This is a genomic window from Roseateles sp. NT4 (genome assembly GCF_051857475.1).
Classification (GTDB): Bacteria; Pseudomonadota; Gammaproteobacteria; order Burkholderiales; family Burkholderiaceae_C; genus Pelomonas.
Genome location: NZ_JBPZGZ010000001.1, coordinates 1,288,603 through 1,396,851 on the forward strand (window position 1 = coordinate 1,288,603; position 108,249 = coordinate 1,396,851).

Sequence of the window (108,249 nt, forward strand, 5' to 3'; positions counted from 1 at the left end):
CACCGGCCCCAACACCGAGGACACGCCGGCCATCGTCGAAGCCACGGCCTTCTCGGGCGGCCTCGTCATCGCCCAGGTCAACGAGATCGTGGACGTGCTGCCCCGCATCGACATCCCTGCCGACTGGGTGGATTTCGTCGTGCAGGCGCCGCGCCCCAACCTCGTCGAGCCGCTGTTCACCCGCGACCCGGCCCAGATCAGCGAGATCCAGGTGTTGATGGCCATGATGGCCATCAAGGGCATCTATGCCGAGTACGGCGTGCAGCGCCTCAACCACGGCATCGGCTTCGACACCGCGGCCATCGAGCTGCTGCTGCCCACCTATGCCGAGTCCCTCGGTCTGAAGGGCAAGATCTGCAAGCACTGGGCGCTGAACCCGCACCCTGCCCTCATTCCCGCCATCGAGGCCGGCTGGGTGGAGTCCATCCACTCCTTCGGCTCCGAGCTGGGCATGGAGGACTACATCCGCGCGCGGTCGGACGTCTTCTTCACCGGCGCCGACGGCAGCCTGCGCAGCAACCGCGCCTTCTGCCAGGCCGCGGGCCACTACGCCTGCGACCTCTTCATCGGCTCCACGCTGCAGATCGACCTGCAGGGCAACTCCTCCACCGCCACGCTGGGCCGCATCACCGGCTTTGGCGGCGCGCCCAATATGGGTGCCGATGCGCGCGGTCGACGCCACGCCAGCCCGGCCTGGTTGAAGGCCGGCGAAGAAGCCCGCAACGGCCGCCAGGGTGCCGCCGGCACGCCCCGCGGCCAGAAGCTGGTCGTGCAGATGGTGGAAACCTTCCGCGAGCACATGCAGCCGGCCTTCGTCGAAAAGCTGGACGCCTGGACGCTGCAGGAGCAGGCCGGCATGGCCTTGCCGCCCATCATGATCTACGGCGAGGACGTCAGCCACATCCTGACCGAGGAAGGCATCGCCAACCTGCTGCTGTGCCGCAGCGACGAGGAACGCGAACAGGCCATCCGCGGCGTGGCCGGCTACACGGCGGTCGGCCTGGCACGCGACACGCGCATGGTCGAGAACCTGCGCGACCGCGGCGTCATCAAGCGCCCTGTCGACCTCGGCATCGACGCCCGCGACGCCACGCGCAACCTGCTCGCCGCACGCAGCATGCGCGACCTCGTGCGCGCCTCGGGCGGCCTGTATGCGCCGCCCAAGCGCTTTCGCAACTGGTGAGGCCGACGATGACCCAACCCGGACTCGAAACCCTGGACTACGCCTTGCCCGGCACGCGACCGGCCGGCGCCTTCACGCCCGTGCTGGTCGGCGTGGTCGGCTCGGGCAACCTCGAAGTGCTGCTGGAACCCGCCGCCGGCAGCGACTGCCGCATCCACATTGAAACTTCAGCGCGCGGCTTCGGTTCGATCTGGAGCGCCGTCGTGAATGACTTCCACCAGCGCCACCAGCTCGCCGGCGTGCAGCTGTCCATCCACGACATGGGCGCCACGCCCGCCGTGGTGAGCCTGCGCCTGGACCAGGCCGCCCAGGAGCTGAAGCCATGACGACGTCCTATGCCGAATGCTCGGCCCGCGAGCGCCTGGCCGAGGTCGTCGACGCCGGCAGCTTCCACGAGTGGCTTCCCCCCGCTGAGCGGCTGACCAGCCCCCACCTGGCCCAGCTCGGCGTGCCCTCCTCCTTCGACGACGGCGTGGCCATCGGCCGCGCCATGCTGGCCGGCAGCGAGATCTTCGTGGCCGCCCAGGAGGGCCAGTTCATGGGCGGCGGCGTCGGTGAGGTGCATGGCGCCAAGCTCGTCGGCCTGTTCAGGCGCGCCCTGCGCGACAAGCCCAAGGCCGTGCTGCTGCTGGCCGAATCGGGCGGCGTGCGCCTGCACGAGGCCAATGCCGGCCTCATTGCTGTCTCGGAGGTCATGCGCGCCCTGCTGGACGTGCGCGCCGCCGGCATCCCGGTCGTCGTGCTCATCGGCGGGGCCAATGGCTGCTTCGGCGGCATGGGCATCGTGGCCCGCTGCGCCGACCACATCGTCATGAGCGACATCGGCCGGCTGGCCATGTCCGGCCCCGAGGTCATCGAGGCCTCGCATGGCGTCGAGGAGTTCGACTCGCGCGACCGCGCGCTGGTGTGGCGCACCACCGGTGGCAAGCACCGCTGGCTCAGTGGCGACTGCGATGTGCTGGTGGAGGACGACGTGGCCGCCTTCCGCGCCGCCGCGATTGCCGCGCTGACAGCGGCTCGTCCCGTCACGCTGGACGCGCTGGAAGCCGAGCACGCCCGCCTGGCCGCGCGGCTCGCCTTCGACGGCGCCGAAGCCGTGGCGCTGTGGTCCTCGATGGGCGTGCCCGACGCCGCCCACGTCCCCGACCTTGATGTGGCCGACGTGCTGGCCCTGGGAGCGCACTGATGGACTGGCAGACGCTGGCAACCCGACTTTTCGGTGCCGATCACGGCATCACGCGCAACGGCGACTTCCTGCGTGGCGATGTCGAGTTCGACGGCGAACCCCTCACCGTGATCGGCACCACCGACCATGCGCCCATCGGCGTGCAGTTGGCCCTTGTGCAGGCCCGCGCCGTGCTCGACACCCTGGCCCGCCACCCCGGCCGCGCCATCCTGCTGCTCATCGACACGCAAGGCCAGCAACTGCGTCGCCGCGATGAGCTGCTGGGCATCAACCGCGCCATGGCCCATCTCGGCATGTGCATCGACCTCGCACGCCGGCGCGGCCACCGCGTCATCGGCCTTGTCTACGACCAGGCCTTGTCCGGCGGCTTCATCACCTCCGGCCTGATCGCCGATGCCTGCGACGCCCTGCCCGAGGCCGAGATCCGCGTCATGCGCCTGCCGGCCATGGCCCGCGTCACCAAGCTGCCCGAGGCCTTGCTGGCGGAGCTGTCCGAATCCAACCCCGTGTTCGCGCCCGGCGTGGGCAACTATGTCGCCATGGGCGGCGTGCGTCGGCTCTGGCAGGGCGACCTCGCCCAGGCCCTGCGCGAAGCCCTGGCCGATGCTCCCACCAATGACCGACGCGCCGAGGATGGCGCCGCGCGCGGTGGCCGGCGCCTGGCCGCCAGCGTCGTGCAGCGCGTGCTGGACGCGGCTTGAGCCATGAGCGCCGCGCCGGGCCGCCCCAAGCAAGCTCGCTCCCGCTTGGCGGGACAGCGCGCAGCGCGAAAGGTGCACCAATGACCGCCCTGCACCGCCACCAGCTCGCCCGGCTCACGCCCGCGGGCTGGCAGCGCCTGCTGGGCGGCGCCTGGGATGCCCAGGCGCGCACGTCGCTGGCGCATTGGGCCGAGCAAGGTTTGCCGCTGGTGGTGACCCGCCAGCGCGACGACGACGCCATCGCCCTCGGCCTTTGCGCGCCGCGGCGCTGGGGCAGCCGCCGCATTGCGCTGAGCGTGGCACGGCACGAGGTGCTGTTCTTCGACGAATTCCCGCGCCTGGACCAGTTGCTGACGCAACTGCCACCCGACGCTCGCACGCCGGCCCGCCAGCTCGCCCTGGCGTTGCGGGCCTGCGGCGTGACGGCCCGCGTCTACGGCAGCCATGGCTGGCAGCAGCTGACCGGCCTGCCCCATGTGCGCGACGGCTCCGATATCGACCTCTGGATAGGCGTGAACGGCCCCGAGCAGGCCGACGCCGTGGCCGCCGCGCTGGACGCCTTTGCCTGCCCATCGCGCCGCCTGGATGGCGAGCTGGTCTTCGACGGCGACGCCGCCGTCGCCTGGCGGGAATGGCGGGCCTGGCGCGATGGCCGGGCCTTTGCGCTGCTGGTGAAACGACTTCACGGTGCCACCCTGGAAGAGGCCCTGGCATGAAGGCCCGCCTCGCATCGGCGCCGGTCGCGCTGACGGCCCAGGACATCGGCCGCGCCGCCACGCTGGCCCTGTACGACGAACTCGCGTTGTCGCCCAAGCCCGGTCTCGTCACGCTGACGGACCGCGGCAGCCACAGCGACATGGACGCCCGGACCTTCATGCGCAGCCTGCTGGCGCTGCGCGGCTATTTCGTCAGCATCGCCGAGCTGGGGGCCGCAGGTGCGCCCTTCCAGGCACTGGAGCGCTGCGGCATCGAGGCCGAGGCGCGCATGCTGGCGGCCACGGGCGGCATCAACACCCACCGCGGTGCCATCTTCATGCTGGGGCTGCTGTGCGCTTGTGCCGGCGCCTTGGGCCGGCGCGGCACACCGGCCGAGTTGCGAGAGACGCTGCTGGCGCGCTGGGGTCAAGCCTTGAGCGCCCGCGCACAACGCCCGTCCACCCTGCCCGGCGGCATCGCGGCGCGGCGCCTGGGCCTGCGCAGTGCTTCCGAAGAAGCGGCTCTCGGTTTTCCCACGCTGTTCGAAACGGCCGAGCCCGCCTTGCGCGATGCCCGTGCACGCGGCCTGGCCAGCACGCCGGCCCGGCTGGACACGTTGTTTGCCGTCATGACCGTGCTGGACGACAGCAACCTCGCCCATCGCGGCGGTCTTGAAGGCCTGCGGTTTGCGCAGATCGCTGCGCGGGACTTTCTGGCCGCCGGAGGAGCCGCTCAGGGATTCGACGCTGCCGATGCGATCGGCGCCGAGTTCGTGCGCCGCCGCTTGTCGCCCGGCGGTGCGGCCGACACCCTGGCCGCGGCCTGCTGGCTGGAACGTGTCTGCTGAATGGGAGGCCTGGCCCTGCTTTTCCCCGGCCAGGGCGCCCAGCACCCGCAGATGCTGCCCTGGCTGGATGGGCGGTGGGAGTTGCAACCCCTGGTGCGACATCTGGGCGCGGACTGGCGTGATCAACTCCGCGACCCCGGCTGGCTGCACACCAACCGCGTCGCGCAGCTGCTTTTGACGGGTGTCGGCATCGCAGCCTGGCAGTCGCTGGCGGCGGATCTGCCGCAGCCGGCCATGGTCGCCGGCTACAGCGTGGGCGAGCTCGCCGCCTTCGCCGCGGCCGGCGTGTTCGACGCCACCGCCGCCCTCGATCTGGCAGCCACGCGTGCCCAGGCCATGAGCGACAGCGTCGCCGGCCAGGCCACCGGCCTGCTCGCCGTGCAGGGCCCGCACGCCCTGCGCCTGGCCGAAGCCGCGCTGCCGATTGCGATCCGCATCAACGCCGAACGCGTCATCGTGGGCGGCGCGGTCGCCGATCTCGACGCCCATGCGGCCCGCTGGACGGCCGCCGGCTTGCGGTGTTCGCGCCTGCCCATCGCCCTCGCCTCTCACACGCCCGCCATGGCCGCTGCGGCCACGGCATTTGCCGGCCGCCTCGCTGCCATCGATCTGCAGACACCGCGCTCGACGGTGGTCTGCAACTTCACCGGCACCGCCAGCCGCAGCCCGGCAGCCCTCGCATTAGCCCTGTCAGGCCAGATCGCCAGCACCGTGCGCTGGGACGACTGCATGGACAGCGTCGCCGAGCGGGGCGTGGCTTGCGTGCTGGAAGTCGGCCCCGGCAGCGCACTGGCGGCCATGTGGCGGGAACGTCATCCCGACGTTCCGGTGCGATCCATCGACGAGTTCCAGGGACCTGAGGGCGTGCTGGATTGGGTGCACCGCCAACTCGACTAATCCCAGAGCCACGAAGACGGGCCTCGCAGCAAGGGACGTGCGCTCCTGATGTCAGGAACTTGCTGATACTGAGCTTGCACACGAGTCCTTCGGTAGACGCTGTGGCACGGCTTGCACCGCAGTAGAAGGAGATTCGGCGCGTGTTTCGCAACCGCGTGCTCGCATGCAAATTCGCTGGCTCGTCCAGCTACGCGGCAACGAAAGCAGGGGCGGCTATTTCAGGCCGACGTCAACGCTCGAACGCGCGAAGTGGTGCGTCGTAGGCAACCCGCACCGACGATGATTGGCGATCATGACTGCCGACAAGCTTTCCGGCTCATGCGGCTCCATCCATATTCAGGGACTGCACATGTTGAACGACGGCCCAGAGCTTGTTGGTTGGTCGGCGACGCGCGCCGTTCGCATCCTGTTTCTAGTGGAGGCGGGCAGACACTCGGACTTGGTGCTCGACGGCATATTCGCCGACTGCTACGCCCGATGGGGTGGGCGATTCAGTTTGATCGTCCCGTGCGCTGGCGGGAAAATTGTTGCGAGCTATTGGCCGTGGATGGAGTTCTTTGACCCTGATCTCGTCTACTCATACGCTGATCTGGACGCCGCCGTCGTTTTGGAGGTGCATGAGCGGCTGGTCCCGGCAGACTACGTCAAGCACCACCATGTCGATAGCGAGTCACCACGCTCGTCCGATTTCCGCCCGCGACACAACTTTGCACCGCTGTCATCGTTATCGACAGTTTTTCGGTTAGGGCGGCACAGCTCAGCGGTCGATACACCGAAGGTGAAGATCGTCGATAGCTGGTACACAGAAAGAACCAGCAGATTTCTGTGCGACAACCTCGGCACCTATCACGGCAGCGCGACTACCGGCATTTTTCCCAACGACGCTACGACTGCTGCTGGCCTGCTCACTGTCGTTTCTGACGAGTACTTCAATGACCGGAAGTACGGAGTACCGCGCGACCTTGACCGAGTAGCAACTGAAGACGTCGCTCTAGCTGAGTTCGCCGCAAAACGCGCAACTGCCCTTTGCCTGCTGTCGTCGTTGTACTCGCCACGCATTGAATTGCCTGACGCCCGCTGGGCGCACGCCTTCAATCTAGTGATCGGCGAGTCATTTGAGGACAGGTTGATGTTTTGGAATGGCAGGCTGCTGGTGCCAGCATGGCTCGACGGCGACCTAACCTGCTTTCGAGTCACGCTTGAACAGCTAAGGCAGGGCGATTTTGCCGCCCAGCTTGCTAGGCTGCTCAACGCACGCAACCACGTAGGCAATGGCGCCGGACAGCCACGACTCCAAGTTCGTTCGGCGTCACACGACGCCGAGGAGCTGAATGAGGCGATCAGCATTCTCCGCAGCGCGAAGGTCTGGAACTTTGATGGGTCAGTCGAGCCTGTGCCTGGCGGTCACGTCATTCCAAGCGAGGTGGCGCTACATCGAGCCAGCGAACGCGTTCAAGCGTATGCGGTAAGCGGGCCTATGCGGGGGGCTGATTGGCATGCTTTCCACTGGCGGCCGCCTACCGCGCGCCCGCCGCACAGGGAGCCGGAGCATTTGCGAGACGCTCCATTCAATCAGGCCTTTACCCTTGGGTCTTGGGCAGTCGATCTAGCGTTTGAACAAGAAGGCCGCGCACCACGGTTCTCCCAAGTCAACGTTCGAACCATTCCCAAGCGATGGCGCCTAGCTTCAGCGCACAAGGCGGGATTCTCCGAGCGCGGTTTCGGCCCTAGCTTGCCGGCCATTACGCGCAGAAACGCAGAAGGCAACTTAACAGTTTTCGCTAGCGTACTGCGGGTGCTTGAGTCGATCGAGGTACCAACCATCGACGAGGCGCTGCGGCATGCCCTTTGCACCGATGCCGCAATTTGGCACCCCGCCCCCGGCGATCCGCCGTGGCCGGCGGAGAAGGCGAGATGGATGCGCCCGTCCAGCGAAAGTTCTTATCTAGCAGGAATTCTGGGGATGACAGAGGGGCTGGCCAACGCCAGGAGACTACTGCTGCATCCATTCTTGCAAGACATGTTCGCTGCACTGGGCGCCACTCCGAATCTTGCTGATGCTGACGTTCGATCCACTGCCGAATCTCTGGCTAAACGCGCGCGTGGTCGCCCAGTGTTCGATCTCCAATCGGAGCGTGAGCGTGACGCCCTTGCAGCCCTGATAGTGAAAGCTGCGCAATCGATCAAGGCGCCCAAAATGCACGTGGCCCTGGAAGATTTGCGGACGCGTTGGCAGGAGCATAGGGCGCGCTACTGGGCCGAGCGACCGCATCCAAACAGAGAACAAAGCTCTGTGGACTGGGATGCTATGCAGCAGCGGGCCATCGACGATGGGTTGGCGGAAATGCGCGATCGCCGCATGCTGTTTCAAGGCTACCCGTGGACTTGCGAAACTTGCATGCACCGCAACTGGACTGATTTCCAGGCGCTCAGGTCATCGATCACGTGCGATGCCTGCCAAACGGCCTCTGCACTGCCGGTTGGAGTTCCTTGGCATTTCAGGCCTAACGAATTTCTTCTGGAAAGTCTTCGCTCCCACAGCGTCCTCTCCCTCATCTGGGCGCTGTCTGCACTTTATGGACGTGCAAGAAAATCTTTTATGTACGTCGGGCCCACTTGTTTCGGGTGGGCATCAGACGACGCCAAGCCCGACGCCGAGGCAGACCTTCTCTTGATCGTGGATGGCGAGGCGATCCTCTGCGAGGTCAAATCGGCATGGCGCAGCCTAAGGGCCGTACACGTTCAGGACCTGGTCAGACTTGCCATGCGTCTGCGGCCAGATCGTGTCATCCTGGCCATCATGGAAAGTGGCGACAAGCTAGCGGAAGAGATCAAGAAGGCTGAGGATGACTTGAGGGGCGAAAGCATTCGCTTCGAGTTGCTCACGCCGGCCACATATAGGGTTGCCGATGATCCGTATCTGTCCACGTACTAGTCTCGTTGGACAGGCGCGAATAGCCCAAAACCGATGTTTCGCCGGTAGGTAGAACCATTCGAAGGGTCAGGTTCGACAAGAATCGCGCGCTGGCGTTAAAGGTGACCCCCCGGGGCGCAGCCACGCTCACCCGCCGGTCGTCGCCATTCCACGCGCCTCCAAGCAGACCCGTTGCTACACCGCGCACTTGCGGTCATGTCCACGCTCGCATTTCGCCAGCATGAGGCCGTTAGCCACAAGCAGAAACAGCAAACCCGGCTCGAGGCCGGGTCTGTGTTTTGGTGGGCGGTGCAGGGTTCGAACCTGCGACCCCTGCCGTGTGAAGGCAGTGCTCTACCGCTGAGCTAACCGCCCGGAATGGGGCTTTCTACGTTCGGCCAAGTTGAAAAACCTGGTGGGCGGTGCAGGGTTCGAACCTGCGACCCCTGCCGTGTGAAGGCAGTGCTCTACCGCTGAGCTAACCGCCCGAACGCTTCCGGGAACCTAGGATTATGCCACGGCTTCAGGAGCAGGTTCAATTTTCCGCCACTGGCAGGCGCCGCCGGCCGCCTTGTCGAGGTCGGTCAGCAGCTTGGCGTGGGCGGCCACCTCGGCTTCGCTGGCGCGCAGCACGGGCAGCACGAAGCGGCTCAGGTCCACGGCCTCGATGGCGGCATGGCCGTCACCACCGGAGCTCTCGCCGTGGTCGTCCATCAGCAGCGCATCCTGGCCGCGCGTCAGACGGATGTAGACGTCGGCCAGCAGCTCGGCGTCCAGCAGCGCGCCGTGCAGCACGCGCTTGGTGTTGTCGACCTCCAGGCGGCGGCACAGCGCGTCCAGAGAGTTGGCCTTGCCGGGGAAGAGGTCGCGCGCCATCAGCAGCGTGTCGCGCACGCCGCCGACATGGTCGGTCAGCACGCCGCGCTTCAGGCGCTTGAGCTCAGCGTTGATGAAGCCGATGTCGAAAGGCGCGTTGTGGATGACGAGTTCGGCGCCGGCGAGAAAAGCCAGCAGCCGGTCGACGATCTCGGCGAACTTGGGCTTGTCCGACAGGAAGGCCTCGGTCAGGCCGTGCACCCGCAGCGCGTCTTCGTGGCTGGCGCGCTCGGGGTTGATGTAGAGGTGCAGGTTGTTGCCGGTCAGCTGGCGGTTGACCATCTCGACGCAGCCGACTTCGATGATGCGGTCGCCCTTGTCGGCCTCCAGGCCGGTGGTTTCGGTGTCGAAGAAGATCTGTCGCATATCAAGCTTGGGCGGGCCTCTGATTGCGCTGGGTGGCCCAGGCAAAGATGGCGATGCCGGCGAGGATCATGGGCACGCAAAGCCACTGGCCCTGGCTCAGGTTCAGCGCACGAAGGCCCAGGAAATCATCCGGCTCGCGGAAGTATTCGGCCACGAAGCGCAGCACGCCGTAGCCCATCATGAAGACACCGGAGATCTGGCCCGTCGCGCGCGGCTTGCGGGCGTAGAACCACAGGATGATGAAAAGCAGCAGGCCTTCGCCCGCGGCCTGGTAGAGCTGGGACGGGTGGCGGGCGATGCCGCCGTCATTGGCCTGCGGAAAGATCATGGCCCAGGGCAGATCGGCCGGCGCGGCACGGCCCCACAGCTCGCCATTGATGAAATTGCCCAGGCGCACCGAGACGATGCCAGTGGGCACGCAGGGCGCGATCAGGTCCGACACCTCGAAGAAGCTGCGGCCGCGGCGACGCCCGAACCACCACAGGCCGAGCAGCACGCCCAGCAGGCCGCCATGAAAGGACATGCCGCCGTCCCAGACGCGGATGATGTCGCCCAGGTGCTGGATGTAGTAGCCGGGCTTGTAGAAGAAGCAGTAGCCCAGGCGCCCGCCCAGCACGACGCCGAGCACGCCGTAGAACAGCACGTCGTCGACGTCACGCTTGGTCCAGCCCACGGCCGCGTGCTGGGGCATGCGCGAGCGCAGCGTGGCCAGCCACAGGAAAAGGCCGAAGGCGATCAGGTAGGTGATGCCATACCAATGGATGCCCCCGGAGCCGATGTGGATGGCGATGGGGTCGAACTGAGGATGAACCAGCATGGCTCGCAGGGAAGGAAGAGCGGCCGGCATCATAGCCAGCCGCCCTTCCCTGCTCTTCAGGCCAGGCCTGCCAGCAGCTTCCTGGCTTCTTCGACATTGCGCGGGTTGGCGCGCTTGTTCTGCACGAAGCGCTCCAGCGCCACCTTGGCCGCGGCCTTGTCGCCCTTGGCGATCAGGGCCTGGCCCAGGCGGTGGTCGATGGGCATGCGGTCCGCGCCTTCCAGCGTGCGGGCACGCTCCAGCGACTTGATGGCTTCGTCGGGCTGGTCCTGATCCAGCGCGGTACGGCCCAGGCCGTAGGGGCCGGCCGCATGCGCCGGGTAGTCGCGCTGCAGCGCCTCGAACACGCCACGGGCCTTGGTGAAGTTCTTCTGCTCCATGTGCTCGAAGCCGACGCGCGTCCAGGCGCCGCGCAGTTCACGCTGCAGGGGGTGGTCGTCACCGGCCTTGACGCTGCTCAGTTCACGCTCGGCGCCGGCCCAGTCCTTGTCGTTCATGGCCACCAGCGCGCGCAGCAGCTTGGCCTGCTCGGGCTGGCGCGGCTGCACCTCGACGGCCAGCTCCTTGGCCTTGGCCGTGCTGCCGCCGGCAAAACCCGGCGCCATCAGATAGAACTGGGTCAGGCCGGTGCGTGCCTCGAACAGCGTCGGATCGAGTTCCACCGCCTTGACGAACTGTTCCTTGGTCTTGCCCGCCAGGCCTGCCATCTTGAAGACGCTGGCCGTCATGGCCTGCTGGCCATACACCCGGCCCAGGGCGTAGGCGCAGACGGCCTGGGGACGCTTGTCGATGCAGGTCTGCAGCGCGGGGATGCTGGCCTCCAGCCGTGTCGCATCGTTATCGTCGGCCGCCGCCAGGGCCAGGGCGACGGCGGACTGGTCATCACCCGGCTTGCCCTGCGCGGCGCGCACGAGGTCGGCCGTCTTGCCGGTGTCCAGCCAGGCCTGCCATTGCGGGTCCTTGAGCAGATCAGCCTGGGCGGCACCGGCGAGCAGGGCGAGGGCGAGAGGAAGCAGGCGAAGGGTCATGCAGGGGGTCTCCGGAATGTGCGTTGGTTAACGTTCTATCAGCCTGCGCGGCGACACGGGTTTTTCCCATGTGACTTCAGGCATGGGCGCGCACGTGCTCGACGAAGCGGGCCACGACCGGCGGCGCATCGCTGCGCCAGATGAGGCTGGTCTCGACCTGGGGCGCTCCGGGCAGGGTGCGGTAGCTGACGCCGGCCCGTTGCAGCCCCTGCAGGCTGGCGGGCACCCAGGCCACGCCGATGGCGGCCGACACGAGGTTGATGATGGTCTGCATCTGGATGGCCTCCTGGCCGACCACAACGCCTTGGCCGGCGCCGCCGTGATGGGCCAGGATGGCGTCGTACAGCGACGGCGCCACCTCGCGCGGAAAGATCACCAGCGGCGCCGCGCGGCATTGGGCATCGCTGGGCGTCACGTCGCTGCTGGGCAAGGCCAGCACCAGGGGCTCCACGCCGATGGACAGGCGCTGGAAGCCCGCGGGCGCGGCGCCCGGCGTGTGGATGACGAAGCCGGCGTCGATGCTGCCGGCCTCGAACTCGCGCAACTGCACGTCCAGCGTCGCCTCGCGCAAGGCCAGGGCCACCTGGGGGCAGGCCTCGCGGAAGGACCGCAGCCATTGCGGCAGGCCGCCGAAACCCACCGTCGATACAAAGGCCAGGCGCAGCCGCCCGGCCAGGCCATCGGCCACCGCCCTCACCTCGGCCGGCAGCGCCGCGGCATCCGCAAGCAGCTTCTGCGCTGAGGCCTGCAGGGCCGCGCCCGCGGGCGTCAGGCGCACGCTGCGACTGCTGCGCTCGAAAAGCTGCACGCCGAGCTGCCCCTCCAGCTTGCGCACGGCCTGGGTCAGCGGTGGTTGGCTCATGTGCAGGCGCTCGGCGGCTCGGCCGAAATGCAGCAGCTCGGCCACGGCGATGAATTGCTGGAGGGGGCGCAGTTCGATCATTGATTCACCATGCATATCAATGCAGAGCAAACAATATATTTGAAAAGCAAAGCGCGTCGCGCCAAACTGCCGGCTTCTCCAGGAGACCCAGCCATGAGCTTCAACCGCCGTAGCAAGAACATCACCGAGGGCGTCGCCCGCGCGCCCAACCGCTCCATGTACTACGGCATGGGCTACCAGGAGACCGATTTCGGCAAGCCCATGATCGGCGTCGCCAACGGCCACTCCACCATCACGCCCTGCAACTCCGGCCTGCAAAAGCTCGCCGACGCCGCCGTCATCGGCCTCAAGGCCGCCGGCGCCAATGCCCAGCTGTTCGGTACGCCCACCATCTCCGACGGCATGGCCATGGGCACCGAGGGCATGAAGTACAGCCTGGTGTCGCGCGAGGTCATCTCCGACTGCGTGGAGACCTGCGTCGGCGGCCAGTGGCTGGACGGCGTCATGGTCATCGGCGGCTGCGACAAGAACATGCCCGGCGGCATGATGGGCATGCTGCGCGCCAATGTGCCGGCCATCTACATCTACGGCGGCACCATCAAGCCCGGCCACTACAAGGGCCAGGACCTCAACATCGTCAGCGTCTTCGAGGCTGTCGGCCAATTTTCAGCCGGCAAGATGAGCGAGGAAGACTTCTGCCAGATCGAGAAGCGCGCCATCCCCGGCAGCGGCTCCTGCGGCGGCATGTACACGGCCAACACCATGAGCTCGGCCTTCGAGGCCCTGGGCATGAGCCTGCCCTATTCGTCCAGCATGTCCAATGTCGAGGACGAGGTGGTTGAGAACACCAAGAAAGCGGCCACATACCTGGTCGAGGCCGTCAAGGCCGACCTGAAGCCGCGCGACATCGTCACCAAGAAGGCCATCGAAAACGCCGTCGCTGTCATCATGGCCACGGGCGGCTCCACCAATGCGGTGCTGCACTTCCTGGCCATCGCCCACGCGGCCGAGGTGGACTGGACCATCGACGACTTCGAGCGCATGCGCAAGAAGATCCCGGTGCTGTGCAACCTCAAGCCCAGTGGCAAATACCTGGCCGTGGACCTGCACAAGGCCGGCGGCGTGCCCGCCGTCATGAAGGAGCTGCTGACCGCCGGCCTGCTGCACGGCGACTGCATCACCATCACCGGCAAGACCGTGGCCGAGAACCTGGCCGACGTGCCGGCACTGAGCGCCGACCAGGACGTCATCCAGCCCGTCGCCAAGCCCATCTACGACGAAGGCCACCTGGCCATCCTGCGCGGCAATCTCTCGCCCGAAGGCTGCGTGGCCAAGATCACCGGTCTCAAGACGCCGGTGATGACCGGCCCGGCGCGCGTCTTCGACGACGAGCAGTCGGCCCTGGCCGCCATCATGGCCAACAAGATCGTGGCCGGCGACGTCATGGTGCTGCGCTATCTCGGCCCCAAGGGCGGCCCCGGCATGCCGGAGATGCTGGCCCCCACCGGCGCCCTGATCGGCCAGGGCCTGGGCGAAAGCGTCGGCCTCATCACTGACGGCCGCTTCTCGGGCGGCACCTGGGGCATGGTGGTCGGCCACGTGGCGCCGGAAGCCTACGAGGGTGGCGTCATCGCGCTGGTGCAGGAGGGCGACTCCATCACCATCGACGCCCACCAGCTGGTGCTGCAACTCAATGTCGGCGACGACGAAATCGCCAAGCGCCGTGCCGACTGGGTCAAGCCCGCGCCGCGCTACACGCGGGGCGTGCTGGCCAAGTTTGCGAAGAATGCCTCCAGCGCCAGTTCAGGCGCGGTGTTGGATCTTTTCGAGTGAGCCCGCCCGGCGGGCTCCGCCAAGCCCAGGCTTGGCGTGAAGCCGCATAGCGGCTTCATCTCGGAAAGGACGCTGACTCGGAGAGGCAGCGTCAACGTTTCGAGCACGTCAGCGCTTCTTTTTGCCGCTTGGATTGGCCTGTCCCAGCCCTTCCATCAGCTGCTGACGGCGGGCCTCCTTCTTGGCATCCAGCGTATTCATCACGCTGCGCTGGGTCAGCCCGCTGGAATCGGCCCACCACCACCAGAGCACGGCCAGCCCGAAGGGCGACAGCACGATGCACCAGGCCCAGAATTCATCCTTGTTGAATTGAACCCAGCCGCCCAACTTCAGCACCAACAGCAAAACGCCAAGCAACACGAACGCCATCCGCGCTCTCCTTCAGGTATCTTTGGCGGACACTGTAGTCCAACGCCCCGAAAGGTTCGCATGAAGAATGCACTGATCCTCAGCCTCGCCCTCGTTATCGCCCCCGCCGCCTTCGCCAACCAGGAACTGGCGCAGAAAAAGAACTGCATGGCCTGCCATGCCCTGGACAAGAAGCTGGTCGGCCCGGCCTACAAGGACGTGGCGGCCAAGTACGCCAAGGACAAGGACGCCTACAAGAAGCTCGCCGACAAGATCCAGAAGGGCGGCTCCGGCGTCTGGGGCCCCGTGCCGATGCCGGCCAACACCCAGGTCAGCCCGGCCGAAGCCGAGACCCTCGCCAAGTGGGTGCTGACGGTCAAATAAAGTCGTCGACTCCATGACAACAGGCCCTGCGGGGCCTGTTTGCTTTTCCGGATGGCGAACCCCTAGAACACCAGTCCAGTGCAGGGCCCGGCTTCACGGCGCGGTCATGGCGGCTTCCAAGAATCCGCCGCGCGCAGGCTGTTCTGCGCGTCTCGACAGCGCTGCCCATGAACACCACCCGCCTCCCCTGCCTCGCGGCCACCGCCCTTCTCGCCTGTGGAGCCGCGCAGGCGGCTTCCACGCTGGAAGGCTGGGCCCTGATGCCCGCCAACACCTTCGCCGAAGGCCCGACCACCGGCCAGTTCGCCAGCGGCGCCGGCGGCAACCCATTGCCCCTGCTCGACAAGCAGTCTGTGCAGGGCTTCTCGGCCGTGCTGGCCGGCCCCAAGGCGGGCACCTACCTCTTCATGCCCGACAACGGCTTCGGCACCAAGGAAAACTCGGCCGACGCCCTGCTGCGCATGTACGCCATCACGCCGGACTTCAAGACGGCCCTGGGCGGCACGGGCACGGTGTCGGCAGCCAACTTCAAGACCGGCGCAGCGATGGCCGGCTTCACGGCCGGCAGCTATCTGAGCCTGTCCGACCCGAACAACCTGCTGTCCATCAAGATCCAGGCCGACTACACGCGCTACTACAACAGCGCCGCCAACCCGCTGATCGACGCCAGCATCCGCAACAACCGCCTGCTGACCGGCGCCGACCTCGACATCGAATCGGTGCGCAAGGACAAGAACGGCAATCTGTGGTTCGGCGACGAATTCGGCCCCTACCTGGTCAAGACCAATGCCCAGGGCGTGGTGCAGCGCCGCGAGATCGGCATGCTCGGCGTGCTGTCACCGCAGAACGAGGCCGTCATCAACGGCAGCGCCAGCGCCACGCTGGGGCGCTCCAATGGCTTCGAAGGCATGGCCATCAACCCCAACGGCGACCGTCTCTACACGCTGCTGGAAGGCACGGTCACCGGCGACCCGGCCAAGACGCTGCGAATCAATGCGTTCGACATCAACACCGAGGCCTACACCGGCCAGCAGTGGAACTACAAGCTCGACGCCGAAGGCACCAACATCGGCGACATGACGGCCATCAACGACCACGAGTTCCTCATCATCGAACGCAATGGCGCCACGGCCACCGGCGGCGGCACGCCCTTCAAGAAGATCTTCAAGATCGACCTGAACCAGCTGGACGCCAGCGGCAACCTCAGCAAGACCGAGGTCGTCAACCTGATGAACATCGCCGACCCGCACGACCTGAACGGCGACGGCAGCAGCGCCTTCACCTTCCCGTTCACGACCATCGAGAGCGTGCTCATCCTGGACTCGCACACCCTGCTGGTCGCCAACGACAACAACTACCCCGGCACCGGCGGCCGCAACCTGGGTTCGGACAACACCGAGTTCCTGAAGATCCACCTGGATACGGCCCTCAACGTGGCGGCCGTGCCCGAGCCCGGCAGCTATGCGCTGCTGCTGGGCGGACTGGGGCTGATCGGCTTCAAGCTGCGTCGTCGCCAGTAAGACAAAAGGCCGCCCGAGGGCGGCCTTTCTCTGCGAGGCGAAGTCAGTACGCCTGACCCAGCTGCTCCAGGATCGCGGGATTTTCGAGCGTAGACGTATCTTGGGTGACGCTCTCCCCCTTGGCCACCGACCTCAGCAAACGCCGCATGATCTTGCCCGAGCGCGTCTTGGGCAGGTTGTCACCGAAGCGGATGTCCTTAGGCTTGGCGATGGGGCCGATCTCCTTGGCCACGTGGTCGCGCAGTTGCTTGGCAATCGCCTTGGCCTCGTCGCCGCTGGGGCGCGGGCGCTTCAGCACGACAAAGGCGCAGATGGCTTCGCCGGTGGTGTCGTCCGGGCGGCCCACGACGGCGGCCTCGGCGACCAGCTCGGTGCAGCTGACCAGGGCCGACTCGATCTCCATCGTGCCCATGCGGTGGCCCGACACGTTGAGCACGTCGTCGATGCGACCGGTGATGGTGAAGTAGCCCGTCTCGGCGTCACGGATGGCGCCGTCGCCGGCCAGGTAATAGCCCTTGAGCTCCGGCGGGTAGTAGCTCTTCTTGAAGCGCTCCGGGTCGCCCCAGATGGTGCGGATCATCGAAGGCCAGGGCTTCTTGACGACCAGGATGCCGCCCTGGCCGTTGGGCACGTCGTTGCCGGTCTCGTCGACGATGGCCGTCGTGATGCCCGGGAAGGGCAACGTGCAGGAGCCCGGCACCAGCGTCGTCACGCCGGGCAGCGGCGTGATCATGTGGCCGCCGGTCTCGGTCTGCCAGAAGGTGTCGACGATGGGGCAGCGCTTGCCGCCCACGTGCTCGTGGTACCACTCCCAGGCGGCCGGGTTGATGGGCTCGCCCACCGAGCCCAGCAGGCGCAGCGACGACAGGTCGTACTTCTTCGGGTGCACGGCCTCGTTGGTCTCGGCCGCCTTGATCAGCGAGCGGATGGCGGTGGGCGCCGTGTAGAAGATGGTGACCTTGTGCTTCTGGATCATCTGCCAGAAGCGGCCGGCGTCCGGGTAGGTGGGCACGCCCTCGAAGACGATCTCGGTGCCGCCCAGGGCCAGCGGGCCGTAAGTGATGTAGGTGTGGCCGGTGACCCAGCCGATATCGGCCGTGCACCAGAAGATGTCGTCGTCCTTCAGGTCGAAGGTCCACTTCGTCGTCAGAGCCGCATGCAGCAGATAGCCGCCGGTGCTGTGCTGCACGCCCTTGGGCTTGCCGGTGGAGCCCGAGGTGTAGAGCAGGAAGAGCGGGTGCTCGGCCTCGACCCATTCGGGCGCGCAGGTCGTCGACTCGGCGCTCATCAGGTCGTGCAGCCACAGGTCGCGGCCTTCCACCCAGTTGATCTTGCCGCCGGTGCGCTTGTAGACGATGACGTCCTTCAACGTCGGGCAGGAGCCGCCTTCCAGGGCCTCGTCGACGATGGCCTTCAGCGGCAGGGACTTGCCGCCGCGCTGCTGCTCGTCGGCGCACAGGATGGCCACGGCGCCGGCATCCTGCACGCGGTCGCGCAGCGACTGGGCCGAGAAGCCGCCGAACACCACCGAGTGGGTGGCGCCGATGCGGGCGCAGGCCTGCATGGCCACCACGCCCTCGACCGACATGGGCATGTAGATGACGACGCGGTCGCCCTTCTGGATGCCGCGGCCCTTCAATGCGTTGGCCAGCTGGCTGACCTTGGCCAGCAGCTCGGCATAGCTGACGTTGGTGACGCTGCCGTCGTCGGCTTCGAAGATCAGGGCCGTCTTGCCGCCCTTGCCGGCCTCGACATGGCGGTCCAGGCAGTTGTAGGAGACGTTGAGCTTGCCGTCCTCGAACCACTTGAAGAAGGGCGCGTCGCTGTCGTTCAGGGTCTTGGTGAACGGCGTCTGCCAGCTCAGCAGCTCGCGGGCCAGGCGGGCCCAGTAGCCCGCGTAGTCTTTCTCGGCCTCGGCCACCAGCGCGGCGTAACCGGCTTCACCCTTCACGTGGGCATTGGCGACCCACTCGGGGCTGGGGGCGTAGGTGTTCAGCGTGCTCATGACCTGTCGTCTCCTGATGTTGCTTGGCGCGGACTGTGCGTCGGGCATCTGACGATGCCCTGACGCCGCGTTACAAGCCGGTCACCAGAGTCTAGAGGCCCGAACGGCCCCTCAGCGCCGCCCGCGCGGGCGGCCCGCCAGCCGCAGCGCGCCAAGGCAGGCCAGCAGCAGGCTGAAGGAGGTCGGCTCCGGCACGGTCGCCGCGGTCACCGTCTGCAGGTTGTCGATGGTGAAGGCGCGGTCGATGGGCCCGTTGGCGCGCATCCTCAGTTCGTCGAAGACGATGCCTGTGAAGCCATAGAAGTTGACCGGGTCGCTCAGCGAAGTCGGCGCGGTGGCCGACTCGACGAGCTGACCGTGCAGATAGGCCTCGAAATAGGAGGTCGCGCCGTTGCTGGTACCGGTCGCCCAGGCCGCGGCCGACAGCGGCGCCGCGAAATGGATGGCGAAGGTCTCCAGGGCCGGAATGCCCCATTGGAAATTGCCGATGCGATTGCCGCTGATGTTCTCGAACGGCGAGCCCATGTCGGCATTGGCATAGGCCGACTCGAACACCAGGCCCAGCGCGGCGAACTGCTGGGTGACCGGCTGGTTGCCCGTCAACGGGACCGACTCGAAGTCGACCACCTGCTGCGGGCTGGCCAGCCCCGTCCCGTTATGCAGCAAGGCGGCCTGGACCGAGCCCGCGATGGCGGCCAGGGCCACCGCGGCGGCGATCTGGCGAAGAGATGTACGGATCATGAGGAACTCCCAAGGGTTGAAGGGCGACGCGGCCAAAGCCCCGTCATTCACCCGGACGCGGCACAGGCACCGCGCCGGACATCACCCCCTCGTTCGCAGGGCAGGCCTGGCTTCAATTCGCCGGCCGCACCAGCATGCGCGGCGCGCCGACAAAGGGCTTGAAGCCCATGGCCTCGTAGAGCTCGGCCGGCGCATAGGCCACCTGGCCCTGGATGACGAGGCTGGCGCGGCGCAACTGCTCGATGTCGGCGCTGGGGTCGCCGTCCACCATCACGAGGTCAGCCGCGTAACCGCGCTCGATGCGGCCGCGCTGCCCACTCGCGCCGGCCACGCGCGCACCGTTCCAGGTGGCGATGCGCAGCACCTCGGGCGCCGGGATGCCGGCCTTCACGTAGAGCGCCAGCTCGCGGTGCAGGCCCAGGCCCGCCGTCGTGTCCGCGCCCGCCACCAGGGGCACGCCGGCGCGGTGCATGTCCCGCGTCAGGCCCATCATCTTGGCGTAGGAGCGCCGGTAGGCCGCCAGCTTCTCGCCGTCCAGGTCCATGGGCGCGACCCGCATCTGGCGCTGCCACAGTACCGGCAGATGCCCGGCCACGGGGCCCAGCGTCGGGTCCAGCTCACCCTGGGCCTGGGTGAACATGGCCTCGAAGGCGGCCAGGGTCGGGTCGACGACGGTACGGCGCTCGCGCAGCAGCGCGATGAAATGCTTCACGGCCGGGCTGGACAGGTCCACGGCCTGGGCATCGCTGCCGACGCGCTGGAAGCGCAGCAGGGTGCGGCTGTCGTCGCCGGGCCGGCTGACGAAGTTCAGCATGACCTGGTTGATGTGGGTCAGCTCGTCATAGCCGCCGCGCACCGCCTGCTCGGCCCGCATGAAGGCCGGCACATGGCCGTTCACATGCAGGCCCAGGCTGTGCGCCTTGTCGGTCAGCGGCCGGACCCACTCGGGCTTGATGGAGTTGTAGAGCTTGATGCCGACGAAGCCATGGCAGGCATACCAGCTGACGGCGTCCAGGGCCTCGTCCAGCGTCTCGGCGACGATGCCGGTGCGCGACGAATACGGGCTCTTGCCCTCGATGAAGCCGGCCGCGTGGACATGGGGGCCGATGACTTCGCCGCGCTCGATGCGCCCGGTCAGGCGCTGCAACTCGGCGTTGTCATTGCCCGGGTCACGCACGCTGGTCACGCCGGCGGCCAGATGGGCCAGGCCGTCCTCGCTCCACAGATGGGCATGCATGTCCCACAGCCCCGGCAGCAGGGTCTGGCCGCGGCCGTCGATGGCGCGCTCGGGCAGCACGCGCAGGGCGCCGGGCTCGGTGACGGCGTCGATGCGCCCCTGCGAGATCCACACGTCGCTGGGGCCGCGCATGCGCGCCGCCGGCGCATCGAACCAGCGCACATTGCGGATCAGCGTGACGCCGCCCAGCGGCCGGGCCAGGCGCTGGCGCAGCTGGATCAACCGCTCGTCGGCCGCCTGCTGCTGGCGCGCCAGCAGCGTGGGCGCCAGCGCCTCACTGCCCTGGAGCATGACGGCCCAGGACGGCCAGGTGATGGCGAACAGCGCATGCGTCGCATCGTCGCGCACCCAGTAGTACCAGGGCTGGGCGTCGGCTCCGGTCACGGCCACCAGGGCCAGCGGCCCCGTCGCGGCATCGGGCGTCAGCCGGGCCAGGACCTCGGCGCGGATGCGCAGCCCGCCCAGCGTCGCCGCGCTGCCGTCGGCCTGAGCCAGCAGCATGCTCACCAGGGCGCCGTAATAGCCCGGCGAGGCTTCCAGCGGGATGAAGACGAAGTCCTCGCCCGCCGGCGTCTCGCCGCTGTCGGCCCGCGAACGCCAGCGCGCCCGTGCGTCGGCGACATCGAAGTCCTCGGCGATCTCGGCGCCCATGGTGCTGCGCCCGCGACCGCGGTAGTCGCGCGGCGCGCCGTTGGCGGCGAGGCGAAAGCTCTCCTTCAGGTCCGGCCCGCGGCCGTTGTCGCGGTAGCTGTAGTCGGTCTCGATGCGGCCATCGGCTGTGGTCTCGACACGCAGATGGCCCGCCACCTCGTTCTGGCCCAGCACGACGTAGTCGGCGGCCCGAGCGGGTTGGAGGGCCGAGGCGGCACACAGCAGCAGGGTCAGCAGGCAAGGCAGGCGCATGGCAGGCTCCGGTCGGTGGGCCAGTTGCCCACGCCGGAACAGACGCAGCGCGCCGCCCTATCCGGACAGCTACTGCCCCAACAGCACGCCCAGCAGCAGCCTGGCCTTGTCCCAGTCGCGCCTCACCGTGCGATCGGTGATCTGCAGGGCCTCGGCGATCTCGGTCTCGCTGTAGCCACCGAAGTAGCGCATCTCGACCACCTTGGCCAGGCGTGGCTCGGCGGCGGCCAGGGCCTCGAGCGCTTCATGCACCTGCAGCACTTCTTCCTCGGCGGCCGGCGTGCTGTCGGCGATATGGGTGTCCAGCGTCAGCCGCGCCAGGTCGCCGCCGCGGCGCTGGGCCTGGCGCTCGCGCACCGCGTCGATGATGACGGAGCGCATCACCTGGGAGGCATAGGCGAAGAAGGCGCGCCGGCCGTCGGGCCGCAGGCGGCCGCTGCCCAGGAAGCGCAGATAGCTCTCGTGCACCAGGGCCGTCGTGTCCAGCACCGTGTTGCGCCCGCCGTCACGCAGGCGCGAGCGCGCCAGCTTGCGCAGCTCCCCGTAGGCGGCCGCGAACAGGCGGTCCTGGGCGCCGGCCGCGCCGGCATTGACCTGCTCGATCAGGCCATCGATGGTGTCGGTGCTCACAGGCGGGATGCTGCCAGCACTACCGCCCGTGCAAATCATTCAGACTGGGGATGTCCGGTCTGGCGACAGCTTCACGTCTGTCCTAGCGTGTCGACTCGATGACGAGAACCCCTCCATGCTGTCTGCGGACCACCTGATCCGCCTGAGCCGCCTGCTCGACGAAGCGCTGGCCCTCGCGCCCGCGCAGCGCGAAGCCTGGCTGACCACCTTGCCGCCCGAGAACGCCCACCTGGCCGAGCCGCTGCGCGAGATGCTGGCCCGCGAGGCCGGCCTGACCCAGGATGGCCGCCTGCGCACCCTGCCCCGCTTCGGTGCGTGGGAGAGCGAGGACGCCGCCGCAGTGCAGGCCGGCGACCTCATCGGCCCCTACCGCCTCCTCGAGGAGATCGGGCGCGGTGGCATGGGCAGCGTCTGGCGGGCCGAGCGCGCCGACGGCAGCTATCAGCGTGAGGTGGCCCTCAAGCTGCCGCGCCTGACCTGGGGCGAGGGCCTGGCCCGGCTGATGGCCCAGGAGCGGGACATCGGCGCCATGCTGGAGCATCCCAACATCGCCCGCCTCTACGACGCCGGCATCGACGCCCGCGGCTGGCCCTATCTGGCGCTGGAGCTGGTGGCCGGCCGGCCTATCGACGCCTGGTGCCGCGAGCGCAACGCCAGCGTGGCGCAGCGGCTCGAACTGCTGCTGCAGATCATGCGCGCCGTCGGCTATGCCCATGGCCGCCTCATCGTGCATCGCGACATCAAGCCGTCGAATGTGCTGGTGACGCCCGATGGCCAGGCCCATCTGCTGGACTTCGGCATCGCTAGGCTGCTAGGTGATGCCGCCGCCGGCGTGACCGAGGACGGCGCCCGGCGCCTGACACCGCACTACGCCTCGCCCGAGCAGGTGCGCGGCGATCCGGTCACGGTAGCGACCGACGTCTACAGCCTGGGCGTGCTGGCCTTCGAGCTGCTGACCGGCCAGACGCCCTATCGCCTCCCTGGTGCCAAACCCGCCAGCCGCGCCGCCTGGGAAGAGGCCGTGCTGGCTGACGAGCCCGAGCGCGCCAGCAGCCGCTGCGAGGACCGCACGACGGCCCGCGCCCTGCACGGCGACCTCGACGCCATCCTCGCCAAGGCCCTGAGGCGCGACCCGGCCCAGCGCTATGCCAGCGTCGACGCCTTCGCCCAGGACCTGGAACGCTTCCGCCGCGGCGAGGCCGTGCTGGCCCAGCCTGACAGCGCCTGGTATCGCCTGGGCCGCACCGTGCGCCGCCATCGGCTGGCGTTTGCGACCACCGGCATCGTGGTCGCCGCCCTGGCCGTGGGCGGCGGCCTGGCCTTGCGCCAGAACCAGCGCGCCGAGTTGGCCGCGCAGCGCCAGCAGATGGCCACCAGCTTCGCGGCAGCCCTGCTGCGCGCCGACCAGGCGGCCTTCTTCGCCCGCACGGACTCGCGCCGCCCGACGCCCGAGCTGACGCTGGCCGACAGCGCCGCCCTGATCCAGCAGCGCTTCGCGGGCGAGCCGGGGCTGCAAGCCGACCTGCTGGGGGCCGTGGCACGCCTCTTTCTCGAGATGGACCGGCCAGAACTGGCTGCCGAGCATGCGCAGCGCCAGCACGAGATCCTGCAACGCGCCGACGCTGGCCGCGAGGCCCTGGCTGCGTCCCGCCTGCTGGCCGCCGAAGCCTGGCTGGCTGCCTACCGCTGGACCGAGGCCGATGTGGCCGCGCAGCAAGCGCTGAAGCTGGCCGACAAGGACGGTCCGCAGCGTGCCGAGGCCCTGGCCTTGACGGCTCAGGCGGCCTGGCCGGCCGGCCATGTCGAAGCCGCACAAGCCGCGCTGACGCAGGCCGAGGCCCTGTTGCCGTCCCTGCCGTCCAGTTCGACGGCGGCCGCGCGCGTGCAGGCCCTGCGCGCCGAGATGGCGGACCACGACTATCGCTACGCCGAGGCGGACGAGCACTTCGGCCGCAGCATCGCTCTGGCCCTGGCCGCCCAGGGCGAGACCTCGCCGCTGCTGCAAAGGTTGCGCAGGCTGGCCGCACAAAGCCTGATCGACCATGGGCGCACCGATGCAGCGGCACCCATGATCAACGCCGTCGTGCGCGACCTGAAGGCACGCGGCGGCCCCGCGGTCATCGAGGCCCGCATCATGCAGGCCGAGTACGAACTGGCCCGCTACCGCGCCGGCCTGGCTTCCTATCTCGAAGCCAGCCAGACCGCGGACTCCGCCGCCGCCCTGATCGATGCCCAGCCCGATCCACCGCAGGCCCAGGAACTGCGCCTGAACCTGCTGCGCGCCCGCCTGGCCTTCGCCCACGGCGACATGGACAAGGCCTGGGACGTGCTGCACGACAGCTTCCCCTCGCCCTGGCAGGGGCCGCGCTCGTCTCAAAAGCACTGGCAGCGCCTGCACTGGACGGCCATGGACATTTCGTCGTCGGTCGGCCCCACCTATGGCCACTCGCACGAGACGGACAGCTACTGGAACAAGCTGGTCCAGGACGCTCAGATGCGGCCGCCGAAAGAGGCCGGCGACCTGGCCCGCCATGGCATCAAGCTGGCTGCCAAGGGTCAGGCTGATGCGGGCCTGCTCAAGCTCGAGGGTGAAACGCTGGCGCCTCCCGCCCGGGCCATGCTGGCCTGGGTGAAAGCCCAGATCCTGCTCGACCTCGATCGCCCCGCCGATGCGGCAGCCGCTGTACGAGGGCTTGACCCGAGCCCCACACCGGACCTGCCGCCCGAGCGCTTCAGCAGCGAGGCCGTGGCCGCCCAGCTCGAATGCGCCCATGGGCGGCCGACAGCGGGCCGCGACAGGCTTGTGGCCCAGGCCGACGCGTTGCTGCGCGACCGCAACCCCGCAGCCCCCCGCCCCGCCTGGCTGCGCGCGCACGCCGGCCTGTGCGCCCTCGCGGCGGGGGACCGGGCTGGTGCCCTTGCGCTGGCAGCGCAGGCGCGCCAGGCCTTCAAGGCCCAGCCCGAAGTCGCGGCCTACTACAAGCAGCCGCTGAAGCGACTGGAAGCCGCGCTGGGCCCGACAAGCGTCGCAGCGGCGATGACACGAGACGTCCCTAGAATCCGCGCGTCCGAAGACGCCAGCTGCCGCTTTCCCCGATGACCACTCCCCTGCGCCCCCTGCCCCGCCTCATCTTCGCCAGCCGCTGGCTGCAGCTGCCTCTCTACATCGGGCTGATCCTGGCCCAGGGCGTCTACGTCTGGCAGTTCTGGACCGAGCTGGTGCACCTCATCGAGGCCGCCTTCGGCAACCAGCATGCGCTGGAGATCCTGGTCAAGAGCATCGGCTACAAGGGCGAGGCCCTGGTGTCGCTGAACGAGACCGTGCTGATGCTGGTCGTGCTCGGCCTCATCGACGTGGTCATGATCTCCAACCTGCTGATCATGGTCATCGTCGGCGGCTATGAGACCTTTGTGTCGCGTATGGACCTCGAAGGCCACCCCGACCAGCCCGAATGGCTGAGCCACGTGAACGCCTCGGTGCTGAAGGTCAAGCTGGGCACGGCCATCATCGGCATCAGCTCCATCCACCTGCTGAAGACCTTCATCAACGCGGCCAACTACGACGAGAAGGTGCTGATGTTCCAGACCGTCATCCATCTCGCCTTCCTGCTGTCGGCCATCGCGATCGCCTACACGGACCGGCTGCTGGCGCCGGCCCACGGCGACAAGCACTAGCGCCCCACCATCGCGCCAGGGACGACCCAGGCGTCGAACTGCTCGGCCGTCACATGGCCCGAGGCCAGTGCGGCCTCGCGCAGGCTGCTGCCTTCCTTGTGCGCTTTCTTGGCGATCTGCGCGGCCTTGTCGTAGCCGATATGGGTGTTGAGCGCCGTCACCAGCATCAGTGAGCGCTCCACCAGCTCGTTGATGCGCCCCTCGTTGGGCGTGATGCCGACGGCGCAATGGGTGTTGAAGCTGGCCATGCCATCCGCCAGCAGGCGCACGCTCTGCAGGAAGTTGTGGATGACCATGGGGCGGAACACGTTGAGCTCGAAGTTGCCCGACGCGCCGCCGATGTTGATGGCCACGTCATTGCCCATGACCTGGGCGGCCAGCATGGTCACCGCCTCGCTCTGGGTCGGGTTGACCTTGCCCGGCATGATGGACGAGCCCGGCTCGTTCTCCGGGATGCTGATCTCGCCGATGCCGCTGCGCGGGCCGCTGGCCAGCCAGCGCACGTCGTTGGCGATCTTGTTCATGCTGGCCGCCAGCGTCTTCAGCGCGCCGTGGGCGTGGACCAGGGCGTCGCAGGAGGCCATGGCTTCGAACTTGTTGGGCGCGGTGACGAAGGCATGGCCGGTCAGCCGTGCCAGCTCGGCCGCGACGGCTTCCGCGTAGCCCTTGGGCGCATTCAGCCCCGTGCCCACGGCCGTGCCGCCCAGGGCCAGTTCGTGGAGATGCGGCAGGGCCGCCAGCACATGGCGCTCGCCCTGGTGGAGCTGGGCCACCCAGCCCGAGATCTCCTGGCCCAGGGTCAGCGGCGTGGCGTCCTGCAGATGGGTGCGGCCGATCTTGACGATGCCGTCATAGGCCTCGGCCTTCTGCTGCAGCGTCGTGCGCAGGGCGCGCAGCGGCGGCAGCAGCCGTTCCACCAAGGCCTGCACGGCGGCCACATGCATGGCGGTCGGGAAGACGTCATTGCTGCTCTGGCTGCGATTCACGTCGTCGTTGGGGTGCACCAGCCGCCCCTCGCCGCGCTCACCACCCAGCAACTCGCTGGCGCGGTTGGCCAGCACCTCGTTGACGTTCATGTTGGTCTGCGTGCCCGAGCCGGTCTGCCACACGACCAGGGGGAACTCGTCCGCGTGCAGGCCACCAATCACCTCATCGGCCGCGGCCACGATGGCGTCGGTCTTATTCGCATCCTGCAGGCCCAGCGCCTGGTTGACGACAGCAGACGCACGTTTCACGCGGGCCAGCGCGCGGATCAGCTCGGGCGCCTGGCGCTCGCCGGAGATGTCGAAGTTCTGCAGCGAGCGCTGCGTCTGGGCGCCCCAGAGCTTGTCGGCCGGCACCTCGATGGGGCCGAAGGTGTCGCGTTCGAGTCGGGTCGTCATGGGCTTGCTGATTCGTGAAAACAGAAACGCCAGCATAGGCTCGATGAGAACCATTCTCATTGATAAGGCTTTGATAATGCGAGGGTTTGCCCACCCACCTCCGGACCGCCTCATGAGCACCACGATCCGCCAGCAAGACCTGATCGACAGCGTCGCCGCCGCCCTGCAGTACATCAGCTACTACCACCCGGCCGACTACATCGCCCACCTGGCCCGCGCCTACGAAAGCGAGCAGAGCCCTGCCGCCAAGGACGCCATCGCCCAGATCCTGACCAACAGCCGCATGTGCGCTGAAGGCAAGCGGCCCATCTGCCAGGACACCGGCATCGTCAACGTCTTCCTGAAGATCGGCATGGACGTGCGCTGGGAAGGCTTCAGCGGCAGCATCGAGGACGCCGTCAACGAAGGCGTGCGCCAGGGCTATCTGAACCCCGACAACAAGCTGCGCGCCTCGGTGCTGGACGACCCCATCTTTGCGCGCAAGAACACCCGGGACAACACGCCCGCCGTCGTGCAGATGGAGCTGGTGCCCGGCAACACGGTCGACGTCATCGTCGCGGCCAAGGGCGGCGGCAGCGAGAACAAGAGCAAGGTCTACATGCTCAACCCCAGTGACGACATCGTCGACTGGGTGCTGAAGACCGTGCCGACCATGGGCGCCGGCTGGTGCCCGCCGGGCATGCTGGGCATCGGCGTCGGCGGCACGGCCGAGAAGGCCGCCCTGCTGGCCAAGCAGTCGCTGATGGAAGACATCGACATGTACGAGCTGCTGCAGCGCGGCCCGCAGAACAAGCTCGAGGAAATGCGCATCGAGCTGTACCAGAAGGTCAACGCCCTGGGCATCGGCGCGCAAGGCCTGGGCGGCCTGACGACCGTGCTGGACGTGAAGATCAAGACCTTCCCGACGCATGCTGCCAGCAAGCCCATCGCCATGATCCCGAACTGCGCGGCCACCCGCCACGCCCACTTCGTGCTGGACGGCAGCGGCCCGAGCTATCTGGAGGCACCGAGCCTGGACCTGTGGCCGGACGTGAACTGGGCGCCCGACTACAACAAGAGCAAGCGCGTCGACCTCAACACGCTGACGCCGGCCGAGGTGGCGAGCTGGAAGCCGGGCGAGACCCTGCTGCTGAACGGCAAGATGCTGACCGGCCGCGACGCCGCCCACAAGCGCATCCAGGACATGCTGGCCAAGGGTGAGAAGCTGCCGGTGGACTTCACCAATCGCGTCATCTACTACGTCGGCCCGGTGGATCCGGTGCGCGATGAAGTGGTCGGCCCCGCCGGCCCGACGACGGCCACGCGCATGGACAAGTTCACCGACATGATGCTGGCCAAGACCGGCCTCATCGCCATGATCGGCAAGGCCGAGCGCGGCCCCGTCGCCATCGAATCGATCAAGCAGCACAAGAGCGCCTACCTGATGGCGGTGGGTGGCTCGGCTTACCTGGTCAGCAAGGCCATCAAGGGCGCCAAGGTCCTGGGCTTCGAGGACATGGGCATGGAAGCCATCTACGAATTCGACGTCGTGGACATGCCCGTCACCGTGGCCGTGGACGCCAGCGGCACCAGCGCCCACATCACCGGCCCGGCCGAATGGAAGCAGCGCATCGCTTCCGGCAAGGCCGTCAACATCCCGGTCGCGACGGCCTGACGTCCCGCAGCCGGTAGGTCTTCACGGCCCACCGGCATGGCGGCGCTTTCATCGTTTTTGACCGCCTGCACTGTGGCGACGCGCTGACGATCAGGGGCTCCTGCGCGGGCATCGCTTGCTAGCATGCCCGCATCCAAAGGAATCCCTTCGCCCATGCAACGTCGCTCCCTGCTGATCGCCACGGCCATCACCCCCTTCGTCGGCGCCTGCTCGCGCATGCCCGACACCATCAAGATCGGCGTGGCCCAGCCGCTCAGCGGCCCGCTGGACCGCCTCGGCAAGGACATGCTGACCGGCGCGCAGATGGCGGTGAAGGACTTGAACGCGTCCAACTTCCTGGTCGACGGCAAGCCCGTCAAGTTCGAGCTGGTGTCCGGCGACGACAAGTCGGACGCGGCCACGGGCAAGGCGGTGGCGCAGCAACTGGTCGGTGCGGGCGTCGTCGCCGTCATCGGCCACCTGAATTCGGGCGTCAGCATCGAGGCCGCGCCCATCTATGGCGCCGCCCATATCCCGCAGCTGGCCATCTCCACCAATCCCAGGTACACGCAACTCGGGCTGCCCACCACGCTGCGGCTGGTCGCCAACGACGACGTGCAGGCCAAGGCCATGGCGGGCTATGCGGCAGGCTCCATGGGGGCGACGACCTTCGCGCTCATCGACGACGCCACTCCCTACGGCAAGGGCCTGCTCGACGGCGTGACCGCCCACATGAAGACCTTGGGCAAGGCCGTGGCCCTGCGCATCACGCGTGACGACAAGACCACCGACTTCACCGCGGACGCGGCCAAGATGGCGGCCGCCAAGATCGATTGCGTCATCACCACGCTGGCGGACTTCCAGGTCGAGGCGCTGATGAAACAGATGGCCGCGGCCGGCCTGCAGGACGCGCAATTGATGGGCGGCGACACCATCAAGACCGACCTGCTGCCCAAGAAGCCCGTGCCGCTGCGCCGCGTCGTGGCCACGTCGCCCATCGTCGGGGCCAGCGAATTCGACTCCGGCAAGCCCTTCGTCGAACGCTTCACCGCGGAAAACAAGCAGGCCATCGCCTACGGCGCGCACTACGCCTACGACGCCGTCTTCTCCATCAGCGAGGCCGTCAAGCGCGCCGCCAGCGCCGACCCCGCCAAGGTGCTCGCTGCATTGAAGTCGCTGGACCTGCACGGCCCCGTCACCAACAGCCTGCGCTTCAACGAAGGCGGCGAGCAGCGCTTCGGCAGCATCAGCGTCTACACCATTGATCGCAGCGAATGGCATCCGGTGATGCGCGCTTCGGAGTGGTGACATCGCACGGACACCGGCCCCGCCGAGCGTAAGCAGCGCATCGCCGCGGGCCAGCTGATCGTCAACGCTTCGGCGGCGGCGGCGCGGAAGCGCCCTGGGGCGGAGGCGGCGGCATGTCCTTGGGGCGACACGCCAAAGGCCGGCCCTCGGGCGCCCAGCAGCTGCCGTTGACCGTGCGGCTGTCGTGCGTGAAGCTGCAGTCCGCGCCGGCCTTGGCCGTCTTGCAGGCGGCCAGGGCTTCGGGCGGCGGACCGCGGTGCTCGCCGCCGGGCGGCGGGCCACCCTGGGGCTGGGCCTGGGCGGCTGCCGCGGCCAGCAGCAGACTGAAGACGAGGCTGGTTTTCATGGGGAGTCCTTGGTGAATCGGTGATGGCATGCTGATGGCAAAAAGTGAAGCCAATGTATGCATCGCCTCCACAATCCTTCACGATGACGATCTCCATTCGCCCCATTCAACCCACCGACCGCGCCGCCTGGCAACCCCTCTGGGACGGCTACAACGCCTTCTATGACCGCGCAGGCCCCACCGCCCTGCCCGCCGAGATCACCGAGACCACCTGGGCGCGCTTCTTCGACTCCGCCGAACCGGTTCATGCCCAGGTCGCCGAGGATGAAACAGGCCGGCTGCTCGGCCTCGTCCACTACCTCTACCACCGCAGCACGACGCGCATCGAGCTGACCTGCTATCTGCAGGACCTGTTCACGACGCCCGAGGCGCGTGGCAAAGGGGTCGGCCGAGCCCTGATCGAGGCCGTCTACGCCGCCGCCCGCGAGGCCGGCATCAAGCGCGTCTACTGGCAGACCCACACCACCAACGCCGCCGGCCGCACCCTCTACGACAAGGTCGCCCACCATGTGGGCTTCATTGTCTATGCGCGCGACGTGGTCTGACTCCATGCGCCTGCTGTCCTGCATCGCCGCCCTGCTGTTTGGTGCCCTGCCCGCGCTGGCCCTCGCGCAGGCAACGCCGGCGACATGCTCGCTGACGCCCGTCAATGGCGAGATGCGCGAGCTGACCTCCGGCGGCCGCAAGCGCGTCTACCGCCTCTTCGTGCCCGCCAACGCAGCCGGCCAGGCCCGGCTGCCGCTGGTGTTCGATCTGCACGGCACGGGCGGCAACGCCAACGGCCGCGCCAGGGAGACCGGCTTCGAGGCCCTGGCGGCGCGCGAGGGCTTTGCCGTCGCCACGCTGCAGGCCGAGGACTCGCGCTGGAACGTGCCGGTCTACACCCCGCGCGCCGACGACGTGCAATACGTGACCGACGTCATCGACGACATTGCCGCTCGCAGCTGCATCGACCCGGCGCGCATCTACGCCACCGGCTTCTCGGGCGGCGGCCGCATGTCCTCGCTGCTGGGCTGCCGGCTGAACGATCGCATCGCGGCCATCGCGCCGGTCGGTGGGCTGCGCTGGTTTGGCCCCTGCGCGGGCCGCGCCGTGCCCGTGCTGACCATCCACGGCCTGGCCGACTTCACCAACCCCTACGAAGGCCACGGCGACCGCGGCGCCGAATGGGTGGAGAGCGTGCCCGAGGCCCTGGCGGGTTGGGCCTCGCACAACCGCTGTCAGCAGAAGCTGGTGCAGGACAAGCAGCCCGGCGCGCTGCAGACGCTGCGCTACGCTGGCTGCACCACCTCCGCCGAAGTCAGGCTGCTGCGCATCGATGGCATGGGCCACATCTGGCCGCGTGCCGAGGTCGATGCGAGCACCGTCATCTGGCAGTTCTTCAAGGCCCATCCGCTGCAATAAAGGAGACCCGCATGCCCAACATCCGCGCCTACGCCGCCCTCGCCCCCGGCGGCGCCCTGCAGCCCTTCGATTTCGACCCCGGCCCGCTGGGCGACGAAGACGTCGAGATCACCGTCGAGCACTGCGGCATCTGCCACTCCGACCTGGCCATGATCGACAGCGAGTGGTTCCCGGCCGCCTATCCGGTCGTGCCCGGCCATGAGGTGGTCGGCCGCATCACGGCCCTGGGCGCCCATGCCAAGGGCCGCCAGATCGGCCAGCGCGTCGGCGTGGGCTGGCACAGCAGCAGCTGCACGCATTGCAATTTCTGCCTGGGCGGCGAGCAGCATCTGTGCGGCAAGCGCCAGCCGACGCTGATCGGCCGCCACGGCGGCTTTGCCGACCGGCTGCGCGCCCATTGGAGCTGGGCCGTACCCCTGCCCGATGCGCTGGACCCGGCCGCGGCCGGCCCGCTGATGTGCGGCGGCGGCACCGTCTTCCTGCCCTTTGTGCTGCACGCCATCAAGCCGACCGATCGCGTCGGCGTGGTCGGTATCGGCGGCCTGGGTCACCTGGCCGTCAAGTTCGCGCGGGCCTGGGGCTGCGAGGTCACGGCCTTCACGTCCTCAGCTTCCAAGCGCGACGAGGCCCTGGCCCTGGGCGCGCACAAGACCCTGTCTAGCGTCGACAAGGCCGAACTGAAGGCCGCCGCCGGCAGCCTGGACTTTTTGCTGATCACCGTCGGCGCCGCCTTGAACTGGGACGCGCTGCTGGCCACGCTGGCCCCCAAGGGCCGCATGCACCTGGTGGGCGTCGTCACCGACGCCATGGCGCTGAAGAGCGGCGGCTTGCTGAGCTGGCAGAAAAGCCTGTCGGCTTCGCCCACGCCGCCGCCTTCGGTGCTGAAGACCATGCTGGACTTCTCGGCCCGGCACCAGATCCTGCCGCAGGTCGAGCGCTTCGCGATGAGCCGCGTCAACGACGCCCTCGATCACCTGCGCTCGGGCAAGGCGCGTTACCGGGTCGTGCTGGACGCCGACTTCCGCTGAGCGCGGCGGCGCTGGCCCAGCAGGGCCGCGAAGGCCAGGCCCGACAGCGCCAGCGTAGCGGGTTCCGGCACGTTGCCGGCGTTGATGACGATGGGCGCATCCAGCGCGGCCGCGGCCGTGAAATCGCTGGCGTCGGCGACGAAGGCGCCGCTTGCGTCCTTCTCGCCCAGGGTGCTGGTGAAGGTGTGGGTGGCGTCGAGCTCGCCGCCGAAGCGCGCCCACAGGCCGAGGTAGCTTTCGACGAAGTAGTAGCGGCCGGCCTCGACGGTGAAGTCGATGTCGGTCGCCGTGCCCGAGGCGGTGATGCCGGTGTTGTCCACCTGACCTTCGAGGCGGAAGTCGGCGCGGCCGGACGCCTGGCTCCAGAAGCCGCTGGCTTGGGGGTCGAAGCCCAGCGTGGGGTCGTTGTCGAAATCGAAGCTGGAGGTCAGCAGCGAGAACACCGTCACCCGCGTCTTGGCATAGACCGAGGCGTTGGTGGTGCCGAGATCGGCGTCGCCCGGCAAGTCGAGGATGGCGGTGGGCGTGACGTTGGATGAGAAGTCCAGCACGTTGTGCACGCTGCGCACTTCGGGCGTGGTGCCGGTGTACTGGAAGCTCTGCAGGCCCACCGAATGGCCCGACACGCGGGCGTAGTCACCCGCGAAGGCGCCCTGCTTGAGAATGAGGACACCAGCGGCGCCCGAGGCGTCGATGGACGAACGGGTTACCTGGCCGCCGTGGGCACCGATGGGGTTGGTGGCGGATGTCGCAGCCGACGTGCCGCCGATGGTCATCTGCGAGTTCTGCTCGATGATGGGCCGGAAGATGGGCTGGCCCGAGGCGTCCAGCGCGGCTTCGCAGCGGTCGGGCGTCGTGCTGCCGGCGGTCTGGGCGGCGGGGCTGCGGCAGTCGCGCACATAGGTGGCGGCAAAGGCAGCGTTGGAGATGGCGGTCGGCACCGCGCTCGCGCCGGTCGCGGCGGCGGCAAGGGCGAGGCAGAAAAGGGTCGGGGCGAAGCGCATGCAGTTCTCCTGGCTGGAACTGCTGCGATTGTCCCGAGCTGGCGCCGCGGGTCACCCCCGATTCATGCGAAGGGGAAACCCTGGCTGTCAGGCCTCCACGCCCGGGACGCCCTTGGGCTGGCGCTGCACCTGCTGCGGATAGGGAATATCCACACCCAGGCCGCGCAGCGTGCGCAGCACGGCCAGGTTGACTTCGGACCTGACCCCGCCGCTGCCGTTCTCGGGATCCATGATCCAGAAATAGACGCTGAGCTCGATGCCGCTGTCGGCGAAGCGGCTCAGCTGCACCGACGGCCCCGGGTCGCTGAGCACGCGCGGCACCTCGACGACGGCGGCCGACAGCGCCTTCATGACGGCATCGACATCGCAGTCGTAGTCCACCTGCACGGTGGTCGACAGCAGCACGCGCGGGTCGGCCAGGGAGGAGTTCTCGACCCGCTGCGTGATCAGGATCTCGTTGGGCACGATGGCTTCCTTGCCGCCCAGCGACCGGATCACCGTGTAGCGTGTCTTGATGTCGGTCACCCGGCCCTCGAAGCCGTCGACCTTGACCATGTCGCCAATGCGCAAGCTGCGCTCGGCCAGGATGACGAAGCCGCTCACATAGTTGGCCGCCAGCTTCTGCAGGCCAAAGCCCAGGCCCACGCCCAGCGCCCCGCCCAGCACGCCCAGGGCCGTCAGGTCGATGCCCGCCGCCGACAGCGCGAACAGCAGGCCGATGAAGAGCAGGAGGGAGCGGATCGCGTTGGAGGCAATCTTGCGCATGGACAGGTCCAGCGACTCGCGACGCAGCAGCTGGGCCTCGATGGCCGACGAGATCCACAGCGCGACGACCAGCACCAGGGTTGCCGTCAACCCGCCCTCGATGAGATTGCGCAAGGTCAGCTTGACGGTGCCGAACTTCCAGCCGATGTCGTCCAGCTCGTCCATCAGCACCGGCCACAGCCCGGTGATCCACAGCACCGCGCCTATCCACACCAGCCAGGAGCCCAGCTTCTCCAGCGCCTTGAAGGCGGGCGAATTGGGCCAGGCGGCGCGCAGCACGCGGGCGATGAGGCGGATGGCGGCCAGCGACACCAGCACCGGCAGGGCCAGCTTGAACAGGGCCGGCGTTGCGCCGTACAAGGGCAGCAGGCGCCGCGCGCCGAAGGCCAGGCCGAGGGCGAGCAAGGGGAAGAGAGCGCCATCGATGACGCCGTCGCCGAACAGCACGCTGTTCTCGCGCTTGGCAATGGCGCGTGACAGCGCCCAGCTCAGCAGGCCGGCCAGGGCCAGGCAGCCCAGCAGCAAGGCCCATTCGGCCAGGGCATCAGCGCTGAAGACACGGGCAAGCAGGGCCTGGAGTTCGGCCAGGCTGAGAGGTTGGTGCATCGAGTTCATGTCAGGCCCCGCCCTGTGTGGTCACCGGGCGAGGGTCAGAGAAAGGGATCAAAGGTCGGCCAGCACACGCAGATGGACGCCCACGCTGCGCGACAAGGCATGAAGGTTATAGCCACCCTCGAGGACCGAGACGATGCGGCCCTGGGCATGGCGCTCGGCCACGGCCTTGATTTTCAGGGTCAGCCATTCATAGTCAGCCTCGACCAGCCCGAGCTGCCCGAGTTCGTCGGCACGGTGGGCATCGAAGCCGGCCGAGATGAAGATCATCTGCGGCTTGAAGCGCTCCAGGGCCGGCAGCCACATGGCTTCGACGATCTCGCGCACCTCGCCGCCACGCGTGTAGGCCGGCAGCGGCACATTGACCATGTTGGTGCCCTTGGGCACGGCGCCGCTGTAGGGATAGAGCGGGTGCTGGAACAGGCTGACCATCAGCACACGCTCGTCGCCGGCAATGATGTCCTCGGTGCCGTTGCCGTGGTGAACGTCGAAATCGACGATGGCCACGCGCTTCAGCCCCTTGACGTCCAGCGCATGCCGGGCCGCGATGGCGACGTTGTTGAAGAAGCAGAAGCCCATGCTCTGGTCGCGCGTGGCATGGTGGCCGGGCGGGCGCACCGAGCAGAAGGCATTGTCGGCCCGGCCGTCGATGACGAGGTCGGTGGCTTGCACCGCGGCACCGGCGGCATGCAGGGCGGCTGCCCAAGTGTGGGCGTTGGCCGAGGTGTCGGGGTCGACGGCGCAGCGTTCTCCCTTGTCGGCGCAGTCGCGCAGCAGGGCGCCGATCTCGGCCACATAGCCGTGGGTGTGGGCCAGCTCGACGTCTTTCAGGTCCACCGGGCGGGTGTCGACGTAGTCCAGCGCCTGGCCCAAGCCCGACGCGATCAGCCAGTCGTCGATGGCGGCCAGCCGCTCCGGGCATTCGGGATGGCCGTCGCCCATGTCGTGGCGGCGGCACTCGGGGGGATTGAAATACGCGGTGGGCATCTACCGTTGTCTCTTGCTATGGTCTGGCCCATGACGACGCCATCACGAACCCTGGCAGGGCAACTGCAGTCCCTGCAAAACCAGATTAGCACGGTCATCAAGGGCAAACCCGCTCAGATCGCCGATTCCCTGGCCTGCCTGATCGCCGGCGGCCACCTGCTGATCGAGGACCTGCCCGGCGTCGGCAAGACGACGCTGGCCCACGCCCTGGCCATTTCCCTGGGCCTGAAGTTCTCGCGCCTGCAGTTCACGGCCGACCTGCTGCCCAGCGACTTGCTGGGCGTCAGCGTCTATGAGCGCGAGAAGAACGGTTTCGCCTTCCACCCCGGCCCGGTGTTCGCCCAGGTGTTGCTGGCCGACGAGATCAACCGCGCCGGCCCCAAGACCCAGAGCGCCCTGCTCGAGGCCATGGAAGAGCACCAGGTCAGCATCGAGGGCGTCAGCCACCCCCTGCCCGAGCCCTTCTTCGTCATCGCCACGCAAAACCCCAGCGAGCAGCTCGGCACCTTCCCGCTGCCGGAATCTCAGCTGGACCGCTTCCTGATGTGCATCTCCCTGGGCTACCCCGACGCCGCCGCCGAGCGCGAGCTGCTGATGGGCGAAGACAGCCGCGAGTTGCTGAAGGCGCTGAAGCCCGTCATGACCCCGCCCGAGCTGATCGAGGCCCAGGCCGCCGTGAAGGCCATCCACGCCGCCCCGCCGCTGCTGGACTATCTGCAGGCCCTGATCGCCGCGACGCGCTCCGGACAGTGGTTTGTCGAGGGCCTGTCGCCGCGCGCGGGCCTGGCCGTGCTGCGCGCCTCCCGGGCCCGTGCCCTGCTGCAGGGCCGCGACTATGTGTCGCCGGACGACGTCCAGGCCATCCTGCCCCAGACCATCGCCCACCGCGTGCAACCCCGCGCCGGCGCCGGCCGTGGCGCGCGTGAGCAGGTGCGGGCCATGATCGAAGCCATTCCCTTGCCCTGACATGCGGCCGATGGCCGATGCCAGGGGTGCCGACACGGCATCACTGCGCTTGTGAAGTCCTCTTTCGGCGCCAGGCCAGGCCCGCCAGGCCGCCGAGCAGCAGTGCCGACGTCGTGGGTTCGGGGACCGGCGACACCGACCAGCCGATGGCATCCATGGCCAGCAGGTCGGCCGCCGAGATGCGCGGGCCGGCCACTCCCGGCGCGAGATAGGGCTGCATCACGCCGGCACTGCCGTCCTTCCAGTGGCCGGCCTGAGCGCCGTCGCCGTGGTACTCGCCTTCTGCGAAAGCCGTTCCCATCGTGACGCCGCCATCGATGGAGAAATATTTGGCCCGGTCGTCGGCCGTGAAGTCGATGACGTGCGAGGCCGCGCTGAGGCTGGAGTAGCGGAACAGGTCCAGGGCATTGACCCTGTTGAATTGGCCCGCCAACCGCGGCGAGGCGGCCGCGTCCAGAAAATCGACGCCGCTGAAGAAGCCCAGCGCATGCCCGATTTCATGCGTGACGATGCCCACGAAGTCATAGGTACCCGGCGTGATGCCGTCCGACGGGTCGTAGTCGTAGAGATAGCGGGTGCTGATGTCGATGCGCGCGTCGCAGGCGGCGGCGCAGCCCGGCGACTCGTTGCCCTGGAACTGCAGGCCGATGGCGCGCGCATTGGCGGCACTCAGCTCCACGGTCGTGCTGCCATGGTCGATATAGGGCGTTGCCGAGCCGACTCCGGCGGGGTTGTCGGCGGTGAGGTTGATCAGCCTGTCGAAGGCGAGCTGCTTTGTGGTCGGCAGATGAGCCACGGCAACGGCATCGGCGGCGCTGCTGCTGACCTGGGCCAGGCGATTGCGGAAGTCGTCGTAGTAGAGGTCGATCTTCAGCGCCCGGGTGGTGCCCAGCAGGCCGTTGCTCAGGCGCAGGCCCGACTCGAAGTTGAGGTTGACCGTGACATCCGTCGTGATGACCGACGTCCATTGCGCGCCTGCCAGCCGGATGGCCTGCTGCGCCTGCTCGGTGGTGCCCGGCAGAAACGTGTAGTTGATGGTCAGGGCCTGGGCAGCACCCGCAGCGGCGAGGGCCAGGCAGGCGAAGGCTAAGCGGGTGGCTGATGGCATGGAAGACCTGCGGTGGTGGACGTCGGGGCGCGATCCTCGGCGGCAGGCGCCGCCCGGCGCAATACCGCGGAGGCGGTATTCGAATCGACCGGTCCAGGCAACAGAATCCGCCCCCAGCCACCAGGACACGAGGCCGATGACCACCCCCACAGTGCAGCGCGAAAACAAGCTCTTCTTCTGGGCGCACAGCCTGCTGCTGGCCATCGTCCTCATCGGCTTCGGGCGCAGCTTCTTTCTGCGGCCGCTGTTCGCGACGTCCACCCTGCCCCCGCTGCTGGCGCTGCACGGCGCGGTGCTCACGGCGTGGTTCATGCTGACCGTGCTGCAGGGCTGGTCGGCGCTGACGCGGCGCAGGTCCTGGCACGCCCGCACGGCGTGGCTGGCCTTGCCGCTGGTCGTCGGCGTCGTCGCGAGCGGCTTCTGGGTGAACACGGCGCTGGCCCTGCAGATCGCCTCGGCCCAGGACCCGGAGAACATGTTCATCTGGGGCAACTACATGAGCCTGCTGTCCTTTGTCGTGCTGGTGGCCCTGGCGGTGGTGAAGCGCCGCGAACTCGCCGCGCACCGGCGCCTGATGCTGTTCGCCTCCATCGCCATCATCGGGCCGGCCTTTGCCCGCTTTGCGTTCTGGCCCGTCTTCGGCAAGTCGGGTCTGATCCTGGCGCCCGCCTTTGCGGGCGCGGGCATGCTGCTGTCGGTGGCCGTGGCCATCACCTACGACATCGCCACGCTGCGCAAGCCGCAGGCCGCGACGTGGATAGGCCTGGCCGGCATCCTGGTGCCGCTGGTGGCGGGAACCGGTGTGGCCCTGTCAGGCGTCGGCTTTGCACTGCTGCACCAGGGCTAGACCCGGCGCCCCAACAACTGCACGTGAGCGCCCCATCGCCTCCCTCATTTCATGGATCAGCCTGGCCACGCTGGCCTGCCTGGCGGCCGGGCCGGCCTTCGCACAGGCATCCGAGCCGACCGAGCTGCTGTGCGGCATGCGCACCGGCGAAGCCACGTCGACCTTGCGCGTGGCGCCGGGCACCGATGCGCTGGCGCCAGCGAGCGTCCAGGTGGGCGACGGCTTCGAGGTGCGCATCCTGGCCTTGAGCGGCACGGCGGGTGCGGACCGCGTCGCCCAGGTCGTCGTCACGGTGCTGGACCGGGAGGTCGCCGGGCGCCCGGTGGTGCTGTCGCAAAGCCGATGGCCCGCGGCCGGCCAGGACGCGCTGGGCAATGACATGCCCTGGCGGCCCAACCTGTCGGGATGGCAGCGCGCCTATTCGCCGGCCCTCGGCCGCGAGCTGGCCTGGGGTTGCGCGCTGGTGCGACGGGGTGCGGGGCCCGAGGGCTGGGACCGGGTCGACGCGACCGGCGCCAGCGCGCGCCGCAGCACGCCATCGCCGCCTTTTGCTGAGGAGAACACGGCCCCGCGCGCCGTCCGGCTCGCCTGGATGGGCGACGTCATGCTGGCCGACGGGCCGGGGCGGGTCATCGCACGCGGCCAGGATCCCTTCGCGGCCGTCATGGCCACCGTCAGGGATGCCGACCTGCGCATCGCCAACCTGGAATGCGTCATCGCCACGGGCGGCACCCGCGCCGTCAAACCCTGGACCTTTCGCGCCCATCCCCGCGTGCTGGACGTGCTGCGCCGCCATGTCGATGCCGTCTCGCTGGCCAACAACCACTCCGGCGACTTCGGGCCCCAGGCCTTCGCCCAGATGCTGGGCCGGCTGCAGCAGGCCGGCCTGCCCTATTTCGGCGGCGGCAGCGACCTGCGGTCCGCGCACCGGCCCGCCATCATCGAACGCCAGGGCCTGCGCATTGCGCTGCTGGGCTACAACGAGATGTTTCCGCGCCGCTTCGAGGCCGGCCCGGACAGCCCCGGCATCGCCTGGGCGGACGAGGAGCAGATCGTCGCGGACATCCGCGCGGCGCGGGCCCAGGCCGACGTCGTCATTCCCTTCATGCATTGGGGCCAGGAGCACAGCGAAACCGCCCATGCTCGCCAGCGCGCCCTCGCCCGACTGATGATCCGTGCCGGCGCGGACGCAGTGGTCGGCACCCATCCGCACGTCCGCCAGGACAGCGAGATCATCGACGGCCGGCCGGTCGTCTACAGCCTGGGCAACTTCGTCTTCGACGGCTTCAGCGACGACGACAACAACACCGGCTCCATCCTGTGGATGACGGTCACCGCGGCCGGCGTCAGGGACTGGCATCTGCAGCCCGTTCGCATCGACGCCGCCGGCCGGCCTCATCCGCTGCAGGTTGCCGCCAACCTGTCGCGGCAGCATTCACCTCGCCCCTAGCGGGGCCGAACTGGGAAAGCGATCAAGAATCGGCCATGGTGACCCAGGTGATGATCGTCGAGGACGAACCCGAATTCCTGCTGCGCTTCTCGGAAGCCGTCAGCGCGACCGGATCGTTCGCATTGCTCGGCACCGCCGCGACCGGCGCTGACGCGCTGGCGCTGCTCGACGCCACGGCACCCGACGTGATGCTGCTCGACCTGGGCCTGCCGGACATGGACGGCGTGGAAGTCATCCGCCACGCGGCGCGGCGGCGCCCGCAGTGCGAGGTGCTGGTGGTCACCATGTTCGAAGACGACCAGCATGTGCTGCCCTGCATCGAGGCCGGCGCGACCGGCTATCTGCTGAAGGACGCCAGCGCGGAGCGCATCATCACGGCCATCCACGAGCTGCTGGCCGGCGGCTCGCCCATCAGCCCCAGCATCGCGCGACGCGTGCTGGCGTCATTCCGCATCGGCACGGGCAGGGCCGGCGCGCCGCCCGAGGTGCCGGCCGAGCCGTCGCCGCTGTCGGAACGCGAGACCGAGATCCTGCGCATGGTGGCCAAGGGCCTGAGCTTCGACGCGATCGGCCAGGTGCTGAGCATCTCGCCCCATACCGTCGTGGCCCACGTCAAGAACATCTACCGCAAGCTGGCCGTGCATTCGCGTGGCGAGGCGGTCTATGAAGCCAGCCAGCTCGGGTTGCTGAAATGAGCACGCTGCGGCTGGCCTGGCTGCGCGCCGGCATGCCGGTGCGGACCCTGCTGGCGGCCCTGCCGACATCCTTCTGGCTGCTGCCCCTGGTGCTGATCGCCCTGGGCGGGCTGCCGGTGCTGCTGCTCTTGCCCTCGCCCGGCGGCGATGCAGCGCCCGCTTCGGTCATTGCAGCTTTGCAGGTCTCGCACGCCGTGTCCGAGGCCGCCACGCCACCTCCCGGCCGCGACGGCTGGGCGCGCGTGGACCTGCCGCACTACCGTCTGCTGGAGCGGGGGGCGACCGGCGCCGCTTCCTGGTACCGGGTCGAATTCGACGCCAGCGTGTCCGACGCCGAGCCCTGGGCCGCCTACCTGCCTTTTCTGTACAACGGCGGTTCCCTGTGGCTGAACGGGACCCCGATCGGCAGCGTGCTGTCGTCGCGGCCCGAGCTGCATGTGCGCTGGGAGCGGCCTTTCCTGGTGGCGCTGCCGGCCGGCCTGCTCAGGCCGACGGGCAACGAGCTGCTGCTGCGCCTGCCGCCCGCGGCCGCGGCGTCCATCCTGCGCATGCCCCGGCTCGAGGTCGCTCCGCTGCGCCTGCTGATGCCCGTCTACGACCGGCGCCTGTTCTGGGTCCGCACCATGCCGCAGATCACCGTGGCCGTCGGCATCCTCGTGCCCTGCTTCGTGCTCTTCATCTGGTGGCGGCGCCGCAGCGAGGTGCTGTACGGCCTGTTCGGCGTGGCCGCCCTGTTGTGGGCGGTGCGCACCCTGACCTTCGTCCTCGAGGTCATCCCGCAGCAGGAGTGGCAATGGTGGCGCATCAGCTATCACGCCGCCACCGGCGGCTTCGTCGTCGTGATGGCCCTGTTCGCGCTGCGCTTTGCCGGCCTGAACCGGCAGTGGCTCGACCGCGCGCTGGTCGCCTACGCCCTGCTGGGGCCGCTTTGGCTGCTGGTCCGGGGGCCGGGCGCCGACGTCGCGGTCGGCTACTTCTGGGGCGGTGGCCTGATCGCCGTGGGCCTGGGCGCCGTGGCCGCCACCGCGTGGGCGGCGGTCGTCCGACGCGAGAAGACGGCCGCCCTGCTGTTGATCGCGCTCGCGCTGGCCGCCTGTGCCGGTGTGCACGACTACATGATGAGCTACGGCGCGCTGCCGCTGTCGCGCTGGCTGCCCGAGTGGACGCAACAGCGCTTCTTCCTGCTGCACCACGCCGCCAATCTGCTGCTGGTGGTGATGGGCGGCCTGCTCACGCAACGCTTCATCGATGCCCTGACCGCCATACAGATCCTGAACCACACGCTCGAGGACCGCGTCGCGGCCCGTGAGGCGGAGCTGGCGGACAGCTACGGCCAGATGGCTGTGATGCAGCAGGAGCGCGCAGCCGCACAGGAAAGGCGCCGCATCATGCGCGACCTGCACGACGGCCTGGGCTCCAAGCTCTTCATCCTGCTGTCCCGCGTCGAAAGGGGCGCCGTGCAGACCCGCGAGCTGTCGCAATCGCTGCGCGCCTGCATCGCCGACATGCGGCTGTCGCTGGACGCCTCGGCGGCTCAGGATGCCGGCCTGGAAAGCGCACTGGCCGATTTCCTGTACCGCTGGCGGCCGCTGCTGTGCGAGGCGGGCGTGCAGCCGTCGTGGCAGGTCGATGTCGCGGAGCCGACGGCCTGGATCTCGGCGCATGCCACGCTGCAGCTGCTCCGCCTGCTGCAGGAGGCCCTCACCAATGTGGTCAAGCATGCCGGTGCCAACGCTGTCAGTGTCGAGGTGCGGGCGACGGCGGAACTGCTGACGCTGGCGGTGATCGACAACGGCAAGGGTTTCGGCGGCGATGCGCCTGCGGGACGCGGCATCGCCAACATGCAGGCACGCGCCGCCGCATTGCATGCCCGCCTGACGCTGGCGTCCGACGCCAGCGGCACCGGGCTGCGGCTCGAGCTGCCGCGCATCCCTCCAGGAGCGTCCTGAACGCAAGACCCGGCCGGGCCCACGTATTCTTGCGCCCATGGCACTTCTCCCTGCCCTTCGCAGCCGCTGGCAAGCCTGGTGGCAAGGCCGCCAGCCGGTGGCCGACACCCACCAGACCACGCAGCGCAATGTCTACATCGTGCCAACGCTGGCCGGCGTCGCCTTCTGCGGCACGCTCGGCGTGCTGCTGCTGGCCAGCATCAACGAGCAGCTGAGCCTGGGCTATGCGCTGACCTTCGCGCTGACCGGGGCGGGCCTGGCGTCCATGCACACCACCCACGCCAATCTGCGCGGCCTGCAGATGGACCTGAAGGCGCCTGAGGGCGTGCATGCCGGCGACGAGTACGCGCTGGAGCTGCGCCTGCACAACCCCGGCAGCGACCGCTTCGGCATCGCCGTCAGCGCCCAGCTCGACAGCGGCGCCACCGAGCCGGCCTGGGTCGACGTGCCGGCCCTGGGCCATGCCGTGCTGAAGCTGCGCCTGCCGGCTGACAAGCGCGGTCTGCGCGAAATCCCCCGCCTGGTCATCACGACACGCTTCCCGCTGGGCTTCTTCCGCGCCTGGAGCTACTGGCGGCCGTCCAGCAAGGTCTGGGTCTACCCACGGCCCGAGGACGTGCTGGCGCCCTTCCCCGCCCAGGCCGAGGCGGGTGCCGCCGACGCGGCATCCACGCGCCAGTCCGCCAGCGGCACCGACTTCTCCGGCGTGCGCAGCTACCGCCGCGGCGACTCCATGAAGCAGATCCTGTGGCGCAAGTCCGCCCTGGCCCTGGACCAGGGCCTGCCGCTGTGGGTGCGCGAGACCGAAGCGCCGCTGGCCCAGGACCTGTGGCTGGATTGGCGCGACACCCACGGCCGCGACGTCGAGGCGCGGCTGTCCCGCCTGGCCGCCTGGGTGCTGGCCGCCGAGCGCCTGGGCCAGCCCTACGGCCTGCGCCTGGCCGGCCGCGAGCTCGCGCCGTCCCTCGGTGCGGCCCACGCCCGCGCCTGCCTGGAAGCCCTCGCGGGATTCGGCGCATGAACCGCCTGACCACCGCCTGGGCCCGCCTGCCGCGCGACACGCGCGACAGCCTCTTCCTGCTGGCCGTCATCACGGCCGTCATCGCACCGCATGCCGACCACCTGCCCTGGTGGAGCAGCGCATTGACGACGGTCGTGCTGGCCTGGCGCGGCCTGCTCGCCTGGAGACAGCGCCCCCTGCCCAGCCGCTGGTGGCTGCTCGCCGTCATCGCCATCTATGGCGGCCTGACCTGGCTGACCTTCCGCACTCTGATCGGCCGCGAGGCGGGCATCACCCTGCTCGTCATGCTGATGGCCCTGAAGACGCTGGAGCTGCGCGCGCGCCGCGACGCCTTCGTCGTCTTCTTCCTCGGCTTCTTCCTGGTGCTGACGCAGTTCCTGTATTCGCAGTCGCTGCTGATGGCGATCTGGTCGCTGGCGTCGCTGTGGGGGCTGCTGGCGGCCGTCGTGCTGGCCCAGATGCCCACCGGCGTGCCCAGCATTGCCATCGCTGCCCGCCGCGCCGCCAGCACGACGGCACTCGGCCTGCCCGTCATGGTGCTGCTCTTCGTGCTGTTCCCGCGCATCGCGCCGCTGTGGGGCGTGCCGACGGAGGCCATCGGCCGCACCGGCCTGTCCAACCAGCTCGAGTTCGGCGCCATGAACGAGATCGCCAACGACGACAGCGTGGCGATGCGGCTGAAGTTCGACGGTCCGCTGCCGCCGCCCGACCAGCGCTATTTCCGCGGTCCGGTGCTGACCCGCTTTGACGGCAAGACCTGGCGCGCCCCCGATGCCCGGCCCAGCCAGAGCTGGCTGCGCGGCCGCGACGACCTGAGCACCACCGGCCCCGCGCTGCGCTACGAGATGACGCTGGAGCCGCTGCGCATCTCGGTGCTGCCGCTGCTGGAGATGAGCTCCGGCGCCGTCGGCAACCAGCTGTCGCTGACCGACCTGATCGTCACCCGCGGGCCCGAGCTGCAGTGGGTGTCGCCGCGGCCCATCACCGAAAGACTGAGGTTCGAGACCAGCGCCCACATGGCCTGGCGGGCCGGCGAACGGCGCATCCGCCTGCACCTGGCGGCCGATCTGGACCTTCCGGCAGGCCAGAACCCGCGCACGCGGGCCTGGGCCGCCGAGCTGGCCGCCCAGCCGCGCTTTGCCAACCTCGCAACGGGGGCTCGTGCGGAAAGCCTGGCGTCCGCCGTGCTCGACCACATCCGCAACAACGACTTCCTCTACACCCTGTCGCCGGGCCGCTATGGCGAGGATTCGCCCCATGTCATCGACGAGTTCTGGCTGGACCGCCGCCTGGGCTTCTGCGAGCACTTCGCGTCGGCCTTCGTCGTCGTCATGCGTTCCATGGGCGTGCCGGCCCGCATCGTGACCGGCTTCCAGGGCTGGGACGCCGAGCCCCAGGACGGCTACTACGTGGTGCGCAATGCCAATGCCCATGCCTGGGCCGAGTTCTGGGTCGAAGGCCGCGGCTGGGTGCGCAGCGACCCGACGGCCGCCGTCGCGCCCAACCGCGTCATCCAGGGCCTGGCCCTGCGCCCCCAGCCCGGCGTCATCGGCCAGTTCAACCCGACGCTGTGGCGGGCCATGCGCAATGGCTGGGAAACCATCAACAACCGCTGGCAGCAGCTGGTGCTGAACTACTCGCGCGACAACCAGTTCGACCTGCTCAAGAAGATGGGTTTCGAGCGCGCCGACTGGACCGGCCTGGGCCAGGTCCTGGCCGGCGTCATCCTCGTGCTGGCCGTGGCCGGCGCCGCCTGGATACGCTGGAGCAGCCGGCCCCACGACGCCTGGAGCCGCCAGCGCGCCCGCATCGCCGCCCAGCTGGCCCGCGCCGGCGTCGCCATCCCGGCCCACGAAAGCCCGGCCGCCTGGGCCCGTGCCCTGCGGCTGCAACACGGTCAGAAGGCCGAGCCGGCCGCGCAATGGCTGGAGAAGCTGGAGCGTTCCCGCTATGCGCCTGATGCACCCATGCCGGCCTGGGGTGAATTTCGACAGGCGGCACGCATGCTGAGGGCTTGAGCGTCGAGGAAACTCCGCCCCATGCCGACAAGACTGCAAGCCCTGTTGCTAACGTCACTGCTGCTGACGCTGCCCCTCGCTCAGGCCGACCCACCGGCCCGCACCGCCCACCAGCTGATCGACAAGCTGGGTATCACGCTTCGCCAGGCCAACGCCGACGCCCGACAGGGCCGGCAAGCCGATGCCGAACGCGCGGTGGCGGAGCAGATCGGCGCCCTGATGGCCCATCCCGAATCACGGGCCGCCCTGGTCGATACCGACGAGCAGGGGCGCACGCCGCTCATGCTGGCCGTCAGCGGCGGCTATCTGCCCGTCGTGAAGGCCTTGCTGGCCGATGCCGACGTCAGGGCCGCCATCAACCGGCCGGACGCGAACGGCGAGACCGCCTGGATGGTGGCCAACTTCGCACCGGCCATGACGCTGATGGCCTGCCAGCCTGGCGCCCTCACTCTGGAACGCTACCCCCTGCTGCGCCCCTATCTGCAGCGCATGACGGGCTTGATGGAGGCCAAGCCCTCGGTCGTCGCGGCCATCGTCCAGGTGCTGGAGGCTGCTGGCGCCGAGCCCACCCCTGAGGCGGCCAGGAAGGCCTGGGTGGCGCGCTGCCCCAATGCGACGCCGGAACTGCAACAGGTCATCGCCAGGAGCCCACTGCTGCCTTCCCTGGTCGACGGCTCGCTGGCCCGCTTGATGGCCTTCAACAAGGCTTACCGCGAAGGCGACGTCGGCATCGCGCAAAAGCCGCCGGAGGGCATGCGATTCATCGCCATGCCCACGCCGGCCGTTCTCGACGTCAAGCGGGTGAATTGCGCGCGCATGACACCGCCGGCCCTGCGCGGTGCGCTCGACTGGTCAGGCAGCCTGCTCTTCCGCGCCAGGATCGCCACACGCGCGGGCATTGTGGAGGGTGTCGACTTCACCGTGATGTCTCCGGCCGACCCGGACCCACGGGTCGTCGACTTCTTCCGCGGCGCCCTGATCCGCGCCCTGGCGGGCTACCAGTGCGAAGGCGACCACGTCTTCGAGCAGGATTTCAATTTCAAGGTCGAATGACATTGCGCATGCCTCGCTTGCTGAACTTCCTTTTCCCGAATGGCCTGCGCGCCTCGACCGCCCTGCTGCTGGGCCTGCTCTGCTGCCTGTCGGTCGCCCAGGCCCAGGCGGGCCGAACGCCGCGCCAGTTGATCGACCACCTGGGCGTCGACATCCGCAAGATCCTGGACGACCCGAAAGCCACGAAAACGCCCCAGGAGGCTGAACGGGCCGTGGCCGACCAGATCAGCGCGCTGATTGCGCGCTCGCCGGGCCATCTCTCCCTGACCGAACTCGATGCGCAGGGGCGCACGCCACTGATGCTGGCCGCGGGCAGCGGCTACGCGCTGATCGTCCAGGCGCTGCTGAGCGATCCGGCCGTGCGGTTGGCCATCAACATGCCCGACGAGGACGGCGAGACCGCCTGGATGGTGGCCAATTTCGCGCCCACGGTCACGCTGGTGGCCTGCCAGCCAGGTGCACTGACGGCCGACCGCTATGCGCTGCTGCCGGCCTATGTCCGTCGCATGGCCGACTTGCTCAAGGCCAGGCCTGATCCCATCGTCTCCATCATCCGCGACCTCGAGGCCGCGGGCGCCGAGATCCAGCCGGAACAAGCCAAGCGCGCATGGCTGGCGCGCTGCCACAACGCAGCCCCCGAACTCCGCGAGAAGCTGTCGCGGCAGGACCTGCTGCCGTCGCTGATCGAGGATGCCCTGGCCCGCCAGCGCGAGTTCAACAAGACGGCCAACGAAGATGCCAGGCGCATCCCCATGAGCCCGCCGGCCGACATGAAGTTCGTGCTGGACGACAAGGCCCAGCGGCCCGCGCGGCGTGAAGCACCACTGCTGCAGATCCACGAAATGCGCTGCGACAGCATGGCCAAGCCCGACCTCTCCGGCACCACCATCTACTGGAGCGGCACCATCATCCTCAAGGCGGTAGTCGCCACGCGGGCAGGCGTCGTGGAGACGGCCGACTTCACGGTGCTGAAGGGCAGCAAGGAGAAGCGCGTCACCGACTTCTTCCGCAGCATCATCGTGCGCGCCCTGGCGAAATACCGCTGCGACGGCGACCATGTCTTCGAACAGGAGTTCCAGTTCGACATCCGCTGACCGTGCCGCTCGAGCGGCCTCGTATGCTGCGGACGTGAAATTCAGACATCTGCCCCTGCTGGCCGGCCTGTTGCTGGCGCTTTCAGCCCAAGCCAAACCCCACCACGCCAAGCCGGCGCCGCCGCCGGAACCCTTCGGCAACCGTCCTGCGGTCGTCGCCTTTGCCGACGAACTCGCCGCCGCCCAGGGCTGGGATGCCGCTGCGCTGCGCGAGCAGCTTGGCCAGGCCCTGGACCTGCCGCGCGTGCGCCAGCTCATCCTGCCGGCGGCCGTCGGCACGGCCAAGAACTGGACGGCCTACCGCGACCGCTTCATCGAGCCCAGGCGCCTGGACGCCGGCGTCGCTTTCTGGGCCGACAACGAAGCCGCGCTGGCGCGGGCCGAGAGCACCTATGGCGTGCCGGCTGAAGTCATCGTCGGCATCATCGGCGTCGAGACCTTCTACGGCCGCATCACCGGCGGCTTCAAGGTGCTGGATGCGCTGGCGACGCTGGCCTTCGACTTCCCCACCGAGCACCCCCGCGCAGCCGAGCGCCAGGCCTTCTTCCGCAACGAGCTGGCCGAGTTCCTGAAGCTCTGTCGCGAAAACGGCCTGGACGCTGCCGATGTGCGCGGCAGCTATGCCGGCGCCCTGGGCTGGCCGCAGTTCATGCCCGGCAGCTGGCGCCAACATGCGGTGGACTTCGACGGCGACGGCCGCGTCGACCTCATTGCCAGCCCGGTGGACGCCATCGGCAGCGTGGCCCATTACCTGTCCGAGTACGGCTGGAAGCCCGGCGATGCCACCCACTACAGCGTCAAGCTGCCGACGGACCGCCGCGAGCGCGCCAGGCTGCTGGCGCCCGACATCAAGCCCAGCTTCAGCGCCGCCGACCTGCTCGCGGCCGGCGCCCAGCCCTCCGAAGCCGCCCGCGACCACGACGGCCCCATGGCCGTCATCGAGTTGCAGAACGGGCCAAAGAAGCCGCCCACCGTGCTGCTGGGCACGCAGAACTTCTGGGTCGTCACGCGCTACAACTGGTCGGCCTATTACGCGCTGGCCGTCATCGAACTCGGCCAGGCCGTGAGGGCGCGTCGGCTCCAGCAGCGATGAGCACGCTGAAGCCCCGCAAGCAGCCGACGCAGCCGCGCGCCGTGGAGACGGTGGCCTGCATCCTCGAAGCCGCGGCCCAGATCCTGGAGGCCCAGGGTTTCGAGGCCTTCAACACCAATGCGGTGGCCGAGCGGGCCGGCGTCAGCATCGGCTCGCTCTACCAATACTTTCCCGGCAAGGACGCGCTGTTGATCGCGCTGATGCAGCGCGAGAAGGAGCGCTTTCGCGACGACGCCAACGCCGCACTGGCTCAGCCCGACGGCCGCGCAGCGTTGCGGCACCTGATCTCGGCGGCCGTGCGCCAGCAGCTCGACCGAGCTGAGCTGGCCCGGCTGCTGGACCTGGAGGAAGAGAAGCCCGAGACCCGCCGCGCGCTGGACGGCGAGAGCGGCTTCAGCGAGCTGATCCGGCGCGTGCTGGAAATGCCCGGCCTGCCGCCTCAGGCCGACATCGCCCATGCAGCGGACGACATCGGCCAGCTCATCCGCGCTCTGACCGACGCGGCCGGCCTGCGCGGCGACAACGACGCCGCGGCACTGGAAAAACGCCTCTGCGCCGCCGTGTTCGGCTACCTGGGCGCTGCGCAAATGTGAGCAAGAGGCGCGGCAGGGCCGCCACGCCCGGGGGGCGGTCCATGCGAGTAGCTTGAAAGCAGGCCAAAACCGACGATGAAGGCCTCGCAAATCAACCGAAGCCTTCCATGACCACAACGTTTGCACCGATGAAGCTCAACCACCTGAGCTTCCCCTCCCTGGACCCCGCCCAGACCTCGGCCTTTTTCGAGAAATACCTGGGCTTCACACGCTCGCCCGTCGGCGGCTTCTGGATCCTGAAACGGCCCGGCTTCGACGTCGTCATCGAGAACGGCAGCGGCGTGGCGCCGGACTGGCCCCAGACCTTCCATGTCGGCTTCGAACTGCCGACACGGGCCGATGTCGAAGCCCTCTACGCCGCCATGGCCGCCGACGGCGTGCCCATGGAGACCGAAGTCATCAGCCACGAGCGGGGCTCGCGCTTCTTCTGCCGGGCGCCCGGCGGCGTCATGTTCGAGCTGAACACGCGGGCCGATGCGACGCCCGAGTACCGCGCCACCTTCGACTGAAGCGCTACTCGCCGTCCCAGTCCGGGCCGGTGCCGGTGTCGTCGGCGATCGGCGCGGCGACGCGGTCGCGCCAGTAGCGCCGGCTCAGTTCGCGCTCGCAGCTCGACTCGTGCGTGGCGCTCTGCCAGCGCCAGGCCCCGCAGGACGGGCTGGCAACGACGGCAATGCCGGCCGCTTGGTAGCGCGCCAGCACCGGCGGCGCGGGGTGGCCGAAACGGCTGCGGTAGCCGGCCTGCACGACACCTGTCGATGGGTGCACGCCGGCCAGCAGTTCGGCGCTCGACGAGGTTTTGCTGCCGTGATGCGGCACCAGCAGCACATCGGCCTTCAGGTCGGCCTCGCGCTTGACAAGCTGCCGTTCCTGCTCTGCCTCGAGGTCGCCCGCCAGCAGTACGCGTCGGCCCGTCGCCGAGGTGATGCGCAGCACGCAGGACAGGTCGTTGGACTTGAGGCCGGCCTCGTAATGGGCCGGCGTCGGGTGCAGCACTTCAAAACGCACGCCGTCCCAGCTCCACGCCTGCCCGGCTTCGCAGCGCTGGGTAGGAGGCCCGATGCTCAGCAACGGGTGGCCGGCCTCCAGCGAGCTGCGCAGCTCGCTGACCGGCAGGGCCTGCATCAGCGCCGCCGCGCCACCCACATGGTCGCCGTCGCGGTGGCTGAGCATCAGCAGGTCCAGACGCCGCGCGCCCAGCGATCGCAGCAGCGGCAGCAGCACGCGCTCGCCGGCATCCGAGCCCGGCGCATAGGCCGGACCGCTATCGAAGACCAGCACATGGGCTTGCGTACGCACGACGACGGCATTGCCCTGGCCCACGTCGGGCGCGATCAGCTCGAACTCGCCGGCAGGCGGATGCGGCACGACCGGCCACAGCAGCGGCAGCATCATCGCCAGGCCTGCCGCGCGCAGCCGCCAGGGCAGCCTCAGTACGACCAGCAGCGCACCGATCAGCGCCAGCCCCTGCGACCACAGCGGCGCGGCCGGCAGCCACAACACCGCCGCCGGCCAGGCGATCAGCAGCTGCAGCCAGGCCATCAAGGTCTGCATCAGCCATGCGGCCAAGGCCCACAGCGGCGTGACCAGACCGCCCAGCAGCGCCAGCGGCGTGACGACGAAGCTGATCAGCGGGATGGCGACCAGATTGGCCAGCAGGCCGACCAGGGACAGCTGCGAAAAGCAGATCAGGCTCAGCGGCGCCAGGCCGAGGGTGGCGATGAGCTGGGTGCGCAGCGCGGCCTTTAGCCGGGCCCGCCAGCCCTCGGCATGGTCCCCACCCGCGGCCATCAACAGACCGACGGCGCCAAACGAAAGCCAGAAGCCCGGTTGCATCAGCGCCCAGGGATCGACCGCCGTGACGATGACGGCCGCCGCCAGCAGCACAAGCGGCCAGGGCCAGCGCAGGCCGATGCTGCGCAGCGCAGCGACGGCGGCCAGCATGACGACGGTGCGCTGGGCCGGCACGCCCCAGCCCGAGAACAGCGCATAGGCGAAGGCCACCGCCACGCCCACCCAGCGCGCGGCGATCGGCGCTGGCACGCGCAGGCAAAGCCAGGCGCTGCGCCGCCACAGCGGCGCGATCAGCACGGCAGCCAGCCAGCCCAGCAAAACCACATGGCTGCCGGAGACCGACAGCAGATGGGCGACGCCGGTGTCGCGGAACAGGTTCCAGTCCCGGTGGCCGATGGCGTTCTGGTCGCCCAGGCTCAGGGCCGCCAGCACACCGGCCATACCGGGGTCGGCGACGCGTTCGCGAATGGCCGTGCGCAGCCGCTGGCGTGCGGCGTCCAGCGACCACCAGGGCGCCGTCTGCAGACGCTCGGCCGTGCGCACGACGCCGCTGGCGCGCAGGCCCTGCTCGAACAGCCACAGCTCGGCATCGAAGCCGCCCGGGTTGGCCAGGCCGTGGGCGCGCTTGAGGCGGGCCGTGAAGCGCCAGCGCTCGCCGGCGGTGATGGGCTGGGCACCGTCGTAAGCCAGCAGCATCAGCCGCCGCGGCACTTCGGGCGGCAAGGCAGCGCCGGTCGGCCCGACGGCCTCCACCTCGAACTCGAAGCGCCAGCCCGGCACGCCCCCCTGGCCGGTGATGGCAATAGGCAGGGAGTCGACCCGGCCGCTGAGCACGAGGTCGCGCCCTTCCCAGGCGGGGTGCAGTTCGGGCTTCATGCGCAGCTCCGCACGCAACGCAGCCTGCGTGAAGGCCAGCACGGCGACCGCACCCGCCAGCAACAGCCAGTGGCGGCGCCGCAGCAACAGCAGCATCACGACGGCCAGCGCCAGCAGCGCGTACTCGGCAGGCGTTGGCAGCCGCTCGCAGCGATGCAGCAGCGCCAGCCCACCCAGCCAGCCCGCGCCCGTTGCCACCAGCTCGCGCACACCCCACGGCCGCTGTGCCAATGCCCCTCCCTGTCCCGCGATATGGGGACCTGGGGTGTAGCATGCCGCGGTTTTTCGCTCGCGCCACCGCGCTTTTAAGCATGAGCTCCTCTGCCATCCAAGCCAAGCTCGCCGAACTCGGCATCACCCTGCCGCCGCTGGCCATTCCCGCCGCCGCCTATCTGCCGTTCACGCGCACCGGCAACCTGCTCTTCCTGTCCGGCCACATCGCCAAGAAGGACGGCAAACCCTGGGTCGGCCAGCTCGGCAAGGACGTCGACACGGCCACCGGCCAGGCTGCCGCGCGCGCTGTGGCCATCGACCTGCTCGGCACCCTGCAGGCGGCCACCGGCGACCTGGGCAAGATCGTGCGCATCGTCAAGGTCATGAGCCTGGTCAACAGCACGCCCGACTTCACCGAGCAGCACCTGGTCACCAACGGCGCCTCCGAGCTGTTTGGCGCCGTGCTGGGCGATGCCGGCAAGCATGCCCGCAGCGCCTTCGGCGTGGCCCAGATTCCGCTGGGCGCCTGCGTCGAGATCGAGCTCATCGCCGAGATCACAGATTGATGTTCACCGCCCCTTCCAAGCTGCCGGCCCGCGCGCTGGCCGGCATGGCCGTGGCGAGCTTTGGCGCCGTCGGCATCGCCTTGATCGCCCAGCACCAGTTCGGCGTCAAGCCCTGCCCCTGGTGCGTGCTGCAGCGGGCCATCTTCCTGCTCATCGGCACCCTGTCGCTGCTGGGCTGGCTGGTGAGCGCCAAGCGCGTGCTGCGCCAGTCGGTGCTGGTCATCGTGCTGATGCTGTGCGCCGCCGGCCTGACGGCGGCCGTCTTCCAGCACGAGGTGGCTTCGCAGAGCGCCAGCTGCGCCATGGGCATGGCCGACAAGATCGTCACGGCCTTGAACCTCGAGGAGCTGTGGCCCTCGGTCTTCATGATCACGGCCAACTGCGCCGATGCAGCGGCCTACCGCCTGGTCGGCCTGCCCTATGAAGTCTGGAGCGGCGTGCTGTTTGCCGCCCTGGCCGCGCTGGGCCTGGTGGTCCTGAACAAGCGCTGAGCCCGGCGCATGGAGGTGATGGCATTGGTGGCGGCTTGCCGCGCCGCCCTGGCCGAGGGCGCGCCGCTGCCCTCACCCCTGGCCTTCGCAGACGCGGTGCGCGAAGCGAATCTGGACGGCAGCCTGGAGAGCATGGGGCGTCTCGACAGGCTGCTGCACGGCCTGCACCACAGCAGCCACCTCACGCCTCATTCGCTGGACGAGATGGCCGGCGGCGAGGCCTTTCTGATCCTGTCGGCCGTGGCCGTGGGACTGGCCGTCGAGCGACGCGCCGGTGTCAGCATCGAATGGCTGGACCGCAGCCGCACCGCCGCGCGCATGCCCGAGCTGCGACCGCTGCTCGAGGAGCGCTGGACCCGCCTGATGGCCGTCGTGGATGAGGAGACGCTGAACCCGCTGGCTCATGTCGAGAGCGCGCTGTTCGAGGGCGGCGTCAGTTGCGAGTCGAGGGTCATCCACGATGCCAAACGTCTGCAGGAGCGCCAGCTGCGCGCCGTGGCGGACATCGACCAGAACGCGCGCTGCCGGGAGGTTCTGGAGGCGCTCGCGGCGGGCCGGAGGTTGCCGGACGGCCTCGCCTACCTGACCGCGCTGAAGCAGGCACAACTGGACTACAGCGCCCCAAGCCTCGCCCGCCTGGATGCGTTGCTGAAGCAGTTGCGTGAACAGGTCAAGCCTCGGCATGGCCCCTTCATCGCCGACGCGCCGACGCGCAACTTCATGCAGGCCGCGGCCTTCTATGCGGCCATGTGTACGGCCCGGCTCGGCCAGCTCTCCATCAAGTGGCTCAACCTGCCGGAATTGACGGCCCTGCAGGGCCCGACGGATTTCGAGTTCGAGACCGCCAGCGGCTGCCTGCTGGACGGCAAGCTGTATTTCCCCCTCGCCCTGGTGTCTCAGCTGCTCTTTCTTGCGGACCCGCCGCACACGCTGGAAGCCTGGTCACGAACGCTGCGACTGACCGCCAGCAGCCCGATGATTTCGCTGAAGCGCCAGATGGTGAAAGGCCTGCCGAGCGCGGAGCTGCCGGCCGAATGGGCGGCCGCCGTGCGCCAGGCGGGTCATTTCGCGGCCCAGAGCCTCTTCATGGTCGAAGGCGGCAGCGTCCTGGTGCCCCAGGTGCTGGAACCGCAGGGCAAGGGCATGCGGGTGGTGGCCTTCGGCATGCAGGCCGATGACGCGGCCTACGAGGCTTCGATGCAGCGGCTGCAGGCCAATCCCGGCAAGCTGCCCTGGCAGGTGCGTGCCACCGACGGCTACGCCAATCTGCCGACGGGTCGCACCGACGCCATCACGATCGAGCTGCACTGCTATCCGGGCGGCTTCCTGACCCAGCGCAAGCCCCTGTCCCTGACCCTGGCCTGCCCCTATCGCAATGCCTCGGACGCGCGCGGCTTTGCCATCTACAGCCCGAAGCTGCTGAGCTGCGATGCGCCGGCTCCCGCCCTGGCCGGCTTGTTCAAGCAGTTCTACGACGGCGTCTACAGCTTTCGCATCGACACGGCGGGCACCCGCTTCTCCTGGGACCGCTATCTGGACGAGTCGGTCTAAGCGACGGCCGGCAGGCCGTCCAGCAGCTTGTCCAGCGTGACCGGGTAGTCGCGCACCCGCACGCCGGTGGCGTTGTAGACCGCATTGGCCACCGCGGCGGCGGCACCGCAGATGCCCAGTTCGCCCACGCCCTTGGCCTTCATCGGCGATGAGATGGGGTCGGTCTCGTCCAGGAAGACAACGTCCTGGTGCGGGATGTCGGCATGCACCGGCACTTCGTAGCCCGCCAGGTCGTGGTTGACGAAGAAGCCGCGCCGGGTGTCCACATGCAGGGCCTCCATCAAGGCCGCCCCCACGCCCATGGTCATGGCGCCGATGACCTGGCTGCGCGCCGAGGTTGGGTTCAGGATGCGCCCCGCCGCGCAGACGGCCAGCATGCGCCGCACGCGCACCTCGCCCGTCGTCGCGTCCACCGCCACCTCGGCAAAGTGGGCACCGAAGGTGGACTGCTGGTAGCGCTTGTCGAGGTCACCGTATTCGATGCCGTCCTCGGCCACCAGGCCGGCGAAGGACTTCAGCGCCACGGCCTTGCCGCCGCCGCGCACCTGGCCGTCGGCAAATTCCGCCTCGGCCAGGCCGGCCTTCTGCGCCACCAGGCCACGCAGCTTCATGCAGGCCGCGTAGACACCGGCCGTCGAGTTGTTGCCGCCCCATTGACCGCCCGAACCACAGGACACCGGAAAGGCCGAGTCGCCCAGGCGCACGACGACCTTGTCCAGCGTCACGCCCATCGTCTCGGCCGCGGTCTGCGCAATGATGGTGTAGCTGCCCGTGCCGATGTCCGTCATGTCGGTCTCGACGATGACGCGCTCGCCTTCCAGCTTCACGCGGGCCTTGGACTTCATCAGCAGGTTGTTGCGGAAGGCGGCCGCCACGCCCAGGCCGACCAGCCAGCGGCCGTCGCGCATCTTGGCCGGCTGGGCGTTGCGCCGGGTCCAGCCAAAGCGCTCGGCGCCGATCTTCAGGCACTCCGCCAGGCGGCGCTGCGAGAAGGGGCGCTCCGGCTTCTCGGGGTCGACCTGGGTGTCGTTGCGCAGCCGGAACTCGATGGGGTCCAGGCCCAGCTTCTCGGCCATCTCGTCCATGGCGATCTCCAGCGCCATCAGCCCGGGCGCCTCGCCCGGCGCGCGCATGGCATTGCCCTCGGGCAGGTCCAGCACGGCCAGGTGCATGGCGGTGTGGCGATGCTCCCCGGCATAGAGCAGCCGCGTCTGGGCCGGTGCCGTCTCGGGTCCGCCGCCAGGCAGATTGCCCGACCAGCTTTCGTGCGCAATGGCCTGGATGCGGCCGTCCTGGTCGGCACCGATGCGGATGCGCTGGAGAGTGGCGGGCCGGTGCGTGGTGTTGTTGAACATCAGCGGCCGCGTCAGCGCGATCTTGACGGGCCGGCCGGCCGCGCGGGCGCCGAGGGCCGCGAGCACGACGTCGGCGCGCAGGAAGAGCTTGCCGCCGAAGCCGCCGCCGACAAAGGGCGACTTCACATGGATCTTGTCCTTGGGCAGCCCCAGGGTCTTGGCGAGGTCACCGACGGCCCAGTCGATCATCTGGTTGGACGTCCACACCGTCAGCTTCTGGCCTTCCCACCAGGCGATGGTGGCATGGGGCTCCATCATGGCGTGGGCCTGGTCGGGTGTGGTGTAGCTCGCGTCCAGCTGCACCGGCGCCTTGGCAAAGCCGGCCTCGAAGTCGCCGTGCTTCGTCACCGCCTTGCCACCCATCCCGTCGCTCTTGGCGATCGGCGCATGGGGCTTCTCGGCCGCCAGGTCGAAGCGGCCCTTGGCCTCCTCGTAGCGGATGTCGACCAGCGCCGCCGCGGCGCGGGCCTGCTCGAAGCTTTCGGCCACGACGACGGCCAGGGCCTGGTGGTAGTGGTCGATCTCCGGCCCACCGAGCAGCCTGGCGGTGTTCTTGCTGCCCTTGCCGAGCTTGCCGGCGTTCTGCGCCGTGACGATGGCGAGCACGCCGGGCGCCGCCCGGGCTGCACGCAGGTCCATGGCCGCGACGCGGCCCTTGGCGATGCCGGCGCCGATGACGAAGCCGACGGCCGGCGTCGGCTTCAGGTCGTGGTGCTCGTAGGCATAAGGCGCCGTGCCGGTGGTCTTCAGCGGGCCGTCGATGCGCGGCGTCGGGCGGCCGACGACCTTGCCCTGGTCGATGGGATTGGTGGTGGCGGGCTGGTCGAATCGCATGGTCAGGCCTTCGCGGGATGGAGGACATCGGCCAGCAGCCGCTCGGCGAGCTTGAGCTTGAAGGCGTTGTCATGTTCGGGCGTCGCGCCCGCAAAGGCTCGGCCGAAAAAGCCGTGCACGTCAAGCGACAACTGGGCCTCGGCCGCCTCGACCCGCCAGGGCTTCGGGGCCACGCCGCCAAAGGCGACGCGTGTGGCGCCGTCGCGCGGCACGATGGCAGCGACTGAGACCAGCGCGAAGGCATAGGACGCCCTGTCCCTGACCTTGCGATAGGTCTGGACGCCGCCGAGCGGCGGCGGCAACAGCACCGAGGTGATCAGCTCGCCATGGGCCAACGTGTGTTCGACATGGGGCGTGTCGCCGGGCAGCTTGTGGAAGTCCGCGATGGGGATGCGGCGCATCTGGCCATCGGGCCTGACCGTCTCGACCTGGGCATCCAGCACGCGCATGGCGACGGCCATGTCGCTGGGATGGCTGGCGATGCAGGCCTTGCTGGTGCCGATGAGGGCGAGCGAGCGCGTCACGCCGCCGATCGCACTGCAGCCGCTGCCCGGCTGGCGCTTGTTGCAGGCCTGGGCGGTGTCGTAGAAATAGGGGCAGCGGGTGCGCTGCAGCAGATTGCCCGCGGTCGTCGCGCGGTTGCGCAGTTGCCCCGAGGCGCCAGCCAGCAAGGCGCGTGACAGCACCGCATAGTCCTTGCGCACGCGAGCGTCGCTGGCGAGATCGGCATTGCGCACCAGGGCACCGATGCGCAGGCCGCCGCCTTCTGCAGCTTCGATGCGGTCCAGCCCCAGCGGGTTCACGTCGACGAGATGCGTGGGCGCCTCGACCTGCAGCTTCATCAGGTCCAGCAGATTGGTGCCGCCGGCGATGAAGCGGGCCTCGGGCCGCTGCGCGACGGCCGCGGCGGCCTCGGCCGGCGTGCGGGCGCGCTCGAAACTGAAGGCTTTCATGCGGCACCCCCGCCGACTTCGGTGATGGCTTCGGCGATGTTGGAGTAGGCGCCACAGCGACAGAGGTTGCCGCTCATGCGCTCGCGCAATTCATCGGCGCTCAGCAGCGGCCTGGCGGCCAGGTCGGCCGTCACATGGCTGGGCACACCGCGTTTGAGCTCGTCCAGCATGCCCACGGCCGAACAGATCTGGCCGGGCGTGCAGTAGCCGCACTGATAGCCGTCATGCTTGACGAAGGCGGCCTGCAGCGGATGCAACTGCTGCGGCGTGCCCAGGCCTTCGATGGTGGTGACCTTGGCGCCGGGCGCCATGACGGCCAGCATCAGGCAGCTGTTGATGCGCCGCCCATCCAGCAGCACCGTGCAGGCGCCGCACTGGCCGTGATCGCAGCCCTTCTTGGTACCGGTCAGGTGCAGATGCTCGCGCACCAGGTCCAGCAGCGTCGTGCGGGTGTCGACATCGACGCTGTGCGACTGGCCATTGACCTCCAGCGTGAGCTGTACGATCGTTCCCATCGTCATGGCCGGCTCCCGGTCAGCGGCTGGGGCGGCGGCTGCAGCCGCCGTGCCGGCGCCGGCAATCAACACGTCCCGGCGTGAAACACAACATCCCTGCACTTCGTCCATGTCTGACTCCGCGGCTCACGATCTAACCAGCCTAGTGGGCGGCGGGTGAGGCTCGGTGTCGGACAAGGCCGCGACCTACTCGCCGCGCACGATGCCTTCGCGGCGCGGGTCGGCGCCGCCCGTCCAGCCTTCCTTGGTTTTCAGCAGCACCTGCAGCCCGCTGGTCAGGTCGGTCTCCGTGACCTGCTGGCCGCGCGCACGCAGGTCGGCCAGCTGCTCGGCCGTCAGCGCGCCGCGCTCGACGATGAGCTGGCCACTGTTGAAGTGACCGAAATTGGGCAGGTCCACCGCCTGCTGGGCCGGCAGGCCCCAGGCCAGGGCACCGGTGATGGCCTTGGCGACGTAATGGATGATGACCGGCCCGCCCGGCGAGCCCGCCACCATCAGCAGCTTGCCGTCCTTGTCGAAGACCAGGGTGGGCGCCATGCTGGAACGCGGGCGCTTGCCGGCCTCGACGCGGTTGGCCACCGGTTTGCCGTCGGCACCGAGGGGGTTCAGCGAGAAATCGGTCAGCTGGTTGTTCAGCATGAAGCCGCCGGCCAGGCCCGTGCCGCCGTCGCTCATGACGCGATTGCCGAAGGCCGACTCGACGCTGGTTGTCATGGCCACGGCATGGCCCTCGGCGTCGACGACGCTGACCTGGCTGGTGCCGTATTCCAGTTGCTCGGCCTGCGGCGCGAAGGCCTGCTTGACGTCCGCCGGCTGGCCGGCCGCGGCCACGCCCATGGCCTTCGGCGCGATCAGCGCGCCGCGCTGCTTCAGATAGGCGGGGCTGAGCAGGTTCTGCCAGTCGCCGCCCGGCGCCGTGACGAAGGCCGGGTCGCCGATGTACTGGGCGCGGTCGGCGAAGGCCAGCTTGGCCGACTCGGCATAGGCGTGCATCCAGTCGGCCGTGATGCCCTTGGCCGCCACGGCGGCGGGCTGGGTGTCGAGGATGCCGAGGATCTGCATCAGCGTCAGGTGGCCGGAGGTTGGCGGGCCAAAGCCGCAAATGCGGTAGCTGCGCCAGTCGTTGCACAGCGGTGGGCGCACGGCGGGCTTGTAGGCGGCCAGGTCGGCCTCGGTCAGCAGGCCCGGCCGCGCCTGCGCCTTGACGCGGCGCACGATGTCCTGGGCCACGGCGCCCTCGTAGAAGCCTTTGGGCCCCTGCTTCGCAACACCACGCAGCACGGCGGCGTAGGCCGGGTTCTTCAACACGGTGCCGACGGGCTTGGGGGTGCCCGAAGCGTCGAAGAAATAGGCCGCGGCCTGCGCGTCGTTGCGCAGCGCCGGCTCGCCCGACATCAGCTCGAACAGGCGCGGGCTGATGGCAAAGCCCTGCTCGGCCAGGCGGATGGCCGGTTCGAACAGCCGGGCCCAGGGCAGCTTGCCATGCTGGCGATGCCCTTCTGCCAGCATGGCCAGCACGCCGGGCGTGCCGGTGGACAGGCCGCTGAGGATGGCCTCGCGCATGGGCAGGGGCTTGCCGTCGGGCTTGAGGAACATCTCGGGCGTGGCGGCCGCGGGTGCCGTCTCGCGGCCATCCAGGGACTGGACCTGGCGGCCGTCCCAGTGCATCAGGAAGGCGCCACCGGCGATGCCGCTGGACTGCGGCTCGACCAGGCCGAGCACGGCCTGCACGGCGATGGTGGCATCGATGGCCGAGCCGCCGGCCTTCAGGATCTCGACACCCGCATCCACGGCTAGCGGGTTGGCCGCCGTGACGGCAAAGCGCTTGGCCGGCGCCGTCAGGCTGCCCTGCTTGGCGGTGCGGGTGGTGGCGGCCTCGGGTTGGTCGAGGGCATGGGCCGGGGCCAGCAGGCCGACCAGCAGGAGGGGCGTCAGGAGGCGGAGCATGGCGGCCATCTTAGGCATGGCCGCCCTGCCGCCAACGTCAAGCAAAGTAAGCCATGTCCTTCTGGCTGTAGTTGCCGATCTGCGGCAGCACGCGCGGCAGGTCGGTGCCGCTGATGCCCATCCAGGTCGCCAGCGTGGCGCCGAGCTGGTCCACGGCCGTGGTCGGCAGCAGCCGGCCCTGGCCGACGTCGTCCGGACCGTTGATGCTGACCGAGGGCAAGGTGCCCCAATACTTGCCGCCCTTCACCGCCCCGCCCATGACGAAATGGTGGCTGCCCCAGCCGTGGTCGGAGCCGTCGCCATTGCTGGTCAACGAGCGGCCGAAGTCGCTGGCCGTGAAGGTGGTGACCTGGTTGGCCACGCCCAGCTCGACGGTGGCCGCGTAGAAGCTGGCCATGGCGTCGTTGACGGCGGTCAGCAGACCCGGGTGTTCGTCGAGCAGGAAGTCGTGGGTGTCAAAGCCGCCGAGCGACACGAAGAAGACCTGGCGGGTCGCGCCCAGGGCTTGGCGGGCGCCGATGAGCTTGGCCACCATCAGCAGCTGGCTGGCCAGGCTGTTGGCCGCGTCGAAGGGCGTCTGCAGGGCCGGCACGCCGGCCAGGCCGGCCGACACCACGCCCTGGGCGCTGACCGAGCGCGCGACGACCTTGTTCAGCTCTGCCTCCATCCAATGCGTGCGGTCGGCCGTGATGAGGCCACGCAGCGCATCGGCGCAGGCCTGGGAGCCGTAGAGCGGCTTCAGGATGCCGTTGATGGGCACGGCGCCGCTGGTGGACACCTGGTATTGCACGGCCTGCTTGCCGGCCATGAAGACGGCGTTGCCGGCCGCATTGATGCAGGTGAAGGTGGCTGTGCCATTGCCGCCGAGGAAGAGGTCGCCCATGCGGCCGCCCCAGCCCGAGGTGGCGCCCTCGGGCGAGCTGCTCTGCCAGACCGACTGCTGGTCGTTGTGCGAGAACAGCTTGGGCGGCAGGGGCACGTTTTTGGCGTTGTACTGGGCCAGTGTGGTCGGCTGGATCAGCGTGCCGACATTGAGCTGGATGCCCAGCTTGCCGCTGTCCCACAGGCCCTTGAGCTTGCCGAGCTGGGGGGCCAGCGCCATCTGGCGGCCGCCGACGTTCAATGCCAGCGCCGTCGCAGCCAGCTGATCACGCGGCGTGGCCAGGGTCTGGCGGATGTTGGCGTAGGCGTCGTAGCTGGCGGGGTCATAAGGCACCAGCGTGTTGCCGTAATCGTTGCCGCCGTAGAGGAAGACGCAGACCAGGGCCTTGTAGTCGCCCGGCGCTGTGGCCGCAGCGGCCTCGCCCAGGGCGGCGAGATTGAGGGCCCAAGGCGCGGCCGTGCCAGCGATGCCGAGAGCACCCGCACGACGCAGGAATTCGCGGCGCTGCAGTTCGGGGAGTCGATTCAGCTTCATGGTCGTCCCCTTACTTCTGGATTTGATATTCGGGGCAGGCCATCAGCATCAGGATGGCAGCCTGCACACGGTTGAGCTTGCCGGCGTCGCTGCCGGCGGAAATGCTGGCCACGGCCGTCGCGATGGTGGTCTGCGTCGTCGTCGAGATGGCCCCGCCGCCGAGGCGCGTGGCCAGGCTGGCAACCAGACCCGGCGCATCGCCGGCCAGCGCAAGCTCGGCCGTGTAGCCGGGCTTCACATCGCCCACACCGTCGGCGATGGCCTTCTGCATGTAGTTCAGATAGCCGGCTACGGTGCTTTCGTTGCAGAGCTGGAACTCGGGCGCGGTGACGTCATTCGTGCCCAGCTGGGAGTTGGGCGGCACATAGCCCGGGCGGAAGAAGTTGAAGACCGAGGGGCTGCGCATCGGGCTTTGGCCCAGGCGGGCGCCGGAGTCGCTGGTATTGCCGATGTTCCAGAGGCCGTTCGGCGAGGTCACGCCGAAGGAGCGCCCCCACTGGATGAAGCGCAGCAGCGGCTCGCGCAGCTTGCCCGCGCCCGGATCGCTGGAGACTGTGCGTGCCTCGGTATCGAGCAGGATGGCCTTGAGGACGGCCTTCAGGTCACCGCGCACGCCGGCGCCGTTGTTGGCCCAGACCGCCGCGATGCGGCCGACATAGGCAGCGCTGGGATTGGAGGCGACAAGGCGCTGGATGAGTTGCCGGCTGATGAAGGGGCCGACGTTCGGATGATTCGCCAAGGTGTCCAGCGCGATCTTCAGCGCCGCCGGGCCGTCGGCCGAGGCCGGGATGTCGACGTCCAGCACCTTCTTGGCCCCGGTCGAGAAGCGCGAGGCGATGTTGACCATGGGCTTCTTCATGAAGGCCGGGTCGCTGCCGCTGTAGCTGTCGAAATCCCAGCCCGTGAAGACGCGCGCCAGGTCGGTGATGTTGGTCTGGCTGTAGGTCTCGATGGGCTTGCCGCTGCCGTCGAGCTTCAGCGAGCCGTCCGCGTTGAGCTGGTAGAGGCCGATGCTGAACAGCTGCATGACCTCGCGGGCGTAGTTCTCGTCAGGCACGCGGCCCGTGTTGGGGTCCTCTTTCAGGTTGCCGCGCATGGCCAGGTAGACGCCCATGCCGTTGGACAGCGTGACCGCATTCAGCAGGTCGCGGTAGCTGCCAAAGCAGCGCTGCTCCAGCATGTCCATGTAGCAGGCGATGGCAAAGCCCCGCCAGGGCATGGGCAGGCCGCTCATGGAGATGACGAAGATCTCGCTCAGGGCAAGCACGACGCGCTGGCGCAGCGAGTCGGGTGCCGACATCAGCTTGCGCCACAGCGTGTTGTCGGCACCACCGAAGTCGTTGCGGTGATCGACGATGGCGTAGCCGCTGGCCACCATCCAGTCGAAGTGGCTGTCGGTCACCGGCAGCGCGAACTGCGCGTCCAGCCAGGCGGCATAGCCATTGGCCTTGACCGTGGCGATGTCGGCCGTGCTGGCCGAGAAGCCGGCCTGGGCCAGGAAGCGCGCGGCTTCGGCATCGGTGATGCCCGGCGGCGGCGGTGGCGGAGGAGGTGGCGGGGGCGGAGGCGGAGGTGGTGGGGAAGGCGACGGCGTCGGGGCACCGCCATCCCCTCCCCCACCGCCGCAGGCGGCCAGCAGGGCGGCTGCCGCAGCGGCGGCCGCGAAGCCGGAGTTGAGGTTCGCACTGGTCTCGGGTGCGGGGGTGGCGATGGTCTCGACTTCAGGCGTCGGCGGTGCGCGCATGGGGTCCTCGCTCGTTGTGTGGATGATGCTCGCGCAACGAAAAAGGGCCGGCTTGCGCCGACCCTTCGAGGCCCATGAACTGGGGGGACGAGGCCTGATTTACCTCACAGCAACGGAACCCCGGTCTTGCTTTGCGCTTGTTCACGCGTGACACCTTCGGCCAGCTCGACCAGCTTGATGCCCTCGGGCACGACGTCGAAGACGCCCAGGTCGGTGATGATGCGGTCGACGACGCCCACGCCCGTCAGCGGCAGCGTGCAGCTGGGGATGATCTTGAGGTCCTCGGTGCCGTCCTTCTTCTTGGCCACGTGCTCCATCAACACGATGACGCGCTTGACGCCGGCCACCAGGTCCATGGCGCCGCCCATGCCCTTGACCATCTTGCCCGGGATCATCCAGTTGGCCAGGTCGCCCTGGCCGCTGACCTGCATGGCGCCCAGGATGCTCAGGTTGATCTTGCCGGCGCGGATCATCGAAAAGCTGTCGTGGCTGCCGAAGATGCTGGAGCCGGGCAGCGTGGTGACGGTCTGCTTGCCAGCGTTGATGAGGTCGGCGTCGACCTCGTCTTCCGCCGGGAAGGGGCCAATGCCCAGCATGCCGTTCTCGCTCTGCAGCCAGACTTCCTTGCTGGCGGGCACGTGGTTGGCCACCAGGGTCGGGATGCCGATGCCGAGGTTGACGTAGAAGCCGTCTTCCAGCTCCTGGGCCGCGCGCGCGGCCATTTGATCTTGGGTCCAGGCCATTTCAAGCCTCCTTCTTGGGAGACAGCGTCATCTTCTCGATGCGCTTCTCGGGGTTGGCGTTGACGACGATACGGTGCACATAGATGCCCGGCAGATGCACGTCGTCCGGATCGATTTCCCCGGTCTCGACGAGGTGCTCGACCTCGACGACCGTCAGCTGGCCGGCCATGGCCGCGGCCGGGTTGAAGTTGCGCGCGGTGCGGCGGAAGACGAGATTGCCGCTCTTGTCGGCCTTGTAGGCCTTGACCAAGGACACGTCGGGCACCAGGGCCTTCTCGAGGATGTAGGTCTGGCCGTCGAACTCGCGGGCTTCCTTGCCTTCGGCGATCAACGTGCCGACGCCGGTGCGCACGAAGAAGGCCGGGATGCCGGCACCACCGGCGCGCAGCTTTTCAGCCAACGTGCCCTGGGGCGTGAATTCCAGCTCCAGTTCGCCCGCCAGGTACTGGCGCTCGAACTCCTTGTTCTCGCCGACGTAGCTGGAGATCATCTTCCTGATCTGGCGCGTGGTCAGCAGCTGGCCCAGGCCGAAGCCGTCGACGCCGGCGTTGTTGGAGATGACCGTCAGGTCCTTGACGCCGCTGTCGCGCAGGGCCGCGATCAGGGCCTCGGGGATGCCGCACAGGCCGAAGCCGCCGACTGCGAGCATCTGCCCGTCCTTGACGACGCCACGCAGCGCTTCTTCAGCGCTCGGGTACACCTTGTTCATGCCGAATGTCTCCTGCGGTTGGCAACGACCGCAAGGGTACTATCGCGCCCCTCTCGCCGTCGATTACGCAAGATCGCCTAAGTGGAACCCGCCGCCCTCGACTACCGCAGCGCCTTCCAGCTGGCCCCCATCGGCCTGGTGCTGTCGGCCCAGCGCCAGATCGTCGATTGCAACGAGCGCGTGCTGCAGATGTTCGCGACCACGCGCGAGCAGCTCATCGGCCAGAGTTTTGCCGTCATGTACCCGAGTGCCGCCGAGTTCGAACGCACCGGCGCGCGCATCGTCGCGAGCCTGGACGCCCAGGGCCACTATGCCGACGACCGTGTCATGCGGCGCCTGGGAAGCAGCGAGCTGTTCTGGTGCCATGTGACCGGCCGCGCCCTGGACCCGGCCGACCCGCATGCCCGCGGCATCTGGAGCTTCGAAGACCTGTCGGCGCGCCGCCAGATCACTGCAGAGCTGACACCGCGTGAGCGCGAGATCGCCGCCCTGCTCGTCGAGGGCCAGACCAGCAAGCTCATCGGCCGGCGCCTGGGCGTGAGCCCGCGCACCGTGGACATCTACCGTGGCCGGCTGATGAAGAAATACGCGGCGTCCAGCACGCCGGAACTGATCAACAAGTTGCTTTCCGCATGAGCCACTCCCACGGCAAACCCGTGCTGCCCTATTGCCGCAATTGCCATTTCACGCTGGCAACGCCCAGGCCTGTCTACTGCGGCCACTGCGGCCAGGAAACCGATCTGCATCCGCCCTCGGTGCGCGAGATGTTCACCGAGTACCTGGGCCACTACATCGCCTTCGACGGCCCGCTGTGGCGCACGCTGTGGGCGCTGGTCTGCCTGCCCGGCCACCTGACCAACGCCTATTTCCACGGTGCGCGCAAACGCTATGTGCTGCCGCTGCGGGTCTATCTGAGTGCGAGCTTCGTGTTCTTCGTCGGCTGGGCATTGCTGCCCGCGCTACCCGATCCGGCGGCCGCGCCGGGGAAATCCTCCGCAAGCGTGCACATGAAGCCGGGCATGACGCCCGCGCAGCTCGCTGCAGAAGCCGCTTCGGCAGCTGGCAAGCCCGCCGAGCAGATGAACCTGAGCGTGCTCGGCTGCAAGCTGGCCGAGGTCGAGACCTGCACGGCCTGGCAGCGCTGGCTCTTGAAGTCGGTCGAGCACGCGACGCACCTGACGCGCGAACAATGGTCCGCCAAGCTGCTGGCGCTGGCTCCTTACGGTCTGCTCGCGATGCAACCGGTGTTCGCAGCCTTGCTGCTGCTGATGTTCACTGGCAGCGGCCGGCGCTATGCGGAGCACTTCGTGTTCTCGCTGCACAGCCACAGCCTGTGGTTCCTTGCACTGCTGGCCGGGTTCGCCACGCAGTCCGCGGGGCCGCTGATGCTGGCCGTGTTCGCGCATGGCCTGATCGCGATGCGACAGGTCTACGGCCTGGGCTGGTGGGGCGCCGCCTGGCGCGGCACGCTGCTGAGTGTTGGCTATACCCTGCTGCTGGGGTTCGGCTTGATGCTCATGGGCGTGATCATCGCGATCACCTCACCGGTCAAGTGAACACGCCCTGACGCAGCCACTTGGTGGCCACCCATTTCTCGCCTTCCAGCACCGGCGAGCCGCCGTGCAGGGTCTGCGTGGACGGGTGGGGCCGGTCGTAGCTGAAGAACACCGCATTGCCCTTGACCGGCGCGACGTCCAGGCCGATGTCCGGGAAGATGGTCGAGCCGCCGGCCGTGGGCGTGTTCAGGTAGATGACCAGCGTCGCGACACGCTGGCCGCCGCGCTTGAGGATGTTGGGCGTGCTGACGTGGCCGGGGTCGAAATAGTCGTAGTGCGGCTGGTACTCGGCGCCCGGGCGGTAGCGCAGCACCTGCAGGCCTTCGCCGTGGTCCAGCGGCCAGCGCAGCAGCGTCGCCAGGCGGGCTTCGATGGTGCGGATCAGATCGGTCTCGCAGCGCTCGAAGAACATGCCGTCGCTGGTGCGCGCAGCATTCACCTCGCTGCCCTCGCTGCCGGTCGCCACGGTCTCCGAGCGCGCCAGGCGCTTGCTCGCCAGGGCCACGATGCCGTCGCACTCTTCATCCGACAGCAGGCTGCCGAAGACGATGACGCGCGGCTGGCGCAGGGCCATCATGACCTTGACCTGGCGGTCGCCGGCGTCGATGACGGGCGCAAAGCGCGTCAGATCGGGCTCGGGCAGGCCGATCGTCGCGCCGGGCGGCGGCGTCAGCGTGGCCACCTGGCCCAGGGTGCGGGCCAGGGCCTGGCGGGCGACGGTCTCGTCCCAGCCACTGCCCAGCATGGCCGCCAGGATGCTTTCTGACGCATGGCCGGCGCGGCTCTGTTCGGTGATCCACTCACACAGCTCGGGGGTGATGACTTGTTGGCTCATGACTTGCGGCGGAAGACGAGTCGGTCGGGGGAAGAAACGTCGGGGGCCAGACGATAACCGTCCAGGTCGAAAGCTTTGAGCCCTTCAGGCGTTTCAAGGCGTTGCTGAATGGCGAAGCGCGCCATCAGCCCGCGCGCACGTTTGGCGAAGAAGCTGATGATCTTGTACTCGCCGTTCTTCCAGTCCTCGAACTGGCAGTCGATAACGCGCGGCTTCAGCGCCTTGCGGTCGGCGGCACGGAAGTATTCCTGGGAGGCCAGGTTGACGATGACGGGCGCCTTCTCTGCCTTGGCCAGCTTGTTCAGGTGCAGGGCCAGGCGGTCGCCCCAGTAGTCGTAGAGGCTGGCGCCATGCTCGCCGGCCAGGCGGGTGCCCATCTCCAGGCGGTAGGCCTGCATGCGGTCCAGCGGCCGCAGGATGCCGTACAGGCCCGACAGCATGCGCACATGGACCTGGGCCCAGGCGATGTCGTCGCCGGAGAGCGTCTTGGCGTCCAAGCCGTCGTAGACGTCGCCATTGAAGGCCAGCACGGCCGGCTTGCTGTTGTGCTCAGTGAAGCGCGGCCGCCAGGCCTTGTAGCGGTCGACATTGAGCTGGGCCAGGGGCTCGGACAGGTCCATCAGCTCGCGCACGTCGTCGACCGTCTTGGTGCGCAGCAGCTCGATGAGGGCGGCGGTGTCGTCCAGGAATTGCGGACGGGTCAGGGCCGGCGCCAGTTCGGCCGGCGTCGGCGTGTCGTAATCGAGGGACTTGGCGGGCGAGAGCAGGAACAGCATGGGCGCGGATTTTGTCTCAGGCTTTGCGTCGTTCCAGGGCCTCGAAGATCGCCATGCCCACCAGCATTGCCGCGACGAAAACCAGCGCCTTCAGGTCACCCAGGCCCGCCACCACCAGCGCCGGCCCCGGGCACAGGCCGCCCAAGCCCCAGCCGGCGCCGAACAACAGGCTGCCCCCGACAAGGCGGCGGTCGATGCGGGTCGAGTCCGGCAGCTTCAGCTTGGCCCGGCGCGCCCACGCAAAAGCCGGCAGGCCCACGGCGATGGCGCCGGCCATGACGAAGGCCAGCGACGGATCCCAGGCACCGGCCAGGTCCAGGAAGCCCAGCACCTTGGCCGGCAACACCATGCCCGACACGACCAGGCCCAGGCCGAACAGCAGGCCTGCCAGCGCGGCGATCAGCACGGCCTTCACAGCAGATGCCTCAGCACGTAGACAGTCGCGAAACCGACCGCCATGAACACGGCCGTCGCGACTGCCGAACGCAGCGACAAACGCGACAGGCCGCAGACGCCATGCCCGCTGGTGCAGCCCGCGCCGTAGCGCGTGCCGATGCCCACCAGCAGCCCCGCCAGCAGCAGCCTGCCCCATCCGGCATCGATGCGCGGCTGCACAGGCCCGGCCAACAGCCCGTAGAGCCAAGGCGCCACCAGCAGCCCGGCCAGAAAGGCCAGCCGCCAGGCGCGGTCCCCGGGCATAGACCGCAGCAGCCCGCCCACGATGCCGCTGATGCCTGCAATCCGTCCAGAGAAGCGCACAAACACAGCCGCGGCCAGGCCAATGAGCAGTCCGCCGGCAAGCGCCGGTCCGGGGGTGAAAGCGTTCCAGTCCAGGTTCATGTAGAAATGATGGCATCCCGGCACGCCCAACCCCGAATGCCCGTCGCCATCCAAGCCTTCCACGACCCCATCACCGGTACGGTCAGCTATGTCGTGCACGACCCCGCCACGCGCCAGGCGGCTGTCATCGATCCGGTGCTGGACCATGACCTGGCCACGGGCCAGTCCGGTACGGCCAGCGCTGACCTGCTGCTGGCCCATCTGCGCGAGCAAGGCCTGGCGCTGCAATGGATCCTCGAGACCCATGTGCATGCCGACCATGTGTCGGCCGCGCGCCATCTGCAGCGCGAAGCGGGCGGGCTGATCGCCATCGGCGAGCACATCCGCGAGGTGCAGGCCACGCTCGGTCGCCTGCGGGGTTGGCCGTCCGACAACGACGGCTTTGATCGCCTGCTGAGCGACGGTGAGTCCTTCCAGATCGGCAGCCTGCACGCGACCGCCCTGCTCACCCCGGGCCACACGCCGGCCGACCTGGCCTTCCAGATCGAGGACGCCGTCTTCATCGGCGACACCCTCTTCATGCCCGATGTCGGCAGCGCCCGCGCCGACTTTCCCGGTGGCGACGCGACCGTGCTCTACCGTTCCATCCGCCGCCTGCTGGACCTGCCGCCCGAGACCCGCCTCTTCGTCTGCCACGACTACCCGCCCGGGCGCGAGCCGCGCTGGCAGACGACGGTGGCCGAGCAGCGCGCCGCCAACATCCATGCCCACGACGGGGTCAGCGAGGCCGAGTTCGTCGCCATGCGCCAGGCGCGCGACAAGACCCTGGCTGCGCCGCGATTGATGGCCCCTTCGCTGCAGGCCAATATCCGCGGCGGGGGTTAACGGCTGCGCGCCTTGCCCACCAGCAGCAGCACCACGCCCAGCAGCACGATGCCCGCCGCCAGCCACTCGTGGCCGCTGATCTGCTCACCGGCCAGCGCCACGCCGAGCAGCATGGCGATGACGGGATTCACGAAGGAATAGCTGGACGCCAGCCCTGCCGACGCCTCGGCCAGCAGCACCATGTAGGCGTTGAAGGCGATCAGCGAACCGAAGACGACAAGATAGGCCCAGGCCCACAGGGCCCGCGGCTCGATGTGATCGGGCAGGGTCTCGCCGCCCAGGAAACTCAACACCATCAGCACGGCGCCGCCGGCCAGCATCTCGCTCGCAAAGCCCATCGCGCCCGGCGCCAGCGGCCACACGCGCTGCGACAGCACGCTGCCGACCGCCCAGCTGGCACAGGCCACCGTGATGGCCACCAGGCCCATGGGCGAGGCACCGAAGCCCTGGCCTTGCGTCAAGAGCAGCACGCCCACAAGCCCGAAGGCGATGCCCAGCGACTCCAGACGGGACGGCTTCTCACCCCACAGCAGGTTCAGGCCAGCAATCATCAGTGGCATGACGGCGATGAAGGCGACGACGAGGCCCGAGCCCACGGTCTGCTCGGCCGTCGCCGTGCCGCCCATGCCACCGCCCAGCATCAGGCCGCCGATGGCCAGGGCGTGCAGCCATTGCCGCCGGCTGGGCCAGGGCGCGCCGCGCCAGCGCATCCAGACCGCCAGCAAGGCGCCGGCGACCAGGAAGCGGCTGCCCATCTGGATGAAGGGCGGCAGGCTGATCAGCGCGACCTTGATGGCCAGATAGGTCGAGCCCCAGACCAGCCAGGTGGCGGCCAGGCAAAGCATCAGTTTCGGGCTCAGGCCTGAGCCGGTCTTCAGCGGCAGCGTCGTCGTGTTCATGGCCGGCATCGTAGGAATTCCGGCCTTTTCGCAACATGGGCACTTGAAGGTTCAACGTGGAGATGACCTTAGGATTGAAGAACTTGACGCCACATTTCGGAGACTTTCATGGCCATCGAGCTGGATCAGCATGACCATCGCATCCTGGCCGAACTGCAGGCCGACGCCCGCTTGACGATGGCGGAGCTGGGTCGGCGCGTGCACCTGAGCCAGCCCGCCGTCACGGAGCGGGTGCGAAAGCTGGAGGACGGCGGCGTCATCCGCGGCTACCGCGCTGTCGTCGATGCCAGCAAGCTGGGCTACGGCATCCGCTCCATCATCCGCATCGGCAATCTCGACGAAGACCTGCTGATGCGGGCGCTGGAGGCCAGCCCCGAGGTCGTCACGGCCTATGGCGTGACCGGCGAGGACAGCTGGATCCTGGAGATTGCCGTGCGCGATGTGGCGCATCTGCGGGCGACCTTGTCGCGCTTCTGCCAGCAGGTGCCGACGTCGACCGCCATCATCCTGAATGCGGTGCGCGAGCACGCACCGATAAAGCCGCTGCCAACCGCCGATGCCGAGCCCGCAGGCGCGGAGCCAGAAAAGAAAAAGCCCCGCCAAGGCAGGGCTTGATCGCCGGCGCAGGGCCGCTTACTTGGCCAGCAGCACGTTGGCCGCGGCCACGTCCTCGGGGCGCAGCTGGCCCGAAGCCTGGCGCAGCTTGAGGCTGTTGACGACGACGTCGTAGCGGGCCTTGGCCAGGTCGCGCTGGGTCGTGAACAGCTGGGTCTGGGCGTTCAGCACGTCCAGGTTGACGCGCACACCGACCTTGTAGCCGAGTTGGGTCGCTTCCAGGGCCAGCTTGGTGGACGACTCGGCGGCCTCGTAGGCGGCCACCTGGGCCTTCAGCGACTGCACGCCGAAGAAGGCGCGGCGTGTGCCCTCGGCCACGCTGCGGCGCGCGAAGTCGAGGTCGTTGCGGGCCTTGTCTTCCAGCACCAGGGTTTCCTTGATGCGGTTCTGCGTCAGGCCGCCGGTGTAGATCGGGTATGTCAGCGTCAGGCCGACGCTTGCGCTCTTGCCCGTGCCGGCGGTGCCCTGCTGCGCCGCAATGATGGCGGGGCTGGTGTGGGTGTTCTGGCCCCCCAGCGTCGCGTTGGCGTCCAGCGTCGGCTTGTCGCCCGCGCGAGCGATCTGCGTGTCGAGCTGGGCCATTTCCAGACCCAGGCGGGCGCGGCGCACGCCGGGATGCTGGTCATCGGCCGTGGCCACCCAGGTGTCGACGTTGTCGCTGGGCAGGGCCGGCAGGGCGACCGGCACGGCCAGGCTCTTGGGCTCGACGCCGACCCGGCCGACGAACTGGTCCAGCGTCACGCGCTTGACGCGCAGATCGTTGTCGGCGGCCAGTTCCTGGGCCACGGCCAGGTCGTAGCGGGCCTGGGCTTCACGGGTGTCGGTGATGGTGGCGGTGCCGACTTCGAAATTGCGCTTGGCCGAGGCCAGTTGCTCGGAGATGGCGGCCTTGTTGGCGCGCGAGGTCGTCAGCGTGTCCTTGGCGGCCAGCACATCGAAATAGGCCGTGGCCAGACGGATGATGAGGTCCTGCTCCTGTGCATCCAGGTCAGCCTGGGCCAGCGCGTAGGCGCGGCGAGCCTTGTCGATGGTCGGGATGTTGCTGGCGTTGTAGACCGAATACTTGCCCGACAGGCCGGCCTGCAGCGTGCGGGTGTTGTAGGCGCTCATCGACGGCGGATCGGTGCGCGCGTAGGTGCCCGAGCTCGACAGATACAGCGACGGCTTGATCAGCGCCTCGGCCTGCGCGACGCGGGCGGCGGCGGCATCGGCACTGTTGCGGGTCGCCAGATAGGTCGCGTCATAGCCCCTGGCCGCGTCATAGAGCTCCTGCAGGCTCTGGGCCTGGGCCACGCCGGCGAGCAGGAGGCTGGCGGCGACGGCCAGCGGTTGCAGGGTCAGGCGGGCGGCTGTGACGAAGGGCATGGGATTCCTTGACTGGAGCAATGTAGTGAGCGCGGCCGGGTTTATAGAGGCAAACCCCGCCGATGACACAAGCCATGTGACGACCTGCGCCCAAACGGGGGCAAGCGGCGTTTTATGGCGACGGACTGCATCGAGATCAGAACGAGAAGGCCGAGGCCTCGGCAAAACCCGGCAGGCGGCCGGCCACCGTGTCGAACATCTCCACGCTGCGGAAGTCGCCGGCGCCGGTGCGGGTGACCAGCACGGCACGCATGACGGGCTCGCCACCGACGATGGCCGCGAGGCGGCCGCCGACCTTGAGCTGGTTCAGCAGGGCCTGGGGCACGGAGGCGACCGAACCCGACAGCAGGATGACGTCGAAGGGCTCCTCGGCGGCCAGGCCCGCGGCGCCGTCCTGGTTCAGCACGGTGACGTTGAGCACGCCGGCGCGCTTCAGATTGGCCGTGGCGGCGGCAGCGAGGCCGGCGTCGGCTTCCAGCGCAATGACGCGCTGGGCCTTGTGGCCCAGCAGCGCGGCCAGGTGACCCGTGGCGGCGCCGATCTCCAGCACCTTCTCGTGGCGCTGCACCTTCAGCTCCTGCAGCAGGCGGGCCTCGACCTTGGGTGCCAGCATCCGGCGTGTGGCCGTCAGCGGCAGCTCGGTGTCGACAAAAGCCTGGGCCTTGTGGGCCTCGGGCACGAAGTCCTCGCGGTGGACGACGCGCAGCAGCTCCAGCACGCTGGGATCGAGCACATCCCAGGGGCGGATCTGCTGCTCGATCATGTTGAAGCGGACTTGTTCGAGGTTCATCTTGTTCTCCGGGGCGCGGTCGACAGCAAAAAGCAAAATTCTAGAGGTCAGACCGGGCTGACCAGCAGTCCGTGCAGCAACAGCGCCATCTGGGCATCCAGCAGCTCCTCAGCCGTCATGGTCGGGTGGCAGCTGTCGACCTCGCCAAAAGAGTGCTCGTGCAGCAGCATGTGCAGCATGGGCGCGATCAGCATATGGACCGTCGCCTCGATGGGCACGGCCCGAAACTCCCCCGTGCGGATGCCCCGCTCGATGAGGCCTCCGACCAGGTTCTGCGACGGTGCGATGACCTCGTCCACATAAAAGCGCGCCAGCTCGGGGAAGTTGCGCGCCTCCACCATCATGATCTTGCAGACGACACCGGCATTGCCATGGCCGACCTTGGCCCACCAGGCCTGCATCATCTGGCTCAGCAACTCGGCGATGGAGCCTTCGTATTGCGCAGCCTGGGCGGCCGATTCGGCGATGTGCACCGACAGGTTGTCGCGCACCATGGCCTTGAAGAGCTCGTCCTTGCTCGGGTAGTAGCGGTACAGCGTGCCCTTGGCCACGCCGGCGCGCGCGGCAATCTCCTCGCTGCGCGTGGCGGCAAAACCCTTCTCGACGAAGAGGGCCAGGGCGGCATCCAGCAGCTCCTGGGGGCGGGCGTCCTTGCGGCGTTGGCGGGGGGTGGCAGTGGCCAAGACGGCTAGGTTAATGACCGGAGAGTCAGTAATGTAGCCGCGCCGGCCAGCCGCCCGCAAGGACAGGCCCGGGCGGCTGGCTACACTGCGCCGCCTTTTTGCTGTTGTCCGGAGCCGTTTACGTGGATGTCATCCTGCTGATCAAAGCCGCCATCATGGGCATCGTCGAGGGCCTGACCGAGTTCCTGCCGGTCTCCTCCACAGGCCATCTGATCCTGACCGGCAGCCTGCTCGGCATGACGGACGCCAAGTCCAAGGTCTTCGACATCGCCATCCAGAGCGGCGCCATCCTGGCCGTCCTCATCGTCTACTGGGCGCGCATCCGCGAGGCCCTGGCCGGCATCACCAGCAGCGCCAAGCAGCAGCGTTTCGTGGCCAACATCGCCATCGGCTTCATCCCGGCCGGCGTCGTCGGCCTGACGGTCTACAAGGCCATCAAGGCCCATCTCTTCAACGCGCCCGTCGTCGCCGGCGCCTTCATCGTCGGCGCGCTGATCATCCTGTGGGTCGAGAAGCGCGCCCAACCCGTCGCCCGCGTGCAGACGGTGGACGACATGACGCCGCTGGACGCCCTCAAGGTCGGCCTGGTGCAATGCCTGGGCATGATCCCCGGCACCAGCCGCTCGGGCGCCACCATCATCGGCGGCATGCTGCTAGGTCTGTCGCGCAAGGCGGCGACCGACTTCTCCTTCTTCCTGGCCATCCCGACGCTGATCTCGGCCGGCGGCTACAGCCTGTGGAAGGAGCGCCACGCGCTGTCCATGGCCGACTTCCCGATGTTCGCCGTCGGCTTCATCGTCAGCTTCCTGGCCGCCTGGGCCTGCGTGCGCTGGCTGCTGCGCTATGTGTCCAGCCACACCTTCGTGCCCTTCGCCTGGTATCGCATCGCGTTTGGCATCGTCGTGCTGGCGACCTGGGTCACCGGTACGGTCATCTGGGCGGATTGATAATCGCGGCCTATGGCCATCACGATCAAGACCGCTGCCGATGTCGAGGGCATGCGCATCGCCGGACGCCTGGCGTCCGAAGTCCTGGACATGCTGACGCCCCACGTCAAGCCGGGCATCACGACCAATGAGCTGGACAAGCTGGCTCACGACTTCATCGTCAACGTGCAGCAGTGCATTCCCGCCCCGCTGAACTACTGCCCGCCGGGCTACATCCCCTACCCCAAGTCCATCTGCACCTCGGTCAACCAGGTGGTCTGCCATGGCATCCCGAACGAGAAGGCGCTGAAGAACGGCGACATCGTCAACATCGATGTCACCGTCATCAAGGACGGCTGGCATGGCGACACCAGCCGCATGTTCGTCGTCGGCGACGGTTCCATCGCCGCCAAGCGCCTGTGCGCCTTCACCTATGAAGCCATGTGGAAGGGCATCGCCAAGGTCAGGCCCGGCGCCCGCCTGGGCGACATCGGCCACGCCATCCAGACCTTCGCCGAGAACGCCGGTTTCTCCATCGTGCGCGAGTTCTGCGGCCATGGCATCGGCCAGGTCTTCCACGAGGAACCCCAGGTGCTGCACTACGGCCGCCCCGGCACGCTGGAAGAGCTGGTGCCCGGCATGATGTTCACCATCGAACCCATGATCAACGCGGGCCGCCGCGAGATCCGCGAGATGGGCGACGGCTGGACCATCGCCACCAAGGACCGCTCGCTGTCGGCCCAGTGGGAACACACCATCCTCGTCACCGACACCGGCTACGAGGTGATGACGCTGTCTGCCGGCAGCCCGCCGCCGCCGGCCTTCATCACGCAGGCCACGGCGGCAACCGCCAGCACTGTCGCCTAGGCCGTGGCCACCCTTGCCGAGCTCCGCCAGCAGTTCAAGGCGGGCAAGCAGACCCTGATCGACGGTTTCCTCGCGGCGCGGCCTACCCAGACGGGTGCCGAGACCCTGCTGCGCCGCCTGGCCCGCCATGTCGACGACACGCTGCGCTCGCTGTGGAGCCAGGCCGGCATGCCCGAGGGCGCCTGCCTGGCGGCCGTCGGCGGCTATGGCCGCGGCGAGCTGTTCCCGCATTCCGACGTCGATGTGCTGGTGCTGCTGCCTGACGGCGTCGAGGCCTACCAGCCCGGCCCCGTGAAGTCGGCCATCGAGAGCTTCATCACGGCCTGCTGGGACCTCGGCCTGGAGATCGGCTCATCGGTGCGCACGCTCAGCGAATGCCTGAGCGAGTCGCAAGCCGACGTGACCATCCAGACCGCCCTGCTCGAGGCGCGGCCCCTGGCCGGCGACGTCAAGCTGTTCCGGCAGATGCACAAGCGCTTCATGCAGGCCATGGACCCCAAGGCCTTCTTCCGCGCCAAGACGCTGGAGACGGTGCAGCGCCACACCAAGTTCGACGACACGCCCTACGCGCTGGAACCCAACTGCAAGGAAAGCCCCGGCGGCCTGCGCGACCTGCAGATGCTGATCTGGCTGGCCCGCTCGGCGGGCCTGGGCAAGACCTGGAAGGGCCTGGCCCAGCGCGGCCTCATCACGCCTTTCGAGAGCCGTCAGCTGCAGCGCAACGAGGGTCAGCTCAAGCTGATCCGCGCCCGTCTGCATGCCGTGGCCGGCCGCCGCGAAGACCGCCTCGTCTTCGACCTGCAGACCGCCGTGGCCCAGAGCTTCGGCTTCGAGGGCACGGGCGCCCAGCGCGCCTCCGAGGTGCTGATGCGGCGCTACTACTGGGCGGCCAAGGCCGTCACCCAGCTGCACCAGATCCTGCTGCTGAACCTGGAAGAGCAGATCAACGGCTCCCAGCAGGACCTGCTGCGCCCCATCGACGGCCAGCCGGACTTCCTGGACCGCGGCCGCATGCTGGAGGTCGCCAGCGACGACCTCTATCAGCGCGACCCGCACGCCATCCTGCGCACCTTCCTGATCTACCAGCAGACGCCGGGCATCAAGGGCCTGTCGGCGCGCACGCTGCGCGCCCTGTACAACGCCCGCGGCCTGATGGATGCGGCCTGGCGGCGCGACCCGGCCAACCGCGCGACCTTCATGGCCATGCTGCGCCAGCACGAGGGCCAGACGCATGCCTTCCGGCTGATGAACCAGACCTCGGTGCTGGGCCGCTATCTGTGGGTGTTCCGCGCCATCGTCGGGCAGATGCAGCACGACCTATTCCACGTCTACACCGTGGACCAGCACATCCTGATGGTGCTGCGCAATGTGCGGCGCTTCTTCGTGCCCGAGCATGCCCACGAGTACCCGTTCTGCTCGCAGCTCGCCGCCCAGTTCGACACGCCCGAGCTGCTCTACATCGCCGCCCTCTTCCACGACGTGGCCAAGGGGCGCGGCGGCGACCATTCCGAGCTCGGCGCCACCGAGGTGAAGCGCTTCTGCCGCCAGCACGGCCTGAGCGCCGAGGACACGACGATGTGCGTCTTCCTCGTCGAGCACCACCTGACGATGTCCCGGGTGGCGCAGAAGGAGGACCTGGCCGACCCCGATGTCATCGCCGCCTTCGCTGCCAAGGTGGGCGACGCGCGCCGCCTGACGGCGCTCTACCTGCTGACGGTGGCCGACATCCGCGGCACCAGCCCCAAGGTGTGGAACGCCTGGAAGGGCAAGCTGCTCGAAGACCTCTTCCGCATCACGCTGCGGGCCCTGGGCGGCGCCAAGATCAACCTCGATGCCGAGATCGAGGCGCGCAAGGCCGAGGCCCGCCAGGACCTGGCCCTGCACTCCCAGCTGCCCGGCACCGAGGAGCCGCTGTGGAAGACGCTGGCCATCAGCTATTTCGCGCGCCATGACGGCGCCGAGCTGGCCTGGCATGCGCGCTCGCTGTGGCGCCATGTCGAAACGCAGGTGCCGGTCGTGCGCGCCCGCCCCTCGCCCATCGGCGAAGGCTTGCAGGTGCTGGTGTATTCGCCCGACCAACCCGATCTGTTCGCTCGCATCTGCGGCTATTTCGACACCGCCGGCTTCAGCATCCTGGACGCCAAGGTGCACACGACGCGCAAGGGCTATGCGCTGGACACCTTCCAGGTCATCCGCCCGGAGGCCGATGTGCACCACCGCGACCTGGTGCCGCTGGTGGAGCAGAAGCTGTCCATGGCCCTGCAGGCCGGCGGCCCCCTGCCCGAACCACGCCGCGGACGGCTGTCGCGCCGCGTCAAGAGCTTCCCCTACACGCCGCGCATCTCGCTGCGCCCGGACGAGCGGGCCACCGCCTGGCTGCTGACCATCTCGACGAGCGACCGCGCCGGCCTGCTCTATGCCATCGCCCGCGTGCTGGCCAAGCACGGCATCAACCTGCAGCTGGCCAAGATCTCGACGCTGGGCGAGCGGGTGGAAGACACCTTCCTGCTCGACGGCCCGGCCCTGCAGCACAACAAGGCGCAGATCCAGATCGAGAGCGAGCTGCTGGACGCGGTGTCGCTGCCGGCCTAGGCGAACTTCAAGTCAGCCCACTTCGTTTGTCGCGCAGCGAAGCACCGCTAAGCGACCGCCGATGGGCTCACTGCTCCTGCCGACCTCATGCGCCGTAGCGGCCGGTTGCCGCTGGAAAGAAGTAAGCAGCTAGAGCGCGTCAACCAACGATTTGCTCGTGGTACTGTGGACTGCATGAAGTGTGCGCTGTGCCTGCTTGATCGTCCGATACGACGCTCTCACATCGTGCCGGAGTTCCTGTACCTTGGTCTATACGACGAGAAGCACAGGTTTGAGCAGATAAGCGCCGATCCGCTAGAGGCCAACAAGACTCTGCAGAAGGGGTTGCGCGAGCCACTGCTTTGCGACGATTGCGAAGGCTTATTCGCCAAGTGGGAACGGTACGTGAGCATGGTTCTTCGGGGCGGCGCGCCGATCAGCATCAGGCAGGAAGGCGACCGCCTGCACCTTAGCTCTCTGGAGTATCAACCCTTCAAATTACTCCAGATGTCGATACTCTGGCGCGCGGGCGTGTCGACGCTGCCGGCCTTCAGCCAGGTCCAACTTGGCCCTCATGCCGAGCGCTTGCGGAAGATGCTATTGAGTTCTGACCCTGGTCCACCGGATCAGTACGGCTGCCTGATATTCATGGTCATGAATGAGCAGACATTGGTGGAAGGACTCGTAGTGCCGCCCACGTGGGCTAGGCTGCACCAACACAAGGCGTACCGGTTTGTCTTCGGAGGCCTTGCGTTCCTGTACCTAGTCACAAGTCAGCCCGTCCAACGCTTCATTGCTGAGCATTTCCTCCAGACGTCCGGTTCGGCAGTCGTCAGGCTTCAGCAGATCCAGGAAATGAAGTACTTGATCAAGACGATCAACGAGATATCCAACCTGGGAAAGCTCGACAGCAGCGACGCCTAGGCCAAGTCGCTCGCCAGGCTGGCCAGGGTCTCCGGTGCGATCTGCACATGCGCCGGGTAGTGGGTGTGGTCGCAGCCCAGCCTGACGCCGGCGCCGGCCTTGACCGCCTGGCGCATGGCCGCGCTCAGTTCGAAGCGCACGAAATGCACGGCCGAGGTCTTCTCCTCGTTCTCGCGGTCCAGGTCTTCGTCGGCGATGGCATAGACGCGCGGCTGGCCTTCGACCTCGACGAACATGCGGTCCTCGACACCGATGAGCCGCGCCAGCTCGCGCTTGCGCTCGTTGGGGTCGGGGTACTCGATGAGCATCGTCGCCTTCCAGTTGCCGCCGTCGGGCACCAGCGGCGCATAGGCGTCGATCTCGCCCTGGATGCCCTCCTCCTCGAAGATCTTCTCGATGCGCAGCATCTCCTGGATCTGATAGCGGATGGTGCGTTCGTCCTCGAACTGCAGGTTCAGGTGTTCGCCCAGCCGCACGCTGCGCAGGCGGCGGTGGGCCACGATCGCCGCCTTTTCCACCTTGCGGAACTTGGCATAGGCCTCCAGCGTCATCAGGCTGTCTGGCGTGATGGTCATGGTGAGATTCCGTAGGCGGTGCGCAGCAGGGTCAGCGGGTGGGCCACGGCCTTGGCTGGCGTGCCGGCCTGGGCCATGCCTTGCGCGATGTGGTGGCTGGCCAGGGCGCAGTCGCTGGCGATGACATCAGGTTCGTCCTTGGCCATGGCCTTGAAGACGGGCTTGCCGATCTTCATGGCCACCGGGTGGTAAGGCGTCTTGACGCCATAGGTGCCGGCATGGCCCGAACAGCGCTCGACGGTGTTGAGCTTGACCTCGACGCTTTGGCCAATCAGCTTGAACATCTCCTCGGTCTTGCGGCCGATCTTCTGCACCCGGCCATGGCAGGGCACGTGATACGACACCTTGCCGAGAGCCTGCTTGAAGTCGGTCTTCAGCAGGCCGTCCTTGTGGCGGGCAACGAGGTATTCAAACGGGTCCCACATCGCGTCCTGCACCAGCTTGACGTCGGCCTCGTCGGGGAACATCAGCGGCAGCTCCTGCTTGAACATCAGCGTGCAACTCGGGATGGCCGACAGGATGGCAAAGCCATCCTTGGCATAGGGCGCGAGAACGGCGATGTTGGCGGACTTGTGCTTCTCCACCGTCTGCAGGTCGCCCAGCTCCAGCTTGGGCATGCCGCAGCATTTTTCCTTCTCGACGATGACATAGGGAATGGCGTTGTGCTCCAGCACCTTGATCAGGTCAAAGCCGATGCCGGGCTCGTTGTAGTTGACGTAGCAGGTCGAGAAGATGGCCACCTTGCCGGGCGTGCGCTCACCGTGGGTGACGACATGCGACAAGGCCTTGGGCGCGCTCCAGCGGAAGCGCTGGGAGGCCAGTTCGGGTAGCCAGGCGTCCGGGTGCACGCCGAGCTGCGAGTCCATCAGCTTGCGCGCGAACTTCGTGCGGTTCACCGCATTGACGGCCTGCACGACGATGGGGATGCCGGCAAACTGGCCATGCACGTCGGTGGACGCCAGGAACTTCTCGCCGCCCCCCACCTCGCCCTTGCGGAACTTGATGGCCTTGGCGCGCAGCATGGTGTGGGGGAAGTCCAGGTTCCACGGGTGCGGCGGCACATAGGGACACTTGGTCATGTAGCAGAGGTCGCACAGATAGCACTGGTCGACGACCTTCCAGAAGTCCTGCTTGTCCACGCCGTCCAGCTCGCCCGTCCTGCCCTCGTCGACGAGGTCGAACAGCGTCGGAAAGCTCTGGCACAGCGACACGCAGCGGCGGCAGCCGTGGCAGATGTCGAAGATGCGCTCCATCTCGTGGAGGCAGGCGGCCTCGTCGTAGAACTCCGGGTTCTTCCAGTCGAGGGCGTGTCGAGTGGGCGCTTCGAGGTTGCCTTCTCTCGCTGTCATGTCTGCCTCTCGTCCAACGGTTACGTTGGCCGATCTCCCGAGGAGATGGCGGGCCGGCTAGGGGCGGCCCGTCGCTCGGCCCGCCGCCACGCCTTCACCTGTGCGCATGCGGCGATCAAAGAAAACGGCTGCTTCCCGGCAGCCATCTCGGGTCAGTCGACCAGGGCGTCCAGCGCCTTCTGATAGCGGTTGGCATGCGAGCGCTCGGCTTTGGCCAGCGTCTCGAACCAGTCGGCGATCTCGTCAAAGCCTTCGTCGCGCGCCGTCTTGGCCATGCCCGGGTACATGTCGGTGTACTCGTGGGTTTCGCCGGCCACGGCGGCCTTCAGGTTGTCGCGCGTCGGCCCGATGGGCAGGCCGGTGGCGGGGTCACCCACGGTTTCCAGGAATTCGAGATGGCCATGGGCATGGCCGGTTTCGCCTTCGGCCGTGGAACGAAACAGCGCCGCCACATCGTTCTGGCCTTCGATGTCGGCCTTGTTCGCAAAATAGAGATAGCGTCGGTTGGCCTGGGACTCGCCGGCAAAGGCGTCCTTCAGGTTCTGCTCGGTCTTGGATCCTTTCAAGCTCATCGCAGTCTCCGGTGGGGGAAAGCCGGCACGCTACTCCCGGGCAAGCCAGGCTAGCCAATCGTTAGCTTCAATGCACCTCATAGCAGGCCGCTATACCAGCGCAGGCCCAGCAACTGGCGCGCGATCTGGTGGGAGCGCCCCTGGGGATCGGCCAGGTCATGCAGCACCGTGAAGTGGTTGCAACCCGGCAAAGCCTCGCAGACGGGCACGGCGCGCGCGCCCCAGGCCGAGCGGATCAACTGGTTCTGGCGCTGGTACTCCTCGCTCTCCTGCTCGCCCACCAGGGCGACCAGGGTCTGCGGGGTACGCGGCGGCGGAAAGTGGATGGGACTCAGCCGGCGCGCGCTGGCCGCGTCCAACCTCAGATCAGCCTGCAGGAAAGGCAGCTGGCACAGCGGCGCCAGGTCATGCAGGCCCGAGATCGACATCGCTCCCTGCACCAGGCGCCGCGGCAGGTCGCGGCCCACGAGTTTCCAGTCGCAGCAGCTCAGCATGGCCGCCAGATGACCACCGGCGGAGTGGCCGAGCAGCACGATGCGACTGGGGTCGCCGCCATGATCGGCCGCATGCCGCCAGGCCCAGGCCACGGCCTCGGTGAGCTGCATGGCGATGCGCTCGATGCCGACGTCAGGACATAGGTCGTAATTGGGCACGACGACCAGGGCCCCCTCGTCGGTGAAGCTGGCGGCGAGGAAGGAATAGTCCGACTTGTCCAGTGAACGCCAGTAGCCGCCGTGGATGACGATGAGGACGGGCGCGAAGCCACCGCCTTGGTCGGGCGTGAAGACATCCAGCGTCTGCTTGGGATCGGGCCCGTAGCGCAGGTCCAGGTGGCAGCTGGATCGTTCGCGCACAAGTGCGGAAGCCTGGGCCCAGCGCCCGAGGATGTCGGCACTGTCGGTCACGCGCTGGCGGTTGTTGTACTGGGCCTCGAACCAGGCCGTCGGCTTGCGGGGCGTCATGGGCGAAGACGATAGCAGCCACTTCGCGTGGCTATACTTTCTGCGTCGCGTGGGGGGGTAGCTCAGCTGGGAGAGCGCCGCGTTCGCAATGCGGAGGTCGGGAGTTCGATCCTCCTCCTCTCCACCAACCGATGCCGGCCTCCAAGGGCAACCTTGGAGGCTTTTTCATTCGGGGCTGGACATTTGGCTCGCCATGAAATACTGTATGCAAACACAGTATTTTCGGAGGCTCACCGTGACCTTCCCCCGATTGCTCCTCATCTCCCAGCCGCCCACCGACGTAGAGCAGCTGATGTCGGCCGCCGTCGCAAGGCATGGCCTCGATCAGCGCCTGGGCGACGCCATGTTCCCGGCCTCGAACTGGCACCAGACCTGGTCGGACCGCTACCTGGACACGCCGTCCATGCGCAGCGTGCTGCGCCGCGTCGGGGCCGGCATCGCGGCCGAGGCTTTCACGCTGACGCTGAACCGCATCGGCGGCCGAGAACACTGGGCTTTTCTGACCCATGGCCGTCCGCCCGGTTTCGACGATGTGCTGGAGTCGGTCCTGACCGGCCTGCTACGGGAGGGTTGCGGCGAAGGCCCGGGCCACTCACCTCATGTGACCCTCAGCTATCGGGCGCCGGAGCCGCTGGTGCCGATCTACATCGACCCCATTGCCTGGCCAGTGCGCGAGGTAATGCTGGTTGTGGGCGGCAGCCACGAGGAGTACGACTACGAGATCATCGACCGTTGGTCCCTGCAGGCCGTGCCGGCAGACCTGCAAGGCTGCCTGTTCTGAGCTGAACAAGCAGGACCACGCGGCGTTGTCCGACTTTTTCGAAGCCCAGCAGCCGACACGGCCGGCATGGCGGGATTTCTATTCTGACTGGCGTGGCATCTCCCTTGCCCGCGGCAAGGGAACCACCCATCAAGCCAAAGGAGATCCCCATGACGAAGCAAATCCGCACCTCCCGCCTTTTGTGTGCCCTCGCGCTGATCGGCCTGGCCGGCACGGCTTCGGCCAACCTGACCAAGCCTGTGTATTCGCAGGCCAAGGACGAGGTCAAGGCCATGTTCAAGGCCGAACGCGACAAGTGCAGCTCGCTGGCCGGCAACACCAAGGACGTGTGCGTCGAACGCGCCAAGGCCCACGAAAAGGTGGCCCTGGCCAACCTCGAATACCAATACACCGGCACGGTCAAGGATCACAACGACTACCTGGAGTCGCGCTATGAGGCGCGCTACAAGCTGGCCAAGGAAATGTGCGATGACAAGTCCGGCAATGCCAAGGACGTCTGCGTCGCCGAAGCCAAGGCCGAGCATGACAAGGCCAAGGCCGATCTGAAGGCCAACAAGAAGATCGCCGCCGCCGAGGCCGACGTGATGGAAACCAAGCTCAAGGCCGACTACAAGGTCGCCAACGAACGCTGCGACTCCCTGTCCGGCGACGCCAAGGACAGCTGCCAGGCCAGCGCCAAGGCTCGCTACTTCCAGTAATGACATCGCCCGCCGCGATCAGCGCGGCGGGCGAAACTCATAGCCGCCGGACCTCTTTGTTGAGGTGCCGGCGGTTTCACATCAGCGGGGCGCGCTGGCTGCCGGGACGGCTGGCAGCAAGGACTGCTGCACACCATCGGCCACCGCGACGACGCGGCCAGCCTGGGGCAGGCTCAGACGGTTGTCCACGCCACGCACGCCCTGCGGCGCGCCCGCCAGCACCGTGGCGCGTTCCTTGGCCGCGGCATCGGGTGCCGGTCCATCCAGGCGCACCACACCAGCCGACGTCGTCACCTCGATGCGCGATGCGCTCAGTGCGGGATCGGCTGCCAGGGCGGTCTTCACCTTGAGGCTGATGCCGGTGTCGTCGATGGCCGTGCCAACGCCATCCACCGCATTGCGCGACGCCTCGACAGCGGCGTTCTGTGAATCCGCCACCGTCCGTCCCATGCGCTGGCCCAGGCCGCGCACGTTGGCGACCGTGTCATCCAGCTGGGTTCCGACGCTGCGGGGATCCTGCAGGCTGGCCACGGCAATCGCCGTGATGGCGGCACCGAGCCCAAGGGCAAGCACCCAGGCGCCGACGCTCGAACGTCGCCGCGGTAGATCGGCGTCGCGCCAGCGGCGGGCGCGGGGTGTGATCGTGGCATCGGTGGCCTGACCGTAAGGCGGCAGACGGTCGCGCCAGTCTTCTGCTTCGGGGCTTGTGACGGGTCTCATGGCGATCTCCTGATGGGCCCGGCGGGCCTCACGCAGCAAGTCTGGCCGGCCGCGGTGTGCCCCCCCATCAGCGGGCGCAGACGGCCACTGTAGGACCGCGCGCCACTGCGTCGCCACGTTCACCAAGGCTTCCGTTTGTCCGATACCTGCTGCCGCCAGGGACCGACACGGCAGAACACGTTGGCTGCCCATCATTCAGTACACGACTTACCAGTGTTGCTGCCATGAAGCTCCACCTGCTCCTTCCCCTGCTCGGTTTGTCCTTGACCCAGGTTGTGCACGCGCAGATGGGCACGACCACCACCGTCAACCTGGCAGGCCAGGCCACGCCGCAGTACGCCCCCGACCCCGAGCTCAACTGGCGCGACCCGCAGTGGCTGAGCCGCCAGCGCGAACGCTCGCGGTGGAGCTATCAGATGGGCTTGGAGCAGCAGCTGCGCTCACCGGTCCAGTTCGGGCCGCAGGCCTCGGTGCGCGAGGCGCTTTGGGCCGGCGTCAGCTATGACTTCAGCGGCAAGCTGCGCGGTGGCGTGGAGACACCGGTCTGGCAACGCGACAGCGGCTGGGCTTCGCGCATGGCCTTCGAGCGGCCCAAGGGCCAAGGCCTCACCGGCCTGCGTGGTGCCTTCTCGTACCAGTTGAGTTCGCAAAGCCGCCTCACCCTGCGCCCACAGGCACGCCGCGTCATGCTGAGCTATTCAGCGACCTGGTAAGTGAGGGAAAGCGGGCCGGAGCGCGATCAGCGCCCGCCCGCCGGCAGATCCAGACCATTGACCACGGAACCATCGGCGAGATCGGCGCAATAGCTGATGAGCGCCTCGAGGTCGCGGCACTTGTCGAACACGCGTTCAGCGCCCAGCCTGGCGCAGCGGCGGCGCACGTCGTCGGTGGCGTAGTTGGTCAGCACGATGCGCCGCGCCGAAACACCCAGACGCTGGGCGGCCTGCAGCACGCCCAGTCCGGACCCGGAGTTCAGGAAAATGTCGACGATGACGATGTCAGCCTTGCGAGCTGACTCGCGCGACATCCAGTGCACAGCCGACTCCTCGTCGGCCGCGCTGCCAATGACTTCCACGTTGGCCAGTTCCTCGAGCGTGCCCGCCAGGTTCTCCCGGATGACCGGGCTGTTCTCGACGAGGAAGGCACGCACGCAGGACATGGCAACGCTTTCTCAGGCTCTGGCCATCCAGTCCTTCAACTCGTCGGCATGCTCTTCCTCGTCGGCCAGGATGTCCTCCAGCAGGCGCCGGGTCGTCGAGTCCTTGTCGCCCACGAGATGGATCATCTGGCGATAGCTCTCGACGGCCACGCGTTCGGCGATGAGGTTGGACTTGATCATGGCCTTGAGATCGTTCACGGCGTCGTAGTCCGCATGGCTGCGGTCCGGCATGCCCACCGGATTGAAGTCCGGTTCGCCGCCTAGCTGAACGATGCGCTCTGCGAGGCGGTCTGCATGGCCCAACTCGGCGTTGGCGTGCACGAGGAACTCCTGGGCGATGCTGGGCGATTCCAGCCCCGTGGCCATGAAGTGGTGCCGCCGGTAACGCAGCACGCAGATCAGCTCAGTAGCCAGCGCGCCGTTCAACAGCTGAACGATGTCGTCACGCCAGGGCCCGTAGGCCGGCGTGACGGCACCGTCGCTGAGGTCGGAGCGAGCCGCCTTCAGGCCAGCCTCATCCAGTTTCAGCGGCGTATGCATGTCAGCCATTGCGTGCCACCACCAACTGGTTGTCCACCGAGCGCACGCCATTGACGGCCGAGGCCAGGGTCGTGGCGCGGGCCTGCGAGCCGGCGTCGGGTGCCGTGCCCGTCAGCGTCACGCGGCCGTCCTCGGCGCGCACGTCGATCTTGGTCGCCTTCAGGCGGTCGTCGGCCATCAGCGCCGCGTTGATCTTGGTGACGATGGTTGCGTCGGTGGCAGCTTCAGAAGCCGCAGCGGTCGCGTCCTTCAGCTTGACCTCGGCCTTGTCCATGGCTTGGCGAGCATCGGCCTTGGCCTCAGTGCCGGCCTGCTTGGCATCGGCGATGGCGCCATCCAGCTTCTGGCCGGCAGTGCGCTGGTCATCATGCTTGCTGCAGGCGGCCAAGGCGGCCACGAGGGCCAGGGCGCCGATCTGCGCGGCGCGGGAGGTGGTGATGCGGTTCATCATGCGTCCTTTCTTCATCGCTGAAGCGGTTGGGAAAACGATGTGGCCAACTGTGGCTGCTGCGTCTGCGCCGCAGCGGTGACCACGGTGCCAATCGGCTGTCGGACAACGCCGACTCGTTGCCACTGGCGCAATTCCTCGCCATGGCGAACATGTTCACGGAGGGTGTCGACCAGGGCCATCAACAAGGCGGCGCCAACGACAGTGCCGAACACCAGCACCAGCCACAGCGGCGGTGGCGGTACGAGACGGGACAGGCTGTCGGTCAAGGTTCTCATCGCTCGCTCCATGAGGGCCGGCATGGCCGTGGCCAGACTTTGCAAAACCGCAGCGTTTCCGGCTGCCGGTGGCTCCCGCACGGAACCGTAGGACAAGCGCCCGGCCTATAGGCCTTGTAGGACAGCGCTGATCGCGCATGCCGTTTGCCATAGCTACGCTTTACTCGTACTCACAACTGATTCGGAGCGCAACATGATTCGCATTGGCATCGTTGACGACCACGCCATCGTGCGGTCCGGCCTGCGCCAGTTCCTCAGCGAGAACGTCGACCTGCGCGTGACGGGTGAAGCCGGCAACGGGCGCGACGCTCTCGACCTGGCGCGCGGCGGCGAGGTGGATGTGCTGCTGATGGACATTTCCATGCCCGGCCAGAGCGGCGTGGATGCGCTGTCGGCCATCAAGACCCGCTTCCCCGAGCTGCCCATCCTCATCCTCAGCGGCTTCCCGGAAACCCACTACGCCACGGCGCTGCTGCGCCAGGGCGCCAGCGGCTATCTGAACAAGGAATGCGATCCCGAGGAGATCGCCAACGCCATCCGCACCGTGGCACGCGGCCGGCGCTACATCAGCCCGACGGTGGCGGAATTGCTGGCCGACGGCGTGGCCGGCGGTGGCACCGACCGGCCTCTGCACGAGTCGCTGTCGGAACGCGAACTGCAGGTCTTCCTGCGCCTGGCCAAGGGTGAGACCGTGGGCGACATGGCCAAGGCCATGTTCCTCAGCGTCAAGACCGTCAGCACCTACCGCACCCGGGTGCTGGAGAAGATCAAGCTCGAGACCAACAGCGACCTGACCTATTACGCGCTGAAGAACGGCCTGATCCAGTAAACCCAGCAAGGGGATCCCGGAAATGACAACGGCCCCTCACGGGGCCGTTTGCGTTTGATCGCCGGTTCGGCTCAGCGGCCGATATTCAGCGGCGACGCCGAGGAGGCACGCGACTGGGCGGCAATGCGGCGCTCGAGGTCGGCGTGGTCGATGGCGTCCGACAGATAGCTTTCGTCGATATCGGACTGGGTCTCCAGCGTCAGGGCGCTGCGCAGGGAGGAGAAGAGGTTGTGGATCAGTTCCATTTGGGCTGGGGTGGCTCTTGGCCGGTTGCGTTTATCGGGTAAACCCTATTATAGGGTTAACACCATGCCCGCACAACCCAAGCTTCGTGAACTGCGTCACCCCGGCTCGAGGGCCAGCCCGGCCTGGGCCCAGGCCTCGATGCCGCCCCGCAGCACCTGGGCCTGGTGCCCTTGCTGCTTCAGCCAGATCGCGGCGCGCACCGCGGAGGCGTCGCCCGGGCAGGCGCAGTAGGTGATGAACACCGAAGCCGCCGGCCAGCCGGCCAGGGCGGTTTCGCCCAGGGCGCCCATGTCGAGATGCCGGGCGCCGGGAATGCGGTTTTCCAGCGGCATGGTCGGCGAGCAGGCGCGCACGTCGACGAACACGATATCGCCGCGTTGCTGCGCCAGGGCCAGGGCCTCGGCGGGGCCGAGGCGCTCGAAGCGATCCAGTTCCCGCCTGACGACGGCGCGCCGCCACAACCGCCAGCCGATATAGGCCAGCAGGGCCACGCCAGCCAGGGCCAGGGCGACACCGCCCAGATGGCTGAGGGCATGCAGCACATCGTCGATCTGCTCATGGAACAGCCGCCCCACGCCGATGGCCACGCCGGCCCACAAGGCCGAACCCAGCAGATTCCAGCCGACAAAGCGCGCGGCCGGCATGCCCAGGGCGCCGGCCAGCGGCGGCGCCAGGATGGACAGGCCCGGCACGAATTTGGCGATGACCAGGGTCAGCACGCCACGGCGGGCAAAGCTGGCTTCGTTCTGGCGCACGCAGCTGTCCGGCGAGATGGAGATGCGGCACAGCGTCGCCAGCACGCGCCGGCCCAGGCGCTGGCCGGCCCAGAACCACAGCCCGTTGGCCACCAGGGCGGCCAGCGTGGCGACGACAAAGCTGCGCAAGGCGAATCCGTCCCGCGTCGCCGACTCCACGCCCGCCAGCAGCAGCACCGGCGTGGACGGGATGGGAGCGCCCAGCTGTTCCAGCAGCACCGCCAGGGCGACGGCCAGCAGGCCGTATTCGGAGAAGAGGTCGTTCAGCATGATTGGCTGGCGAGGATAGTCGGAACACCATCTCCCTGATGTCAGCAGCCCGGGAAGGATCTCGTGATGTAGCCGATTACATTACGACACCATGCCTGCCGACCTCTGGAGCCAGTTCGATGCCGCCCCGCTGGCGCTGACGCTGCGTGTGGCCGTCTTCGCAACGGGGCTGGCCCTGCTGCTGGGTGTCGCCCTGGGTTGGGTCTTCGCCCGCACGCGGCTGCCCGGGCGCGGACTGCTGGAAGCCATCTGCATGCTGCCCCTGGTGCTGCCGCCCACGGTGCTGGGCTACGGCATCCTGGTGCTGATGGGCCGGCGCGGTGCCCTCGGCGGCTGGCTGCGCGAACACTTCGACTACAGCGTCATCTTCAACTGGCATGGCGCCGTCATCGCGTCCACGCTTGTGGCCCTGCCTCTGGTGCTGAAGGGCGCCAGCAGTGCCTTCGCCCAGGTCGATCGCAACCTCGAAGCCGCCGCTCGCACGCTGCGCCAGTCGGCCTGGGGCAGCTTTGTGCGCGTGACCCTGCCGCTGGCCTGGCCCGGCATCCTGGCCGGCACCCTGCTGGCCTTCGCCCGCGCCATGGGCGAGTTCGGCGCCTCGCTGATGGTGGCCGGCTCCATCCCCGGCCAGACCCAGACCGCCTCCATGGCCATCTACGACGCCGTCCAGGCCGGTCGCGACGATCTGGCCCTGATGCTGGCCCTCATCGTGTCGGCCGTGTCGGTCGCCATCCTCGTGCTGTCCAACCGCTATCTGCAACGCCCGCCCTCGCCATGAAACGACTGCTCGCGGCCCTCGCCTTCTCACTGCCGTTGCTTGCCGGCGCCCAGCAGCTGACCGTCTCGGCCGCCGCCAGCCTGACCGATGCCTTCAAGGAGATGGCGCCCGGTTTCGAGGCCGGCAAGCCGGGCGCCACGCTGCGCTTCAACTTCGCTGCCTCGGGCGTGCTGCTGCAGCAGATCGCGCAAGGCGCGCCGGTGGACGTCTTCGTCAGCGCCGACCAGGAGACCATGAACCGCGGTGCCGACCAGAAGCTCATCGCCACTGACACGCGGCGCGACTTCGCGGCCAACTCCCTGGTGCTGGTCACGCCGACCCAGGGTGCGCCCGCCATCGCCGCGCTGGCCGACCTGAAGAAGCCCGAGGTCCGCCGCATCGCCGTCGGCAAGATCGCCTCCGTGCCGGTGGGCCGCTACACCCAGCAGGCCCTGGGCACGGCCCAGCTGTGGTCGGCCGTGACGCCCAAGCTGGTCTTCGCCGACAACGTGCGCCAGGTGCTGGACTATGTGGCGCGCGGCGAGGTCGAGGCCGGCTTCGTCTACCGTACCGACGCCGAGATTGCCAAGGACAAGGTGCGCGTCGCCGCAACGGTGGGCGGCCACGCGCCCATCACCTACCCCGCCGCCGTCGTGGCCGACAGCAAGCAGGCCGCGCTGGCGCGAGACTTCGTCAACTACCTCGGTGGGGCCGAGGCCCAGGCCATCCTGGCCAAGTACGGTTTTGCCAAGCCTTGATCGACGTCCGACTCCAGTTCTCCGTCAGTGACGCGAAGCGCCGCTTCGACCTCGACATCGGCTTTGCCACCGATGCGCCCTTTGTCGCCCTTTACGGTCCCTCGGGCGCGGGCAAGTCGCTGACGCTGCAGGCCATGGCCGGGCTGCTGCCCGTGCAGGCGGGCCATGTGAAGTTGAACGGCCGCGCGCTGCTGGACACGGCGGCCGGCATCAACCTGCCACCCGAGGCCCGCGGCGTCGGCTATCTTTTCCAGCACTACGCCCTGTTTCCCCACCTCAGCGTGCGCGACAACATCGGCTTCGGCCTGACGAGCTGGCGCCGGCGCCTCAAAGCCGACGACGCGGCGCGCGTGGACGAGCTGATCGAGTCCTTCGGCCTCACAGCCATGGCGGGCAGCAAGCCGGCCACGCTGTCGGGCGGCCAGCAGCAGCGCGTCGCCCTGGCCCGGGCCCTGGCCTGCAATCCGCAGGTGCTGCTGCTGGACGAGCCTTTCGCGGCCCTGCACCCCATGCTGCGCCAGCAACTGCGCGATGAGCTGCGCGCCGTGCGGGAGCGCTGGGGCATCCCGGCCGTCATGATCACCCACGACCTCGACGACGTGGCGGCGCTGGCCAACCGCGCCTATGTCGTCGACGGCGGCCGGATCACGGGCGAGGTCGATCTGGACAAGGGCCAGGGCCGCGAGCTGTTGGACAGCAGCTCGCTGCGGCCCGGGGAACAGCAGCGTCGCGACTTCCTGAAGATGCAGCTGCCATGAACCCCGGCGACCACCCGCTGCTGCAAGGCGAACTGCGCCTGGCAGGCCGGCTGGACGGCCGCTTCTTCGACCTGCTGGCTGCCTTGGCGCTGACCGGCTCGCTGCAGAAGGCCGCGCGTGCGGCCGGCTACAGCTACAAGGGCGCCTGGCTGGTGCTGGACGCCGCTGGCGCGCTGACCCACTCGCCGCTGGTCGAGACGGCCACCGGCGGCCGCGGTGGCGGCGGCACCCAGCTGACCGCTGAGGGTCAGGCCTTGCTCGTCGCGTGGCGCGGCCTACAGTCGCGACTCGCCGCTTTCCTGGGTGAACAGGAAGCCTGGCTCAACGAACAACCGGGGCTCACCGCCCTGCTGAGGAGGATGTCCATGAAGACCACCGCTCGCAACCAGTTTCTCGGCCGCATCGCGGGCGTCAACCCAGGCCCGGCCACGACGACGGTGCGCGTCGCGCTGGACGGCGGCCAGGAGATCACCGCCTCGCTGACGACCCTGGCCGCCCAGGAACTGCAGGTGCAGACCGGCAAGGAGGCCCTGGCCCTGGTGAAGTCCAGCGAGGTCGTGCTGGTGACCGACTTCGGCGGCTACAAGCTGTCGGCCCGCAACCAGCTCGCCGGCACGGTTTCGCGCGTGCAGCGCGGCGCGGTGTCCAGCCTGATCGGCGTGACGCTGCCGGGCGGCGCCGTCGTCACCGCCAGCGTCACCAATGACGCCGTCGATGCGCTGGGCCTGGCCGCCGGCCAGCAGGCCACGGCCGTGTTCAAGGCCCACGCCGTCATGCTGGCCGTGCGCGGCTAGGATGTGCTGGGCGGTTTTGGGAAAGGCTCCGGGGGCCCGACGCCCCGCCCGCCATAATCTTCCCGCCCGCGGTTCTCTGCCTGACGGCAGGGATGAAAAGGGAACGACAGAAGAGCCGTCATCGGCGGCTCATGCTGTGGCTGCCCCCGCAACTGTGATCGGCGAGCTTCGCGCGCCATAGCCACTGGCCTTGTGCCGGGAAGGCGCGCGCGAGGCAGCGACCCGAGAGCCAGGAGACCTGCCGCGCGGCGCATGTTTGTGTCTTGGGGCGGGGTGTCTCCGAGCAAGAACCGCCGCCGCGTGGCGCGTGTTGCTCGGGGCTTGCGCCGCCCGGGTGGCGCCGCCGTGGTGCCTGGTCTTGCCAAGCCTCCGCCTCCTTTTGGAGAGAAGCGCTTGAGCCATCACATCACCGAAGCCCCCGCCACCATGGTCGTCGTCGACATGGTCTGGCCCGATCAATCCAACCACCACGGCACGCTGTTCGGCGGCGCGGCGCTGGCCATGCTGGACCGCATGGCCTTCATCATGGGCAGCAAGGCACTGCGCGGATCGGTCGTCACGGCATCCGTCGGCCAGCTGGACTTCGCCGCGCCGGCGCCATCCGGGCATCTGGTGGAATGCCATGGCACGGTACTCCAGCGAGGCCGCCGCTCCGTCACCGTGCACACACGGCTGATTGCCGAGGACCTGCTCAGCGGCACACGAACCGACTGCCTGAGCGGCGAGTTCGTGATGGTGAGACAGGCCGGCGAGGGGGATGGCGCTGCCGTTGTAGCGCAGGCAGCGTTGCCCGCCGACACGACCTTGGCCTCCGCCCTGGTGGCCGAGATCGTCTTTCCGGGTCACGCCAACCATCGCGGCCTGCTGCATGGCGGGCCGGCCATGGCGTGGATGGCCAAGGCCGGCTTTGTCGCGGCGACACGTCAGGTCCGCCGCACCATCGTCATGGCCGCCAGCGAGAAGCTGGACTTCCGCGCGCCGGCCCATGTGGGCGAACTGGTCGAGGTGACTGCCACCGTGACGGGCGTCGGCCGCCGCTCCGTGCAGGTCCAGGTGGAGATGTGGGCCGAATCGCCCAGCACGGGCGAACGGCGCCACTGCACCTCGGGACGACTGGTTTTCGTGGCGGTTGAGTAATGCGGGCACCGGCGTCCTGGTCAGGGCTGGGACTGGCCACGTCACCCGCCCCCCTAACCCGACAAGCCAGTGCCCACCAGGCCGTTGCTCACCCCCTCAGCCAGGGGGGCTCACATCGTTTCCCCGTGCGGGCGCCCGTGATTTGCGCACTAGCATCCGCGCCTCATTCGTGCTCACTCGCATAGACAGGGAAGTTCAATGGCCAACGCGGCAATCAAGTCATTCATCGTCGGGGCGGCTTCGGCATTTGCCCTGGCTGCACCCGCAGGTGCAGCCACCATCATCCTGCACGACATCGGCGGCGCCGCCCAGGTGACCGGCACGCAGGCCGAGGTGGGCTTCAGGATCGCCGCGAAGTACTGGGAATCGGTCCTCACCAACAACGCCACGATCGAACTGAACGTGGGCTACGGCGGGCTGCCGCCGGGCGTGCTGGGCTCGACCGGCTCCAGCCTGTCCCAGTTCGTGCCCATCTCTGATTACTACAGCGCGCTGAACGCCACCAAGACCAGTGCGCTGGACAACCTGGCCGTGGCCAACCTGTCGCCGCTGAACGGCAATGGCGGCGTGTCGGCCCTGGTGCCGTCCTATCTCTCACCGGCCAACCAGACCGGCATCAACGTCGCCGGCGGCACCCGACTGGCTCCCGACAACGCCATCAACAGTACGCTGGCCCTGACCACGGCCAACGCCAAGGCCCTGGGTGCCAACTTCGGTCCCAGCTTCATCGACGGCACCATCCAGTTCTCCAACCAGTTCGCCTTCGACTTCAACCCGACGGACGGCATCACGGCGGGCAGCTACGACTTCATCGGCGTGGCCATCCACGAGATCGGGCATGCGCTGGGCTTCGTCAGCGGGGCCGACGATTTCGACTACAGCGACGGCTACGCCGGCTCGGTCGACGATGCCTGGTGGAGCTACGGCCTGGACATGTTCCGCTACAGCGCCACCGGCCAGCTGAACTGGGCACCGAACGAGCCCTCCTACTTCTCGTTGGACGGCGGCGCCACGCCGCTGTGGAGCGGTTATTTCTCGACGGGCGAGACCACCGGCGACGGCAACCAGGCCTCGCACTGGAAGGAACCCAACCAGGCCACGCCGTGCAACAACTTCCTGGGCGTCATGAACCCCTACATCTGCGGCGGCAAGATGGATTCGGTCACCGCCCTGGACCTGGCTGCCTTTGATGCCATCGGCTGGAACGTGAACTTCGACGTGCTGGCCAACCCGGCCTACGAGCTGACGACGGCGCAGATCTACGAGCAGTTCGCTGCGCCGGAGCCGGCGACCTGGTCGGTGGCCTTCCTGGGCCTGCTGGCTGCCGGGCTGGTCACGCGCCGCCGCAAGCAGCAAGGCTGAACCCTAGCGCCCTTCTGACGGATCGCCCCGGTTGCAGACCTGCACCGGGGCGATCTTCATGGGGCCGCCGTGTCAGGTGCCCACGGCCACCGCGCGAGTGATCTGCACCTGCACCTCGCCCACGCCCGCAAACACATGCCGCGACTGCTGGCCGATGCGGATGTCGTGCACGCCGGTGATCATGCCGGTCGAGATGACGTCGCCGGCACGCAGGATTTCGCCCTGCTGGGCGCGCTTGTTCAGCGTGAAGGCCAAGGCACCCAAGGGGCCGGGCTTGAGGGCGACCTTGCCGGCGCCGACCGATTGGCCATCGATGAAGGTCTCGACGTCGATCGTCTCCAGCTCGCGCCAGTTGGCAATCTCGGCGCCGACAACGACGCCCCAGTTGTTGCCGAAGTCGGAGATGACGGCACCGGGGCCGATGTCGTTCAGCGTCGCCAGCGGGCTGCTGGCCACTTCGACGCCGATGTGCATGGACTTGACGAAGGGGGCGACGGTGTCGGCCGTCCAGTCGGCCTTGCCGGCGGGCGCGTCCTCGGCCACGACGACGACGACCTCGGCCTCGACCGCCGCGAAGCCGCCGTCGAACACCGGGCATTGCGCGGCCTCGCCGGCAGCAGGGCGGTGGATGTTGGCGGCGAAGGCCGGGCCGATGAGGCGCTCCTCGGGGAACTGCGCGGCGAAGGCCGGGTTCACGCGGGCGACCTTCCAGCCGGCCACGGCGTCAGGCCAGCGGGTGATGGCGGCAGCCTGCACGGCATAGGCCTGGGCCAGCGTGGCGGGCGGCGTGCCGGGGTAGGCGGGCAGCGACCGGCCGGCGGCGCGGGCCGCGGTGAAGCCGGCCGAGATGTCCTCGGGGTTGCTGGTGTTCATGATTCGTCTCCCACGCTGCAGGGCCTTGGTGAATGCGGGCGGCAATGTACCGCGAAGCATCCGGGGCGCGCCCTTTGCATCTGCGCAAGAGCGGCTATCGCACCGCACCCACCGCGCGGACCGGTCAGTAGGTCTTGTAGGGCAGAAACTTGCCGCTCATGACGATGCTGACCCGGTCGCCGGCCGGGTTGGGTTCGCGCTGCAGGTCCATCTTGAAGTCGATGGCGCTCATGATGCCATCGCCGAACTCCTCATGGATGAGTTCCTTGAAGGTCGTGCCGTAGACGCTGATGAGTTCGTAGAAGCGGTAGATCAGAGGGTCGGTGGGCACCGAAGTGGGCATGCTGCCCTTGTAGGGCACCACCTTGAGCCATTGCGCCTCGCATTCGCTCAGGTCGAAAAGCTGGGCCCAGCGTCGCGGCCTGGGCGTCGTTGAAGGTCATCTGGCCCAGGCAGCCGGCCGTGACCCACTCCTTGGACAGACCCACGGCCGCGGCCACATCGGCCCATTTGATGCCCTTGGCCACCTTGGTGGCGATGATCTTTTCCGTGACGTCGAGGCGGCTCATGCGGGTCTCCAGGTTGAAAGCAAACAGTTGCCGCTCATGAGGCCTGCAAGGCGTGTGCCACGCTTTGGCTGTTATCGAATAAGGAAATAAGCAAACTGTCGTTTGGTGAATAAGCGAGTTCGGGCACCCTCTCGGCTTCGTTCATTCGACGGCCCCGCCATGCCCTCCTTCCTGCCCACCCGCCGCGCCCTGGTCGCGCTGATCGCCGCCTCGGCCGCCCTGCCCGCCCTGGCGTCCGACCCGGCCCTGCTCAACGTCTCCTACGACGTCGCGCGCGAGCTCTACAAGCAGATCAATCCGGCCTTCGTCGCTGCGCAGAAGGCCAAGGGCCAGGCCGTCGTCGTCAACCAGAGCCATGGCGGCTCCAGCAAGCAGATCGGCGCCGTCATCGGTGGCCTCGAAGCCGACGTCGTCACGATGAACCAGGCCACCGACGTCGACCAGCTGGCCAGCGCCGGCCTCACGCCGGCCGACTGGCGCAGCCGCTTCCCCAACAACGCGGCGCCCTATTCGTCGACCATGACCTTCCTGGTGCGCAAGGGCAACCCCAAGGGCATCAAGGACTGGAGCGACCTGGCCCGCCCCGGCGTGCAGGTCATCATCCCCAACCCCAAGGTCACCGGCAACGGCCGCTACAGCTACCTGGCCATCTGGGGCAGCGTCATCGCCAATGGCGGCAGCGAGGCCCAGGCCAAGGAGCTGGTCACCAAGGTGCTGACCAATGTGCCGGTGCTGGACGGCGGTGGCCGCGGCGCCACCACGACCTTCACGCAGCGCGGCATCGGCGATGTGCTGGTCACCTTCGAAGCCGAGGTCGAGCTGATCGAGAACGAGTTCGGCAAGGGCCAGTTCGAGCAGGTCAACCCCAGCATCTCCATCGAGACCGATGCCCCCGTCGCCATCGTCGACAAGGTCGCCGCCAAGAAGGGCACGGCGGCCCTGGCCAAGGCCTATCTCGACTTCCACTGGAGCCCGGAAGGCCAGGAAATCATCGCCAAGAACAACTTCCGCCCGCGCGACCCGGCCATCTTCAAGAAACACGCCCAGCGCTTCGCCAACATCAAGCTCTTCACCGTCGACCAGACGCTGGGCGGCTGGGCCAAGGTCAGCAAGACCCATTTCGCCGACGGCGGCACCTTTGACCAGGTGATGGCGGGGATCAAGCGTTGAGTTCTTCTGCCTCCACGGCGGCAGCGCCCGGCGTCGCCGCGGCTGCCGCACGGCCGCCCCTGCTGCGCCGCCGTGTGCTGCCCGGCTTCGCGCCGACGCTGGGCTTCACGCTGTTCTACCTGTCCCTGATCGTGCTGGTGCCGCTGGCCGCGGTCTTCCTGAAGTCCTCGGGCCATGGCTTCGACGCCTTCTGGGCGGCGGCCACCTCGCCGCGCGTGATGGCCTCGTACAAGCTGAGCTTTGGCGCCTCGCTGATCGCCGCCTTCATCAACCTGGTCTTCGGGCTGATCCTGGCCTGGTGCATCGTGCGCTATGAGTTCCCGGGCAAGAAGCTGGTGGACGCACTGATCGACCTGCCCTTTGCCCTGCCCACGGCCGTGGCCGGCATCGCGCTGACGGCCCTGTACGCGCCCAACGGCTGGGTCGGCTCGATGTTCGCCCCGGGCGGCGTGTTCGCGCCGCTGTTCGGCGAGAACGGCACCAAGATCGCCTTCACGCCGCTGGGCGTGCTGCTGGCCCTGATCTTCATCGGCCTGCCCTTCATCGTGCGCACCGTGCAGCCGGTGCTGGAGGACATGGAGACCGAGCTGGAAGAAGCCGCCGCGTCGCTCGGCGCCCAGCGCTGGACGACCTTCCGCTACGTGGTGCTGCCGACGCTGACGCCGGCCCTGCTGACCGGCTTCGCGCTGGCCTTTGCGCGCGCCGTCGGCGAGTACGGCTCGGTCATCTTCATCGCCGGCAACATCCCCATGGTCAGCGAGATCACGCCGCTGATGATCATCGCCAAGCTGGAGCAGTACGACTACGTCGGCGCCACGGCGATCGCCGCTGTCATGCTGATCTTCAGCTTCGTGCTGCTGCTGATCATCAACCTGCTGCAGGGCTGGAGCAGCCGCCGGGGAACGCGCAAATGAGCACCGCCCTGCATCTCGCCCCGGCGCGCGCCCGCGCCAAGTACCAGGACAACCCAGCCACGCGTGAATCCGCCGGCGTGCGGCTCACCCTGCTCATCCTGGGCCTGGGCTTCTTCGGCATCTTCCTGCTGCTGCCCCTCGTCGCGGTCTTCACCGAGGCGCTGCGCAAGGGCTGGGAGCTCTATTTCTCCTCGTTGGCCGATGAGGAAACCTTCTCGGCCATCAAGCTCACGCTGACGGCCGCCTTCATCGCCGTGCCGCTCAACCTCGTGTTCGGCGTCAGCGCGGCCTGGCTGATCGCCAAGCACGAGTTCCGCGGCAAGCAGCTGCTGATCACGTTGATCGACCTGCCCTTCTCGGTCTCGCCCGTCGTGGCCGGCCTGATGTATGTGCTGATCTTCGGCGCCCAGGGCTGGTTCGGCCCCTGGCTGCAGGAACACGACGTGAAGATCATCTTCGCCGTGCCCGGCATCGTGCTGGCCACCGTCTTCGTGACCTTCCCCTTCGTCGCCCGCGAGCTGATCCCGCTGATGCAGGCCCAGGGCAAGGACGAGGAAGAGGCCGCCACCGTGCTCGGCGCCAGCGGCTGGCAGACCTTCCGCCGCGTGACCCTGCCCAACATCAAATGGGGCCTGCTGTACGGCGTCATCCTGTGCAATGCGCGCGCCATGGGCGAGTTCGGCGCCGTGTCGGTCGTGTCGGGCCACATCCGCGGCATGACCAACACGCTGCCCTTGCAGGTCGAGATCCTCTACAACGAATACCAGTTCGCGGCGGCCTTCGCCGTCGCGTCCCTGCTGGCGCTGCTCGCGCTGGTGACGCTGGTGATCAAGCAATTCATCGAATGGCGCGCCTCTGTCGCGTCGAAGGAAGCGTGATGGGCATCCAGGTCCAAAACATCCACAAGAGCTTCGGCAACTTCACCGCCCTCGGCGATGTGTCGCTGGACTTCCCGCGCGGCGAACTCGTCGCCCTGCTCGGCCCCTCGGGCTGCGGCAAGACCACGCTGCTGCGCATCATTGCCGGCCTGGAGCAGGCCGACGCGGGTCGCGTACTGCTGGACGGCCAGGACGCTTCCGACACCCATGTGCGCGAGCGCCAGGTCGGCTTCGTCTTCCAGCATTACGCGCTGTTCCGCCACATGACGGTGTTCGACAACGTCGCCTTCGGGCTGCGCGTCAAGCCGCGCAAGCAGCGCCTGCCCGAGGCCGAGATCAAGAAGCGCGTCACCGAGTTGCTCAAGCTGGTGCAGCTGGACTGGCTGGGCGACCGTTTCCCGCCGCAGCTGTCGGGCGGCCAGCGCCAGCGCATCGCCCTGGCGCGCGCGCTCGCAGTCGAGCCGCGCGTGCTGCTGCTGGATGAGCCCTTCGGCGCCCTGGACGCCAAGGTGCGCAAGGAGCTGCGCCGCTGGCTGCGCCGCCTGCACGACGAGCTGCACATCACCAGCATCTTCGTGACGCACGACCAGGACGAAGCCCTGGAAGTGGCCGACCGCATCGTGCTGATGGACCATGGCCGCGTCGAGCAGGTCGGCACGCCGCAGGAGGTCTACGAGCGTCCGGCCACGCCCTTCGTCTATGGTTTCCTCGGTGCGGTCAACCGCTTCGTCGGCCAGTCTCGCGGCGGCGTGCTGCACATGGGCGAGCACCAGCTGCCGCACGCCGGCGCCCACAACGACGGCGAGGTGCAGGCCTACGCCCGGCCGCATGAGCTGCAGATCCGCACCGACGAGTCGGCACCTGGCCTGAGTGCCACGGTCGAGCGCGTGCTGTCCTTCGGCGCCAGCGCCCGCGTCGAGCTGATCGGCCCGGACGGCCAGCCGCTGGAGGCTGAATTGACCCGCGAAGAGGCCGAATCCCTGCGCCTGCAGGGCGGCCAGCGCGTCAAGCTCAGCGCGGCGCGGCTGAGCCTGTTCGAAGCCGGCGCCGGCATCTGACGCCGAGTTAGGGAGGCCCTGTCCGGCTGCGGACGGCCTCTGCGTCTTTCCCTGGGCAGGCCCACGCCTTCGATGTCCGTCGGCGGGCCCGCTCGGGGAGAGCGTCATGTCCTTGTCCGCCTCGCAACGCCGCCGGGTCGCCCTGGCGGCCCTGGCCCTGGTCGGCGCCTACAAGCTGACCCAGCCCGCTCACGCCAGCGGCCTGCCCCGCCCGGCCGCCAACAGCCCGCAGGTGGCGGCGCCCAAGCACCGCGCGACGGAACCGCTGCGACTCGACCCGCCGACGCGGCTTGCCAGGCCTGCTTAGCCCAGCCTTCGCCGGACGGCCTCGCCATGAATCAAGGCAGCCCCCTAGCATGCCGCTCATCCACAAGGTTACGGATTTGCGGCTGTCCGACCAGGCGTAGCTTTCCCGTCTTTGAAGGCAAGGGTCGGCGTCGACACCACCTGCCGGCGGACCCTGCCCAGGGGACTGCCATGCCCGTTCAAGCCTCCGCCCATCGATGCTTAGGCCTTGTCGCCAGCATCTGCATGCTCGCCCAGCCCGCCTGGGCCGATGGACAACCGCGCCCCGCCGCGGCCGCCAGTGCCGCCAGCGCCCCCAAGCAAACCAACAACACGCCGCTGCGCTTCGATCCGCCGGCGGCCGGGCCCCGGGGCCCGACGCGTGCGGACTACGAGTACTGCATCGAACACCCCTCGCTGGACGGCCTGTACACAGACTGCTCGGCGCTGCTGCCCGATATCCCGCCCAAGCCCACGGTAGCGGCCAAGCCCGCCAAGCCGCGCTGAGGTCGCCGGGCCGCGGAGCCTGGACTTATTCGGCAGCCGCATGCGCTGCTGCGCATTGCTTCGTTCCTGGCGAGGCGCTGACTGCTCACACTGGCTCCACGTCAATCCCCTGGAGCCTCCCGTGAGCATCACCGCCATCAACGTCCGCAACCAGTTCCGCGGCACCATCAAGGAAATCATCGAAGGCCCGGTCGTCTCCGAGGTCGATGTCGTCACGCGCAGCGGCGACGTCGTCACCTCCGTCATCACGACGCGCTCGGTCAAGGATCTCGGCCTGGAAGTGGGCCGCGAGGTCGTCGCCCTGGTCAAGTCCACGGAAGTGTCGATCGCGACGCTGTAAGCCATGGCCTATCAGGCGCCACGCATCCTCATCATCCCGGGGCTGAACGACAGCGGCTCGGCCCATTGGCAGACCTGGCTGCAGGGCCAGTACCGCGACGCTCGCCGCGTCACGCAGCGCGACCCCAGCAAACCGGAGCTCGAGCGTTGGGCAGAGCGCATCCAGCGCACGCTGGAGGTGGCCGAGGTGTCCGGTGATAAGGGCGAATGGCTGGCCGTGGCCCACAGCTTCGGCTGCCTGGCCCTGGCCCGCCATCTGGCCGACCACCCGGACTCGGCCATCCGCGAGGCGCTGTTCGTGGCGCCTGCCGAGCCCGACAAGTTCGGCGTCGCTGAATCCCTGCCCCACCAGCGCCTGCCGCGCCGCTCGCGGCTCATCGCCAGCAGCACCGACCCCTGGATGAGCGCTGCCAGCGCCGCACGTTGGGCGCATCGCTGGGGCGCCAGCTACAGCAACCTCGGGCCCGTCGGCCACATCAATGCCGAAGCCGGCTTCGGGCCTTTTCCCCTGGCCAAGAGCTGGATCGAGGCCGCACGAGCCCGCGCGGCGGCCGAGCAGCGGCCCCGGCACGCGGAATTCCGCGAGTGGGCGTTCGCGGTCTGAGTTGACCCCTCGCCCAGTCCGACCCGCCGAACGCGGTCGGTCTGGTCGGTCCCCCGAGGGGACGGCGATGCTTGCCGGGTCGACCGGCAAGCACATCGCTGAAGCGGGCCGGCTCGGGAGCGGCAGCGCTCGGCCCGAAGGCCCGGCAAGAACCCGGATTCAGCTCAGGGCCGACTTGAACACCGCCAGCGTGCGCTCCCAGGCCAGCTGAGCCGACACCGGGTCATAGCGCGGCGTCGTGTCGTTGTTGAAGCCGTGCTGGGTGCCGGCGTAGACGAACTGCTCATAGCGCACGCCGGCGGCTTTCAGCGCGGCTTCATAAGGCGGCCAACTCGCATTGACGCGCTCGTCGTTGCCGGCGTAGTTCAACAGCAGCCGCGCCTTGATGCGCGGCACGTCTTCCAGTGCCGGTGCGCCGCCGTAGAAAGGCACGGCCACGGCCAGTTCGGGCACCTGGGTGGCCACGTAGTTGGACAGCGTGCCGCCCCAGCAGAAGCCGACGACGCCGAGCTTGCCGTTGGCGTCCGGCAGCGTCAGCAGGCCGCGGGCGCCGGCGACGATGTCGGCACGGGCCTTGGCCGGTTCGAGCTTGCCGAAGAGTTCGCGCGCCTTGTCCTCGTCGCCCGGGTAGCCGCCCAGCGGCGCCAGCGCGTCGGGCGCATAGGCCACATAGCCGGCCAGCGCGACGCGGCGGGCGATGTCCTCGATGTGCGGGTTCAGGCCGCGGTTCTCGTGCACCACCAGCACGGCTGGCAGCTTGCCCGCGGCACTCGCGGGCTTGGCCAGATAGCCCTGCACCTTGCCGTTGCCCTGGGGCGAATCGAAGGTCTGGCGGCGCGTGACCAGGCGCGGGTCATCTGGCTTGACCTGCTGGGCCGCCGCGAAATTGGGGCTCAGCGCCGCCAGCAGGGCCGCGGCGCCGGCCGGACCACCGGTGAAGGTGGCGGCCTGCTCCAGGAAGCCGCGGCGGCTCAGGTCGCCGTGCACATAGCGGTCGAAGAGTGGCCAAGCTTGATCGGGGATCTCAGTCGGATGGGTCATCGTGAGCGTCCTTATGCGGGGGAACGCCGACTTTAGTGGGACTACCCCTCAAGAAGTGAATATCGATATGGCGAATGGTTCGACGACAGATGCGGCCCCGGTTCGCAGAATCCCGGCGCATGAACTTCCAGCAGCTCCGCTCCGTCCGTGAGGCCCAACGCCGCGGCTTCAACCTGACCGAGGTCGCCCAGGCCCTGCACACCTCCCAGCCCGGCGTCAGCCGCCAGATCCGCGAGCTGGAGGAAGAGCTGGGCATCGAGCTCTTCGTGCGCGTCGGCAAGCGCCTGACCGGCCTGACCGAGCCCGGCGAGCATGTGCTGCCCGTCATCGAGCGCCTGCTGCAGGAGGCCGAGAACCTCAAGCGCGCGGCCGACGACTTCGCCCAGGCGGGCAGCGGCCGCCTGCGCATCGCCGCCACGCACAGCCAGGCCCGCTATGCGCTGCCCCCCGCCGTGCGCGACTTCCGTGCCCACCACCCCGATGTCAGCCTGCATCTGCAGCAGGGCTCGCCGCAGCAGATCGCGCGCCTGCTGCTCGACGGCGAGGCCGATGTCGGCATCGCCACCGAGGCCCTGGCCCAGTACCCCGAGCTGGTCGCCCTGCCCTGCTACCGCTGGACCCATTCGGTCGTCGTGCCGCCCGGCCACCCGCTGCTGGATGGGCCGCTGACCCTGGCCCGTGTGGCCCAGTTCCCCATCGTCACCTACGAGCCCGGCTACACGGGCCGATCGCATATCGACGAGGCCTTTGCCGCCGCCCAGCTGTCACCCCACATCGTGCTGAGCGCCATGGACGCCGACGTCATCAAGACCTATGTCGAGCTGGGCCTGGGCGTGGGTATCGTGGCCTCCATCGCCTTCGACGAGGAGCGCGACCGCCACCTGCGCTCCATCGACGCCCGCCATCTGTTCGAGGACAACATGACCCGCCTGGCGGTGCGCCGCAGCGCCTATCTGCGCGACTACGTCTACGAGTTCATCCAGACCTTCGCCTCGCCGCTGAAGCGCGAGGTGGTCGACGCGGCCCGCCACGAGCCCCTGGCCAGCGAGCCCGTGCTGGCCTGGTCAAAGGCTGCATGAGCTAGCTCGAACTGCTTCTTTGCCCCCGCTGCACCCTATCCCTAGAGTGAACCGCCTTATCCCTAACTCCAAAATCATGCGCCGCCTTCTCACCGCTTTCTCTCTCGCCCTCGCCGCCACCGGCGCCTTTGCCCAGGCCTCGCTGCTCAACGTCTCCTACGACCCGACGCGCGAGCTCTACCAGGACTTCAACAAGGCTTTCGCCGCCCAATGGAAGGCCAAGACCGGCGAGACCCTGAGCATCAAGGCCTCGCATGGCGGCTCGGGCAAGCAGGCCCGCTCGGTCATCGACGGCCTGGAAGCCGACGTCGTGACCCTGGCCCTGGCCTATGACATCGATGCCCTGGCCGATCACAAGCTGCTGGGCCTGGACTGGCAGAAGAAGCTGCCCAACAACGCCAGCCCCTACACCTCGACCATCGTCTTCCTGGTGCGCAAGGGCAACCCGAAGAAGATCAGCAACTGGCCCGACCTGGCCCGCAGTGGTGTCGAGGTCATCACGCCCAACCCCAAGACCAGCGGCGGTGCTCGCTGGAACTACCTGGCCGCCTGGGGCTATGCGCTGAAGAACGGCGGCACGCCGGACTCGGCCAAGGACTTCGTCAAGCGCATCTATGCCAACACCAAGGTGCTGGACTCGGGCGCTCGCGGCTCGACGACGACCTTTGTCGAACGCGGCATCGGCGACGTGCTGATCGCCTGGGAGAACGAGGCCTATCTGGCCGTCAAGGAACTCGGTCCGGACAAGTTCGAGATCGTCACGCCCAGCGTCTCCATCCTGGCCGAACCGCCCGTCGCCATCGTCGACAAGGTCGTCGACAAGCGCGGCACGCGCAAGCAGGCCGAGGCCTATCTGAACTATCTCTACAGCCCCGAGGGCCAGGAGATCGCGGCCAAGAACTACTACCGCCCGCGTGACGCCAAGGTCGCGGCCAAGTACGCCAAGCAGTTCGCGCCGGTCAAGCTCTTCACCATCGACGAGCTGTTCGGCACCTGGCGCCAGGCCCAGAAGGCTCACTTCGATGACGGCGGCGTGTTCGACCAGATCTACGCGCCTGGAGCGAAGTAAGCCCTTGTGAAGTCTTGTTGCGGCCGTCAACCCGGCCTCGACAGCTGACGTTGGGCGGCCTCATCATGAGGCCGCCATGAGAAAACTAGTCCTCGGTTCCGCGCTCTGCTTCACCTTGATCGGCTGCGCCACGGCGCCGCAGCCGACGTCCACCGCCCACGGTCCAGCCCAAGACACGCTCTGGCTGGACCGTCTCACTTGGGGCGCCAGCAGCACCGACCTGAAGACGGTGCAAGCCAAGGGCCGTGAGGCCTGGCTGGACGCCCAGCTCCAACCCGCCAACCCAGCGGCATTGCCCGAAGCCGCCAAGACCCAGATCCAGGCCCTGGCCATTTCGCAGCAGCCCCTGCTGCCGCTGGTGCAGCAGATGGAAGCCCAGCGCAAGGCGGCCGATGCGCTGACCGACGACGCCGCCAAGGCCGAGGCGCAGAAGAACTACCAGCAGGCCCTGACCAAGCTGGCCCGCGAGGCCTCGACGCGCCAGCTGCTGAATGCGCTGTACTCGCCCAGCCAGGTGCAGGAGCAGCTGACCTGGTTCTGGTTCAACCATTTCAACGTCCACCAGTACAAGGCCAATCTGCGCGTCATGGTGGGCGACTACGAGCAGGGCCTGCGCGAGCGGTCCCTCGGCCGCTTCCGCGATCTGCTCGGCTACACGGCCCACCATCCGGCCATGCTGCGCTACCTCGACAACGAGCAGAACGCCGCCAACCGCATCAACGAGAACTACGCCCGCGAGGCACTGGAGCTGCACACCCTGGGCGTGGGCGGCGGCTACAGCCAACGCGATGTGCAGGAGCTGGCCCGCGTGCTGACCGGGCTGGGCGTCAACCAGACCGACAACAAACCCAAGCTCAAGCCCGCCCAGGAGGCCCAGTACCGTCGCGACGGGCTGATGGAGTTCAACCCGGCCCGGCACGACTTCGGCGACAAGCAATTGCTCGGCATCACGGTCAAGGGCCAGGGCGAGGCCGAGCTGGACCAGGTGCTGGACCTGCTGGCCAGACATCCCAGCACGGCGCGCTATGTATCGCGCAAGCTGGCCCAGTATTTCGTCGCCGACGAGCCGCCGCCGGCCCTGGTGGAGCGCATGGCCGAGCGCTGGCAGCAGAGCGATGGCCGCATCGCCGAGGTGCTGCGCGCCATGGTCGGCGCGCCGGAGTTCGAGGCGTCGCTGGGCCGCAAGTTCAAGGACCCGACCCACTACGTCGTCTCGGCCGTGCGTCTGGCCTATGCCGACAAGGTGGTGCTGAACACCGGGCCCATGATCGGCTGGCTCTATCGCCTCGGCCAGGCGCCCTACAACCGCCAGACGCCCGACGGCTATGCCATGGACGAGAGCGCCTGGGCGGGGCCCGGCCAGATGACGACGCGCTTCGAGATCGCCCGCGCCATCGGCAGCGGCAGCGCCGGCCTCTTCAAGGTCGAGGGCGAACCCAAGGACAGGCCCGCCTTCCCGCAGATCGCCCACCCGCTCTACTACGAGGGCATCGCGCCGCGCCTGGCCGCGCCCACGCAGCAGGCCCTCGCTCAAGCCACCTCGCCGCAGGAATGGAACACCTATCTGCTGGCCTCCCCCGACTTCATGCACAGGTGATGTGATGGACCGACGCCTTCTGCTCCAACTCGGCCTGGGTGCCACGCTGTTGCCCACGCAAATGTGGGCCGCGACACCCGACGCGCCGCGACTGCTCGTCGTCTTCCTGCGCGGCGCCTACGACGCGGCCAACCTGCTGGTACCCACGTCATCGAGCTTCTATTACGAGTCCCGACCCAATATTGCCATCGCCAAGTCGGCGGCCCTGCCGCTGGACGCCAACTGGGGCCTGGCGCCAGCCCTGGCCGACAGCATCCACCCGCTGTGGGGCAAGGGCCAGGCCGCCTTCGTGCCCTTTGCCGGCACCAACGA

The 108,249-nt window shown here is 68.3% G+C and carries 107 protein-coding genes, 3 tRNA genes, 3 pseudogenes and 1 riboswitch (2 of these 114 cut by a window edge); of the genes and pseudogenes, 65 read left to right on the forward strand and 48 right to left on the reverse strand.

All coding sequences use genetic code 11. The features are described from left to right. From mdcA to ACS5PN_RS05985, 8 genes are all read left to right on the forward strand, one after another. On the forward strand, positions 1-1,183 hold the 3' portion of the coding sequence (gene mdcA, locus ACS5PN_RS05950; RefSeq protein ID WP_439463009.1) for a malonate decarboxylase subunit alpha. It extends 482 nt beyond the left edge of the window; the window shows 1,183 of its 1,665 coding nt (coding positions 483-1,665); its start codon lies off the left edge, out of view; it ends in the stop codon at positions 1,181-1,183. Between the two features lie 8 nt (positions 1,184-1,191). Further along, a complete protein-coding gene (mdcC, locus tag ACS5PN_RS05955; RefSeq protein WP_439463010.1) occupies positions 1,192-1,509 on the forward strand; it encodes a malonate decarboxylase acyl carrier protein in 318 nt (105 codons plus the stop codon). Next, positions 1,506-2,369 (forward strand): biotin-independent malonate decarboxylase subunit beta, encoded by an 864-nt coding sequence (locus tag ACS5PN_RS05960; protein ID WP_439463011.1) that lies wholly within the window; start codon positions 1,506-1,508, stop codon positions 2,367-2,369. Before mdcC ends, ACS5PN_RS05960 begins: the two co-directional genes overlap by 4 nt. Beyond that, positions 2,369-3,070 carry a biotin-independent malonate decarboxylase subunit gamma gene (locus ACS5PN_RS05965; RefSeq protein ID WP_439463012.1) on the forward strand — a complete coding sequence of 234 codons (702 nt, stop codon included), beginning with the start codon at positions 2,369-2,371 and terminating at the stop codon, positions 3,068-3,070. The genes ACS5PN_RS05960 and ACS5PN_RS05965 overlap by 1 nt, the downstream gene beginning before the upstream one ends. Positions 3,071-3,150: 80 nt before the next feature. Beyond that, entirely contained in the window at positions 3,151-3,786 is a 636-nt protein-coding gene (mdcG, locus tag ACS5PN_RS05970) for a malonate decarboxylase holo-[acyl-carrier-protein] synthase (RefSeq protein ID WP_439463013.1), read from the forward strand. After that, positions 3,783-4,613 (forward strand): triphosphoribosyl-dephospho-CoA synthase, encoded by an 831-nt coding sequence (locus ACS5PN_RS05975; RefSeq protein ID WP_439463014.1) that lies wholly within the window; start codon positions 3,783-3,785, stop codon positions 4,611-4,613. Before mdcG ends, ACS5PN_RS05975 begins: the two co-directional genes overlap by 4 nt. Beyond that, on the forward strand, positions 4,614-5,510 hold the full coding sequence (locus ACS5PN_RS05980) for an acyltransferase domain-containing protein (RefSeq protein ID WP_439463015.1): 897 nt from the start codon (positions 4,614-4,616) through the stop codon (positions 5,508-5,510). It abuts the gene before it with no gap. 292 nt (positions 5,511-5,802) lie between these two features. Beyond that, the gene (locus ACS5PN_RS05985; RefSeq protein ID WP_439463016.1) at positions 5,803-8,445 is read left to right on the forward strand and encodes a zinc finger Ran-binding domain-containing protein; all 2,643 of its coding nucleotides are present in this window, start codon (positions 5,803-5,805) and stop codon (positions 8,443-8,445) included. Between the two features lie 279 nt (positions 8,446-8,724). On the opposite strand, the gene ACS5PN_RS05990 is transcribed toward ACS5PN_RS05985, so the two are convergent. The 6 genes from ACS5PN_RS05990 to ACS5PN_RS06015 form a co-directional block, all read right to left on the reverse strand. Beyond that, positions 8,725-8,799, reverse strand: a tRNA-Val gene (locus ACS5PN_RS05990). A gap of 38 nt (positions 8,800-8,837) precedes the next feature. Next, positions 8,838-8,912: transfer RNA gene (locus ACS5PN_RS05995), tRNA-Val, on the reverse strand. A 22-nt stretch (positions 8,913-8,934) separates the two neighbouring features. Then, entirely contained in the window at positions 8,935-9,666 is a 732-nt protein-coding gene (gene dnaQ / locus ACS5PN_RS06000) for a DNA polymerase III subunit epsilon (RefSeq protein WP_439463017.1), read from the reverse strand. A 1-nt stretch (position 9,667) separates the two neighbouring features. After that, complete coding sequence (gene lgt, locus ACS5PN_RS06005; RefSeq protein WP_439463018.1) at positions 9,668-10,483, reverse strand: prolipoprotein diacylglyceryl transferase; 816 nt, start codon at positions 10,481-10,483, stop codon at positions 9,668-9,670. Between the two features lie 56 nt (positions 10,484-10,539). Continuing rightward, complete coding sequence (locus ACS5PN_RS06010; protein ID WP_439463019.1) at positions 10,540-11,511, reverse strand: tetratricopeptide repeat protein; 972 nt, start codon at positions 11,509-11,511, stop codon at positions 10,540-10,542. A gap of 76 nt (positions 11,512-11,587) precedes the next feature. Further along, positions 11,588-12,454 carry a LysR family transcriptional regulator gene (locus ACS5PN_RS06015; protein WP_439463020.1) on the reverse strand — a complete coding sequence of 289 codons (867 nt, stop codon included), beginning with the start codon at positions 12,452-12,454 and terminating at the stop codon, positions 11,588-11,590. Positions 12,455-12,547: 93 nt separating this feature from the next. Here ACS5PN_RS06015 and ilvD point away from each other — a divergent pair, with 93 nt between their 5' ends. After that, positions 12,548-14,227 (forward strand): dihydroxy-acid dehydratase, encoded by a 1,680-nt coding sequence (ilvD, locus tag ACS5PN_RS06020; protein ID WP_439463021.1) that lies wholly within the window; start codon positions 12,548-12,550, stop codon positions 14,225-14,227. Between the two features lie 108 nt (positions 14,228-14,335). Here ilvD and ACS5PN_RS06025 read toward each other — a convergent pair whose 3' ends face one another. Continuing rightward, positions 14,336-14,596 (reverse strand): TIGR04438 family Trp-rich protein, encoded by a 261-nt coding sequence (locus ACS5PN_RS06025; protein ID WP_439463022.1) that lies wholly within the window; start codon positions 14,594-14,596, stop codon positions 14,336-14,338. A gap of 60 nt (positions 14,597-14,656) precedes the next feature. On the opposite strand from ACS5PN_RS06025, the gene ACS5PN_RS06030 reads away from it, so the two are divergent. From ACS5PN_RS06030 to ACS5PN_RS06040, 3 genes and pseudogenes are all read left to right on the forward strand, one after another. Continuing rightward, positions 14,657-14,959 carry a c-type cytochrome gene (locus tag ACS5PN_RS06030; protein ID WP_439463023.1) on the forward strand — a complete coding sequence of 101 codons (303 nt, stop codon included), beginning with the start codon at positions 14,657-14,659 and terminating at the stop codon, positions 14,957-14,959. Positions 14,960-15,219: 260 nt separating this feature from the next. Then, positions 15,220-16,305 (forward strand): annotated as a pseudogene (locus tag ACS5PN_RS06035) (esterase-like activity of phytase family protein); the annotation flags it as partial. Between the two features lie 81 nt (positions 16,306-16,386). After that, positions 16,387-16,479 (forward strand): annotated as a pseudogene (locus ACS5PN_RS06040) (PEP-CTERM sorting domain-containing protein); the annotation flags it as partial. 43 nt (positions 16,480-16,522) lie between these two features. On the opposite strand, the gene acs reads toward ACS5PN_RS06040, so the two are convergent. The 4 genes from acs to ACS5PN_RS06060 all read right to left on the reverse strand — a co-directional run bounded on the left by acs (position 16,523) and on the right by ACS5PN_RS06060 (position 21,995). Continuing rightward, complete coding sequence (gene acs, locus ACS5PN_RS06045) at positions 16,523-18,484, reverse strand: acetate--CoA ligase (protein WP_439463024.1); 1,962 nt, start codon at positions 18,482-18,484, stop codon at positions 16,523-16,525. 111 nt (positions 18,485-18,595) lie between these two features. Continuing rightward, positions 18,596-19,225, reverse strand: a complete 630-nt coding sequence (locus tag ACS5PN_RS06050) for a hypothetical protein (RefSeq protein ID WP_439463025.1) — start codon at positions 19,223-19,225, stop codon at positions 18,596-18,598. Between the two features lie 112 nt (positions 19,226-19,337). Further along, complete coding sequence (locus ACS5PN_RS06055) at positions 19,338-21,365, reverse strand: amidohydrolase family protein (protein WP_439463026.1); 2,028 nt, start codon at positions 21,363-21,365, stop codon at positions 19,338-19,340. A 69-nt stretch (positions 21,366-21,434) separates the two neighbouring features. Further along, on the reverse strand, positions 21,435-21,995 hold the full coding sequence (locus tag ACS5PN_RS06060) for an ECF-type sigma factor (RefSeq protein WP_439463027.1): 561 nt from the start codon (positions 21,993-21,995) through the stop codon (positions 21,435-21,437). Between the two features lie 115 nt (positions 21,996-22,110). Between ACS5PN_RS06060 and ACS5PN_RS06065 the strand changes: the two genes are divergently transcribed. Continuing rightward, positions 22,111-25,095: a protein kinase domain-containing protein gene (locus ACS5PN_RS06065; protein ID WP_439463028.1), complete on the forward strand. Its 2,985-nt coding sequence runs from the start codon at positions 22,111-22,113 to the stop codon at positions 25,093-25,095. Further along, positions 25,092-25,670, forward strand: a complete 579-nt coding sequence (locus tag ACS5PN_RS06070) for a TIGR00645 family protein (RefSeq protein WP_439463029.1) — start codon at positions 25,092-25,094, stop codon at positions 25,668-25,670. The genes ACS5PN_RS06065 and ACS5PN_RS06070 overlap by 4 nt, the downstream gene beginning before the upstream one ends. On the opposite strand, the gene fumC is transcribed toward ACS5PN_RS06070, so the two are convergent. Further along, positions 25,667-27,052: a class II fumarate hydratase gene (gene fumC / locus ACS5PN_RS06075; protein ID WP_439463030.1), complete on the reverse strand. Its 1,386-nt coding sequence runs from the start codon at positions 27,050-27,052 to the stop codon at positions 25,667-25,669. The genes ACS5PN_RS06070 and fumC overlap by 4 nt on opposite strands. 112 nt (positions 27,053-27,164) lie before the next feature. Between fumC and ACS5PN_RS06080 the strand changes: the two genes are divergently transcribed. Beyond that, positions 27,165-28,706, forward strand: a complete 1,542-nt coding sequence (locus ACS5PN_RS06080) for a fumarate hydratase (RefSeq protein ID WP_439463031.1) — start codon at positions 27,165-27,167, stop codon at positions 28,704-28,706. A gap of 153 nt (positions 28,707-28,859) precedes the next feature. After that, positions 28,860-29,993, forward strand: a complete 1,134-nt coding sequence (locus ACS5PN_RS06085; protein ID WP_439463032.1) for a branched-chain amino acid ABC transporter substrate-binding protein — start codon at positions 28,860-28,862, stop codon at positions 29,991-29,993. A gap of 61 nt (positions 29,994-30,054) precedes the next feature. Here the strand turns inward: ACS5PN_RS06085 and ACS5PN_RS06090 are convergent, their stop codons facing one another. Further along, a complete protein-coding gene (locus tag ACS5PN_RS06090) occupies positions 30,055-30,339 on the reverse strand; it encodes a hypothetical protein (RefSeq protein WP_439463033.1) in 285 nt (94 codons plus the stop codon). Between the two features lie 83 nt (positions 30,340-30,422). On the opposite strand from ACS5PN_RS06090, the gene ACS5PN_RS06095 reads away from it, so the two are divergent. The 3 genes from ACS5PN_RS06095 to ahr are packed head-to-tail and all read left to right on the forward strand — an operon-like array spanning position 30,423 to position 32,771. Beyond that, positions 30,423-30,884: a GNAT family N-acetyltransferase gene (locus tag ACS5PN_RS06095; protein WP_439463034.1), complete on the forward strand. Its 462-nt coding sequence runs from the start codon at positions 30,423-30,425 to the stop codon at positions 30,882-30,884. A gap of 4 nt (positions 30,885-30,888) precedes the next feature. Beyond that, on the forward strand, positions 30,889-31,743 hold the full coding sequence (locus tag ACS5PN_RS06100) for an alpha/beta hydrolase family esterase (RefSeq protein ID WP_439463035.1): 855 nt from the start codon (positions 30,889-30,891) through the stop codon (positions 31,741-31,743). 11 nt (positions 31,744-31,754) lie between these two features. Next, the gene (gene ahr, locus ACS5PN_RS06105; protein ID WP_439463036.1) at positions 31,755-32,771 is read left to right on the forward strand and encodes an NADPH-dependent aldehyde reductase Ahr; all 1,017 of its coding nucleotides are present in this window, start codon (positions 31,755-31,757) and stop codon (positions 32,769-32,771) included. On the opposite strand, the gene ACS5PN_RS06110 is transcribed toward ahr, so the two are convergent. The 3 genes from ACS5PN_RS06110 to ACS5PN_RS06120 all read right to left on the reverse strand — a co-directional run bounded on the left by ACS5PN_RS06110 (position 32,738) and on the right by ACS5PN_RS06120 (position 36,139). Next, complete coding sequence (locus ACS5PN_RS06110; RefSeq protein WP_439463037.1) at positions 32,738-33,775, reverse strand: PEP-CTERM sorting domain-containing protein; 1,038 nt, start codon at positions 33,773-33,775, stop codon at positions 32,738-32,740. The two genes, ahr and ACS5PN_RS06110, sit on opposite strands and share 34 nt — an antisense overlap. A gap of 87 nt (positions 33,776-33,862) precedes the next feature. Next, positions 33,863-35,146, reverse strand: coding sequence for a mechanosensitive ion channel family protein (locus ACS5PN_RS06115; RefSeq protein ID WP_439463038.1), 1,284 nt, complete (start codon positions 35,144-35,146; stop codon positions 33,863-33,865). Between the two features lie 57 nt (positions 35,147-35,203). Further along, positions 35,204-36,139 (reverse strand): histone deacetylase family protein, encoded by a 936-nt coding sequence (locus tag ACS5PN_RS06120; RefSeq protein WP_439463039.1) that lies wholly within the window; start codon positions 36,137-36,139, stop codon positions 35,204-35,206. A gap of 30 nt (positions 36,140-36,169) precedes the next feature. Between ACS5PN_RS06120 and ACS5PN_RS06125 the strand changes: the two genes are divergently transcribed. Beyond that, the gene (locus ACS5PN_RS06125; protein WP_439463040.1) at positions 36,170-37,105 is read left to right on the forward strand and encodes an AAA family ATPase; all 936 of its coding nucleotides are present in this window, start codon (positions 36,170-36,172) and stop codon (positions 37,103-37,105) included. Positions 37,106-37,145: 40 nt separating this feature from the next. Here the strand turns inward: ACS5PN_RS06125 and ACS5PN_RS06130 are convergent, their stop codons facing one another. Next, a complete protein-coding gene (locus ACS5PN_RS06130) occupies positions 37,146-38,213 on the reverse strand; it encodes an NF038122 family metalloprotease (protein WP_439463041.1) in 1,068 nt (355 codons plus the stop codon). Between the two features lie 136 nt (positions 38,214-38,349). Between ACS5PN_RS06130 and ACS5PN_RS06135 the strand changes: the two genes are divergently transcribed. The 11 genes from ACS5PN_RS06135 to ACS5PN_RS06185 all read left to right on the forward strand — a co-directional run bounded on the left by ACS5PN_RS06135 (position 38,350) and on the right by ACS5PN_RS06185 (position 50,535). After that, complete coding sequence (locus tag ACS5PN_RS06135; protein ID WP_439463042.1) at positions 38,350-39,060, forward strand: hypothetical protein; 711 nt, start codon at positions 38,350-38,352, stop codon at positions 39,058-39,060. A gap of 136 nt (positions 39,061-39,196) precedes the next feature. Then, positions 39,197-40,510: a CapA family protein gene (locus ACS5PN_RS06140; protein ID WP_439463043.1), complete on the forward strand. Its 1,314-nt coding sequence runs from the start codon at positions 39,197-39,199 to the stop codon at positions 40,508-40,510. A 35-nt stretch (positions 40,511-40,545) separates the two neighbouring features. Beyond that, the gene (locus ACS5PN_RS06145; RefSeq protein ID WP_439463044.1) at positions 40,546-41,205 is read left to right on the forward strand and encodes a response regulator; all 660 of its coding nucleotides are present in this window, start codon (positions 40,546-40,548) and stop codon (positions 41,203-41,205) included. Continuing rightward, a complete protein-coding gene (locus ACS5PN_RS06150; RefSeq protein ID WP_439463045.1) occupies positions 41,202-43,154 on the forward strand; it encodes a sensor histidine kinase in 1,953 nt (650 codons plus the stop codon). Before ACS5PN_RS06145 ends, ACS5PN_RS06150 begins: the two co-directional genes overlap by 4 nt. Positions 43,155-43,191: 37 nt before the next feature. Beyond that, complete coding sequence (locus tag ACS5PN_RS06155) at positions 43,192-44,175, forward strand: DUF58 domain-containing protein (protein WP_439463046.1); 984 nt, start codon at positions 43,192-43,194, stop codon at positions 44,173-44,175. Further along, a complete protein-coding gene (locus ACS5PN_RS06160; protein ID WP_439463047.1) occupies positions 44,172-46,193 on the forward strand; it encodes a transglutaminaseTgpA domain-containing protein in 2,022 nt (673 codons plus the stop codon). The genes ACS5PN_RS06155 and ACS5PN_RS06160 overlap by 4 nt, the downstream gene beginning before the upstream one ends. Before the next feature lie 21 nt (positions 46,194-46,214). Continuing rightward, positions 46,215-47,246, forward strand: a complete 1,032-nt coding sequence (locus tag ACS5PN_RS06165) for an ankyrin repeat domain-containing protein (protein ID WP_439463048.1) — start codon at positions 46,215-46,217, stop codon at positions 47,244-47,246. An 8-nt stretch (positions 47,247-47,254) separates the two neighbouring features. After that, complete coding sequence (locus tag ACS5PN_RS06170; protein ID WP_439463049.1) at positions 47,255-48,340, forward strand: hypothetical protein; 1,086 nt, start codon at positions 47,255-47,257, stop codon at positions 48,338-48,340. A 34-nt stretch (positions 48,341-48,374) separates the two neighbouring features. Next, a complete protein-coding gene (mltB, locus tag ACS5PN_RS06175) occupies positions 48,375-49,433 on the forward strand; it encodes a lytic murein transglycosylase B (protein WP_439463050.1) in 1,059 nt (352 codons plus the stop codon). Then, complete coding sequence (locus ACS5PN_RS06180) at positions 49,430-50,026, forward strand: TetR/AcrR family transcriptional regulator (RefSeq protein ID WP_439463051.1); 597 nt, start codon at positions 49,430-49,432, stop codon at positions 50,024-50,026. Before mltB ends, ACS5PN_RS06180 begins: the two co-directional genes overlap by 4 nt. 107 nt (positions 50,027-50,133) lie before the next feature. Then, entirely contained in the window at positions 50,134-50,535 is a 402-nt protein-coding gene (locus ACS5PN_RS06185; protein ID WP_439463052.1) for a VOC family protein, read from the forward strand. Between the two features lie 4 nt (positions 50,536-50,539). Here the strand turns inward: ACS5PN_RS06185 and ACS5PN_RS06190 are convergent, their stop codons facing one another. Continuing rightward, entirely contained in the window at positions 50,540-52,927 is a 2,388-nt protein-coding gene (locus ACS5PN_RS06190) for a DNA internalization-related competence protein ComEC/Rec2 (protein ID WP_439463053.1), read from the reverse strand. Between the two features lie 80 nt (positions 52,928-53,007). On the opposite strand from ACS5PN_RS06190, the gene ACS5PN_RS06195 reads away from it, so the two are divergent. From ACS5PN_RS06195 to ACS5PN_RS06205, 3 genes are read left to right on the forward strand one after another with little or no spacing between them, the layout of a single operon-like run. Next, positions 53,008-53,475, forward strand: a complete 468-nt coding sequence (locus ACS5PN_RS06195; RefSeq protein ID WP_439463054.1) for a RidA family protein — start codon at positions 53,008-53,010, stop codon at positions 53,473-53,475. After that, positions 53,475-53,966: a disulfide bond formation protein B gene (locus tag ACS5PN_RS06200; protein ID WP_439463055.1), complete on the forward strand. Its 492-nt coding sequence runs from the start codon at positions 53,475-53,477 to the stop codon at positions 53,964-53,966. The genes ACS5PN_RS06195 and ACS5PN_RS06200 overlap by 1 nt, the downstream gene beginning before the upstream one ends. Before the next feature lie 9 nt (positions 53,967-53,975). Next, on the forward strand, positions 53,976-55,517 hold the full coding sequence (locus ACS5PN_RS06205) for a hypothetical protein (protein ID WP_439463056.1): 1,542 nt from the start codon (positions 53,976-53,978) through the stop codon (positions 55,515-55,517). Here the strand turns inward: ACS5PN_RS06205 and paoC are convergent. The 8 genes from paoC to ACS5PN_RS06245 form a co-directional block, all read right to left on the reverse strand. Beyond that, positions 55,514-57,706: an aldehyde oxidoreductase molybdenum-binding subunit PaoC gene (paoC, locus tag ACS5PN_RS06210; RefSeq protein ID WP_439463057.1), complete on the reverse strand. Its 2,193-nt coding sequence runs from the start codon at positions 57,704-57,706 to the stop codon at positions 55,514-55,516. The genes ACS5PN_RS06205 and paoC overlap by 4 nt on opposite strands. A gap of 2 nt (positions 57,707-57,708) precedes the next feature. After that, entirely contained in the window at positions 57,709-58,659 is a 951-nt protein-coding gene (locus ACS5PN_RS06215) for an FAD binding domain-containing protein (RefSeq protein WP_439463058.1), read from the reverse strand. Continuing rightward, complete coding sequence (gene paoA / locus ACS5PN_RS06220; RefSeq protein ID WP_439463059.1) at positions 58,656-59,285, reverse strand: aldehyde dehydrogenase iron-sulfur subunit PaoA; 630 nt, start codon at positions 59,283-59,285, stop codon at positions 58,656-58,658. Before paoA ends, ACS5PN_RS06215 begins: the two co-directional genes overlap by 4 nt. Positions 59,286-59,360: 75 nt before the next feature. Beyond that, positions 59,361-61,121 carry a gamma-glutamyltransferase family protein gene (locus ACS5PN_RS06225; RefSeq protein WP_439463060.1) on the reverse strand — a complete coding sequence of 587 codons (1,761 nt, stop codon included), beginning with the start codon at positions 61,119-61,121 and terminating at the stop codon, positions 59,361-59,363. A 37-nt stretch (positions 61,122-61,158) separates the two neighbouring features. Then, positions 61,159-62,538 (reverse strand): DUF1501 domain-containing protein, encoded by a 1,380-nt coding sequence (locus ACS5PN_RS06230; protein ID WP_439463061.1) that lies wholly within the window; start codon positions 62,536-62,538, stop codon positions 61,159-61,161. A gap of 10 nt (positions 62,539-62,548) precedes the next feature. Further along, the gene (locus ACS5PN_RS06235) at positions 62,549-64,282 is read right to left on the reverse strand and encodes a DUF1800 domain-containing protein (protein WP_439463062.1); all 1,734 of its coding nucleotides are present in this window, start codon (positions 64,280-64,282) and stop codon (positions 62,549-62,551) included. A gap of 104 nt (positions 64,283-64,386) precedes the next feature. Then, complete coding sequence (locus ACS5PN_RS06240) at positions 64,387-65,025, reverse strand: 3-oxoacid CoA-transferase subunit B (RefSeq protein ID WP_439463063.1); 639 nt, start codon at positions 65,023-65,025, stop codon at positions 64,387-64,389. 1 nt (position 65,026) lies between these two features. Further along, entirely contained in the window at positions 65,027-65,734 is a 708-nt protein-coding gene (locus ACS5PN_RS06245) for a CoA transferase subunit A (RefSeq protein WP_439463064.1), read from the reverse strand. Positions 65,735-65,815: 81 nt separating this feature from the next. On the opposite strand from ACS5PN_RS06245, the gene ACS5PN_RS06250 reads away from it, so the two are divergent. After that, a complete protein-coding gene (locus tag ACS5PN_RS06250) occupies positions 65,816-66,370 on the forward strand; it encodes a LuxR C-terminal-related transcriptional regulator (RefSeq protein WP_439463065.1) in 555 nt (184 codons plus the stop codon). Beyond that, positions 66,367-67,290, forward strand: a complete 924-nt coding sequence (locus tag ACS5PN_RS06255) for a DUF3667 domain-containing protein (RefSeq protein ID WP_439463066.1) — start codon at positions 66,367-66,369, stop codon at positions 67,288-67,290. Before ACS5PN_RS06250 ends, ACS5PN_RS06255 begins: the two co-directional genes overlap by 4 nt. Here the strand turns inward: ACS5PN_RS06255 and ACS5PN_RS06260 are convergent. The 4 genes from ACS5PN_RS06260 to ACS5PN_RS06275 are packed head-to-tail and all read right to left on the reverse strand — an operon-like array spanning position 67,283 to position 69,741. Next, positions 67,283-68,125, reverse strand: a complete 843-nt coding sequence (locus ACS5PN_RS06260; RefSeq protein ID WP_439463067.1) for a 2OG-Fe(II) oxygenase — start codon at positions 68,123-68,125, stop codon at positions 67,283-67,285. The two genes, ACS5PN_RS06255 and ACS5PN_RS06260, sit on opposite strands and share 8 nt — an antisense overlap. Continuing rightward, positions 68,122-68,901, reverse strand: coding sequence for a peroxide stress protein YaaA (gene yaaA, locus ACS5PN_RS06265; protein WP_439463068.1), 780 nt, complete (start codon positions 68,899-68,901; stop codon positions 68,122-68,124). The genes ACS5PN_RS06260 and yaaA overlap by 4 nt, the downstream gene beginning before the upstream one ends. Before the next feature lie 16 nt (positions 68,902-68,917). Further along, positions 68,918-69,316: a DUF6691 family protein gene (locus ACS5PN_RS06270; protein WP_439463069.1), complete on the reverse strand. Its 399-nt coding sequence runs from the start codon at positions 69,314-69,316 to the stop codon at positions 68,918-68,920. Then, on the reverse strand, positions 69,313-69,741 hold the full coding sequence (locus ACS5PN_RS06275; RefSeq protein ID WP_439463070.1) for a YeeE/YedE family protein: 429 nt from the start codon (positions 69,739-69,741) through the stop codon (positions 69,313-69,315). The genes ACS5PN_RS06270 and ACS5PN_RS06275 overlap by 4 nt, the downstream gene beginning before the upstream one ends. 36 nt (positions 69,742-69,777) lie before the next feature. Here ACS5PN_RS06275 and ACS5PN_RS06280 point away from each other — a divergent pair, with 36 nt between their 5' ends. Then, on the forward strand, positions 69,778-70,566 hold the full coding sequence (locus ACS5PN_RS06280; protein ID WP_439463071.1) for an MBL fold metallo-hydrolase: 789 nt from the start codon (positions 69,778-69,780) through the stop codon (positions 70,564-70,566). Here ACS5PN_RS06280 and yedA read toward each other — a convergent pair. After that, complete coding sequence (gene yedA / locus ACS5PN_RS06285; protein WP_439463072.1) at positions 70,563-71,465, reverse strand: drug/metabolite exporter YedA; 903 nt, start codon at positions 71,463-71,465, stop codon at positions 70,563-70,565. The two genes, ACS5PN_RS06280 and yedA, sit on opposite strands and share 4 nt — an antisense overlap. 108 nt (positions 71,466-71,573) lie before the next feature. On the opposite strand from yedA, the gene ACS5PN_RS06290 reads away from it, so the two are divergent. Then, a complete protein-coding gene (locus ACS5PN_RS06290; RefSeq protein WP_439463073.1) occupies positions 71,574-72,080 on the forward strand; it encodes an Lrp/AsnC family transcriptional regulator in 507 nt (168 codons plus the stop codon). Positions 72,081-72,098: 18 nt separating this feature from the next. On the opposite strand, the gene ACS5PN_RS06295 is transcribed toward ACS5PN_RS06290, so the two are convergent. The 3 genes from ACS5PN_RS06295 to ACS5PN_RS06305 form a co-directional block, all read right to left on the reverse strand. Then, on the reverse strand, positions 72,099-73,445 hold the full coding sequence (locus ACS5PN_RS06295) for a TolC family outer membrane protein (protein WP_439463074.1): 1,347 nt from the start codon (positions 73,443-73,445) through the stop codon (positions 72,099-72,101). 136 nt (positions 73,446-73,581) lie between these two features. Further along, on the reverse strand, positions 73,582-74,235 hold the full coding sequence (locus tag ACS5PN_RS06300) for a protein-L-isoaspartate O-methyltransferase family protein (protein ID WP_439463075.1): 654 nt from the start codon (positions 74,233-74,235) through the stop codon (positions 73,582-73,584). Positions 74,236-74,282: 47 nt separating this feature from the next. Continuing rightward, positions 74,283-74,918 (reverse strand): TetR/AcrR family transcriptional regulator, encoded by a 636-nt coding sequence (locus ACS5PN_RS06305; protein ID WP_439463076.1) that lies wholly within the window; start codon positions 74,916-74,918, stop codon positions 74,283-74,285. A 122-nt stretch (positions 74,919-75,040) separates the two neighbouring features. Here ACS5PN_RS06305 and ACS5PN_RS06310 point away from each other — a divergent pair, with 122 nt between their 5' ends. The 4 genes from ACS5PN_RS06310 (at position 75,041) to ACS5PN_RS06325 (ending at position 80,206) form a co-directional block, all read left to right on the forward strand. Then, positions 75,041-75,865, forward strand: coding sequence for an undecaprenyl-diphosphate phosphatase (locus tag ACS5PN_RS06310; RefSeq protein ID WP_439463077.1), 825 nt, complete (start codon positions 75,041-75,043; stop codon positions 75,863-75,865). Positions 75,866-75,877: 12 nt separating this feature from the next. After that, positions 75,878-76,711, forward strand: a complete 834-nt coding sequence (gene map / locus ACS5PN_RS06315) for a type I methionyl aminopeptidase (protein WP_439463078.1) — start codon at positions 75,878-75,880, stop codon at positions 76,709-76,711. 3 nt (positions 76,712-76,714) lie between these two features. After that, positions 76,715-79,303, forward strand: coding sequence for a [protein-PII] uridylyltransferase (locus ACS5PN_RS06320; protein ID WP_439463079.1), 2,589 nt, complete (start codon positions 76,715-76,717; stop codon positions 79,301-79,303). An 87-nt stretch (positions 79,304-79,390) separates the two neighbouring features. Beyond that, positions 79,391-80,206 (forward strand): hypothetical protein, encoded by an 816-nt coding sequence (locus ACS5PN_RS06325; RefSeq protein WP_439463080.1) that lies wholly within the window; start codon positions 79,391-79,393, stop codon positions 80,204-80,206. Here ACS5PN_RS06325 and ACS5PN_RS06330 read toward each other — a convergent pair. The 4 genes from ACS5PN_RS06330 to ACS5PN_RS06345 all read right to left on the reverse strand — a co-directional run bounded on the left by ACS5PN_RS06330 (position 80,203) and on the right by ACS5PN_RS06345 (position 83,664). Next, the gene (locus ACS5PN_RS06330; protein ID WP_439463081.1) at positions 80,203-80,781 is read right to left on the reverse strand and encodes a DUF3501 family protein; all 579 of its coding nucleotides are present in this window, start codon (positions 80,779-80,781) and stop codon (positions 80,203-80,205) included. The two genes, ACS5PN_RS06325 and ACS5PN_RS06330, sit on opposite strands and share 4 nt — an antisense overlap. Continuing rightward, complete coding sequence (locus tag ACS5PN_RS06335) at positions 80,778-82,130, reverse strand: (Fe-S)-binding protein (protein ID WP_439463082.1); 1,353 nt, start codon at positions 82,128-82,130, stop codon at positions 80,778-80,780. Before ACS5PN_RS06335 ends, ACS5PN_RS06330 begins: the two co-directional genes overlap by 4 nt. 152 nt (positions 82,131-82,282) lie before the next feature. Continuing rightward, positions 82,283-82,702 carry a rubrerythrin family protein gene (locus ACS5PN_RS06340; RefSeq protein WP_310260518.1) on the reverse strand — a complete coding sequence of 140 codons (420 nt, stop codon included), beginning with the start codon at positions 82,700-82,702 and terminating at the stop codon, positions 82,283-82,285. Positions 82,703-82,779: 77 nt separating this feature from the next. Then, positions 82,780-83,664, reverse strand: a complete 885-nt coding sequence (locus tag ACS5PN_RS06345) for an alpha/beta hydrolase (RefSeq protein WP_439463083.1) — start codon at positions 83,662-83,664, stop codon at positions 82,780-82,782. 51 nt (positions 83,665-83,715) lie between these two features. On the opposite strand from ACS5PN_RS06345, the gene ACS5PN_RS06350 reads away from it, so the two are divergent. The 3 genes from ACS5PN_RS06350 (at position 83,716) to ACS5PN_RS06360 (ending at position 85,143) form a co-directional block, all read left to right on the forward strand. Then, positions 83,716-83,791: transfer RNA gene (locus ACS5PN_RS06350), tRNA-Ala, on the forward strand. 108 nt (positions 83,792-83,899) lie between these two features. Beyond that, positions 83,900-84,445 carry a 2'-5' RNA ligase family protein gene (locus ACS5PN_RS06355; RefSeq protein ID WP_439463084.1) on the forward strand — a complete coding sequence of 182 codons (546 nt, stop codon included), beginning with the start codon at positions 83,900-83,902 and terminating at the stop codon, positions 84,443-84,445. 149 nt (positions 84,446-84,594) lie between these two features. After that, the gene (locus ACS5PN_RS06360; protein WP_439463085.1) at positions 84,595-85,143 is read left to right on the forward strand and encodes a hypothetical protein; all 549 of its coding nucleotides are present in this window, start codon (positions 84,595-84,597) and stop codon (positions 85,141-85,143) included. Between the two features lie 81 nt (positions 85,144-85,224). On the opposite strand, the gene ACS5PN_RS06365 is transcribed toward ACS5PN_RS06360, so the two are convergent. Next, on the reverse strand, positions 85,225-85,863 hold the full coding sequence (locus ACS5PN_RS06365) for a BON domain-containing protein (RefSeq protein WP_439463086.1): 639 nt from the start codon (positions 85,861-85,863) through the stop codon (positions 85,225-85,227). 224 nt (positions 85,864-86,087) lie between these two features. Between ACS5PN_RS06365 and ACS5PN_RS06370 the strand changes: the two genes are divergently transcribed. Next, positions 86,088-86,576 (forward strand): hypothetical protein, encoded by a 489-nt coding sequence (locus ACS5PN_RS06370; protein WP_439463087.1) that lies wholly within the window; start codon positions 86,088-86,090, stop codon positions 86,574-86,576. Positions 86,577-86,602: 26 nt separating this feature from the next. Here the strand turns inward: ACS5PN_RS06370 and ACS5PN_RS06375 are convergent, their stop codons facing one another. From ACS5PN_RS06375 to ACS5PN_RS06390, 4 genes are read right to left on the reverse strand one after another with little or no spacing between them, the layout of a single operon-like run. After that, a complete protein-coding gene (locus tag ACS5PN_RS06375) occupies positions 86,603-87,022 on the reverse strand; it encodes a response regulator transcription factor (RefSeq protein WP_439463088.1) in 420 nt (139 codons plus the stop codon). A 12-nt stretch (positions 87,023-87,034) separates the two neighbouring features. Continuing rightward, the gene (locus tag ACS5PN_RS06380; RefSeq protein WP_439463089.1) at positions 87,035-87,571 is read right to left on the reverse strand and encodes a ferritin-like domain-containing protein; all 537 of its coding nucleotides are present in this window, start codon (positions 87,569-87,571) and stop codon (positions 87,035-87,037) included. Next, positions 87,564-88,028, reverse strand: a complete 465-nt coding sequence (locus ACS5PN_RS06385) for a BON domain-containing protein (protein ID WP_439463090.1) — start codon at positions 88,026-88,028, stop codon at positions 87,564-87,566. The genes ACS5PN_RS06380 and ACS5PN_RS06385 overlap by 8 nt, the downstream gene beginning before the upstream one ends. After that, on the reverse strand, positions 88,025-88,288 hold the full coding sequence (locus ACS5PN_RS06390; protein WP_439463091.1) for a hypothetical protein: 264 nt from the start codon (positions 88,286-88,288) through the stop codon (positions 88,025-88,027). Before ACS5PN_RS06390 ends, ACS5PN_RS06385 begins: the two co-directional genes overlap by 4 nt. Positions 88,289-88,481: 193 nt before the next feature. Here ACS5PN_RS06390 and ACS5PN_RS06395 point away from each other — a divergent pair, with 193 nt between their 5' ends. Beyond that, positions 88,482-89,117 (forward strand): response regulator, encoded by a 636-nt coding sequence (locus ACS5PN_RS06395; RefSeq protein ID WP_439463092.1) that lies wholly within the window; start codon positions 88,482-88,484, stop codon positions 89,115-89,117. 71 nt (positions 89,118-89,188) lie between these two features. On the opposite strand, the gene ACS5PN_RS06400 is transcribed toward ACS5PN_RS06395, so the two are convergent. Continuing rightward, positions 89,189-89,362 (reverse strand): DUF3563 family protein, encoded by a 174-nt coding sequence (locus tag ACS5PN_RS06400; RefSeq protein WP_439463093.1) that lies wholly within the window; start codon positions 89,360-89,362, stop codon positions 89,189-89,191. A gap of 96 nt (positions 89,363-89,458) precedes the next feature. Continuing rightward, a complete protein-coding gene (locus ACS5PN_RS06405) occupies positions 89,459-90,388 on the reverse strand; it encodes a VTT domain-containing protein (protein ID WP_439463094.1) in 930 nt (309 codons plus the stop codon). A 91-nt stretch (positions 90,389-90,479) separates the two neighbouring features. Here ACS5PN_RS06405 and modB point away from each other — a divergent pair, with 91 nt between their 5' ends. From modB to ACS5PN_RS06435, 6 genes are all read left to right on the forward strand, one after another. Next, positions 90,480-91,166, forward strand: a complete 687-nt coding sequence (gene modB / locus ACS5PN_RS06410; protein WP_439463095.1) for a molybdate ABC transporter permease subunit — start codon at positions 90,480-90,482, stop codon at positions 91,164-91,166. After that, entirely contained in the window at positions 91,163-91,903 is a 741-nt protein-coding gene (gene modA / locus ACS5PN_RS06415; RefSeq protein WP_439463096.1) for a molybdate ABC transporter substrate-binding protein, read from the forward strand. The genes modB and modA overlap by 4 nt, the downstream gene beginning before the upstream one ends. Beyond that, complete coding sequence (locus ACS5PN_RS06420; protein WP_439463097.1) at positions 91,900-92,661, forward strand: ABC transporter ATP-binding protein; 762 nt, start codon at positions 91,900-91,902, stop codon at positions 92,659-92,661. Before modA ends, ACS5PN_RS06420 begins: the two co-directional genes overlap by 4 nt. Beyond that, on the forward strand, positions 92,658-93,455 hold the full coding sequence (locus ACS5PN_RS06425) for a TOBE domain-containing protein (RefSeq protein ID WP_439463098.1): 798 nt from the start codon (positions 92,658-92,660) through the stop codon (positions 93,453-93,455). Before ACS5PN_RS06420 ends, ACS5PN_RS06425 begins: the two co-directional genes overlap by 4 nt. A 52-nt stretch (positions 93,456-93,507) precedes the next feature. Then, positions 93,508-93,715: riboswitch (cobalamin riboswitch) on the forward strand. 133 nt (positions 93,716-93,848) lie between these two features. Continuing rightward, positions 93,849-94,592, forward strand: coding sequence for an acyl-CoA thioesterase (locus tag ACS5PN_RS06430; protein WP_439463099.1), 744 nt, complete (start codon positions 93,849-93,851; stop codon positions 94,590-94,592). Between the two features lie 198 nt (positions 94,593-94,790). Beyond that, complete coding sequence (locus ACS5PN_RS06435; RefSeq protein ID WP_439463100.1) at positions 94,791-95,954, forward strand: NF038122 family metalloprotease; 1,164 nt, start codon at positions 94,791-94,793, stop codon at positions 95,952-95,954. Between the two features lie 72 nt (positions 95,955-96,026). On the opposite strand, the gene ACS5PN_RS06440 is transcribed toward ACS5PN_RS06435, so the two are convergent. Both ACS5PN_RS06440 and cynS read right to left on the reverse strand, forming a co-directional pair. Next, positions 96,027-96,827: a hypothetical protein gene (locus ACS5PN_RS06440; RefSeq protein WP_439463101.1), complete on the reverse strand. Its 801-nt coding sequence runs from the start codon at positions 96,825-96,827 to the stop codon at positions 96,027-96,029. 124 nt (positions 96,828-96,951) lie between these two features. Beyond that, positions 96,952-97,396: pseudogene (cynS, locus tag ACS5PN_RS06445) on the reverse strand (cyanase). A 159-nt stretch (positions 97,397-97,555) separates the two neighbouring features. Here cynS and ACS5PN_RS06450 point away from each other — a divergent pair. The 8 genes from ACS5PN_RS06450 to ACS5PN_RS06485 all read left to right on the forward strand — a co-directional run bounded on the left by ACS5PN_RS06450 (position 97,556) and on the right by ACS5PN_RS06485 (position 103,151). Then, positions 97,556-98,566 carry a sulfate ABC transporter substrate-binding protein gene (locus ACS5PN_RS06450; RefSeq protein ID WP_439463102.1) on the forward strand — a complete coding sequence of 337 codons (1,011 nt, stop codon included), beginning with the start codon at positions 97,556-97,558 and terminating at the stop codon, positions 98,564-98,566. Positions 98,567-98,625: 59 nt separating this feature from the next. Beyond that, a complete protein-coding gene (cysT, locus tag ACS5PN_RS06455; protein WP_439463699.1) occupies positions 98,626-99,480 on the forward strand; it encodes a sulfate ABC transporter permease subunit CysT in 855 nt (284 codons plus the stop codon). Beyond that, positions 99,477-100,358 carry a sulfate ABC transporter permease subunit CysW gene (gene cysW, locus ACS5PN_RS06460; protein WP_439463103.1) on the forward strand — a complete coding sequence of 294 codons (882 nt, stop codon included), beginning with the start codon at positions 99,477-99,479 and terminating at the stop codon, positions 100,356-100,358. The genes cysT and cysW overlap by 4 nt, the downstream gene beginning before the upstream one ends. Next, positions 100,358-101,416, forward strand: a complete 1,059-nt coding sequence (locus ACS5PN_RS06465; RefSeq protein WP_439463700.1) for a sulfate/molybdate ABC transporter ATP-binding protein — start codon at positions 100,358-100,360, stop codon at positions 101,414-101,416. Before cysW ends, ACS5PN_RS06465 begins: the two co-directional genes overlap by 1 nt. Before the next feature lie 106 nt (positions 101,417-101,522). Beyond that, positions 101,523-101,723 carry a hypothetical protein gene (locus ACS5PN_RS06470; protein WP_439463104.1) on the forward strand — a complete coding sequence of 67 codons (201 nt, stop codon included), beginning with the start codon at positions 101,523-101,525 and terminating at the stop codon, positions 101,721-101,723. 170 nt (positions 101,724-101,893) lie between these two features. Then, complete coding sequence (locus ACS5PN_RS06475; RefSeq protein WP_439463105.1) at positions 101,894-102,208, forward strand: hypothetical protein; 315 nt, start codon at positions 101,894-101,896, stop codon at positions 102,206-102,208. Positions 102,209-102,329: 121 nt separating this feature from the next. Then, complete coding sequence (locus ACS5PN_RS06480; protein ID WP_119045826.1) at positions 102,330-102,548, forward strand: TOBE domain-containing protein; 219 nt, start codon at positions 102,330-102,332, stop codon at positions 102,546-102,548. Between the two features lie 3 nt (positions 102,549-102,551). Continuing rightward, the gene (locus ACS5PN_RS06485) at positions 102,552-103,151 is read left to right on the forward strand and encodes an RBBP9/YdeN family alpha/beta hydrolase (protein ID WP_439463106.1); all 600 of its coding nucleotides are present in this window, start codon (positions 102,552-102,554) and stop codon (positions 103,149-103,151) included. 159 nt (positions 103,152-103,310) lie between these two features. On the opposite strand, the gene ACS5PN_RS06490 is transcribed toward ACS5PN_RS06485, so the two are convergent. After that, complete coding sequence (locus tag ACS5PN_RS06490) at positions 103,311-104,192, reverse strand: dienelactone hydrolase family protein (protein ID WP_439463107.1); 882 nt, start codon at positions 104,190-104,192, stop codon at positions 103,311-103,313. A gap of 119 nt (positions 104,193-104,311) precedes the next feature. Between ACS5PN_RS06490 and ACS5PN_RS06495 the strand changes: the two genes are divergently transcribed. The 4 genes from ACS5PN_RS06495 to ACS5PN_RS06510 all read left to right on the forward strand — a co-directional run. After that, positions 104,312-105,271 carry a CysB family HTH-type transcriptional regulator gene (locus ACS5PN_RS06495; RefSeq protein ID WP_439463108.1) on the forward strand — a complete coding sequence of 320 codons (960 nt, stop codon included), beginning with the start codon at positions 104,312-104,314 and terminating at the stop codon, positions 105,269-105,271. 76 nt (positions 105,272-105,347) lie between these two features. Continuing rightward, complete coding sequence (locus ACS5PN_RS06500; protein ID WP_439463109.1) at positions 105,348-106,340, forward strand: sulfate ABC transporter substrate-binding protein; 993 nt, start codon at positions 105,348-105,350, stop codon at positions 106,338-106,340. A 76-nt stretch (positions 106,341-106,416) separates the two neighbouring features. Then, the gene (locus tag ACS5PN_RS06505) at positions 106,417-107,937 is read left to right on the forward strand and encodes a DUF1800 domain-containing protein (protein WP_439463110.1); all 1,521 of its coding nucleotides are present in this window, start codon (positions 106,417-106,419) and stop codon (positions 107,935-107,937) included. Between the two features lie 4 nt (positions 107,938-107,941). Further along, a protein-coding gene (locus ACS5PN_RS06510; RefSeq protein ID WP_439463111.1) for a DUF1501 domain-containing protein crosses the window boundary here: on the forward strand, positions 107,942-108,249 show its 5' portion. It continues 865 nt past the right edge of the window; 308 of the gene's 1,173 nt are visible here — the first part of the coding sequence; it begins with the start codon at positions 107,942-107,944; its stop codon lies off the right edge, out of view.

What these genes read in the sequence shown, in the direction of transcription:
- mdcC (WP_439463010.1), top strand. Translation starts at nt 1,192, where the DNA reads ATGACCCAACCCGGACTCGAAACCCTGGACTACGCCTTGCCCGGCACG.
- ACS5PN_RS05960 (WP_439463011.1), top strand. Translation starts at nt 1,506, where the DNA reads ATGACGACGTCCTATGCCGAATGCTCGGCCCGCGAGCGCCTGGCCGAG.
- ACS5PN_RS05965 (WP_439463012.1), top strand. Translation starts at nt 2,369, where the DNA reads ATGGACTGGCAGACGCTGGCAACCCGACTTTTCGGTGCCGATCACGGC.
- mdcG (WP_439463013.1), top strand. Translation starts at nt 3,151, where the DNA reads ATGACCGCCCTGCACCGCCACCAGCTCGCCCGGCTCACGCCCGCGGGC.
- ACS5PN_RS05975 (WP_439463014.1), top strand. Translation starts at nt 3,783, where the DNA reads ATGAAGGCCCGCCTCGCATCGGCGCCGGTCGCGCTGACGGCCCAGGAC.
- ACS5PN_RS05980 (WP_439463015.1), top strand. Translation starts at nt 4,614, where the DNA reads ATGGGAGGCCTGGCCCTGCTTTTCCCCGGCCAGGGCGCCCAGCACCCG.
- ACS5PN_RS05985 (WP_439463016.1), top strand. Translation starts at nt 5,803, where the DNA reads ATGACTGCCGACAAGCTTTCCGGCTCATGCGGCTCCATCCATATTCAG.
- dnaQ (WP_439463017.1), bottom strand. Translation starts at nt 9,666, where the DNA reads ATGCGACAGATCTTCTTCGACACCGAAACCACCGGCCTGGAGGCCGAC.
- lgt (WP_439463018.1), bottom strand. Translation starts at nt 10,483, where the DNA reads ATGCTGGTTCATCCTCAGTTCGACCCCATCGCCATCCACATCGGCTCC.
- ACS5PN_RS06010 (WP_439463019.1), bottom strand. Translation starts at nt 11,511, where the DNA reads ATGACCCTTCGCCTGCTTCCTCTCGCCCTCGCCCTGCTCGCCGGTGCC.
- ACS5PN_RS06015 (WP_439463020.1), bottom strand. Translation starts at nt 12,454, where the DNA reads ATGATCGAACTGCGCCCCCTCCAGCAATTCATCGCCGTGGCCGAGCTG.
- ilvD (WP_439463021.1), top strand. Translation starts at nt 12,548, where the DNA reads ATGAGCTTCAACCGCCGTAGCAAGAACATCACCGAGGGCGTCGCCCGC.
- ACS5PN_RS06025 (WP_439463022.1), bottom strand. Translation starts at nt 14,596, where the DNA reads ATGGCGTTCGTGTTGCTTGGCGTTTTGCTGTTGGTGCTGAAGTTGGGC.
- ACS5PN_RS06030 (WP_439463023.1), top strand. Translation starts at nt 14,657, where the DNA reads ATGAAGAATGCACTGATCCTCAGCCTCGCCCTCGTTATCGCCCCCGCC.
- acs (WP_439463024.1), bottom strand. Translation starts at nt 18,484, where the DNA reads ATGAGCACGCTGAACACCTACGCCCCCAGCCCCGAGTGGGTCGCCAAT.
- ACS5PN_RS06050 (WP_439463025.1), bottom strand. Translation starts at nt 19,225, where the DNA reads ATGATCCGTACATCTCTTCGCCAGATCGCCGCCGCGGTGGCCCTGGCC.
- ACS5PN_RS06055 (WP_439463026.1), bottom strand. Translation starts at nt 21,365, where the DNA reads ATGCGCCTGCCTTGCCTGCTGACCCTGCTGCTGTGTGCCGCCTCGGCC.
- ACS5PN_RS06065 (WP_439463028.1), top strand. Translation starts at nt 22,111, where the DNA reads ATGCTGTCTGCGGACCACCTGATCCGCCTGAGCCGCCTGCTCGACGAA.
- ACS5PN_RS06070 (WP_439463029.1), top strand. Translation starts at nt 25,092, where the DNA reads ATGACCACTCCCCTGCGCCCCCTGCCCCGCCTCATCTTCGCCAGCCGC.
- fumC (WP_439463030.1), bottom strand. Translation starts at nt 27,052, where the DNA reads ATGACGACCCGACTCGAACGCGACACCTTCGGCCCCATCGAGGTGCCG.
- ACS5PN_RS06080 (WP_439463031.1), top strand. Translation starts at nt 27,165, where the DNA reads ATGAGCACCACGATCCGCCAGCAAGACCTGATCGACAGCGTCGCCGCC.
- ACS5PN_RS06085 (WP_439463032.1), top strand. Translation starts at nt 28,860, where the DNA reads ATGCAACGTCGCTCCCTGCTGATCGCCACGGCCATCACCCCCTTCGTC.
- ACS5PN_RS06090 (WP_439463033.1), bottom strand. Translation starts at nt 30,339, where the DNA reads ATGAAAACCAGCCTCGTCTTCAGTCTGCTGCTGGCCGCGGCAGCCGCC.
- ACS5PN_RS06095 (WP_439463034.1), top strand. Translation starts at nt 30,423, where the DNA reads ATGACGATCTCCATTCGCCCCATTCAACCCACCGACCGCGCCGCCTGG.
- ACS5PN_RS06100 (WP_439463035.1), top strand. Translation starts at nt 30,889, where the DNA reads ATGCGCCTGCTGTCCTGCATCGCCGCCCTGCTGTTTGGTGCCCTGCCC.
- ahr (WP_439463036.1), top strand. Translation starts at nt 31,755, where the DNA reads ATGCCCAACATCCGCGCCTACGCCGCCCTCGCCCCCGGCGGCGCCCTG.
- ACS5PN_RS06110 (WP_439463037.1), bottom strand. Translation starts at nt 33,775, where the DNA reads ATGCGCTTCGCCCCGACCCTTTTCTGCCTCGCCCTTGCCGCCGCCGCG.
- ACS5PN_RS06115 (WP_439463038.1), bottom strand. Translation starts at nt 35,146, where the DNA reads ATGCACCAACCTCTCAGCCTGGCCGAACTCCAGGCCCTGCTTGCCCGT.
- ACS5PN_RS06120 (WP_439463039.1), bottom strand. Translation starts at nt 36,139, where the DNA reads ATGCCCACCGCGTATTTCAATCCCCCCGAGTGCCGCCGCCACGACATG.
- ACS5PN_RS06125 (WP_439463040.1), top strand. Translation starts at nt 36,170, where the DNA reads ATGACGACGCCATCACGAACCCTGGCAGGGCAACTGCAGTCCCTGCAA.
- ACS5PN_RS06130 (WP_439463041.1), bottom strand. Translation starts at nt 38,213, where the DNA reads ATGCCATCAGCCACCCGCTTAGCCTTCGCCTGCCTGGCCCTCGCCGCT.
- ACS5PN_RS06135 (WP_439463042.1), top strand. Translation starts at nt 38,350, where the DNA reads ATGACCACCCCCACAGTGCAGCGCGAAAACAAGCTCTTCTTCTGGGCG.
- ACS5PN_RS06140 (WP_439463043.1), top strand. Translation starts at nt 39,197, where the DNA reads ATGCGCACCGGCGAAGCCACGTCGACCTTGCGCGTGGCGCCGGGCACC.
- ACS5PN_RS06145 (WP_439463044.1), top strand. Translation starts at nt 40,546, where the DNA reads ATGGTGACCCAGGTGATGATCGTCGAGGACGAACCCGAATTCCTGCTG.
- ACS5PN_RS06150 (WP_439463045.1), top strand. Translation starts at nt 41,202, where the DNA reads ATGAGCACGCTGCGGCTGGCCTGGCTGCGCGCCGGCATGCCGGTGCGG.
- ACS5PN_RS06155 (WP_439463046.1), top strand. Translation starts at nt 43,192, where the DNA reads ATGGCACTTCTCCCTGCCCTTCGCAGCCGCTGGCAAGCCTGGTGGCAA.
- ACS5PN_RS06160 (WP_439463047.1), top strand. Translation starts at nt 44,172, where the DNA reads ATGAACCGCCTGACCACCGCCTGGGCCCGCCTGCCGCGCGACACGCGC.
- ACS5PN_RS06165 (WP_439463048.1), top strand. Translation starts at nt 46,215, where the DNA reads ATGCCGACAAGACTGCAAGCCCTGTTGCTAACGTCACTGCTGCTGACG.
- ACS5PN_RS06170 (WP_439463049.1), top strand. Translation starts at nt 47,255, where the DNA reads ATGCCTCGCTTGCTGAACTTCCTTTTCCCGAATGGCCTGCGCGCCTCG.
- ACS5PN_RS06180 (WP_439463051.1), top strand. Translation starts at nt 49,430, where the DNA reads ATGAGCACGCTGAAGCCCCGCAAGCAGCCGACGCAGCCGCGCGCCGTG.
- ACS5PN_RS06185 (WP_439463052.1), top strand. Translation starts at nt 50,134, where the DNA reads ATGACCACAACGTTTGCACCGATGAAGCTCAACCACCTGAGCTTCCCC.
- ACS5PN_RS06195 (WP_439463054.1), top strand. Translation starts at nt 53,008, where the DNA reads ATGAGCTCCTCTGCCATCCAAGCCAAGCTCGCCGAACTCGGCATCACC.
- ACS5PN_RS06200 (WP_439463055.1), top strand. Translation starts at nt 53,475, where the DNA reads ATGTTCACCGCCCCTTCCAAGCTGCCGGCCCGCGCGCTGGCCGGCATG.
- ACS5PN_RS06205 (WP_439463056.1), top strand. Translation starts at nt 53,976, where the DNA reads ATGGAGGTGATGGCATTGGTGGCGGCTTGCCGCGCCGCCCTGGCCGAG.
- paoC (WP_439463057.1), bottom strand. Translation starts at nt 57,706, where the DNA reads ATGCGATTCGACCAGCCCGCCACCACCAATCCCATCGACCAGGGCAAG.
- ACS5PN_RS06215 (WP_439463058.1), bottom strand. Translation starts at nt 58,659, where the DNA reads ATGAAAGCCTTCAGTTTCGAGCGCGCCCGCACGCCGGCCGAGGCCGCC.
- paoA (WP_439463059.1), bottom strand. Translation starts at nt 59,285, where the DNA reads ATGGACGAAGTGCAGGGATGTTGTGTTTCACGCCGGGACGTGTTGATT.
- ACS5PN_RS06225 (WP_439463060.1), bottom strand. Translation starts at nt 61,121, where the DNA reads ATGCTCCGCCTCCTGACGCCCCTCCTGCTGGTCGGCCTGCTGGCCCCG.
- ACS5PN_RS06230 (WP_439463061.1), bottom strand. Translation starts at nt 62,538, where the DNA reads ATGAAGCTGAATCGACTCCCCGAACTGCAGCGCCGCGAATTCCTGCGT.
- ACS5PN_RS06235 (WP_439463062.1), bottom strand. Translation starts at nt 64,282, where the DNA reads ATGCGCGCACCGCCGACGCCTGAAGTCGAGACCATCGCCACCCCCGCA.
- ACS5PN_RS06240 (WP_439463063.1), bottom strand. Translation starts at nt 65,025, where the DNA reads ATGGCCTGGACCCAAGATCAAATGGCCGCGCGCGCGGCCCAGGAGCTG.
- ACS5PN_RS06245 (WP_439463064.1), bottom strand. Translation starts at nt 65,734, where the DNA reads ATGAACAAGGTGTACCCGAGCGCTGAAGAAGCGCTGCGTGGCGTCGTC.
- ACS5PN_RS06255 (WP_439463066.1), top strand. Translation starts at nt 66,367, where the DNA reads ATGAGCCACTCCCACGGCAAACCCGTGCTGCCCTATTGCCGCAATTGC.
- ACS5PN_RS06260 (WP_439463067.1), bottom strand. Translation starts at nt 68,125, where the DNA reads ATGAGCCAACAAGTCATCACCCCCGAGCTGTGTGAGTGGATCACCGAA.
- yaaA (WP_439463068.1), bottom strand. Translation starts at nt 68,901, where the DNA reads ATGCTGTTCCTGCTCTCGCCCGCCAAGTCCCTCGATTACGACACGCCG.
- ACS5PN_RS06275 (WP_439463070.1), bottom strand. Translation starts at nt 69,741, where the DNA reads ATGAACCTGGACTGGAACGCTTTCACCCCCGGACCGGCGCTTGCCGGC.
- ACS5PN_RS06280 (WP_439463071.1), top strand. Translation starts at nt 69,778, where the DNA reads ATGCCCGTCGCCATCCAAGCCTTCCACGACCCCATCACCGGTACGGTC.
- yedA (WP_439463072.1), bottom strand. Translation starts at nt 71,465, where the DNA reads ATGAACACGACGACGCTGCCGCTGAAGACCGGCTCAGGCCTGAGCCCG.
- ACS5PN_RS06290 (WP_439463073.1), top strand. Translation starts at nt 71,574, where the DNA reads ATGGCCATCGAGCTGGATCAGCATGACCATCGCATCCTGGCCGAACTG.
- ACS5PN_RS06295 (WP_439463074.1), bottom strand. Translation starts at nt 73,445, where the DNA reads ATGCCCTTCGTCACAGCCGCCCGCCTGACCCTGCAACCGCTGGCCGTC.
- ACS5PN_RS06300 (WP_439463075.1), bottom strand. Translation starts at nt 74,235, where the DNA reads ATGAACCTCGAACAAGTCCGCTTCAACATGATCGAGCAGCAGATCCGC.
- map (WP_439463078.1), top strand. Translation starts at nt 75,878, where the DNA reads ATGGCCATCACGATCAAGACCGCTGCCGATGTCGAGGGCATGCGCATC.
- ACS5PN_RS06325 (WP_439463080.1), top strand. Translation starts at nt 79,391, where the DNA reads ATGCGCCGTAGCGGCCGGTTGCCGCTGGAAAGAAGTAAGCAGCTAGAG.
- ACS5PN_RS06330 (WP_439463081.1), bottom strand. Translation starts at nt 80,781, where the DNA reads ATGACCATCACGCCAGACAGCCTGATGACGCTGGAGGCCTATGCCAAG.
- ACS5PN_RS06335 (WP_439463082.1), bottom strand. Translation starts at nt 82,130, where the DNA reads ATGACAGCGAGAGAAGGCAACCTCGAAGCGCCCACTCGACACGCCCTC.
- ACS5PN_RS06340 (WP_310260518.1), bottom strand. Translation starts at nt 82,702, where the DNA reads ATGAGCTTGAAAGGATCCAAGACCGAGCAGAACCTGAAGGACGCCTTT.
- ACS5PN_RS06345 (WP_439463083.1), bottom strand. Translation starts at nt 83,664, where the DNA reads ATGACGCCCCGCAAGCCGACGGCCTGGTTCGAGGCCCAGTACAACAAC.
- ACS5PN_RS06360 (WP_439463085.1), top strand. Translation starts at nt 84,595, where the DNA reads ATGACGAAGCAAATCCGCACCTCCCGCCTTTTGTGTGCCCTCGCGCTG.
- ACS5PN_RS06365 (WP_439463086.1), bottom strand. Translation starts at nt 85,863, where the DNA reads ATGAGACCCGTCACAAGCCCCGAAGCAGAAGACTGGCGCGACCGTCTG.
- ACS5PN_RS06370 (WP_439463087.1), top strand. Translation starts at nt 86,088, where the DNA reads ATGAAGCTCCACCTGCTCCTTCCCCTGCTCGGTTTGTCCTTGACCCAG.
- ACS5PN_RS06375 (WP_439463088.1), bottom strand. Translation starts at nt 87,022, where the DNA reads ATGTCCTGCGTGCGTGCCTTCCTCGTCGAGAACAGCCCGGTCATCCGG.
- ACS5PN_RS06380 (WP_439463089.1), bottom strand. Translation starts at nt 87,571, where the DNA reads ATGGCTGACATGCATACGCCGCTGAAACTGGATGAGGCTGGCCTGAAG.
- ACS5PN_RS06385 (WP_439463090.1), bottom strand. Translation starts at nt 88,028, where the DNA reads ATGAAGAAAGGACGCATGATGAACCGCATCACCACCTCCCGCGCCGCG.
- ACS5PN_RS06390 (WP_439463091.1), bottom strand. Translation starts at nt 88,288, where the DNA reads ATGAGAACCTTGACCGACAGCCTGTCCCGTCTCGTACCGCCACCGCCG.
- ACS5PN_RS06395 (WP_439463092.1), top strand. Translation starts at nt 88,482, where the DNA reads ATGATTCGCATTGGCATCGTTGACGACCACGCCATCGTGCGGTCCGGC.
- ACS5PN_RS06400 (WP_439463093.1), bottom strand. Translation starts at nt 89,362, where the DNA reads ATGGAACTGATCCACAACCTCTTCTCCTCCCTGCGCAGCGCCCTGACG.
- ACS5PN_RS06405 (WP_439463094.1), bottom strand. Translation starts at nt 90,388, where the DNA reads ATGCTGAACGACCTCTTCTCCGAATACGGCCTGCTGGCCGTCGCCCTG.
- modB (WP_439463095.1), top strand. Translation starts at nt 90,480, where the DNA reads ATGCCTGCCGACCTCTGGAGCCAGTTCGATGCCGCCCCGCTGGCGCTG.
- modA (WP_439463096.1), top strand. Translation starts at nt 91,163, where the DNA reads ATGAAACGACTGCTCGCGGCCCTCGCCTTCTCACTGCCGTTGCTTGCC.
- ACS5PN_RS06425 (WP_439463098.1), top strand. Translation starts at nt 92,658, where the DNA reads ATGAACCCCGGCGACCACCCGCTGCTGCAAGGCGAACTGCGCCTGGCA.
- ACS5PN_RS06435 (WP_439463100.1), top strand. Translation starts at nt 94,791, where the DNA reads ATGGCCAACGCGGCAATCAAGTCATTCATCGTCGGGGCGGCTTCGGCA.
- ACS5PN_RS06440 (WP_439463101.1), bottom strand. Translation starts at nt 96,827, where the DNA reads ATGAACACCAGCAACCCCGAGGACATCTCGGCCGGCTTCACCGCGGCC.
- ACS5PN_RS06450 (WP_439463102.1), top strand. Translation starts at nt 97,556, where the DNA reads ATGCCCTCCTTCCTGCCCACCCGCCGCGCCCTGGTCGCGCTGATCGCC.
- cysW (WP_439463103.1), top strand. Translation starts at nt 99,477, where the DNA reads ATGAGCACCGCCCTGCATCTCGCCCCGGCGCGCGCCCGCGCCAAGTAC.
- ACS5PN_RS06465 (WP_439463700.1), top strand. Translation starts at nt 100,358, where the DNA reads ATGGGCATCCAGGTCCAAAACATCCACAAGAGCTTCGGCAACTTCACC.
- ACS5PN_RS06470 (WP_439463104.1), top strand. Translation starts at nt 101,523, where the DNA reads ATGTCCTTGTCCGCCTCGCAACGCCGCCGGGTCGCCCTGGCGGCCCTG.
- ACS5PN_RS06475 (WP_439463105.1), top strand. Translation starts at nt 101,894, where the DNA reads ATGCCCGTTCAAGCCTCCGCCCATCGATGCTTAGGCCTTGTCGCCAGC.
- ACS5PN_RS06485 (WP_439463106.1), top strand. Translation starts at nt 102,552, where the DNA reads ATGGCCTATCAGGCGCCACGCATCCTCATCATCCCGGGGCTGAACGAC.
- ACS5PN_RS06490 (WP_439463107.1), bottom strand. Translation starts at nt 104,192, where the DNA reads ATGACCCATCCGACTGAGATCCCCGATCAAGCTTGGCCACTCTTCGAC.
- ACS5PN_RS06495 (WP_439463108.1), top strand. Translation starts at nt 104,312, where the DNA reads ATGAACTTCCAGCAGCTCCGCTCCGTCCGTGAGGCCCAACGCCGCGGC.
- ACS5PN_RS06500 (WP_439463109.1), top strand. Translation starts at nt 105,348, where the DNA reads ATGCGCCGCCTTCTCACCGCTTTCTCTCTCGCCCTCGCCGCCACCGGC.
- ACS5PN_RS06505 (WP_439463110.1), top strand. Translation starts at nt 106,417, where the DNA reads ATGAGAAAACTAGTCCTCGGTTCCGCGCTCTGCTTCACCTTGATCGGC.